Source organism: Winogradskyella ouciana, assembly GCF_965284585.1.
Taxonomy (GTDB): domain Bacteria; phylum Bacteroidota; class Bacteroidia; order Flavobacteriales; family Flavobacteriaceae; genus Winogradskyella; species Winogradskyella ouciana.
In genome coordinates this window covers 1-115,343 of sequence record NZ_OZ260095.1, presented here as the reverse complement: position 1 = coordinate 115,343, position 115,343 = coordinate 1, and the positions used below count along the sequence as shown (strand labels likewise).

Here is a 115,343-nt window from a genome sequence, read left to right as displayed (position 1 = left end):
AATAGGTACAAAAACGGGATGATGGTTTCACCTTATTCTACCAGTTCGCCAGTTTTAACATTGGAATTAGCAGGCAATAATAAAGCTAAAATTGTAGATTACCTCAATGCCACAACAGCCATATTAAGTAAAACAGAGCTAGAGAGGAAAAACCTATATGCCACTAATACCATCAAATTTATAGATAGTAGCCTTTCTGGTGTAAACTCAGATCTGAAGGATTATACAGACGAGATGAATGAGTTTAGGCGTAAGAATAAAGTCTTTGATGTTACTGAGGATATTGTTCAAATTTCGGATAGGTTAAGAGAGTTTAGTGCAGCACAGCAAGAAGAACAATCTAAATTAAACTATCTTAATAGTTTAGAAGATTACCTTAATACTAAAACAGATTATACCAATATTACAGCACCAACAGTTTTTGGAATTACAGAAGTGAATATCCTCAACGGTGTTTCTAATATTATAGCACTGGCTACAGAACGTCAAAATCTAGAATACACTACCAAAGAGGGTTCTGATTTGTTTAAAGATATAGATCGAAGAATTAACTCTCAAAAAAATGTTCTATTGGAGACTATTGGAGCGACAAAAAGGAGCATAAGATTACAGTTATCCAGTATATCCAATAATATTGCAAAATTAGAAAGCAGATTGTCTGAGTTACCGGAAGATCAACAGCAATTTCTAAAAATCCAACGAAAATTAGATATTAGCCAAGAAGCATATAATATATATATGGCAAAGCGAAGCGAAGCAGCCATAGTTAAGGCGGCTAACATTTCAGATATTACGGTTATAGACGAAGCTAAGGATATAGGAGGTCATCTCATAGGGCCAAATAAATCTCTTAACTATATGATGGCACTTATGATGGGATCTTTTGTTCCTTTTTTCTTAATTTTTGTCATTTACCTCTTAGATAACACATTACATGGTTCTGATGAGATAGAGCAGCTCTCTAGTATTCCGATATTGGGATTAATAGGTAAGTATAAGTACAAGAATAATCTCGTAGTTTTTGAGAAACCTAAATCTGCTGTAGCTGAGTCATTTAGGTCCATAAGGTCTAGTTTACAATTCCTTTATAAACAATTAGATAAAAAAGAAGGAAAGACCCTTATGATTACCTCTTCGGTTAGTGGAGAAGGTAAAACGTTCTGTTCAATTAATATAGCGACTGTTTATGCGTTGTCAGGTAAAAAAACCATCTTGCTGGGTCTAGATTTAAGGAAGCCAAAAATTTTCGGTGATTTTAAAATCACTAATGATAAAGGTGTTGTGAACTATCTAATTGGGGAAAATGAATTTGATGAAGTGGTGTACAAAACTCATATAGATAACTTAGACCTTATACCATCTGGGCCTGTACCACCAAATCCTTCAGAGTTATTAATGAGTAATCAAATGCAAGCGTTAATAGAGCAGTTGAGGAAAGATTATGACATGATTATACTAGATACTCCACCTATGGGCCTAGTGACAGATGCTTTAGAGCTCACGCAATATGCAGATGCAACAATCTTTATGGTGCGTTTAGACTACACTAAAAAAGGGATGTTAGCGCTTATAAATGCGAAATATCGTAAGGGTGAGGTAAAGAATATAAGTTTTGTGCTTAATTTCTATAAACATAAGACCAATCACAATTATGGCTATGGTTATGGCTATGGCTATGGCTATGGATATGGCTATGGTGTTTATGGAAATGCTTACCACGAAAGGGATAAACAGTCTTTCTTTAAAAAAGTAAGAAACTTTATCACACGTATATAGATATAGTATTAAACACTCAACTTTGATAACTAAGGGACAACTAAGAGTAAAACGTACATTTGATGTCATTTTAGCTTCGCTATTATTACCTTTTTTAATTATTCCTATTTTGGTTATTACCATTGCCGCAACAATTGATACAAAAAGGCATGGTATATTCTCACAATTGCGGGTTGGACAACACGGTAAGTTGTTTAAAATTTATAAGATTAGAACACTAAGAGAAGAGGAACATAGATTGGGTCACTTGGAGAAGAGCGCTACAGCTCTGGGAAAATACCTTAGGAGAACAAAACTAGATGAACTTCCACAACTTTTTAATGTACTTAAAGGTGATATGAGTTTCGTTGGCCCAAGACCAGACGTTCAGGGTTTTGCAGATGAATTAAAAGGTGAAGATCGGATAATTTTAAAGGTAAAACCTGGTATAACTGGCGAAGCTACAATTAAATACAAGGACGAAGAGCGTGTATTAGAACGACAAAAAGACCCAGAACACTACAATAGAACGATTATTTGGGTAGATAAAGTGAAAATCAACAAAAACTACGTTAAGAATTACAGTTTTTATTTAGATTTGAGGCTCATTTTAAAATCTACTTTAAACAAATGACACATTCTGAAGACAAAATTGCAATCATAGGATTAGGTTATGTCGGTTTGCCCCTTGCCGTAGAATTTGCAAAACAATTCTTCGTCGTTGGTTTTGATATCAACAAGCAGCGAATCAGTGAGTTAAATTCTGGTGTTGACAAAACACTTGAAGTTGAGGATGACAACCTCAAATCTGTTTTAACTACAGATCTAAACGCAAATAAAGGACTTTACATCACAGATGATTTAGAAGCATTATCTGTCGCAAACGTATATATCATTACAGTACCAACACCAACAGATGCTCTAAACAAACCTGTGTTTACTCCGCTTATAAAAGCAAGTGAAACCGTAGGTAAAGCTATGGATAAAGGCGATATTGTAATTTATGAATCTACTGTGTATCCCGGAGCTACTGAAGATATTTGTATCCCAGTTGTGGAAAGTACGTCTGGTTTAGTCTATAACAAAGATTTTTACGCAGGTTATTCGCCAGAGCGTATCAATCCGGGAGATAAGCATCATACAGTTACCAAAATTTTAAAAGTAACTTCTGGTTCTACTCCAGAAATTGCTAAGAAAATAGATGATTTATACAAAACTGTAATCACAGCTGGTACGCACTTAGCACCATCTATTAAAGTAGCTGAAGCGGCTAAAGTGATTGAAAATTCGCAACGCGATATTAACATTGCTTTCGTCAATGAATTATCAAAAATCTTTAGACTTTTGGATATAGACACTAAAGCGGTTTTAGAAGCTGCTGGTACTAAATGGAACTTTTTAAAATTCTCACCTGGTTTGGTTGGTGGTCACTGTATAGGAGTTGATCCTTATTATTTAGCTCAAAAAGCTATAGAATCTGGTTACAATCCAGAAATCATATTAGCTGGTCGAAAAATGAACGACAGTATGGGAAGCTACGTTGCTACCGAAACTGTTAAGATGATGATTAAAAAAGGAGCTACAATTAAAGGCTCTAACGCTTTGGTTTTAGGTATTACGTTTAAGGAAAATTGCCCTGATATTAGAAACTCTAGAGTTATAGATATCATTGAAGAATTGCAGTCTTACCATGTTAATGTAGATGTTTACGATCCTTGGGCTTCTAAGGAAGAAGTAAAGCATGAGTATAGTCTAGATTTAAAATCGTCAATGACAGATTTAAAATCCGACTATGATGCCATAATTTTAGCAGTGTCTCATAATGAGTTTTTAGAAATTTCCTTAGACAGCTTAAAATCTGATAAATGTGTGACTTTCGATGTTAAATCGTTATTACCACGAGATACCGTTGACGCACGTTTATAAACCAAATCCCCTACAATTATGTACTCAAATCCGCATCATACAGAAGATCTTTCTGAGTTAAGTTTTTTAATCACAGGAGGTGGAGGCTTTATAGGCTCTAACCTTGTAGAATACCTTTTAAAATACAATGCTAAGAAAGTAAGAGTGTTGGATAATTTTTCTAATGGTCATCGTAAGAATTTAACTGAATTTCATGATAACCCTGCTTTTGAATTAATAGAAGGTGATATACGAGATTTAGACACCTGTAAAAAGGCTATGGACGGAATAGATTACGTCTCCCATCAAGCCGCTTTAGGTTCGGTGCCACGTTCTATTAACGATCCGGCAACAACTAACGAAGTTAACATTTCTGGGTTTTTAAATATGATGATTGCACTTAAAGACAGCCCAACGGTAAAACGTATGGTGTATGCAGCATCAAGTTCAACTTATGGTGATAGTAAATCTTTACCAAAAGTAGAAGATACCATTGGTAAGCCTTTATCTCCTTATGCCGTAACAAAGTACGTAAACGAATTATATGCAGACGTTTTTGGCACAACCTACGATACTGATGTTATTGGCTTAAGGTACTTTAATGTGTTTGGGCCAAAACAAAGTCCTGATGGTGCTTATGCAGCGGTAATTCCTTTGTTTATGCAGGCTTTAAAAGATAATGAGCCATCAAGAATCAATGGTGATGGAGAGCAAACGCGCGATTTCACCTTTATAGATAACGTTGTACAAGCTAACGTTAAAGGCTTTTTCGCTTCCAAAGACGCAAAAAACGAAGTGTTTAATGTGGCATGTGGAGAAAGAATAACGATAAATTACCTATGGGAGTCGTTGCGTATTGCAGCAAACTCTGAGTTAAAAGCGGTATACGGACCACCAAGACAAGGTGATGTAAGAGATTCTTTGGCCAACATTTCTAAAGCGGAAAAACTTCTTGGCTATAAACCTCAATATACCGTAAGGGAAGGCCTAAAAATTACATGGGATCACTTCAATTAAAAGAAGAAATCACCTGTTCTTTATGATCAAAATTCCGAATAAATAGTATATTAGCGTGACTAATTAAAACGCGCTACATTGTCAGATAATAAGGAAGGTGAATGGCTTTATACCATCTCTGCAAAGAGAAAACTCATCGACTTTAATTTTAAGGAGATTTGGCGTTATAGAGATTTACTGATCTTGTTTGTAAAACGAGATATTGTAACGCTTTACAAGCAGACGATACTCGGTCCGCTTTGGTACCTTATACAGCCTTTATTTACATCAGTAATTTTTACTTTGGTTTTTAATAATCTCGGAGATATTAAAACTGGAGGTATTCCACCATTTTTATTCAATTTGGCAGGTATTACAGCATGGAATTATTTTAAGGACTGCCTAACAAACACGTCTAATACATTTACCAAAAACCAAGGTATTTTTGGCAAGGTCTATTTTCCAAGGGTTATTTTACCTATGTCTATTACGGTTTCCAACCTTTTAAAATTTGGTATTCAGTTATTGATATTTTTAGGCTTTTTTGTCTATTATAAAGCTTCAGGATTCAATGTTGGCATCAATAATTACATCGTGTTATTTCCGGTTTATGTTATTATAATGGGAATGTTCGGTTTGGGTTTGGGAATGATTTTTTCGTCCTTAACCACCAAATACAGAGACATAACGGTATTATTAAATTTCGCTGTACAGCTTTTAATGTATCTCTCTGCAGTGCCTTACCCAATGTCTGAAGCCAAAGCCAAGTTTCCACCATTGGTAGCCAAGATTGTAGAATATAATCCTGTAACACAAATTATAGAAGGTTTTAGGCACATGCTATTAGATATTGGGGATTTTACCCTCAACCGTTTTTTATATACCTTGTTTATCAGTGTTATTGTATTTTTAATTGGTCTGGTTATTTTTAATAGAACAGAAAAATCGTTTATAGATACCGTTTAGATATGTCTAATGTAATTTTAAAGGTAGAAAATATAAGCAAACAATACAGACTTGGTCTTGTTGGCACAGGTACGCTGAGTCATGATCTAAAACGGTGGTTTTATAAAATAAGAGGCAAGGAAGACCCTTTTTTAAAAATTGGTGACACTAATGATAGAAGCAAGGAAGCAGAGAGCGATTATTTTTGGGCCATTAAGGATATTAATTTTGAAGTAGAACAAGGCGAAGTGCTAGGTATCATAGGTAAGAATGGTGCAGGTAAATCTACCTTGCTAAAAATATTATCTCGAGTAACCAGCCCAACTACAGGAGAAATAAAAACCAAAGGACGTATAGCGTCCTTGCTTGAGGTGGGTACGGGTTTTCATCCAGAACTTACAGGAAAAGAAAATATTTATCTCAATGGTGCCATTTTGGGTATGACTAAGGCGGAGATAAAAGCCAAAGAACAAGAGATTATAGAATTTTCTGGTTGCGAGCGCTATATAGACACACCAGTAAAACGTTATAGCTCTGGTATGCGTGTACGTTTGGCATTTGCAGTTGCAGCATTTTTAGAACCCGATATTTTGGTCGTAGATGAGGTATTGGCCGTTGGTGATGCAGAGTTTCAAAAAAAGGCCATTGGTAAAATGCAAGATATCTCTAAAGGAGATGGGAGAACGGTGTTGTTTGTGAGTCATGATATGAATGCTATTTCAATATTAACAAATAGAGTTATATTATTGAAAAACGGTAATATCGCTTTTGAAGGGGACACGGATGAAGCTATAAAGGAATATCTAAAAGGCGATAGTAATCAACTATATTATCAATATTCTGGTGAACTCAATAAACCTAAGATTTTAAATGCTAGAATTGAAACTAGTTTGCCTAACAATGTTCATGAATTTGGTAAACCTATTAAGTTTAAATTTACTATTCATCTACCTTATAATATAGAGAATCTTGCATTGTCGTTTCAAATTATAGATGAATATAATATTCCTATAACTCATTCTTGGATTTTTGATGACGATAATGATAAAAAAAGACAAAAAGGTCAATATACATTTATTGCTGAATATTCTGAGCCAAAAATATATTTTGGAAATTATTCATTAATGGTTCATTTTTCTAATTCAAAGACAAAAGAGAAATTTGATTTCTTGGATTCAGTTTGCCACTTTAAGGTCGAAATGATGAAGACTACAAGGTCTCAATATAAATGGCAAAAGAATGCTTGTAAATATATAGAAGATGTAAAATGGGAAGTATTTAATAATTGATAGCATGGAAAGCATAAAAAAAAGGATAAAAAGGAAGATTTTTAATAAATATTTTAGGGAGTATAAAAAAGCTGGACATAACAATAACTACTCTGATTTTACAAAAGAAGAATTAGGTATTATTGAAAGAGTAAACCCTTACACTATGACTACACCTGAAAGAATAGTTAGTTTAACTAGGTCAATAAGCTATATTGATATTAATAATATTGAAGGTAGTATAGTAGAATGTGGTGTTTGGAAAGGAGGTAGTATTATGGCAGCTTTATTAGCGCTAGAAAGTAAAAACAGGAATATTTATTTATACGATACATTTGAGGGCATGAGTGAGCCGACTGAAGAAGATAAGTCCTATAGAAATGAGTCTGCTCAAAGTGCTTATTTGAATAAAGATGAATATTGGAAACGTATAGAGTGTTTCTCTGCGTTGGAGGAAGTCAAAGAAAATGTCAGTAGTATAGGTTATCCAAAAGATAAAATCAATTTCATTCAGGGAAAAGTTGAAGATACAATTCCAAAAAATATTCCAGATAAAATAGCCCTTTTGAGATTAGATACGGATTGGTATGAGTCAACAATGCACGAAATGATACATTTATTTCCGAGATTAGTGAAAGGCGGTGTGATAATAATTGATGATTATGGTCATTGGAAAGGATGTAAGAAAGCTGTGGATGAGTACATTTCCAAAAATAATATTCAGCTATTATTAAATAGGATAGACTATACAGGAAGGGTTGGGGTTAAGCTTTAAAATGAAAGATTTTACTAACATTGAACTAAACAAAAGCAATCTAGATATATACTTCGTTCGTAAGTCCATATTAGAGGCACTGTCAATGAATATGGATTTTTTCCACGGTGAAATGCTAGACATAGGCTGTGGTAAAATGCCTTATAAAAATTATATTTTACAAAATTCTGAAGTAACTAAGTATGTTGGTCTAGATATTGAATCTGCAATTATTTATGATAAAGATGTTAAACCTGATTATAAATGGGATGGCATTACTATGCCATTTGAGAATGAAAGTTTTGACTGTGCATTCGGGACAGAGGTATTAGAACATTGCCCAGAACCAGAAATAGTTCTTAAGGAGGTGAACCGTATTTTAAAACCAAATGGTATATTTTTTTTTACAGTTCCTTTCTTATGGAATTTGCACGAAGTGCCAAATGATGAATATCGATATACTCCATTTTCCTTAGAGCGCCATTTAAAAAATAGTGGGTTTTCAGATATTACGATCAAGTCTACTGGAGGTTGGCATGCATCTATGGCGCAAATGTTAGGTTTATGGGTGCGACGAAGTCCTATGCCTAAAAGAAAGCGTCAAGTTTTGTCTGTAATTCTCAAACCTCTAATAGCCTATTTGATTAAGTCCGATAAACCAGAGGCAATTCAGTTTAAAGAGGGTCAAATGATAACTAGTCTGTATGGTGTTGTTAAAAAATAAGCTATGAACATTGCAATCTTTTCTCCTAATAAAAATCCGTATTCCGAGACATTTATTCAGGCACATAAAAATTATCTAAAAGGCAATGTGTCTTATTATTATGGACATATTGGGAGTATAAAATTAGAAGGTACAGAAAGGCTAGTGTCTAAAACATTAGAGTTTCGTTTTAGGTTGGCACGTATGTTAAGTAACTCGCCCTATGCTTATGTTAACCAAAAATCAATATTAAAATCTTTAAAGCAAAATAAAATTGATGTTGCACTCATAGAATATGGTACCCATGCCTATAGCTTAATAAGCATCCTAAAATCTAGTAAAATACCATTTGTAGTTCACTTTCATGGATACGATGCTAGTGTAAAAGGAGTTATTAGTCAATGTAATAATTATAAGGAAGTCTTTTCAAATGCGACAAGCCTCATTGCAGTTTCTAGAAAGATGGAGCAAATGTTATTAGATATTGGTTGCCCTAGAAAAAAACTTATCTACAACGTTTATGGAGCACAACCAGAGTTTGAAAGCGTTATACCAACCTTTGCAAAAAAACAATTCATTGCTATTGGTCGTTTCACCGATAAAAAAGCTCCTTATTATACCATTATGGCATTTAAAGAGATTGCGGACAAGTTCCCAGATGCTAAATTACTAATAGCTGGTGACGGTTTACTTCTTAATATGTGCGAAAATTTGGTGAAGCATTATCAGTTAGAACAACAAGTTGATTTCTTGGGTGTTATAAAACCAGAAGAGTATAAAAAGATATTAACAGATTCATTGGCATTTGTTCAACACTCAATAACTGCCAAAAGTGGTGATATGGAAGGCACACCTGTAGCAGTTTTAGAAGCAAGTGTAGCAGGTTTGCCAGTTATAGCTACTAAGCATGCAGGTATAATTGATGTTATTAAACATGGAGAAACAGGTCTACTGTGTGATGAACATGATGTAGCTGCAATGTCTGATCATATGATGAAAGTGTTGAGCAATATTGAATTTGCTAAGCAAATGGGTTCTAATGGTAAAAAACATATTAAACAGTTCTATAGTTTAGATAGGCATATAAATGCTTTGCAGAAAACATTAAATGAAGCTGTAAGCAAAGATTGTTGATTCTACATTGTAAATTAGACAAGTAAAAAGTTGTCCATGCCAAAACAAGCACTCGTTTCTATTATCATCCCAACCTTTAACCGTGCAGATTTAATAGGGGAGACTTTAGATTCTATTTTGGCTCAAACCTATAGAAACTGGGAATGTATGGTAGTTGATGATGGAAGTAAGGATGACACTAAGGTGTTGGTGGATTCTTATAACTCTAAAGACAGTAGAATTAGATATTATCAAAGACCAAACGACTATTCACCAGGCGGAAATGGTGCCAGAAATTATGGGTTTACAGCAAGTAAAGGAGACTATATACAGTGGTTTGATGATGATGATGTTATGTTAGAGCATTTCTTGGAAGAAAAAATAAACGCTTTTAACGATGCTACAGATTTAGTGATATGTTCTAGCACAAAAGTTGATAGTGAATTAGTTAAAATTGAAGATATAGATTTAAGAATAAGGGATAACCTTTACAAAGACTATGTGTTATGGCAATTTAAGATAGTGACCAATAATGTACTTTTTAAAAGAAGTTTTCTGCAAAACAAAGACCTCTTTAATTCCAAAATCCTAAGAGGACAAGAATCTGATTTTTTTTCGAGATTGTTCTTTAATCTTCAAAATGAACAATTTAAAATAATAAACAAACCGCTGTTTTTGTATAGACAACATGCGTCAACAAAAACCAAGGCTAATGAAGACTATGTTTCTCGCTATAAGACCTCAGAAATTTATATCGCTTCTGAGCATTTAAAAAGAGCGGTTTTGCTAAATGATAAAGAGCTTATTCAGTATTTTTATAGGCAGTTAATCCATTTTTTCTTCAGAGCTTTACATCATAAGGATATTAAAAACGCCAAATCTGCTTTGGTCTCTGTAACTAAAACTTTAAAACCTATTAATAGGAGGTTAGTTGTTCAATTACAAATAGTTGGATCTGTTTTTTTATTAATGAAAAGAGGTATTTATAAAGTAGAAGCTTATTTTAAATCGTATAACATTTAGTTTATGTCTTACACACCTTTAGTTTCTATAATTATCCCAACCTTTAATAGGTGTCAGTATATTGGCGAAGCTTTAGATAGTATCATAGCGCAAACTTACACCAATTGGGAGTGTATTGTGGTAGATGATGGCAGTACGGACAACACAGCGGCAATTCTAAAGGAGTATTGTAATCGCGATTCTAGAATACAATATCTGGTGAGACCAGACAACTTTCCTAAAGGCAGTAATGGTAGCCGAAATTATGGAGTGACTATAAGCAAAGGAGAGCTCATTGCTTTTAATGACGATGACGATTTTTGGTTACCGAATAAATTAGAATTGCAAGTCCCTATATTTAAACAGCATCCTGAGGCTGGTTTGGTGACAGGACATATAGAGTATGTTAACGAGAAAGGAGAGCGCTCTGGCCGTGTTATAAAGCAAAAAGGTAATCATGGTAAAGTTTTTAAGGATATATTGCTAAAAAACCGAATGTCCATGATTACTCCGGTTTTACGACGCAAAGTATTTGATAAGGTAGGTTTTTTTAATACTGATTTTAAAATTTTTGAAGATTGGGAGTTTTGGAGACGTGTAGCTTACTATTATCCGTTTTATAGTATAGACAAGGTATTGGCTTGTGTACGAAAGCACGATACCAATACCTCACTCATTGTTACTAATGATCCCTTTGAACAATATATGCGATACAAAATCTTAAATAAAGCCTTGTTAGAATGGGGAAAAGGAAGATTTACAAAGGCAGATTTAAAGTTAATTGAAAAAGTATCTTGGAAACGCTATAGAAAACTATTAAAAAACCATTGTAAAGGGATGGGGCAGAAGCTACTGTTTTTTAAACAAGTTTTTGCACATTCATTTAAAGATGGGCTACAATTACTCATTTTGTTTGTTAAATACAACATATTCAATAGGTAAGTCTGTAATTAATTTATAAATTTCAACTATGTCAGAAAAGCTTACGTCAAAAGAATATTGGGAAACATATTATCACCACAATCATACCGATAGAAAGCACATTACAACAGTGTGTAGTTATTATGATGAGATGTGGGATATTTTTATTAGTTCTAAAAATAAAAAACAAAGCCTTATAGAAATAGGAGGGTTTCCTGGGCGGTATTTGGCATATCTGGCTAATCAATACCAATTAACTCCGACATGCTTAGATTACAATTCTAACACCACACAGATAGAAGGTTCTTTTAATGTGATGGATGTGGCTTCTTATAAAGTAATCCAAGAAGATTTTACGACATATAAGTCCGATAAAAAGTATGACTATGTAATGTCTAATGGGTTTATAGAGCATTTTAATGATTATGATCGCATGTTAGATTTGCATGTAGATTACATGAGTGATAATGGACGATTAATGATTATGATACCAAATATGAGAGGATATGTAAAGTTTTATAAATATATGGTGGATAGCAAAAATTTAAAGGTTCATAACCTAGAATGTATGCGCTTAAAAGTATTTAAAGATTTTGCAAAACGTCATAATCTATCGATTCTTCATTTAGGTTATTATGGAGGATTCCCTTTAGGTGTTCATCAAAAAAATAATTTATTACAAAAGTTAATACACAAAGGGCATCGTTTAATTTTTAAGTATATTCTTAACGACTGGTTAAAAAAGCATCCTTCTAGGTATTTCTCCTCTGCCATAATAGCTATTTTCGAAAAACAATAATTTAATGTGTGGATTTGTAGGCGAGTTTACCTTCAACAAAGGGCAGATAACTAAAGCGGATACGTTTAAGGATATTTTAAACCTATCTCAGCATCGTGGACCGGATTATTCAGATATAATTACCGATTCTGGTTTTCAGTTGGGTTTTAATCGGTTAGCTATTTTAGATACCTCACCAAAAGGTAATCAGCCAAAGCAGAGTCCTAATGGACGCTATTATGTTGTATTTAATGGCGAGATTTATAACTATAAAGAACTTTCAGAAACCTATAACCTCACAGATTTAAAATCGAGTTCAGATACAGAGGTGCTCACTCACTTATTAGATACATTGGGAGTAGATAAAACCATAAGTCTTCTAAACGGTATGTTTGCCATCGCCATAATAGATACAAAAAACGACTGTATGTACTTGACTAGAGATTTTGCAGGTATAAAACCGTTGTTTTATGGTATAGCTTCAGACGGAGTCGTGATGGCATCGCAATTTAATCAGGTATATATACATCCTTGGTTTAGTAACACGCTTAGGTTGCTTCCGGAGATGGTGAAAACCTATTTTGGTTTTGGCTATATGCAAGCGCCACATACGGTTTATGATTCTATTTTTCAAGTTAATCCAGGTGAGATTTTAAAAATACAAAGAGACAGAACTGTTAGTAGAAAAACAATCACCACTTTTAACAAGGTGCAAGAAGATCATTCTATGCCTAAGGCAGAACTGTCTTCCGTTTTAAAATCTGCAGTATCTAAACAGTTGGTTAGTGATGTGCCTTTGGCTACTTTTTTAAGTGGTGGTATAGACAGTCCATTGATCAGCGCTTATGCCAAAAAACATATAGATAATATTGAAGCCTTTACCTTAAAGGTGACGAATTCAAAATTTAACGAGAGCGATATTGCTAAGGCTTATGCAGAACACCTCAATATAAAACAGCATATCGTTACAGTAAAGGAAACGGATTTGCTATCTGAAATAGATACACATTTTAAAGCCTTTTCGGAGCCTTTTGGTGATTATTCCAGTATCCCAACCTACGTCATTTCCAAAGAGGCTAAGAAGAAGCATACCGTAATGTTATCTGGCGATGGTGGTGACGAATTGTTTTTTGGATACCCAAGAATGCTAGACATTTTACAAAAGCGTTGGTGGTTTAAGTTGCCTTATGCAATTAGAAAACAAATAGCCCAGATTACCAACAAGCTTGGGTTAACCAATACTTGGGCACCTTATTTTAAGACCCTTAACGATTTTATAGCGAATAAGCATTTAAAAATTCCAGCTCAAACACTCAATACTATTTTTCCCGAAACCTCATTTTCTTCTGAGATGGATAAGCTCTATGAGTTTGATAATAACAAAAGAACACTTTTACACCAATTGCGATTCAATGAGTTTTATGCGCATATGCAACGTGTTTTAATAAAAGTAGATCGAGCAAGTATGGCGCATAGTTTAGAGGTTAGAGTGCCTTTTTTAGATAAAAAAACCATTGCGTTTGCCTGGAAACAAAAAGGAGAATTGCAGACTAAGCAAGATTTGAAGAAAGAGCTTAAGATGTTGTTGGCTGATGAGGTGCCAGAGTCTTTAATTAATAAAAAGAAAATGGGTTTTTCAGTGCCACTAGAAGACTGGTTGCATCAGCATTTAAAAAATGATGTACTAGAGGTGGTTTTTGAAAAGCCATTTTATGGAAAAGAGGTCATTAATGTAAAAGCAGTGCAAGATTACGTCAATGATTTTTTTGACAAGAAACACAATAATGCTTGGGGAGTTTGGCATGTTTACGCATGGCAAAAGTGGTGGATTACCCATGGAGTACATCACCAGAACTAAAAAAAAGTATAATCATAACATAACTCAGTTTTGAGTTAGTGAAGCTATCTGTATTTATTATATTAGCGTTACTATTATGAATGTATTAGAAACTCCAATTTTACCCACAAAACACAGGTACGCCAAAAATCAACAGCCTCACCAAATTCATTACGAAGCTATATGTGTTTTTGCGGCTACAGGTTTTTTTTTGGATGACGATACTTATTTTAAGGACGAAGTTTGCCTAAGACCAGGTCATAAACACACTTTTGACGACAATAACTATTTGGTAAAAAGCGAGCCTTGGTTTCATTGGCACTATACACCAAGAGATATTAGTTTTCAGCAAGCACTGGAAGAATATATCACATTACTTACAGATATTACTAAAGATTTAGTAGGAGACCATTCGGTTATATTACCATTATCCGGAGGAATAGATAGTAGGAGCCAAGCGCTTATACTTGAAGGTTTAAAAAATCCGGTACATGCCTACAGTTATTATTTTCCTGGTGGTTATCCAGAACACAAGATTAGCAAGCAAATAGCAAATGTTTGTGGTTTTACATTTGATGATTATAAAATTCCGAAAAGTTATTTATGGAACAAAATTAATGAATTGGCCCTAATGAATCGATGCTTTTCTGAGTTTACACATCCAAGACAAATGGGAGTTTTGGATGAGTTAAAACAGATGGAAGGCGTATTTTATTTAGGACATTGGGGAGATGTTCTTTTTGATAGAGGTGCGCCAGCAAATATAAGGGAATCAGAGGTTGTTGACTTGTTACTGAAAAAGATGTTAAAGCCTGGTGGTTTGGAGTTTGCACAATCTCTATGGAAGGCATGGGATTTAGAAGGCGATTTTAAATCCTACCTTATTTCTAGAATAGAAACATCACTTTCTGAAATTAAAATTGATAATATTAGTGCCAAAGTAAGAGCATTTAAAACCTCGCAATGGGCACATCGGTGGACAACAACCAACCTATGTGTTTTTGAAAATGCGCATCCGATTACGCTTCCGTATTATGAAGACAGAATGTTGGAGTTCATTTGTACCATTCCAGAAGATTATTTGGCAGGTAGAAGATTACAAATTGCACATATAAAGCAAAATAAAAAATTATCTAAAATTACATGGCACGAGCAAAAACCATTTAACCTAAACAATTATCAGTATAACAAAGCGCCATACAATTTGCCCTATAGAGTTTTTAGTAAGCTAAAAAGAGAATTCAATGCAATGCTTGGCAACCCATACATACAGCGTAATTTTGAATTACAATTGTTGGGCACAGAAAACGATAAACAGTTACAGGCATATATTTTTGATTCTGATTTCCTTAGTTTTATACCTAGGGATGTTGTGCAAGAATTTTATACTAAGTTTAAAAACACAGATACGGTTTATTATTCTACGCCAATCTCTATGATATTAACCATGTCGCTTTGGCACAAACATTTTCTGAGAAATAACGCATGAAGCTATCTGTTGTAATTCCGGTATATAATGGTGCAGAGTTTATTGAGAAGTCTTATAACTCTATATTAAATCAACAACTCACAGATTTTGAGATTATTTATGTAGATAACAATTCTAAGGATGCAACTTCAAAAAATGTTGAAGTTTTAGTAGCTAAAGATAAGCGAGTGAGATTGTTACATCAGCCAAAACAAGGAGCTGCGCCTGCACGTAATATGGGAATTAAGGCAGCAATAGGTGACTACGTTTATGTTTTTGATGTTGATGATGAAATATATCCCAATGCCTTAAATCAATTAATTTCTATTTTAGATCAGTACCCAGATGTTGAGGCTGCTTTTGGTAAAATGGTAAAATCGGACAAAGGGATTGCCCAAACACCAAAACCAACAGACGAAACAGGAGAAGTACGTATTGAAGAGCCACCATTTTGGGGATTAAATTGGTTCTCTAATTTAAAAATTGTTGTTGGGCCACCAGCATTTTTGTACCGCAAGTCTGTTTTTGATTCTATAGGTTTGTATAATGAATCTATAAAAAACAATGAGGATACGGCATTAGATATTAAATTGGGATTAACTCAGCGTATAGCATTTTTAGATACTTACGTATATCTGTACTTTAAGCATGCTGACTCTACAATAGAGCAGACCAAGCGAAAAATTCCAAGAGCTTTTATGATATGGCCACGATTGGTAAAAGAGCATATCCCTTTTTATCTAAAGCACCAAACTCCAAAAAGGTTTAAAAGTTTATTGTTCAGTCAATTGTTTCAATCTATGGGAAGACAATTGGTTTTTACCAAAGGATTTTCTAAACGGAGGTCGTTAAAGCGTCAGTTATGTAAGGATGTAGAAGATATTACAATTCCCTCAGGGATTAAACTCTTCTTAACAATATTGGTTATATTGCCACTAGAAATATTAAGGAAAGTATATGCATATTATATAGTTCCTTATGTTGTAAAGAAGCAAGTAAATTAATTTTTGTTGAAGCCAACTCACTCCATAAAATATATTTTCAGAAAACTACTGATTAATGCATTGTACCGCAGGTATGTGGCTAATAATGCTTTAATTCAAGAGGATATTGTTCAAACTCTTAAGGTTAGAGGGAGTAAAGTGCAGTCGGAATCAATTAAAAAGCAGTTTAGTCATTTAATGCTTTATTATCCGGATTATGCATTTATCTTCTTTTGGAGAATAAATAAACCCAAGTACTTTTGGAAACACATGTTTGTTAAAGACATACCTTGCAAAATTTTTGGTAATACAAAGATAGAAGGAGGTTTAATGTGTTATCATCCTTATGCTACAGTTATAAACGCCGTTTCCATTGGTAAAAATTTTCAGTTTCGTAATAGTTTAACCATTGGTAATAAAGGTAATGATAACAAACGACTTCCTATTATAGGAGATAATGTTACGGTTGGTGCCAATGTGGTGATAATCGGCGATATAACCATTGGAAATAACGTTGTTATTGGAGCAGGTTCGGTAGTTGTTAAAGATGTGCCTTCTGATTGTGTCATTGCTGGTAATCCAGCAAAAATTATTAGAAAGTTAGAGGATGGCTGAAAAAACAAAACTTCTTTTTACCATTTCTAATTTTAATACCGCAGGTAGTGGTAAAGTAGTGTACGATTTAGTTAACGGCTTAGACAAAACTAAGTTTGATATTGAAATAGCTTGTGGCAGTAATGAAGGTTCTTTCTTTGCTGTTGTAGAATCCTTAAACATACCAATACATATTTTTGAGACTAAGGCGACCTATAGGCCTTATCATAATCTATTGTTTAGAGTATGGAAGATTTCTAAATTTTATAAGAAACATCAGTATGATATTGTACATTCTTGGCAATGGAGTAGTGATTGGACGGAAGCCTTAGCCGCTAGATTAGTTGGAGTTAAATGGATGTATACTAAAAAGGCCATGGGATTTGATACTAAACACTGGCATATTAAAAGTTATCTCGCTAACTTCATTGTAACCATCAATGACGAAATGCGTAATTATTTTCCTAAAAAAAAAGCACAAGCATTAATCCCTTTGGGTATAGATACCGAATACTATAATAGTGATAAAGTTCAGAAAATCGCATTAGGAGACCCATCAAAGTTTCATATCATAACCGTTGCAAATTTAGTACCTGTGAAAGGTATTGAAGTGCTGATAAAAGCTGTTGATAAGCTCAACGATAAAACTATTGAATTAACTATATTAGGTGATTGCGATAATGAGTATGGTGAAAAAATGAAGGAGCTCACAAGATCCTTAGGATTGCAAAAACAAATTCATTTTTTAGGAAAACAACTAGATGTAAGACCTTATTTTAAATCTGCAGATTTATATATTATCCCTACCTTAAACGAAGGTAGAAAAGAAGGAATGCCAATGGCGCTAGTGGAGGCAATGAGTATGGGAGTTCCTGTTTTAGGATCTAATATTACTGGTATTAATTACGTACTAAAAGATTTTAAAAACCTATTATTTAAACCAGGAGATGCTGAAGATTTAGCCTTAAAAATAAACCAGTTTAACAGTATGGATAAGAAAAGGCGTATTGAATTGGGGCAAGACTTACGCAAGTATTGTGAAACTTACTTTACTATGGATAGTTTCATTGCTGCACACGAAAAATTATACAAAAGAATTGCAAGTGGCAGGTAGATTTAATAAACATGTTGTTGTGGTAGGCAGTGCAAGAAGTGGTACAAGTTGGTTAAGTGAGACTTTGGCCCAACCTTTTCGTTATAGAATGTTATTTGAGCCAGAGCAAGAAACGCGTACCAAAAAAGGTTACCTGTTATGCGACAAGTGGCTTGAGGAAGCGAATGATTCTATTGGGGCTCATAAATATCTAACCCAACTTTTAAAAAACAAGGTGGATTGCGATTGGATCGCTCAAAACAGTAATAGAAAATTTAAGTTGCATTTATGGCCGTTTGTACCCAAAAAGTTTATCATAAAGTTTGTACGATTTAACCTTTCGGCTTTATATATGCATAAAGTGTTTGGTGTTCCTGTGGTTCATATTATTAGAAATCCATATGATGTTATTCGCTCTCAGCAGCAGGTTAAGTTTCCTTGGCTGTATGATTTATCTCATTTTGTGAAACAAGACAAACTGGTTAATCTGATTTTAGAAGTGTTTAATTATGATATTAGAGAGTTTCATAAACTTTCGGATGTTGAGGTTTTGGCATTACGTTGGTGTATTGAAAATGTGATACCTAATGAGTTGAATAAGGACTACTCAAAAGAAGTTGAAATTGTTAGATATGAAGATTTAATACAAAATACCGATGTGTTTTATAAACTTTGTGACACATTAAAATTAGAAGCTGTGGATAATTTAGAGCAATACTATAAACAACCTTCTTCAAAGACGCATCCAAAAAGTTACACGTATAACAAAGACAACAATAAAAGCGAATTTTCAGAAGCAACTCTTGTTGAAATTAATAAAATGCTAGACGTTTTTAAAACAACCCTTTATAAAAGAAGAAATTAATTTGTAGTAATTATGCTATTTAACTCTCTGGATTTTGTTGTTTTTCTTCCCTTGGTTTTTGTTTTGTATTGGTTCGTTACTAAGCGTTCACTAAGACTTCAAAACATATTGATTGTTATTGCGAGTTATGTGTTTTACGCATGGTGGGATTATAGATTTTTAGCGCTGATAGCATTGAGTACCATTGTGGATTTCTTTGTTGCAAAACAACTAAATGCTGCAAGAGCTAAAAGCACACGAAAGCTCTTGCTTTTGGTAAGTTTAATTTTCAATCTAGGACTATTAGCGTTCTTTAAATATTTCAATTTTTTTATTGAAAGTTGGGTTGATGCCTGGAAAACACTTGGTGTAGATATGCATGTCTCCACTTTAAAAATCATTCTTCCTGTAGGAATCTCTTTTTATACATTTCAAACATTGAGTTATACTATAGATGTTTATAGAAACAAACTAAAGCCAACCTCAAGTTTTATTCAGTTTGCAGCATTTGTTTCCTTTTTTCCTCAACTGGTTGCTGGTCCAATTGAAAGGGCCACTAAATTATTGCCTCAATTTAGTTCTAAAAGAGAATTTAAGACCGATTTTGCAATGAGTGGCGTATACCTCATTATTTGGGGGCTCTTTAAGAAAGTTGTGATTGCTGACAATTGTGCTTTTTTTGTTAACGAAATTTTTAGCGCTCCTACTGACTTTTCTTCAGTAGAATTGATTTTGGGAGCTGTGCTTTTTGGGTTTCAGATTTATGGCGATTTTTCTGGTTATTCTGATATTGCAATTGGTGTTGCTAGGCTTTTTGGATTTTCATTAATGACTAATTTCTCCTTTCCTTATTTTTCTAGGGATATTGCAGAGTTTTGGAGACGCTGGCATATTTCTTTATCAACTTGGTTTAGGGATTATCTCTATATTCCGCTAGGAGGCTCAAGAGGCGGCAAATGGAATAAAGTGCGAAATGTATTTATCGTATTTTTAATAAGTGGATTTTGGCACGGAGCCAATTGGACATTTATAGCGTGGGGAATTTTACATGCTATTTTATTTATGCCTTTATTGCTCATGGACCGAAATAGAAAATTTATCGAGTCCACTAAAGTATCTCTTAATCAATTGCCTAGTATTTTCGTTACTTTTACGTTGGTAACTATAGCTTGGGTTTTTTTTAGAGCCGATAGTATTGCAATAGCATCTCAATACATCATTGATCTGCTTAGTTTTAAGAGCGGTAACGGCTTTATGTTTTTTAAGACCAGTAAGAAGGTGTTGTTTAGTGCTATAATTTTGTTCAGTATTGCATTACTTTTAATATTTGAATATAAGACCATACAGAAGAACAAAAAAGAAGTGCAACTAACACGTGCTACAGCTATTTTTATAGCATTGGTTATTTGTTTTATGGGTGTGTTTAAAAACCCAGCAGAGTTTATTTATTTTCAATTTTGATCATGAAATTATTTCTAAAGAAAATAGGTTTTATTTTTCTGATATTCATCGGCATATCAGTAGCTATTTCTACCGGTAGTTTATGGTCTTTACGTCAGTCTTCTTTTTATAAACCTTCATTTTTGGTAAATGATGTAAAAGAAAAAGATTTTGATTATATCATCTTGGGAGCGAGTACTGGGTTAACAACTCTAAACTCTAAGGTTATAGATTCTGTTCTTAAAACCAAAGGGCTTAATTTGTCTATTGACGATACTTCTCTAGGTACACAATACCTAATGTTACAACATTTTTTAGAACATGGAAAAACAACTGAAAATGTTGTTTTAGCACCTAGTGCTTATGGTTTTGATTCTCAAAATAAGGATATAAGTGATAATGATTATCGTTTTTTGCCATTCATTAATGAAAGCTATGTGTCAAATTATTTTGATGATTTTACCAGCAGAAGTTCTAATCTAATTAGTTACTCTAACTATATGCCAATGTTAGGTGTATCTTATTACAATATGGAAATACTATACCCTTCGCTATTAGCTTTAATACATCCAAAAAAAAGAAATCGTTTTGACAATAAAGGCAATTATACCTACCCAAATACAGAAACTGAAACTAGGTTGATTCAAAATTTTGAACCCATTACCATTGCATTTAAAAATAAATATTTCTCAAAAATTAAAGCGCTTTGCGAACTACATAATATAAGGTTGATTTGTTATTTTTCGCCTATCAAAGGCAAAAAAGTAAATACAGATATTACTAACCTTGCTATTATCAATCATAGTGATTTATTGAGGGATGAATCGTTATTTTATGATTCAATACATGTAAATAGTAACGGAAGACAAGTGACAAGTTTAGCATTTGCTCAAGATTTCAATAAAATTTTTTTGAAGTAAAATAATGAACCGCAAACCCAAAATAGCTATATACTCTGGTGATATACCAAGTACTACTTTTATAGAAAGGTTAATCGAAGGATTGTCCCAGGATGCTTATGAAATTTATGTGTTTGGGTTTATAAAGACTAAAGTAAAATATAAAGGATCTGTTTCTGTGTATGCTTATAAGAATAATAGAGCCTATAAACTATTTTACTTATTAAAGTATACTGTACTACTGTCATTATTTAGACGTAAGGAAAAAAGAAAGCTCGATAGTTTAATAAAATCACAGTCAAAAAATGTATTGCTAGATAAAGTGAAAAGCTATCCTGTATTATGGCATAAGCCAGATGTATTTCATTTGCAATGGGTGAAAGGTTTGGACAATTGGATGTGGGTACAAGATTTTGGAATAAAACTCGTAGTAAGTCTTCGTGGTGCACATATTAATTATTCTCCTTTGGCCAATGCGCAGTTGGCTGAGATGTATCGTAAAAATTTCCCTAATGTTGACGGTTTTCATGCAGTATCTAAGGCTATAGCAAACGAAGCAGAAAAATACAATGCACCTAAAAACAACATCAAGGTCGTTTACAGTGGTTTACCGTTTTATGATAAGGTAACACTTACTAATACACCTAACAAACCATTCAAAATAATCTCTATTGGAAGATCTCATTGGAAGAAAGGTTATTCTTATTCTTTAGATGCCTGTAAACTTTTAAAAGACGACAATTTTAATTTTAATTACACCATAGTTGGTGCAGCCAATGCTATTGAATATAATTATCAGGTTCATGATTTAGGTTTGTCAAAAGAAGTTGTCTTAATGGATAAATTACCTTATGACGACGTACAGCGATTAATACAACAAGCAGATATGTTATTGCTACCAAGTGTAGAAGAAGGAGTTGCCAATGTGGTACTGGAAGCCATGAATAATAATACTGTTGTGTTAACTACAGATTGTGGCGGCATGACAGAAGTAGTTAAAGATGGCAATAATGGCTTTGTTGTACCAATAAGAGATGCTGTAGTAATTGCTAACAAGATTAAAGAAATAGCAGGTATGCCTCAAAACAGCGTTGAGACTATTAAAACCAAAGCTTTAAAATCTATTAAAGAAAGTCACACACAACAACTTATGGTGCAGGGCATGGCAGAATTATATCAAAACACATTGCAATGTTAACTGATAATAACAAGGCAGCTACAATTGGTTTAGTACTATCTACAGTGCCTAAATATTCTGAAACTTTTTTTAGAAATAAAATTGAAGGCTTGCAAAAAAACGGCTACAATGTTATTTTATTTGTTGACTATAAAAATGCAAGCGATAATGATTATGACTGTAAAGTTGTGTCTGGTTATAACTTTAACCAAGGAAAGCTTTTAACGTTTTGGTACAGTTTTTTAGCCATTACTAAGTCATTGGTTTTACACCCTTCAAAAAGTTTTAAGTTATTTCAGTTAAATAAAAAGGATGGCATACCTATTTCTAAAAACATACGACAAGTCATAATAAATCACTTCTTTTTTACGGAAAATGTAGATTGGTTACATTTTGGTTTTGGTATGTTGTCAGTACAAAGAGAAAATATTGCAGCAGCAATAAAAGCCAAAATGGCAGTGAGCTTTAGAGGTTTTGATTTATACCTTTCTCCATTAAAACATCCGGGTTGTTATGACTTATTGTTTAGGAAGGATGTAAAGTACCACGTGTTATCACAAGAAATGAAAAACGACTTAATGAAAAACGACATTAGGGCGAATCGTATAGAGGTCATAACACCAGCAATAAAAACAGAATTTTTTCAAAACATTCAGCCTTTTACACAACACAAACAAATTCAGTTAGTGACCGTGGCGAGGTTACACTGGAAAAAAGGACTAGAATACACACTAGAGGCATTAGCATATCTAAAAGAAAAAGGAGTAGATTTTCATTATACTATCATAGGTGATGGAGAGGAAAAAGAACGATTAATATTTGCAGCTCATCAACTGGGTATAATAGATAATATAAGCTTTACAGGAAAATTATCCCAGAAAGAGTTAAGGGAAAAAGTGATAAAAAGTTCAATTTATCTTCAATATAGTATACAAGAAGGATTTTGCAATTCGGTTTTAGAGGCACAAGCTTTAGGTTTAATGTGTATTGTGTCTAATGCTGAAGGTTTAAGTGAAAATGTATTAAATGAAAAAACGGGTTGGGTGGTAACAAAAAGAAAACCTAAATTATTGGCTGAAAAAATATTATATGTTATAGATTTATCCGACGAAAAAAAACAGACTATAAGGCAAAATGCGATCAATAGAGTTAAGGCTAGCTTTAATTTAGAAAAGCAACAACAAGAATTTGTGAATTTATACAATAATTAAAAATTAATTTAGCTTTCCTACTATCGCAACTATTTGTGTAAAACTCTTAATTCTAGGAGAGTATTTATGATCTGAGAAATAAATTTTTAACAAGAATGACTAAGTACGAATTTTTTCGCTGGGTGACGTTTCCTATAATGACAACACATTTGGTAACTGTTCGTAAGGATATAAAGCAATTATTAAAGCAAAGTAAGTCGAATTCTAAAAAAACATCAGTTTTAGATGTAGGAGGAAGGAATTCGCCGTATACTATTAATTTGCCTGCAGAAATCACACTTTTGGATGTGCCTCAAGAAGAAGGAACTCGAGAGGAGTTAAATCTGGGATTCACTTCAGAGATACTTAACAATATTAAAGAGAGAAGAAGCAACATTAAAGATATTGTAATACAAGATATGACTAAGTCAACCTTGCCAAATGATTCCTACGATGCCGTTGTATGTATTGAAGTTATTGAGCATGTGTTAGAGGACGCTAAGTTTGTAGAAAATATAGCTAAAGTGATACGTCAAGGTGGTTGGGCTTACTTTACAACACCAAATGGCGACTATATAAAAAATGAAGGGCCTGGTAGTAACCCAGACCATGTAAGGCATTACACAAGACAAGAATTAGAAGGGTTGCTTAAAAAATATTTTAATGAGGTAGATGTACACTATGCTGTAAAAACAGGAAAGCATAGAGTAAGGGGTTTAAAAAGCTTTAAGCTTAGCAATCCAATAGGTGTTTTAACAACCATGGCCTCTAATATTATTAACCGAATACAATCAAAAGGTGTAGAAAACACACCTCATGAAACAGCACATTTAATTGCAATTGGGTACAAGTAAATTACAAGCAGCAATCTAAAAAGCTAAATATGTTAGTATATCTTTATAAAAAAATACCTAAATCCTTACGTAATCGTATCGGGAAAACTAAAAGCTTAAAATGGTTTAGGGATTTTCTATTAAGAAAAGACGGAATATATAAAGAGCGTACGGTAAACATAAAAAGATCTTATTTAGATTACAATGTAGAATTTAAGTTTGTGGCTTCAATAAAAGAAGCTTCTAACGCTTTAATAAAAGGCATAGAAAATACAATGCTGTGCAACTCTATTGTACTTCTTAGAAAGCGAAGAGAAGATTTAAATAATATTACCATTTTAGATGTGGGTGCTAATTTTGGTTATCTAAGTTTAGTATGGTCTCAGACAGTATGTAAAACGGGCAAAGTTGTAGCTTTTGAACCCAGTGTTGACGTATATAAATCCCTTGGTAAATCTGTAGCTTCTAATAAGGTTGGTAACATTGTAGAGCTCGTTAACGTAGCCGTGGGAAACGAAAACAAGCTAGTGGAACTTTTCCTAAATGACTCCACATCCAATGTTATACAAAGTGATGATAAGCAGCAAAGTAACACTGTGCAAATGGTGCGTATAGATGATTATGTAAAGGATAATAATCTTAATTGTGATTTAATTAAAATCGATGTAGATGGTATTGAGTTTGATATCTTAAAAGGAAGCATAGACACATTAAGGAAGTTTAACCCTATCTATATTGTTGAGACTAATGATGATACTAGAATAGTTGAGTTTTTCGAAGGCAACAATTACAGTGTCCTTAATGAAAAATTAGAACCTTATACTCAAAACCAAAAATTACCGCCAAATGTATACTGTGTATCAAAAGCTTAATGAGTCATTCTAAAAAAAAATACAAAGTAGTTGTAATAGGTTTACCTAAAACGGGTACTTCGACTTTAGCTGTAATGCTTAGAATGTTAAACTATACAGTGACGGGACCAGATATAAAGTATAAGTTCGGCGATGCTAGATATCTTGACGAGACATTTGGCCAATATGACGGTTTTCAGGATTATCCTTGGTGTTTTGAATGGCAAAGATTCTTAAAATACGAAAACACTAAATTCATTGTACTCAATAGAGAAAAAGAATCATGGCTAAAAAGCTTTTATGAATCTTATGGAAGAGATAAAGAAAGCTATTTATCATTTCCCTACATGAAAATTTTAAAGGAAAGAGAAAATAAGGAGGAATTCTTAAATTACTTTGACTCTTATTATAAAACTGCCAATGAATATGTGGAAAAATTGCCTAGTAGGTTCTTAAATATCTCATTAAAGGCTTTTGAATGGGAGGAATTATGTGATTTTCTAGAAGAAGAACTACCAACTAATATTTTTGGCAGAGTAGTTAAGAAGCCTCACATAAATAAGAAAAACTATAAAAAGGATAAAAAAAAGTTTACATATAAAACAAAGCGAAAATTGCAATCGTTTATCGGAAAGCATTATTGGAATAAGACCATTACATTTTTAAGAAAGAATGGTATAGTAAAGTAAAGCCTTAATAAGAATGAAACAGAAAGTATTTATTATAGGTTTTCAAAAAACAGGAACCACATCGCTAGAACATGCTTTGCAACATATGGGTTATCGTGTTTATGGAGGTGATAAAAACTTAATGAAGTTTACCGATATTAAAGAATTACAAAATTATATAAAAACAACATTAAAGCATTGGGATGCCGTACAAGATATGCCGTGGCCTTTATTTTATAAAGAACTTTACAATGTATTTCCCGAGGCAAAGTTTATATTAACCAAACGGAATACAGATGAATGGATACGTAGTGTGGTGAGATATTTTGCTAGTATCCGTTTTCCTTTACATCGAAAAATATATAATGTACCTTGTGCAGAAGGATATGAACAGCGGTATATTGAAGTTTATGAAAAAAACAATAAAGAGATATTAGAGTTTTTTAAGGGTAAGCCTAATTTTTTGGTTTTGGAAATAGGTAAAAATTTTAATTACCAGACTTTATGTGAATTTTTAGAAATAGAAGAAGTGCCTAGCGGGAGTTTCCCTCATGGTAGAAATAATAAAAAACGAAAACTTCCTAATTACAAATTATACAGAGATATACGATCCTTGTATTGGAATTATAAAAAAAAATATTAAAAAGTTTATTCTTTGAAGATACTCTTATTTTACACTTATAGTCAAGGCTATTTATCCAGCTTTTTTTACGAATTATCGCTTAAGTTAACTCAAGAAGGGCATAAGGTCGTAAACTTTTCCTGGAAGCAAATACAGAGCGAAGAGGTAATAGATGGTGTTAAAGTAATAGTAAAGAAAAAGGAAGGTTATTTCACCAATTATAAATATGTGTACAACATTATAAAGGAAGAAAAACCAGATGTAATTATATCAAATTTCAGCTATGTAAATCCAGCGCTATTATTTGGAAAACTATTTGGTGCCAAAAAAAATATGGTATGGTTTCATTCATTACATGAGCAAATGGAATCCACAAGGCTCAATGTTTTTGTAAAGAAATGTTTTTTAAAATTAGCTGATGTAGTCATTGCCAATTCTTACTTAACCAAAAAGGAACTTAATGCCTATTACAATGTGAGTGAGCACAAAATACAGCCAATACCTTTTTGGAGTGCCATATCAGAGAAAAAAATGGAGCCTTCGGATTTATTCTCACAATCAGATAAAGCTGTTTTAAAGATTGGATGCCCAGGACGGCTAGTTGCTCACAAAAACCAGAAGATACTAATTGAAGCTGCCTATGCCTTAAAAAAGGATGAGTCCAAACCTTTTCATATTTATTTAGCAGGTAAGGGTGAACAGACTGAGTTAAAGAAACAGGTTAAAGAATTAGGGTTAATAAATGAAGTGTCATTTTTAAACAACCTAAGGTCTAATGATATGCTTCAATTTTATAAGACCGTAGATGTTATTGTGTTGCCAAGTCTTCATGAAGCTTTTGGGTTAGTGTTTATCGAAGCCATTGCTTTAGGAACACCGGTGATTGTGTCTAAAAAGTTTGGTGCTTTATCTTTTTTACAGATTGATGAGAAAGAATTTTCAAAGTTTACGTTTAACCCAGAATCTAGTGAAGAATTAGCAGATAAAATAAGAGAATATATTAATCACCAAGGGCTTTCTAGAGATTATTTTAAGGCATTATATAATCAAAATTTCGATAAAGAAGTTATTTTTAAAACCTTCAATAAAATCATTGCAACAACATAATGTTATTTGCGCTATTAAAATATTTACAACCAACGCATTATTTTCAGCTTTATAAAAAAGATGGAAGTTCAGTTTTTCCCAAGGCAGATGCTCTGCCAGAAGAAATTACACAACAACTGGAAGCAGATAACCAATTTCAATCTCCAGAAGCAAGAGATTATGATTTGTCATGGCAAGCCATTAACAAAGGTTACATAGGGTCGGCAGATACTTATCGTAGCTTTAATACAATACCATTAGAGGATAATTACCACTTTATTAGAAAATACTTTAACAAAGCCTGGGTTTATTATGTGTTACTATTAAGGCTTCTGTCATTTCACAATCCATATAAGGAAATCAAAGCCTTTGTAAACACAAGACATATTAAAAGAGTTGTTTTAGGAAACAGTATAATAGATTACCCTAAGTACGCAGAGTATAAGTCGTCTTTACTTGAGCAAAATCTTAAGGTAAGTGTTGTTATACCAACATTAAACCGATATAATCATCTAAACAATGTTTTAAAAGATTTAGAGGCTCAAGATTATAAAAATTTAGAGGTCATTGTTGTAGATCAGTCAGAGCCTTTTGACGCTTCATTTTACAAAAACTCTAAATTAGACATCAATCTAATTAGACAAGAAGAGAAAGCGCTATGGTTGGCGAGAAATACTGCTATAAAGCATTCCCAGGGCGATTTTATAGCACTTTCTGAAGATGATGTACGCATAAAGCCAGATTGGGTAAGTTCGCATTTAAAATGTTTAGACTTTTTTGAAGCTAAAGTATCAGCTGGCGTGTTTTATCCAGAAGGCAAACAAATTCCTAAAGATCGATCTTATTTTTCCATAGCGACTCAATTTGCTACAGGCAATGCCATGCTATATAAAACAGTGTTTAACAAAGTGGGTTTGTTTGATAGACAATTTGAAAAGCAGCGTATGGGTGATGGTGAATTTGGTACACGAATTTATTTAGAAAGTATTAAAAGTGTATCTAATCCTGTTGCATCTTGTATTGATGTAAAGGCAAATACAGGTGGGTTGAGAGAAATGGGAAGTTGGGATGCCTTCAGGCCATCTAATTTTTTTGCGCCCAGACCAATACCAAGTGTTTTATATTATTACAGACGATATTTTGGCAATAAAGCATCTAAATATGCTTTATTGCGCACTATTCCCATTTCTATTTTTCCTTATCAATTTAAAAAAAATAAATTGTTAAACGTGTTAGGGCTAATATTGTCTATTATTATTCTACCGCTAGTAATTTACCAGGTTTCTAAATCATGGAGTCTTGCTAGTAATAAAATTAAACAAGGCCCTTTAATTGAAACACATTAATGACTCGCAAAGCAAAAGAAATACTTATAGTTACATCAGAATTTCCGCCACAGCCAGGCGGTATTGGTAACCATGCTTACAATTTAGCATTGTATATTTCAAAACAGGGCTACGATGTTAGTGTTATAGCTGATCAACGCTCTTTAAAAGGTGTAGATGAAGTAGAATTCGATAATGATTTGCCATTTAATGTTATAAGAATAAAACGTTATTCTTTTAGGGTTAGAATGTACATTAATCGTTTAATATGTACTTACAGAAAAATGAACCAGGCTTCTTGCGTAATAGCAACAGGTAAATTTTCACTTTGGAATGTAGGTCTGCTATCTAACTTTTTTAAAATAAAAACGATTGCAGTCATTCATGGAACAGAAGTAAATTTTAAGCCATTTTTACTAAGAAAATCAGTTAACACAGCTCTAAAACAGTTTAATAAAATTATAGCAGTTTCAAATTACACAAAAGATTTGGTAAGCTCGCTAAATAAGGACGTTTATGTTATTCCCAATGGTATAAACCTTAAGGATTGGGAAGTAAATAAAGCGAATACTAATAGTTTAAAAGGTAGTCCAGCTTTAACAACAGTAGGTAGAGTGAGTTCTAGAAAAGGACAGCTTAATGTTATTAGCCACCTACCAAAGCTTATTAATGAGTTTCCAGAATTACATTACCATTGTATAGGCATACCTACTGAAGCGGAAACTTTTCTTATAAAGGCCAAACAATTAAATGTACAAGATTATGTTACCTTTCATGGTAGTTTAGATAGCAAAGATTTAAAAGAAAAGCTGAATGAGACTGATATTTTTGTAATGCTAAGCTCGGAGAGTGGAACAGGAGATGTAGAAGGGTTTGGTATTGCAATTTTAGAGGCAAATGCATTAGGAATACCTGCTATAGGATCTAAAGGCTGTGGTATTGAAGATGCAGTAAACCAAGGTGCCTCTGGCTTTTTAATAAATCATAATGATTCTTTACAATTGGTAGAAAGCATAAAAAGGATATTAAATAATAAAGGAGTTTTTTCAAAGGGAGCAATAGATTGGTCAAAACAACATGATTGGTCATATATAATCAAAGACTATCTACAGTTATTAGAATGAAAACACTAACCATTATATCGCATACAGAACATTATAAAGATAATAATGGTCAAATAGTAGGTTTGGGCTCTACCGTAACCGAAATAAATAACCTAGTAGAAGTATTTGACCATATTATTCATGTGGCTATGTTGCATAATGTTGTTCCTCCACCAAGTAGCTTGCCTTATACCTCTGATAAAATCACATTTGTGGCTCTTCCTACTGTGGGTGGTAATAGCTTAAAAAACAAATTGAAGATAATTGCTAATGCACCTAAAATGCTTAAGATTGTTAAGCAAAATGTAAAGAAAACCGATTATTTTCAATTTAGAGCACCAACAGGAATAGGAGTATTTGTTATACCATATTTGGTCTTGTTTAGTTCTAAAAAAGGATGGTTTAAATATGCTGGTAATTGGAAACAAAAAAACGCACCTAAGTCATATGGTTTCCAACGATGGTTGTTAAAAAACCAAAAAAGAAAAGTAACTATTAATGGCAAATGGCCAAATCAACCTAAGCAATGTTTAACTTTTGAAAATCCTTGTATTACAAACCAGGAGCTAAAAGAAGGACGAGATACGATAGCAGAAAAAAGTATAGATGGTAAATTTGAATTCTGTTTCGTTGGAAGATTAGAAGAGGAAAAAGGTCTGGATTTGCTCATTGAAGCTTTTAAAAGTTTACCAAAATTAGAAAAACAGATGGTGAAATCTATTCATATCGTTGGTAACGGTCACCATAAGAAAGATTATATTGCTAAGGCTAAGGAGACAGATGTTAATTTTAAGTTTTATGGTTATTTACCTCGAAAAGAGGTCCAGAAGGTTTATTGTAAATCTCATTGCATAATATTACCATCGGCATCAGAAGGTTTTCCTAAGGTTATATCAGAAGCCATGAATTATGGTTGTTTGCCAATTGTGTCTAATATATCTTCTATTGATAACTACATTATTAATGGTAAAAATGGTTTTTTATTAGAGCAAATATCTTCTGAAAGTATTGTGAAATCTGTACATAAAGTTTTAAGCTTATCAGCTACTGAATACTGCCAAATGATTAAACATAAACGAGATAATCTGCTAAAATTCACGTACAGTTATTATAATAAAAGAATACTTAAAGAAATTATAGATTAGAGAATAAAATAATTGTTTACTTTTTATTAATAACAATTTGTTTGTATTTGCAAAATATAAACTGTTAATTAGCTGTTTGTTAGAATATAAAAACATTTATCTTAAATTGAAAAACATTAAATTAATTGAATGATTTTTAAAAAAGTGTCATGGCTTATTAAGCGTCACCCTTTTTTATACTTAACGAGATTCAAACTACTATCTAAAAACTCAAATCTCGAAGGCATTAAAGGAATAGCTTATAACCAAATTAATTTAAGTAAAGATATCCCTAGTAACTTTAAGGAAATTAATGAAGAAATTTTTAAGGATGGTAAGCCATCTGATGATTTTGAAAAGGCTAAAACGATTTGCCTTTGGTTACAAGATAACATCAAAGGTGGTCCAGGGTTGAGTGAACCCTCAGATAGAGCGCTTCAAATAATGTTAGAAGGTAAAGGAGGAGTTTGTAGTGATTTAACACAGGTGTTTAATAATTTTTGTGTTATAAACGGTATTAAGGTAAGAGAATGGGGCACCACAAGAGCACCGTTCAACAGAGAATATGGTGGACATTCCTTTAATGAAATTTATAGTGAAACCTTAAAAAAATGGGTTTTAATAGATGTTTCTAGTAGTTTGTTGTTTTATCATAAACGTGATGAACCCCTTTCTGTAATAGAACTATATCAGTTAATAAGAGCCAACGAAGAAGTTAGTTTTAAGACTTTTAATAAAAACAAACCATTGATTAAAAATAGTGTAGAGAGAAACTATTTAAACCCAGATACCATACCTTTTTTAATCTGTAATTATTCTAACAAAACTTATGACTCTGTTTTAAGATATACTCGACCTTTGGTACCGGTTTTCGTTTCACACTTTTTTATATTTGCTATTGGAAAAAGTTATTATTATAGCTTTCCGTTAGATGATTACAAAAAAATAGTTTCTTAAACTTTTAATTCCTAAGTTTAGGTTCAGTGTTTTTTTGATCCCTTTTTTTAAGCAAGCTTTTTGAAGACTAATATTACATATTTAATAGCTATAGTATTTCATGCTTTTATTGGCATGATTATTTATTTCAATGAGTCTTTGGCTAAATTATATTTTGCAGCTGCTCTATTGTACTTTCTTTACAGAATTATAATATCTCCAAATCATTTAAAAACTTTCGAAGTTTTAAAAGCTTGTGCATATTTTGTTGGTGCAGAAGTGTTTTTTCGTATGACAAGAGGTGCAATATCCTACGAAGCAGGAAAATATCTTGTAATTGTGTTTATGATAATGGGTATGTTTTATAAAGGCATATCAGGTAAAGCATATCCTTACTTTTTATATATTTTATTGCTTATACCCTCAATATTTGTTGCTTCAACAACATTGAGTTTTGACGCTAATTTTAGAACAAATATTGCATTTGTGTTAAGTGGGCCGGTTTGTTTAGGTTTTGCTGCATTATTTTGTTACGATAAAAAAATAAGTATAAAACAACTGCACAAATTACTACTGTATACTGTACTACCGATTATAACGCACACTATTTATATATTCTTTTATAATCCAAGTGTTAAGGAAGTATTATCTGGTACAGGCTCTAATAGATCTGCTTCAGGTGGTTGGGGAGCTAATCAAGTCTCTTGTATATTAGGTTTAGGTATGCTAATTATAGCAATAAGATTATTTGCTAAGTCACCGACCAAAGGTTTAAAAATATTAAACATAGTAATTTTTTCTGCCATTAGTTATAGAGCAATTGTTACTTTTAGTAGAGGAGGAGTTCTAACCGCAATAATTACAATAGTAGCTTTTTTGGTTATTTATTATTCGGTAGTTTCTAAAAGAAAGAGAGGGAACATTATAATGATGTCCGTGATTTTTGTTTTTAGCATGGCTTTAACGTGGTTAATTAGTTCTAGCCAGACAGATGGCTATATTGATTTACGATATGAAAATAAAGACCATTTAGGTAGAGAAAAAGCAGATATTACAACAGGAAGAGGTCAACTTTTTGAAGAAGAAATCTCAGGTTTTATTTCTAACCCGTTCTTTGGTATCGGCTCTAGTAGAGCTAAAGACGAAAGAATTGAAATAGAAGGTCAGGGGGTAACTTCTCATAGCGAAGTAAGTAGGTTATTGGCAGAACATGGTATGTTTGGTGTGGCAATTTTAATAATTCTTTTGTTTAAACCTATAGATTTTAGATCGCGAAATAAGCGCAATTATTTATTCTATGCTTTTATGGGGTTTTGGTTTGCTACTATTAATCACTCATCAATGCGACTCGCTGCTCCAGCATTTATTTATGCTTTAGCGCTATTAAATGTAACTTATGAAAACAGTCCTATATATAGGAAATTACCTTAATAATAATAAGACTAACATTTCTACTATTAGCACTACAGGAGCACTATTAGAAAATGAAGGTTATAGATTATACTATGCATCTAGTTACAATAATAAAATTGTTAGGATGATGGACATGGTATATACTTGCTTTAAATATAGAAAAAAAGTAGATTATGTTCTTATAGATACATATAGTACATGGAATTTTTACTATGCCTTTATTATCAGTCAACTATGTAGATTCTTAAATTTAAGCTATGTGCCAATATTACATGGTGGTAATTTATCGAGGAGGCTACAATCTAGCCCCATAATGTCTAAGCTATTATTTAAAAATGCAATTTATAATATTTCACCTTCTTTATATTTAAAACAAAAATTCAGTGAGTTTGGTTATGGTAATGTTAAGTATATTCCTAACACTATAAATATTGGTAAGTATACGTTTTACAATAGGAAATTTGACATACCTAAGTTATTATGGGTTCGTTCATTTTCAGAAATTTATAACCCAAAAGTGGCTATAGAAGTTTTAAAACTATTAAAAGAGGTTTACCCAAGTTCAGAACTTTGTATGGTTGGCCCAGACTCAGACGGTTCACTAGCAAAAGTTAAAACTTTAGCCAATAAATATAATGTGAAAGTTAAATTTACAGGAAAGTTAAAAAAGGAACAGTGGATTGAGCTTTCTAAGGACTATAACACATTTATTAATACTACAAATTTCGATAACATGCCAGTGAGCGTCATTGAAGCAATGGCTTTAGGGTTACCTGTTGTTTCCACAAATGTTGGTGGATTACCGTATTTAATTGCTCATAAAAAAGAAGGGTTATTGGTGCCTCCAAATAATGCTTATGCTATGTCTGAAGCAGTCATAAAATTAATGAAAGATAAAAATTTAAAGGAAAACATAGTCAATAATGCTCGAAAAAAGGTTGAACAATTTAACTGGGAAGCTGTTAAACCGAAATGGAAAAGCCTTTTATCGTAATTAGTATAGAAAATGATTTGCACTTCTTATATTTACAATACAACCAACTTAAATAATGGCAAATAAAAAAGGCATACACTTTGAAGTTTCAGAACGTAAGATTCTTCTTAGGCTCATGGATTTAGCCATGGTTTATTTGGCTATTTATTTGTTAAATCTTTATCCTGAATTTGAGTATATCGAATTCAATTCAGAGAATATTGTAGCGCTTATATTACTTGGAGTTTATATTACAATTTTCGGAACTATTTTTGAGCTTTACGATCTTCAAAAGGCAAGTAAACTAGATACAACATTTAGAAATATAGTAATTACCACATCAACAGTGGTGTTATTTTATCTATTAACACCAGTCTTATCGCCATATCTGCCAGAAGAGCGTATTCAAATCGTATATTTTTATCTCGCAATTATCATATCTATTTTGGTATGGAGATTTCTTTATATTAACCTTATAGAATCTCCAAGGTTCTACAAAAGGGTGCTTTTAGTGGGAGAAGTTTCAAATATTGAAGGTTTAGTAAGTTCTTTGAATACATCAGATCCTAATTATAAAATTGTTGGGTTTATAAATAGTGAAGTATCTACTCCGGCGTCTGTAAAGTATAAAGGTCTCAAAGAATTTGATGCTAATTCTTTTCTAGATGTTATTGAAAGAGAACGCATCTCAGAAGTATTGGTTGCAAGTTTTAATTCAGAATCAATTATAGCAGAGGTTTATCATGATTTAATGCTTTTATTGGAGCGCGGATTTAAAATAAGAGAGTACACGCAGGTGTATGAAGAGTTATTGTATCGTGTGCCAATACAGTTTGTGGGTAAGGACTTTTATAAATACTTCCCGTTTAGTAGAAGTAATGAGAACAAATTATATATCTTTTTTCAAAGAGCCTTCGATATCATTTGTGCGATTATAGGGTTGTTAATTTGTTTGGCAATTTTACCATTCATTTTCATCGGTAATCTTTTAGGAAATAAAGGGCCGCTTTTTTATACGCAAGAACGTGTGGGTAGAAATGGCAAACCATTTCGTATAATTAAGTTGAGAACAATGGTTATTAATGCTGAAATGGATGGTGCAAAATGGGCAAAAAAGAATGATACGCGTGTCACTAAATTTGGTAAGTTTTTAAGACGGTCTCGACTCGATGAAATCCCTCAATTCTATAATGTACTTAAGGGAGATATGAGTGTTATTGGACCTAGGCCAGAGCGTCCTTTCTTTGTAAATGAACTTGCCCGAATTATTCCTTTCTACGAAACAAGACATATTATAAAACCTGGCTTAACAGGTTGGGCACAGGTAAAAACAAGATATGGTTCTTCCGTTGAGGATAGTCTAACAAAACTTCAATACGATTTGTATTATATTAAACACAGAAGCATTTTTTTAGATTTTAATATCTCCATAAAAACACTCAGCACCATCTTATATTATAGAGGTCAATAATATTATTTAAAGTACTTAATAAGGTAGATATAACGTACTGCCAATGCGACAAGCAAAGGTGCGAGTCCAATAGCAAATACTTGCACGCCAATTATCCAGTGCAATGTCATTAGACAAAGCATTATAATTAAAAACTTAAGATAGCTTCTAAACCAGTTCTTTGGTTGTTTCTTAAATAACTGACCAATTACAACAATGTTCAAAGGTACAGCCCATAAAAGATTATAATTATGTGCAGTAGCTGTATGGTCCGTGGCAAACCACAATAACAATAATAAAACACCTATTATCCCGGTAATGCTGAATAATGTTACATCTAACCAATGGCTTCTTTTTTTGTTTTTATAATCTTTATAAGTGATGTAAAGTATCAATAAAGCAATAAGACCAAGTATCACTAAAGGACTTAATAGAAAATCAAAAGAAGCTTTTCTTTCTTTTCTTTCGTAGAGCGTAGAAGAAGTTTTTACAAAATCTCGATTACCAATTTTAGCAACTTCAAAAAAGGAATGGATATACTTTGGTAAAAACATATATTCATTTGCAGAGGCATTTCTATCTATCACAGAACCTAAAGCCACATCAATACCCAAACTTCCCCAAGAATTTCGGTCAACATGTTCATGAATAAGTTCTCTAAATGTCTTTTGCTCAAAATCTTCAGGTACACTAAAGCTTATAGGACTATTGGTAACAGTTTCAGAAACATCCCTAATTTTTGTAGCACAATTGTCATAAAAAAAATCGTAAAGATACCTTCGGTTTTCTGGCTTATAGTTATTCTCTAAAAAATCAAAGAGACTTTGTTTTTCTTTAAGGTTAAAATTTAAAACCTGTTCGTCAATAGAACGATTGTAACTCGTATAGTGATAATATATATTTGAAAAATTATGTCTACTGATGAGGTAATTCAATTTGCCTCTTGCAAATTTTAAGTAGAAGTTGGGTGCGTCAAAATCATATTCGCCATAGCCGTATACCAGATCTATTCCTTTGGATTTGTCTTTTATTCTAAAAGCATTATGCCCAAAAGCATCATTAAGCGATTCGCCTGGCCCAAAAGTAAGTACAGAGACTTCTGCGTCCTCGGTTAATTGAATCTGTTGACCAAAAGAGGAAACGTAAACAAAAAGAAAAAGGAAAAAGGATAGTTTTAGTTTCATTTTTGAAATATACTATCTAAAAACACTAAAATCAATTTTTAGCGAGAATACATTGGAATATAATGCAGCACTTTGATCACCAATGTCAGTAAAGGCATAATCGATCTGAATGCCTTTGTATTTAAATCCAACACCGAAGTTAGGCTGAAACGTTAAATCTTCAGAATTATCAATCTGTCTTTCATTCTGAAAATTGCCAACACCACCTCTGAGAAACACCAAATCCGTATAACCGAACTCAAAACCTAATGCAGGATTTATACTCGCTACAGAGGTGGAAAATACATCATTGTTCTCTTCAAAACGCACATTAAGATTTGCAGCACCCAATAACGAATAGTCATAGTTGAAAATCCATTTTTTAGACATGCCCAATTGTAGTTTAGGTATAGTAACCTCGGTAGTTTCAGGTAATTCTTGATTTTGCCCTTCTACAGCTCCGCTTATTTGCTCAAATTTTTCTTCGTCTATAGACCAAGCATTATAGGTAGTAGAAATATCTCTTGCCATTAGTCCAAACTTCCAACCAGATTTGTTCTCAAACTGAATACCAGCATCAAGGCCAAATCCCCAAGATGATGCAAAATCACCAATAATTCGTCGTATTATTTTAGCATTAACGCCAAAGTTTAAACCATCTAATGGTAGTTTTCTCGCATAAGAAAAGGTCAATCCATAATCTGCTGTAGAAAACGTGCTGATTCTATCGTAATTGATATTGCCTTGGTCATCTATCAACTGTGTTGTGTCTAAAATATCATCGACACCAAATCTAATTAGTGATATACCAACCGCACTTCTATCATCCAAGGGCATACCGTAACCAATGTAGTTGTAGTTGGCAATATTGGCAAAGTAACTAGAGTGCATTAGAGCAAGTTGATTGTCTTCGAGGTGTACCAATCCTGCAGGATTCCAATATCCCGAATTCACATCTGCAGTTTGGGAAACCACAGCATTGCTCATTCCCAATGCAGCAGCATCTACACCAATATTCATAAATTCATTAGAATACTTTCTAGTGGTTTGGGCCGAAGCAAAAAGTGTAGCAAGTGTTAAGAGAATTACAGCGTAATTTTTCAACAGCAAAATTTTTTACAAATATGCACAATTTTTCTATCTATTTAACTTATAATAAGCGCACTTATTGTTTTATGTACTGGCTATTTGAAAAAAAAGTGAGCTATGCCCAAATACTTTTTTATTTTTACATAAACTAACCATATATGAGTTTTAAGAGACACATTCCTAATATTGTTACACTTCTTAATTTATTTTCCGGATGTATTGCCGTTATTTTTGCCGTTTATGGCAATTTTGTTGCTGCTGCAATATTTGTGTTTTTAGGTATATTTTTCGATTTTTTTGATGGTCTTTTAGCGCGTAAGCTCAATGTACAGAGTCCTCTTGGAATTCAACTTGATTCTTTGGCAGACTTGGTAACGAGTGGCGTAGTGCCAGGAATTATAATGTTTAAATTAATTTCTATAACAGTTGATGCGCCAGATTATGCTGCTTACAGTGATAGTTGGAATTCTATTTTCCATTGGCAAGGTTTTAAACTATCTGTTTTACCACTTATTGGTTTGTTGATTCCATTAGCATCAGCATATCGATTAGCAAGGTTTAATCTTGATGAAGACCAGCAGACTTACTTCAAAGGCTTACCTGTACCTGCCAACACATTGTTAATTTTATCCTTACCATTGATTCTAGAATACCAGAATAGTGATGTAATGAATAGTATTATCATCAATAAATGGTTTTTGATAGGTCTAACGCTTTTAAGCTGTTATTTGCTTAACTCTAGCGTCAAATTATTCGCACTAAAATTTAAGGATTGGAGTTTTAAGAACAATGCCACACGCTATATCTTTTTAATTATAAGCATCGTGGCGCTTATCATTTTGCAATTTGCAGCAATACCAGTTGTAGTTGCACTTTATATTGTTCTGTCTATTATAGACAAAAAGAACATTCACTAATAAAATTTTAAAGACATGGCATCAGGCTTCTTTGCTTTACTAGATGATATTGCGACACTTATGGACGATGTTGCTACTATGACCAAAGTGTCAACTCGTAAAACTGCAGGTATTTTAGGTGATGATTTAGCGGTGAATGCCGAAAAGGCTTCAGGCTTTAGCCCATCTAGAGAATTACCTGTGCTTTGGGCTATTTCAAAAGGATCATTAATAAATAAAATCATCATATTACCATTGGCATTTTTAATGAGTGCTTTTGTTCCTAAGTTGGTCGTTGTTGTTTTATTATTAGGAGGCCTATATCTTGCTTATGAAGGTGCTGAAAAAATTTACGAATTCTTTTTTCACAAAAATGAAGATAAAGTAATAGCAGCTACAAAGGACGTATCTCCAGAGGAACTTATAAAACTTGAAAAATCAAAAATAAAATCTGCTATTATTACTGATTTTATACTTTCTGTTGAAATTGTAATTATAGCTTTAGGTACAGTGGTAGAAGAAGTATTAACGACTCAGATTATTGTAGTTTCAATTGTTGCGCTTATTGCTACGGTAGGTGTTTACGGTATCGTTGCCTTCATTGTCAGAATGGACGATATGGGGCTCAAACTGATTAAAAAGAGCAAATCCAAATCTAGCTTTGTATTTAATCTCGGTACGGGATTGATAAAGGCATTGCCATGGGTGGTAAAATCTTTATCCGTAATCGGTACTTTAGCCTTGTTGTTAGTTTCGGGAGGAATTTTTGTTCACAATGTGGAATTTTTACATCATGTTTTAGAAGGTATTCCAGGTATTTTAAGAGATTTTATTATAGGTCTCGGAGTAGGAATAGTTTGTTTGTTGGTTGTAAAAGCTATTAAATTGATGTTGCCAAAAAAGACTTAGCATTTAAAACTCCAACTTCTTCTTACGAAGCTCAAAGTTCTGACCTAAATAAACCTTACGTACCATTTCATCATTTGCCAATTCTTCTGGCTCACCAGCTTTTAGGATACCACCTTCAAACATTAAATACGTTCTGTCGGTAATAGCCAAGGTTTCCTGTACGTTGTGGTCGGTAATAAGAATACCAATATTCTTCTTGGTCAGTTTTGCGATAATACGTTGAATATCCTCTACTGCCACAGGGTCTACACCTGCAAAAGGCTCATCCAACAGAATAAAATTTGGGTCGGTCGCTAGAGCACGAGCAATTTCTGTACGACGTCGTTCGCCACCAGAAAGCAAGTCACCTCTATTGGTTCTAATATGTCCCAAACCAAACTCCTCGATTAGGGATTCCATTTTTGCGTGCTGTTCTTTCTTGCTTAATTTGGTCAGCTGAAGTACACTTAGAATATTATCCTCAATACTGAGTTTTCTAAAAACAGAAGCTTCTTGTGCTAAATATCCGATGCCGTTTTGGGCACGTTTGTACATTGGGTACTTGGTAATGTTGGTATTATCCAAGTAGATATTTCCGCCATTCGGTTTAATAATACCCACAATCATGTAAAACGAGGTTGTTTTACCAGCACCATTAGGACCAAGTAAACCGACAATCTCTCCTTGGTTGACTTCAAGGGAAACATCCTTTACTACTTTTCGTCCGCTATAGGACTTCATTAAATGTTCTGCACGTAACTTCATAAATACTTGCTTATAACGCTAAAAATAATAAAATGATATAGACTCGGATAAGTGTTGTCCCAGTTTTATTAAAAGTTTAACCTTGTGAGTGATGTTCTTCCAATGCTTCCCAATACTCATGCGCACGTCTTAAATGCGGAATGACGATTGTACCACCAATCAATGTGGCAATACCTAGCGCTTCACTAATTTCAGCTTTAGTTAAACCTTCTTTGTGCGAAGATTCTAGATGATATTTTACGCAATCATCACATCGCAAAACAGTTGATGCTACCAAGCCTAAAAGCTCTTTGGTTTTTTTATCGAGAGCACCTTCAGCAAATGCATTGGTGTCGAGATTAAAAATGCGTTTTACAATTTTATTGTTGTCCGCTAAGATTTTATCGTTCATTCTAGAACGGTAATCATTGAATTCTTTAACGATATCAGACATATTTATTTGGTCTTAACTTTTGATTGTTTTCTATTTTGGTTTCTAACCACGACTGCCGAAATATATATACTCACTTGATACAATACTAATATTGGTATGGCTACAATTACCTGACTTGCAATATCTGGAGGTGTAATAATTGCCGACAATATTAAAACAATAACAAGGGCATATTTTCTGTATTTTTTTAAGAACTGCGGAGTCACTAAACCTATTTTAGTTAAAAAGTATATGATGATAGGTAACTCAAAGACAAATCCTGAAGCTAAAGCAGACGAGCGTACTATAGCAATAACAGAGCTAACATCAAACTCGTTGGAAATTTGTTCACTAATCTGGTAGTTGGCCAAAAAGTTAATGGATAACGGTGTCACTATATAATAACCGAATAAAACTCCTGTAAAGAATAGTAGCGAAGCCACTACCAGAAACCCTCTCGAACTTTTACGTTCATTGTCCTTTAAGCCAGGACTGATAAAGCTCCATAGTTGATATAGTACATAAGGAAAAGCTACAATAAACCCTGCGTAAATAGATGTCCAGATATGAGCAGAAAACTGTCCTGCAACCGTTCTATTCTGAATAATAAATGGAAATTTATCAGCACAGAACGTGGTGTCTGTCATTCCGAAAAACTTTGAAACTTGGCAAAGTCCATTATAGGTGAGGAAATCCATTCTTGTTGGACCAAAAATTATGACATCAAAAATAAATTTCTTGCAGATAAATGCTAACGTCGCAGCAATTACAATACCAAGCGTCGCTCTTATTAAATGCCATCTTAAATCTTCAAGATGATCTAGAAAAGACATTTCGTCAATATTCTTCTTCGCCATTATATAATGCCTTCTTTTATTAAATCATGAAGATGAACAACACCAGCATATCTGCCATTGCTCTCCACAAGTAATTGTGAGATTCCAAATTCTTCCATAACCTCCTTAGCATCAACAGCCATAGCATCTTCGTTGATACGTCTTGGACTGTTACTCATTATATCCTTTGCTTTTAGACCAGCAATATCGTCACTTTTGCTAAGCATTCGTCTTAAATCTCCATCAGTAATAATACCAACAATGTCGTCATTATCTATCACAGCGGTAACACCAAGCATCTTTTCTGTGATTTCAACAATCACCTCTTTTAAACTGGCTTCAAGTCCAACTTGAGGTTTCATGTTTTGGGACGATAAGTCATTAACTCTTAGATAGAGGCGTTTGCCAAGCGCACCACCAGGATGATATTTAGCAAAATCCTTGCTAGAGAAGCCTCTTAAGTCTAGTAAACTTACTGCCAACGCATCTCCCATAACCAGTTGTGCTGTGGTACTTGTGGTTGGTGCTAAATTATTAGGGCAAGCTTCTTGCTCCACATATACATTCAAAACAAAATCGGCTTGTTGACCCAAAAAAGAATCTTTATTGCCTGTAATAGCAATCATTTTGTTTTTGGCATTCTTAATAAGAGGTACCAAGACTTTAATTTCGGGAGTGTTGCCGCTTTTAGAAATGCAAATAACCACATCATCTTTAAGTATCAACCCTAAATCACCATGAATAGCATCGGCTGCATGCATAAAAATGGCAGGCGTTCCGGTGGAATTTAAAGTCGCTACAATTTTGTTGGCTATAATGGCACTTTTGCCTATACCAGTAATGATAACACGACCTTTTGAGTTATATATCAATTCAACCGCATGGGCGAAGTCTTCTGTAAGTAAATCCGACAAGTTTGCAATCGCTTTGCTTTCAGTATCTATTGTGCTTTTAGCAATGCTTAAAATGGATGATGCAGTGTTCAAAACTAATTTTGTATTGGGTTTTTTAAATTTAAAGAAATTACTATCTTTAAAGTTATTGCAAATGTATATAAAATAGTTATAGGGATTAATGAGTATTGCAGAAATTGACTTACACTCCGCACTAAAAAAATACTTTGGTTTTTCTGGGTTTAAAGGTCTTCAAGAAGAGGTTATAAAAAATGTCGTAAACGGTAACAATACTTTTGTTATTATGCCCACTGGTGGTGGCAAATCGTTATGCTACCAATTACCGGCTTTAATAAAGGAAGGTACAGCAATTGTTGTGTCTCCGCTTATCGCGTTGATGAAAAACCAAGTGGATGCTATTAGAGCGGTGTCAGAACACGAAGGCGTTGCGCACGTTTTAAATTCATCTTTGAACAAAACCGAAGTAAAGCGTGTTAAAGATGATATCACAAACGGTATTACAAAATTGTTGTATGTGGCACCAGAGTCGTTGACCAAAGAAGAATATGTGGACTTCTTAAAAACACAGAAGATTTCTTTTATGGCCGTGGACGAAGCCCATTGTATTAGTGAATGGGGACACGATTTTAGACCAGAGTACAGAAATTTAAAGACCATCATTAAACGAATCGGCGATGATATTCCGATTGTTGGATTAACCGCTACGGCCACTCCAAAAGTACAGGAAGACATTCTAAAGAGTTTAGGGATGCCAGATGCCGTAACCTTTAAGGCGTCGTTTAACAGACCCAACTTATTTTACGAAGTACGTCCAAAAACCAAAAATGTTGATGCCGATATTATCCGATTCATTAAACAAAATGAAGGAAAATCTGGTATTGTATATTGCCTGAGTAGAAAACGTGTTGAGGAATTGGCACAGGTGCTACAGGTCAACGGAATTAAAGCCGTGCCTTACCATGCAGGTTTAGATGCCAAAACCAGAGTGAAACATCAAGACATGTTTTTGATGGAAGATACAGACGTCGTTGTGGCGACCATTGCGTTCGGAATGGGAATCGATAAGCCCGATGTGCGTTTTGTCATTCACCACGATATTCCTAAAAGTATAGAAAGTTATTACCAAGAAACAGGTCGCGCTGGTCGCGATGGTGGCGAAGGTCACTGTTTGGCCTACTATGCCTATAAAGATATTGAGAAGCTCGAAAAATTTATGTCTGGTAAACCTGTGGCAGAACAAGAAATTGGTCATGCTTTGTTACAGGAAGTTGTGGCATTTGCCGAAACCTCAATGTCTAGACGAAAATTCATCTTGCATTATTTCGGTGAGGAATTCGATAATGAAACTGGTGAAGGAGGAGATATGGATGATAATGTCCGTAATCCTAAAAAGCAAGTTGAAGCGCAAGACGATGTTAAGATTCTTTTAGATACGGTACAAAAAACCAATGAAAAGTATAAAGCCAAGGATTTGGTACAAGTAATCATTGGTCAATCTAATGCGCTTATTGGTTCTCATAAAACGGACACACAACCATTTTTTGGAATCGGAGAACATAAAGATGCCAGATATTGGATGGCCTTAATTCGTCAGGTGATTGTGGCAGGCTACCTTAAAAAGGATATCGAAACCTATGGTGTGTTACGATTGAGCGAATCTGGAAAATCATTTATTGAGAAGCCAAAATCATTTATGATGGCAGAGGACCACGTCTATGACGAAGGTTCTAATGATGGCATTGTTACAAACTCCAAAGGAGGTGGAGCTGTAGCTGATGAAAAGCTAATGAGCATGCTTAAGGATTTACGAAAGCGTAATGCCAAAAAATTAGGTGTGCCACCATTTGTTATTTTTCAGGATCCTTCCTTAGAGGATATGGCTTTAAAATATCCGATAACCATAGATGAATTGTCTAACGTGCATGGAGTAGGTGAAAGCAAAGCCAAAAAATACGGAAAAGATTTTGTAGCTCTGATTTCGGATTATGTTGAAGACAATGACATTATGCGACCAGATGATATGGTGGTGAAGTCCACAGGCTCTAACTCTGCCCTCAAACTTTACATTATCCAAAATGTGGATAGAAAACTACGCTTAGATGATATTGCGTCCTCAAAAGGTATGGAAATGCCAGACTTTATTAAGGAAATGGAGGCCATTGTCTATTCTGGTACCAAACTCAACATTAATTACTGGATTGATGAAATCCTAGATGAAGACCAACAGGAAGAAATCCATGACTACTTTATGGAATCTGAAAGCGATAAAATCTCTGATGCCATTGAAGAATTTGATGGCGACTACGAAGATGAGGAACTGCGCCTATACCGTATTAAGTTTATGAGTGAGGTGGCGAATTAGAAAAGATTTATGATCAATAATGTTTTGTTATCCTGATATTAGTGAGGGATAGCTCAAATATGTATTACTATATAACGTGTTAGGTGTAATTTGAAAAAATATGGAATTAGATAAAAACGCTATATACAGAACTTACGAAAAAAAACAACCTTTATTTAAGAGAGCTTTAAGCAATACAAAAGATGCGTTACAGCAGTTTTTAGCAGAAAAAGAAATACCGTATTTAGTTATTAGCACCAGAGTTAAAGATTTCTCTTCTTTTTTCGAGAAAATAAGTAGAAAAAAATATGAAAATCCTTTTGAAGAAAATGAAGACTTTTGTGGTGTAAGAATAATTGTCTATCATTTAGAAGATATAGATAAAGTAAGAGATATTTTAAAAGAACATTACGATGTCCAAAATTTAGAGGATAAAACTGATTCCTTGGAATTAAACCAATTTGGATATCGTTCAAAGCATTTAATAATCAAAATAAGAAATTCTTGGTGTGTGACGCCTAATTATAAAAATCTTAATAATATAAAAATTGAGGTTCAAATTAGAACAGTTTTAATGCACGCTTGGGCAGAAATAGAACACAAACTGGGATATAAAAGTAAAAATCAAATACCAGGAAAGCTACAGAGAAAATTATTCTTAATGAGCGCCAAACTCGAAGATGCCGACCATCAATTTCAAGATATTAAGAATGAAGCAGACGAATATAAATACAAAACCATATCTGAATCTGAAAAAGCTGGCAAATTTGTGGGCAATGATTTAAACCTAAATTCACTTCAAGCTTTATTAACCTACTATTTCCCTAATGAAGAACCACACTCTGAAATGGAATCAAGATTATTACAAGAAATTGAAAAGTCCGAATTGTCGATGAAAGATTTAGTTTCAACTGCTGAAAAATCAGTAAAAGCGGTTGAATTCATTAAAGAGAATATGTTTAATGGAGATATAATTAGGACAACACCACGAGCGAACATACTGACTTACGGTCTTGAAGCTTTTAATAATAATTTTAGAAAAATTGCCCCTTCTAGTAATTCAAGGTCGCAAATTGTTGAAAAACTAAAAAGAAAATACTCCTAACGACAGCTATAGTTCATTACGGCTGGAATTCCTAATTGGAATTTCAAGCATTTTATTAAATTTATACTTACTGCGGCATGATACTAGCGTACCCTTGCGTAACAAAACCATATCCACAACCGTTTCGGCACATTAAACCATAATCCCGTGAAAAGAATGAATAACTACATAATCTTCGGAGTTTTAGCATTAATCGGAATAATTGTTTTGATTAGTTGGAATTCAAAACGGAATTCAAAAACACTTGAAATTTCTGAAAATAGGAATGAATTACGGAATACTGAAATACAACTAGGAAAACGAGATTTAAAACTCGTTGTCACATATGATTATGGTGAAAAAGCAAAAGTCATATCTGAAAAAGCGACATCGGAAATAATAAAAAGTACAATGAAGTCAATCAACTGGAATGAATTTCATATTGTGCAACTAAAAGACGAAAATGGTGGTGGATATAAAGCTTTGGACGTTGGTGGAAGTTTAGGAGATGATGGATTAGCTTCTGGGTTTGTGACAGATGACGATCATATTCTATTGGTACAGCCATTAGAAACGGTTGAGCAAATGACTGAAATACTACTTAACTTTTTAAAAGGAGAAGATGTTTGGCGGAATAAATATGAATACAAATAACATGCTACAACAAAGCACTATAGTAAAAAAACTATCTGCCGACATGCAGACAAGTAAAACCTCATTCCTCCTCATCAAACCCCTCATACTTACCAAAGGTAATCTCCTTATTTTTAACCTTTAGTAAGATGTTCTTTAACTTAGCTTGCTCTAAGGTCTTAATATCAGCTTCCTCAATCTGAAAGTCTATTTTGGTAATATGTCGTCCTTTTACGTCTGTTGGGTCAGATTCAAATTCAATGGAATCGGAGCGGAGTTGTAGCTCAAAATTATCACCACTAAAGATCAGCTGAGCACCATTTTTAACCTTCACCTTTAATTGGCCAACAATGATGGTTTGAAAAAAGAAGTAGCCTCCCAATTCATTAAGACCAGCAAAAAGCACATTAGCGTCAGACACCGCATAAGGTTGATGCTCTATAGACGCAATAATAGCCTCAATAGTATCATCGGTGTTTTGTGTTGACTCTGTTTTATTAAATAGTTTAGAAAAAGAAAAGCCCATAAATTAAATTTTGCCAAAACTAAGAAATTTAATCGTCTAATTTAAAAGATTGCCGCGCTCGTACCTCGCTCGCAATGACACTTTAATTTTATATGGCTGGTTTTTCAACTTACTGCTTCGAGCTTCGAGCTTCCAACTTTACTTTGTATCTTTGCACCCTTAAACAAAAGAAAACACAATGCAAGACGGTTTATACGCAAAATTCAACACCTCAAAAGGTGAGATATTGGTTAATTTAGAGTTTGAAAAAACACCAGGTACGGTAGGCAACTTTGTGGCACTGGCAGAAGGAAATTTAGAAAATTCGGCTAAGCCTCAAGGCACACCTTATTACGATGGTTTAAAATTCCATAGAGTGATACCAGATTTTATGATTCAAGGAGGTTGCCCACAAGGAACTGGTACAGGTAATCCAGGTTATAAGTTTGATGATGAGATCCATCCAGATTTAAAACACGATGCACAAGGGAAACTGTCCATGGCAAATGCTGGTCCTGGTACTAACGGAAGTCAATTCTTTATTACACACGTAGAAACACCTTGGCTAGATGGTAAACATACCGTTTTTGGAAATGTTATAGAAGGACAGGATGTGGTTGATGCAATAGCACAAGGCGATACCATTGAAAGCTTGGAGATTATAAGAGAAGGTGAAGCTGCAAAGAACTTTAATGCCGTTGAAGCATTTAGAACGTTTGAAGGTGCTCGCGAAAAGCGCGTAGCAGCCGAGCGCGAAGCTGCAAGAGCAGAACTCGATAAATTAGCTGCTGGTTTTGACGAAACGGATTCTGGTTTACGTTATAAGGTCATCCAAAAAGGTGATGGTAAAAAAGCCAATAAAGGAGATATGGTATCTGTACACTACAAAGGTCAGTTGGCAGACGGAACTGTTTTTGATTCGTCATACAAGAGAAACTCACCGTTGGATTTTCAGGTTGGAGTAGGGCAAGTGATTCCAGGTTGGGACGAAGGTATCTGTTTACTAAATGTAGGTGATAAGGCACGTTTGGTGATTCCAAGTGATTTAGGTTATGGCTCAGCAGGTGCAGGAGGTGTAATTCCACCAAATGCTACTTTGGTTTTTGATGTAGAATTGATGGGAATAAAATAAGCAGAGAAACATTTTTGGTTCAAAAATGCGTGAATCGCTTATACCGAACTAGTTTCGGTATCTACAAAAATTTCGTAACAAAATGTAATTAAAATCGTCTCACTTTTAGTGAGACTTTTTTATTTTCAACAAACCAATCATCTAATCAAAATGAAAACTAAAAGCATAATCTTTATTCTACTAATTGCAATAATTGGTGTTAGTTGTTCAAAATCAGTAGAATATTCAGAGGAATTCAAGAAGCAGACTTCAGGTAAATATCTTTACAATCCTGATGAATTAATCTTAGTGTATTATGAAGGTGACAAACTTCTTCTCAATTGGAAAGGCGGTGAAATAAAACCCGTAACATTAAGCGAGAATGAATTTTTTGTTCCTGATATGTATAAAAAATTCCGATTTGTACAGCATCCTAAAACTAAAGAACGTTATCTGTCTGTGATACCAGAAGACAATGAAGACAAAGTCACTTATGATTATTTAAAGGTTGCGGAAGACTATAAAACACCAAGTCAGCATTTAGCAGATGGAAACTTTGAGAAAGCATTGGCTGGTTACTTAGAAATAAAAAAACAAGACTCTACCAGTTCTTACATAAGGGAGCGTGACTTTAATAGCATTGGTTACAACCATTTAAGAAAAAACAGATATGACGAAGCTATTGCGGTTTTTAAGCTAAACACTGTTTTACACCCAAATAGTTCTAATGTTTACGACAGCCTTGCAGACGCTTATTTGCGTAGTGGTGATAGCTTACAGGCTTATAACAATTATAAAAAAGCACTTGAAATGGATCCGCACAACCCACGTGCAGAACGCTATTTGAAAGCTTACAAGCCTAAAATGTGATAATCCTAACAACTAGGAGGTTAAGACTTTTTTCTTTTTTTTATGATTTTTTTGATAGCACGATTTGGCTTTAAGCCATTTGTATCGTCTTCACAATAACTTACAAGTTTATTTACCGCAGTTTCGTGTAGTGCTTCGTCACTTAATTTTTCTCCTTTGTTTTGTAGAACGGTCTGTACCATTGCCGCGAAATAAATAGCCATATAACTAGTGTCTCCTTTGGTTAAATCAACAACATCAGCATCAATAGAAAACGTATAATCGGCTGTCCCTTCCATCCATTTAAAGAGATATTGAAAAGCACTTAATCTATTAAGTTCATTAGCATTTGCCGAAGTATTAAGCAGATAATTGGCACATTCGAGAACCTTTGGTTCTGCTTCCTTACATTCTTCAGCAGTTTTAAAATTGGTTTCCGCGAGTTTTACGTAATCTTGCGAAAATAAAGTTGAGGATACACAAAGGGTAAAAATTAAAATGAGTTGTTTCATTGATGGATATATTAAAGATTGATATATAATAAATATACTATCTTAACTTGTATTAAAGTAAAAATTGTAAACTTTTTTTTACAAATTAAGATAGTATACTTAACTAAAAAATCTTTAAGTTATGGTGTAGAAGCTACAACACCAAGCGTATATAATTGTTCCATCGTAGGGCTTTCGCTACCTCCTTCTGGCTCTAGGGTAATACCAAATGCCTGACTTTCGTTAGCATTTGCTATAGCAAAGATTTTATTATCATCGGTATTGAAGTCATCGATTGTACCTAGGCTTGTTGGTGTTAACGGATTAAGTGTTAAGGACCACACTTGCCATACTTTACCTTCTGGTGCGTTAGGTAAACCTTCAGCATCTAGATAAATGGTGTTATCAGCTTTGTTCCAATAGACTTTAGCATAAGAATTTGCAAAATCTCCTTGGCCACCAAGTGGTACTGAAATTATATCCTTATCTCTAATAGCATCTAATAGATTCTTAGTTGCTGCCAGGTTCTCTCTGGCATCTTCTATTTGTATTTCGAGATAATTCCTTTCGGTTTCAGCAGTTTGTAACTGCTCTTCTAGTTCAGATTTATTGTTCAATGTCCACAATAAGCCTCCAGCCAATAAAATTGAGGCAGCCCAACCAGTGTAGGAAATCCAATTAGGTTTTTGAGGTTTAAGATCAACGACTTTCGTTTCTGTATTGCCTAACTTTCCTTTGAAAGATTCAAAATCTATAGCATGAGGTGATACTGCAGCTGTTAATTTTACAACAGCAGCTTCAATCTCTAAAACTTCTTGCAATATTTCAGGATGTTGTTGCATCAACTCATAGACCTCCTGATTTTCTTTTTCAGAAAGTTGACCAGCTACGTATAGCTCTAAAATACCTGATTCTATGTATGCGTTTATATCCATAATTTATAATACCATGTCTCGTAACTGCTGTATACAGTTTCTATTTCTTGTTTTTACCGTGCCAATAGGCATTTGCAATTCTTCAGAAGCTTCTTTTTGAGTGAATCCTTTAAAATAGAGGAGCTCAATAACTTCTTTACATTTTTGGCCGAGGTTGGTCACAAACTTTTTAATTCCGATAGCATCAGTGCTCCTATCTAAATTGTCATTGCTTGTTATTATATCTACGAAATAATCCGAGTTGAGGTTTTGTTTGGATTGCTTAAATGCTTTAGATCTTGTTTTGTCAATAGCAGCGTTGCGTGCTATATTTAAAATCCAAGTAAAAAATCTTCCCTTTTTTGATGAGTAAGTATCTGCTTTATGCCATGCCTTTATAAAGACATCTTGCATAAGCTCATCAGCAATACTAGAATCTTTTACGATATTGTAAACCACTCCATGTATGCTATTGCTATACATACCATAGAGTTCTTTGAACGCCACCTGATCCTTGTTTTGAAATTGTTGTACTAGTGTTTCTAAATCCTTCATAAGGGGTTATTTTAGAATTTTTGCAGACTAGGGGAAGGATAGTGATGCAATAGCTCTAGTTATAAAAAATGTATTTGTTAATGTTGATTATTCAATAATTCCACCACAACTAACTCTGCTACCAGCAGCACCAGAAGGTTGAGATGTAAAGTCGTCTGTACCTTGATGCACAATAATGGCTTTACCTAAAATATCTTTTGTCTCGTCTCCACAGCCAATACACCATTGGTCTGTTGAAAATAAAACATTACCTATCCCATCTTCTCCAACTTCAAAATTTCCAATATCTCCTTTGTGGTATCCAGCTTCATCTCCCCATTTTCCATGAGGTTGGGCGGTCGGGTTCCAGTGACCTCCAGTCGATGTTCCATCTGGTGAAGAACAATCAGCCTCAGCATGGATATGTATGGCGTGAGTTCCTGGTGTTAATCCACTCATTTTAGCAGACATAGTAACTTTATTTCCTTTTTGTTTAAATTCAACCTTACCAGAAACATTGCTATCGCTCTTTGGAGTAAGCTTAAAGGAGAGCTCTTTACTCATTACCTTTTCATTCTCCATGGTTTCTTCAACCTCGGTTTCCATTTCTGTTTCAGTTTCCTTTTTGTTGTCTTTACAAGCCGTAGCAAATACAATTGATAAGGCTAGTGCTAATAATTTTATATGTTTCATTGGTTTGTTATTTATGTCCATAAAGTTAAATATATATCAATGGTATTGCAAATTCAAACTGAATTGAGTTAAAATTTTCACTAATATAATTAAAATCTGTACGATTTAACATAAAAGGCAACGAGATTAAGAGCTAATTGATTTTTAGCCACAATTTGGGGTCTTTTATGCCTCGTTTTAGATTTTCAGTAAACAAAATGGATTTATCAATACGCGTTTGTGATGCTTTATATCTAGAAATGGCATAGATAATAGTACGCTGTTTACCTGGTGTAAGATTTTCGAAAATTTGAAATGCGTCGTAGTCACTTAAGAGTACAGCTTCTAATTCTTCAGACATTTCAACACCATACTTTGAAGTGTCCTCACACACCTGAAGCTTAAAATAATCATTGGGAAAAACCCCAAGTTCTTTCTGTTTTGCCTTACTGAAATAAATACGAAACAAACCGGTTTTTTCTTTCTTTAGTGCAGCATAGAATTCAATTTGTTGATTTTCGAAAGATGCTATAACCTTTACGCGCTTATGATTATTCTCTATAAAGTCTATAATAGGTTCCTCTGGCAGAATAACACTGTATTTATCTGCCAACGTTACTTCAAACGGTAAACTTTTTAGCATATCTATAAATTAAAGTCTGACATGACAAAAGTCATATTTTAATACCATACATACTAGTAATTTTGAAATATAATAATTAATAGGTATGTGCAACGCTCTTGTAAATAAATATAATGTGGCTGGTCCAAGATACACCAGCTACCCAACGGTTCCGTACTGGGATATGGATTCCTTTTCATTGCACCAATGGAAGGATTCATTAAAACGATCTTTTGATGAGTCCAATACTGCTGAAGGTCTCAGTCTATACATACACTTGCCTTTTTGCGAAAGCCTGTGTACGTTCTGTGGTTGTCATAAACGCATCACCAAACGACACGAAGTGGAATCTCCATATATAAAAGCAGTTTTAAATGAATGGGAATTATACCTGAATTTATTAGGAGCTAAACCTGTAATTAAGGAGCTTCATCTAGGTGGAGGTACACCAACATTTTTCTCTCCAGAGAATTTAAGGTTTTTGATATCAGAATTGCTAAAAACCGCAACTCTGGCTGAAGCATATGAATTTAGTTTTGAAGGGCATCCCAATAATACGACTGTAGAGCATTTACATGTACTATATGATTTAGGCTTTAGACGTGTGAGTTTTGGAGTTCAGGATTATAACTTAAAAGTACAGAAAGCTATCAATCGCATTCAACCTTTTGAAAATGTAAAGCGTGTTACCGATTTAGCTCGAAAAATAGGTTACACTTCGGTTGGTCATGATATTATTTTCGGATTACCATTTCAAACTGAAACTGACGTCATAGAAACCATAAGCATAACCGAAACCTTGATGCCAGACCGTATTGCCTTTTACAGTTATGCCCATGTGCCTTGGATAAAAGGAAATGGGCAGCGTGGTTTTAAGGACGAAGATTTACCATCCGGTGAATCTAAACGTCAACAATATGAAACAGGAAAGCTCCTTTTAGAGAAAATAGGCTATACTGAAATTGGTATGGATCATTTTGCGCTAAAGAGTGATTCGCTTTATAAAGCCATGGAAACCGAAACTTTACACAGAAACTTCATGGGTTACACGGCTTCAAAAACACAAGCTATGATAGGACTTGGAGTATCGTCTATTAGCGATAGTTGGTATGGTTTTGCGCAGAACGTAAAATCCGTAGAGGAATATTACCATTTGGTAAGCCAAGGCATTATACCTGTTTACAGAGGTCATATTTTAAATGTTGAAGATCTTAAAATCAGAAAGCATATCCTCAATCTTATGTGCAACTTTAATACCTCATGGCAAAATGCTGAAATGGATTTTGAAGAATTGCCAGATGTCCTAATTAAACTAAAAGAATTTGAACAGGATAATTTGTTGGAATTTTTGAATAAGGAAATAACGGTTACCGAAAAAGGAAAACCTTTTATAAGAAATATATGCATGGCTTTTGATTTGCTATTGCAACGAAAAAAGCCAGAGACACAATTATTTTCAATGACCATTTAAAACCAAAAAACATGAAAAAAATTATAGTACCCATAGATTTTTCTGAACATTCTGAATATGCCCTGGAAACTGCGGCTTCAATAGCCAAAAAGTTTAATTCTGAAGTGTATGTTTTGCATATGCTACAACTATCTAATGCTATTATAACGGCAAGCGCAAACTCTTTAAATGAAGAAGCTGTTTTTTATTTAAAACTAGCCGAGCAAAAAATGGAAACGTTTTTAGATAGACCATATCTAAAAAATGTAAACGTAATACCAGTGGTAAAACACTTTATGGTATTTAAGGAAATAAATGAACTGGTTAAAGCCCATGATGCAGATTTAATAATTATGGGTTCTCATGGAGTATCAGGTGCCAAAGAGGTGTTTATTGGGTCTAACGCAGAAAAAGTAGTAAGACATGCAGAAATACCAGTGCTGATTGTAAAACATAATCCTATCTTGGTAGAATTTGATACGATAATCTTTGCCAGTGATTTTTCTCAGGACTCTGTTGAGAGCTACATAAAGGCCAAGTCCATTTTTAATAAGTTAGATGCTAAAGTTCAATTGGTTTATGTCAATACTCCAAACTCTGGCTTTAAGAGTTCTGTAGAAATTGACCAATTGATCTCTAAGTTTTTAAAAATAGCCGAAGGTAACTTAGATATGTTTAAGGACGTAGCCGTAGTATCAGATTATTCCGTAGAACAGGGTATTCTTAGTTACGCTAATAGGGCAGGAGCAGATTTAATTGCTGTGGCTACGCATGGTAGAAAGGGTTTGGCACATTTCTTTGAAGGTAGTATATCCGAAGATGTTACAAATCATTCTACGCTACCAGTAATGACTTTTAAAATTTAGATCTTGATGTTTATTAGTTAGGGTATTTTAATGTCAAGGTAAAACGCCAAGGATCTAAGCTTTGGCGTTTTTTTAAACTGTAGATTTATCCGATAACTGATAAATATCATGTTTTATGATGTCAATACACGGTATCTTCGCTTATAAATAAGATAAAATTGTCTTATTTAATTAAAACTATATTAGAACCCATGCAAATACTAACAAAAAACCAGATTAAAATGAAGAAACGAAACATAATCAGTTGTGGAGCTCTACTCATAATGATTCTTTTTATGTCTTGTAAAGATAACAATCAAAAAAAAGAAGTAAGTACAACGGATATGCCTATCAGTAGAGAAATGAAGGCAGAACTAACTTCTCCTCCAAATGTACCTAGAAGTGTAGGAAGAAGAAAAGCTAAAAAGCTTATTGTTAATATGGAGATTCTCGAAGAAGAAGGAGAATTAACGGATGGCGTAAAGTATGTCTATTGGACCTTTGGTGGTTCTGTGCCAGGTAGCTTTATTAGAACCAGAGTAGGAGATGAGGTAGAGTTTACTTTATCCAATCATCCAGATAACAAATTACCACATAATATCGATTTACATGCTGTAACTGGGCCAGGTGGAGGTGCAGAGTCTTCATTTGTTGCTCCAGGTCACGAAAAAACATTTTCATTTAAAACCTTAAATCCAGGACTTTACGTTTATCATTGTGCAACAGCGCCAGTGGGTATGCACATAGCAAATGGTATGTATGGTCTAATATTGGTTGAGCCAGTAGGTGGTTTACCTCAAGTGGATAAGGAATACTATATAATGCAAGGTGATTTTTACACCAAAGGCAAAAATGGAGAACGAGGATTACAACCTTTCGATATGCAAAAAGCAGTGGATGAAAATGCAGATTATGTGGTCTTTAATGGTAGTGTTAATGCCCTTACGGGAGATAATGCTATAACCGCTAAAGTTGGTGAAACCGTTAGACTTTTTGTTGGTAATGGTGGTCCTAACCTTGTATCTTCTTTCCATGTTATCGGTGAAATATTTGATAAGGTACACGTTGAAGGTGGTGACACTGTTAACGAAAATGTACAAACTACATTAATACCTGCTGGAGGTGCTGCTATAGTAGAATTTAGAGTAGATGTTCCAGGAACGTTTATCCTGGTAGATCACTCTATATTTAGAGCCTTTAACAAAGGAGCTTTAGGTATGCTTAAGGTGGAGGGTGAAGAGGATAAAAGAATATATTCGGGTGAAATACGCGAAGGTATTTATTTACCTGAAGGTCCAGGAATACAGAATATGCCTACAACTGATGAAGTTGTAGAATCTGAAATTCCGGCAAAATCTTTTGACGAACAAATGAAGTTTGGTAAACAAACCTACATGCAGACTTGTTTTGCTTGTCACCAAGCAGAAGGTCAGGGTATTCCGAATGCGTTTCCTCCTCTTGCCAATTCAGATTACCTAAATGCTGATGTAGAAAGAGCAATAGATGTAGTTGTTAACGGATTGAGCGGTGAAATTACCGTTAATGGCGAAAAATATAATAGTGTAATGACTAAACAGCTGTTGTCTTCAGAAGATGTGGCAAATGTGTTGACCTACGTTTATAATAGTTGGGGAAATTCTGGTAAAGTTGTTACCAAAGAGATGGTAGAAAAAGTAAAAAATAAATAAATCAATAATATGAAAACCAAAGTCTTTAGTCTGTTGTTAATTTGTTTTGTGTGTCAATATTTAACGTATGGGCAGACTGAAGACATGGTTTTAATTGAAGGTAGCAGATACATTCCCCTTTATGGCCGCGACTCTACAGTCGTTGAGGTAAACGATTTTAAAATGGATAAATATCCGGTAACCGTTGAGGATTTCGAGTTGTTTGTTAAAGAAAACTCCAAATGGAGAAAATCTAATGCTATTAAATTATTTACGGATAAGAGTTATTTGTCCAATTGGAAAAATGACTTTGAAAGTAAGGATTCAACAAAATCTAAAAGCCCAATTACCTATGTATCTTGGTTTGCTGCCAAAGCCTATTGCGAATGTCAAAATAAACGTTTGCCAACAGTAGATGAGTGGGAATATGTAGCCATGGCAGACGAAACTACAAAAGACGCACGCATAAAACCTACCTATAATGAACGAATTTTATCCTGGTATGAAGCTCCGCGCACTAATGAGAATATCATTGGTGAAACACCTAAAAATGTTTGGGGAGTTTACGATTTGCATGGCCTAGTATGGGAATGGACCTTAGACTTTAATTCGGTGTTAATTACCGGAGAATCCCGTAAGGATGTGGATAAAGACAGTAATCTGTTTTGTGGAAGTGCTGCTGTTAATGCCACGGACTTAATGAACTATGCAGCGTTTATGCGCTATGCTATAAGAGGAAGTTTAAAAGCTAAATACTCAATGAAAAATTTAGGTTTTAGATGTGTACAAGATGTTAAAACTGAAAGCGAATGAAGCATATTAAAATTATATTATCAGTGTTGGTATTACTTGGGGTGGCAATCTCATGTAATTCAGATAAATCAAAAGCATCAAATGATGCCTTGACAGTTTATCAATGTTCTATGCTGTGTGAAGGAGCTAAATTCTATGATGAAGCTGGTAGTTGCCCTGTTTGTAAAATGGATTTGAAGCAGATAGAAAAGGCTTCAAAAGAAATGGAAACCGATGAAATTTCAGAAGAATCTATTTTCAATTTAACGAGCAAGTGGCATACTGAAGAAGGAAAAGAAATTCAGCTTGAAGATTTAAAAGGCAAAACACTAGTAATGGTCATGATTTATACATCATGCAAAGCAGCTTGCCCAAGATTAGTAGCAGACATGCGAAATATTGAAGCTCAAATTCCTGAAGAAAAATTAAAGGATTTAACCTTTGCGTTAGTCAGTATAGACCCAGAAACCGATACACCAGAACGTTTAAAAGCCTTTGCCATAGAGAACCAAATGGATGATGAGCAATGGACCTTTTTACAAGGCACAGAAAGTGGTGTAAGGGAATTTGCCAATGTATTGTCTGTAAAGTATAAAGAAATTTCACCTATAGATTTTTCACATTCTAATATTATAAGTGTGTTTAATGCTAAAGGCGAATTAAAACACCAACAAGAAGGTTTAGGAGTTGACAACAAAGAAACCATAGAGACTATCCTTCAACTCATTCAATAAAAAATACTGAAATGAAAACGATTCTAACAATCCTATGCTTAGGACTTGTAATGACATCCTATGCACAAGAATTTGAACTTTCAACAGAGATAAGACCACGTTTTGAGTATAGACATGGATTTAAAACCTTAATTCCAGATGATGAAGATGCGGCATCATTTGTTTCGCAGCGTACGCGATTATATCTGAATTATAAAAGTGAAAAGTTGAATGCCTTTGTCACGTTTCAAAATGTAAGAGTTTGGGGAGATGTCTCTACGTTATCAACTTCAGATAAAAACGGAATTGCTATTCACCAAGCTTGGGCTCAATTACTTTTAGACTCTAAATTCTCATTAAAAATGGGACGACAAGAAATTAGTTATGATGACCACAGAATTTTTGGAAATGTGGGTTGGGCGCAACAAGCACGTAGTCATGATGCACTTATTGCAACATATCAACCTAATGCTAAAAACCGTCTGGATTTTGGATTGGCAATGAATGAAAATACCGAAATCTTATTCGATACCGAGTATGCGGTTAACAACTATAAAGCGTTTCAATATTTATGGTATCATACCGATTTTAATGCTGTAAGTCTAAGCCTTTTAATTCTAAACAACGGATTGCCATATTTTGATGAAAACGAGGAGCAGCAAGTAGATTATAACCAAACCATAGGTTCTAGGTTTACATTTAATAAAAACAAGCTAAAAGCAGATGCTTCAATTTATTTTCAAACGGGTAAGATCGCAGATACAGATCTCAGTGCTTATAATATGGCAGCTAATGCTTATTATAATATCAGTGAAAATTTCACCACTGGTTTGGGAGTGGAATACCTTTCTGGTACTGATATGAATACAACGGAAAATACACTGAAATCATTCAATCCTTGGTTTGGAACCAATCATAAATTCAACGGATTAATGGATTATTTTTATGTTGGCAATCATGCTAATTCTGTAGGATTATTAGATGTTAATGCCACATTAGCTTACCAAAAAGAGCAGTTTTCGGTAAAGCTGGTGCCTCATTTCTTTTCTTCTGCAGCTATTGTAGTTGATAATACAGGGAAAAAGATGAGTAATGCTTTAGGGACAGAACTCGATTTGGTTTTGGGTTATAAATGGACTAAGGATATCAATTTTCAAGCAGGATATTCCCAACTATTTGCAACGGAAACCATGGAAATTTTAAAAGGTGGGAACAAAGACAATACCAACAATTGGGCTTGGTTGATGGTAACCGTTAAGCCAAGGTTGTTTAAAACGGTATTTAAGGAAGATTAAAGCATTTATATTAATTTCGTCTCATTTTACCAGTCATTTCTTCGATATTAATAACAAAAACTATAGGAATATCATCACTATCAATTTTTGCAGAGAATTCATTTATAAAATCCAAATCTCGTAATTCTTTTCGCATAATTACATCTTTAACACCTAAGGAAAATTCGTGTAGCAAGGCTTTTGCACTGCTGCCTTCGAGTTCTTGGTATAAACCATGTACTACAACAGATTGCCAATTGGTTACAGATTTTATTTCACTAACTTCTAGTGCTACGGCATTATGTTGTCTTAAGGCATGGATTTTATGACCATCGCCAGAATAACAAATAATTTTATCGCCTTTATGAAAATAAGTGATAGGCAGAACAAATGGTTTGTTTTGATAAATATATGCTAAGTGACCAATGTAGTTTTGGTGTAATATGAGTTTACATTCTTCTTGATTTAATGACTTTATCATAGTTTTTGGTTTAAGTTAACTTAAGCTAAAGGTACTTCTCAGAAAAGAGAAAAATTATGACATATATCAGTTTCAAGATGTTTGTGTTGTTATTTCCAAAATAGGTCTTTTTCGTTTTCTACAAATTTTTCAGGCTGATGAATTTTTTCAATGTGAAAAAATTCGTCTTCAGTTGCTACTTTCTGAATTTCAGGAAAAAGCACACGTTCTTCAAACCTGATGTGCTGTTCTAATTCTTCTTCAATCTTACTTAAAGTTTTTATATCATCCTCACGTTCTTCAAATAACCGTTTTAAGCGTCTATGTTCTGCCAGAGCACGTTTTACCAATTCGTTTTCGTCTTCTAAAATTGGAAAAATGTGATTTTCCTCTATTTCAAAATGAGGAATAAGATGGTTTTTGTAAAACCAATCTGCATAGGTTCTAATACGTTTTGGATCGATGTTTTTACTGAATCCTGTTCTGATTTTCCAGGATAATAATAAACCATGATGATGCTCTCGACTCAATGGTTGAAGTGCTTTATGACGTTTTTGAGGTTTTGGCTGCATAAGTATAGAGTTTAATAATATTGATTAATAGGAAGCTGATACCTAATGGCAATAAAATGCTAAATAGAAATAACAACAGATAGTAATGCCGTAGCATACCGCTTCCGAAGTAAAACATAGTACCTTGAATTAACAAGAGTAATTCTGTTAATACAAAGCCTAAAAGAAAACTATAAATACCAAAATATAGAGGTTTTGAAAACCTTACCAAATCACTTTTCAAGATAAATGCAAATAGAAATCCTGTGATGACACCTAGCATTAACAAATGGATAAAACCTATTACAAAATTTCTATGGTTATAGACAACTTGAGAAAATTCTGGTAAAATTGATAGCGACTGAAATGCTACTTTTAAGATAAAGCAGAGCAGTGCGAAACTGTACATATAAAACACAACTTTGTTTTTGTAATTCAGCATTGATTTGAGATTTGGTTTTATAAGTTGAAAAAAATTAACAAGCGCTATAATTTGAAGAATAACACCAAGTCCATTAATCCACAGCAAACTTTTATGAGGTGCAAACCACTGAATTGGCAAGGCCAAGGTCAATAGGGTGGAAAGAATTAATAACCAAAAAAACTGTTTGAATTCTTTAGGGTTTTCAATTTTTAAAAGATGAAAAAACACCGCCAAAACGGCAATTAAAAACCAACCATTAAACTGAAAGTGCAAAAAGAACTGAATCGCTATTTGATAAAATGCTGAGGTCTGTCCAAGCGTCGCAACAGCTGGTCCCAAACACCAAACGCCAATGGTTGAAATAACCATAAATATTAAAGAAGTCTTTACTAATTTTTGGCTTACGGTTGAATTGGTCTTATGATGTTTCCAAATCAAATAAACAAAGTAATAACTACAGAAAATATGCAATGTTGAAAATGAAATAGAAATTGCCGCATAACCTTGAAATGGAAAACTCAACATCATACCAATTACAGCGAATTCCGTTAGCCAAAACAACCGATTAAAGATTTTGGGTTCATTGGGTACAAAGTAATGAACAAACAGTGCGAAAATCATTAAATACCCCCAACCTAACATGGCAACATGTGAGTGAGCATGCGTTAGAAATCTATAATTTATACCAATGGATTCTATGAACGAAAAACGCAATGCCAAACCCATAAGGGCAGCAATTAAAAAGTTAACTAAGCATATAATGACTAACTTTTTTGGCATTATTATAATTTAGGAATTAGAAATTTAAGGATTCTAAAGAAGAAAATCCTGAATTGTTTGTGGAAAACATATCAGGATTTCTTCGGAAACTGGAATTAATTAGGGATTGCTATTAACCAAATTGTTGCTCTAATTTTATAGCTTCAGGAAACAGAATATTGTTTTCCAAATGAATATGTAGATGCAAATCTTTTTCAAATTCATCTAACATTGCAAAGGTGACTTTATATGTATTACAAGCATCTGCTGGTGGATTGTAGTTATCTGTTAGTTCTGCGATCTGTCTAAAACGGTCTCCTTCATTATCATGCTCGTCTTTCATCATGGAGATTGGGTTTTCTACGATGCCAAATTGAGGAGATTGCACAACTCCGTTTTCTAATTTTGCTTTTACCATTTTCTTTATGAAAGGGAAGAGGATAAGTTCTTCTTTTTTCATGTGTGATGCCAATTCGCCTGCTGAAGCTGTAAATAGTTCGTTTATTTTATGTAATTCAGGGTGACGTTGACCATGAACACGACATAACTTATCTAAAAATTGACGTATGACAGGAATTTTTTCTTCAACATATCTATGGTGTTTCTTTTCAATATACTCAGCCAACAAATCTAATGGCCAAGACTTATAATCAATAGTTTCTCCAGTTTTCGCATTTATTATTTGATTAATTTCATCCATTAGTTTAGAACTGTCGAGTCCTTTTTTCTCACAGGCTTCTGCAATAGTTCTATTGCCATTACAGCAAAAATCAATTTTGTATTTAGAGAAAATTGCTGCGGTTCTAAAATCGTCTGCAACATACTGTCCTATTTCTTTTTCGGTGTTTTTTTGTAGTACTTCCATGTTTTTGTTTATTTAAGATAAATTTATCCTATTTATATTCAAATTTTTTTAAATTTTTAAAAATGAGACACCAGATTTAATATCTAATGCTAATTGTTCTAAGGTTGTATGTTCTAACATATCCTTTAGTTCTTCCCTGACTACCTTAAATTTGTCGTGTACAGGACATGGGTGATTTTCATTACAAGTATGTAAGCCTAAACCACAACCTTTGTAAATATTATCTCCATCAATGGCATATACTATTTGCGATAGTTTGGTGGTTGTAATTTTATTCCTATCCATTTCAAAACCACCATGTGCACCTCTAACCGAATTTACAACTCCATGTCTCACTAAGGCTTGAAGTATTTTAGCCGTAAATGCTTGTGGTGAGTCGATTTCTTTAGAAATTTCCTTGGGAGTAACACGTTTGTTTTCAGAAGAATTTACAGCAATAAAAATTGCTGCTTTTATACCATATTCACAAGCTTTTGAAAACATATTAACTGTGTTATTACACCACAAAGATAAGCTATTATTTTAAATAAGACAAAAATATCCTAATTAAAAAATATCAATGACATTCTATACTACTCGAAGCCATTTCCACAACCGGATCGGGTGAGAGGTAAGGTATTCCCAAACCTAAGCCACGAAGAATAAAAAGAACTCCAATAATTACAACAAAAACAGGTATCGCTTTTTGAATACGTTGTTTTATGGTACTGTTTAAAAATTTTCCTAGATAAATAGCTGTGGTCATTAATGGAATAGTCCCAACACCGAATAAAACCATGTATAGGCTGCCTTCTGCTAAACTGCCAGTAGCTATAGCGCCAAAAACAGCCATATAAACCAGGCCGCATGGTAAGAAGCCATTTAAAAAGCCAATGGTTAAAAAGGTGTCTGCGGTTTTCTTTTTTAGGGCTTTCCCCAACGATGATTTTACTTTAGAAATTAATCTATAAAGTGGTTTTGAAAGATTGTATTTACCAATGCTTTTGTGTGGTAAAAGGACAACGACAATCATTAAAATTCCAATGATAATAGAAAGCTGTTGCTGAACTCCAAAGATGTAAAGACTTTTGCCTACTAATCCAAAGACCAGACCAATTAAGCTATAAGCTAATAATCTACCGAAATGGTAAATTGCAATCTGGCTTATTTTTTTTAAGGAATTAGAACGATCAACAGGTAACATAAAGGCTATTGGTCCGCACATACCAACGCAGTGCAGACTTCCCAGTAAACCCAATATGAACGCCGAAACCAACATTAGTAAAGTATTTCCTTTTTATAGAGGTAGGCTGCATTTTTATATGTCCAATCTACTTTAATGTTCCAACGACCATCTAACAAGCGTTTGTCAGGTATGAGCAAATTGTGGTCGGACAGTGAAATCGGTGTTTCAAAATCCAATTGCTTATTAGATGGTCTATATAGGAACACTGAGCCTTTAATAGCTTCGAAATCCATTTGTTCAGGAAACGTAATTACAATACCTTCAGCTGTTTTTTTCCAAGATATATTGGTTGCCAATTTTCTGGCATTTGTTTCTTTATCAATATCAGATTGAAATTGTAACTCTTGTTTATAATAATCTTCAACGACTAAATCATGATCATATTTATCATCCGTACTCATATTAATAACAAAGTATAGGATGAAGGCTATAAAAGCCACAAATGCAATTACAATTGCTGTTCCCCAGTTTATTTTCATGTTTTCTACTTCCCTAAAAAACGGGAATCTCTTTATTTAATTCTTTTGTCATCCTGAACTCGTTTCAGGATCTTTATTAAAACGCACTAGTTTTTTTGATTAATTATAACTTCGAGGACCCAAGAAATTAACCGTAGTTGTTTCTATGAGTTCATCGTAGCTATAGACATCAATTCTCAATTTATTTTTATCACCAGATAAATCACTTTGCTTAAGTTCAATGAACATGGTGCCTTCTGCAATACCTTGTGGCTCAACTATAAATGTATCTGAAATGGATACTAATTTAATTTCACCATCAATACCTCTCAGTTTAAAGCTAACATTTGTTATGGTATCAGTTGTTTTGTTAACTAATTTGTAAGTAAAGACATTGCTTATAACGTTATTATCCTTACGCTCATAAAGTTGACCAGGCAACCTTAATATCCTTGCTTCAACATCATTTCTTAAGGCCAGCATACCTGCTAAAACACCAATTAAAATGACCAGTACCGCGATGTATCCTTTCAGACGAGCCGTTAATTTAAAGGGCGCTTTCTTTTCAATGTTTTCTTCACTTGCATATCTAATCAATCCTTTAGGAAGGTCGATGCTTTCCATAATATGATCACATTCGTCAATACATGCTGTGCAGTTTACACACTCTAATTGTGTGCCGTTTCTTATGTCTATTCCTGTTGGGCAAACGTGTACACATTGTAAGCAATCAATACAATCTCCATAACCCAGGGCTTTCCGGTCTTCATTTTTTCTGAATTTTTTTCTTCCGTTCTCACGTTCTCCACGTTTATGATCGTATGCTACAACAATAGATTTATTGTCTAGGAGTACTCCTTGCAATCTTCCATAAGGACAAGCGATAATACAGACCTGCTCTCTAAACCATACAAAAACAAAATAGAACACGCCAGTAAAAATGACTAGTGGAATTAACGTGCCTATATGCTCAAAAGGACCATCAGTTATATATCTCAATAATTTGTCACTTCCAATAAGATAAGCCAGAAAAACATTAGCAATAAGAAATGATACTACTAAAAAAATAAACCACTTTAAAAGGCGCTTTCTTATTTTCTCGGCATTCCATTTTTGTCTTGCCAAGCGTCTTTGTTTGTTACGGTCGCCATCGATCCAATATTCTATACGTCTGAAAACCATTTCCATAAAAATAGTCTGTGGACAAATCCAACCACAGAAGATACGACCAAATCCCACTGTAAATAATGTGATGAATACCACACCGATAATCATCGAAATTACAAACAAATGAAAATCTTGAGGCCAGAACGGAAAACCGAAAATGTTAAAACGCCTTTCTATAACATTGAACAATAAAAACTGATTGCCATTAATCTTAATAAATGGTGCAACAAACAGGAAAGCTAATAAAATGTAGCTTACTATTTTTCGTTTTTCGTAATATGGGCCAGATGGTTTTTTGGGATAGATCCAGTTGCGCTTGCCCTCTTCATCGATGGTGCCGATAGAATCCCTAAAAACTTCATTTGGTGGCGTTTCCATTTATGGCGTTATTTTTCTATTGATAATCAATAGAGGTTTCTAGAGAATCTGGGATTACACGTTCTACTTCTATATTAACGTCGTGTACTTCTTCTCCTGTTTCAGTATCTTTTAAAGACGCTTCAATCCAAACTTCACCTTCGGCTTCTTTTGGTTCTGCTGGCGAAGTACCTTGAAATTTTAGAACATAACTCGCTACCTGTGCCATTTCCAATGGTTTTAATTCCGTTTTCCAAGGTACCATTCCCTTTCCATCACGCCCACCTTCTGATATGGTATTAAAGACATTTTTTATGCCTCCACCTAGAATCCAGTATTGATCAGTTAGGTTGGGGCCAATACCACCTCCGCCATCAGATTTGTGACAAGCGATACATCTTTCTTCAAAAATTTTCTTTCCAGCATTTAAGTCACTGGCATCAACCAAGATTTCTACGGTATTTATATCCACTAAGTTTTTGGCAGTTCTTTTGTATTCTGCTATTGCTCTTTCTGCCTCTGCATATTCAATTTCATATTCGTCATATTGGTCATCAGCATTAAAGACGTGGTAACGAGCCATATATATAAATCCGAAAATTATAGTAAGATAAAAACTGTAAACCCACCATGGAGGAAGATTGTTATCGAGCTCTTTGATGCCATCATAGTTGTGGTCGAGGATAATTTCACCTTCTTCCTCAATTGGTTTAGTACCTAAAAGTTTGTTATAGGCGCGTTTTAGCCAACGCACAAATTTTGGGGTTTCAGCACGTTTGAGGTCATAACGGATTTTGGCTTCTTCGTCTAAACTCTGGTACAAAATGTTGTCCATTGAGCCAACAATAGCCTCTATGGCCAGAAGAATCAATAAAACCAATAATAAAAACAACATTATGGCTGGTTGCTCCATAAATGCTGGTTGATCGCCAGAATCAACGAAATATTCAACAAGACCTGCAATAAAGAAAAATACGACAGGTACTCTTATATATGAAGGAATTAAATGTCTCATGATAATTGATCGTTTTGGTTGTCTAATGGTATATGGCTAACGGTTTTGATGTATTCCTTTTTTGCTGTAATTACCCAATAGAATAACACTACAAAGAAGATAAAGAATACGAGGAGCGATATCAAAGGGTAAATTTCTATACCTGTGATACTTTCCATATGGTTTTTTACAAATTTCAACATGACGTTATTGGTTTTGAGCAGTTTCTTTTATGTCCTCTACTTTGATATCGGTTCCCAACCTTTGCAAATAAGCGATAAGCGCTACAATTTCGCGGTTTTTCATTTCAATAAAATCTTCTCCAGCAGCGGCTTTATCTGCTTCGTAAGTTTTTGCAAAATCAGGATCAGTGTATAGGTTCTTTTCAATTTGAGTGCCTTGTTCTAACATCGAAGTCTGTGCATTGGCAATATCTTCTTCAGTATAAGGTACTCCTAGTTCTACCATAACTTCCATTTTGTTTTCAGTCATGGATTTATCAAGTTCATTTCTAATTAACCATTGGTAGGCAGGCATTATGGAACCACTAGATGTGCTTTGTGGATCGTACATATGGTTGAGGTGCCAGTTATCTGAATACTTACCTCCAACACGGTGCAAATCTGGTCCTGTACGTTTACTTCCCCAAAGGAATGGGTGATCGTACACATATTCACCTGCTTTAGAGTATTCGCCATAACGTTCTACCTCACTCCTAAATGGACGAATCATCTGTGAATGACAACCTACACAACCTTCTCTAATGTATATATCACGTCCTTCCAACTCAAGAGGAGTGTAAGGTTCTACACTACTGATTGTTGGAATATTGGATTTTACAACTATCGTTGGAATAATCTGTACAATACCGCCAATGAGAATGGCAACAGTTGCATAAATAGTTAATAATACTGGCTTACGTTCTAACCAAGTGTGCCATCCCTCTCCAGCAACACGTCTTTTAGAAACACGTTGCAATGCAGGTGCTTCAGCAAGCTCGTCTGTTACTTTGTTATTAGACCTTACAACCGTCATAATAACGTTGTACACCAAAATGAGCATACCTGTTATATAAAGTGTTCCTCCAATGGCTCGCATCCAGTACATTGGCATGATTTCAGTAACAGTTTCTAAAAAGTTGCCATATACTAAAGTGCCATCAGGATTAAATTGCTTCCACATACTAGCTTGGGCAAATCCAGCAACATACATAGGCAAGGCATATAGAATAATACCCAATGTGCCTATCCAAAAATGAGCATTAGCCAGACCAACAGAATGTAATTTGGTTTTGAATAACCTTGGAATTAACCAATAGATCATGCCGAAAGCCAAAAATCCATTCCAAGCTAGAGCACCTACGTGCACATGTGCAATAATCCAATCTGTGTAATGGGCTATGGCATTTACGTTTTTAAGTGAAAGCATAGGGCCTTCAAACGTTGCCATACCGTATCCTGTAATGGCAACTACCATGAATTTTAAAACAGGGTCCGTACGGACCTTGTCCCAAGCACCACGCAAGGTCAACAAACCGTTAATCATTCCTCCCCAAGATGGAGCCAATAACATAATTGAAAATGCAACACCTAAATGTTGAGCCCATTCCGGTAATGCTGTGTATAATAGATGATGAGGTCCTGCCCAGATATAAATGAATATCAATGACCAAAAATGAACAATAGATAATCTATAAGAATACACAGGTCTATTTGCAGCCTTTGGTACAAAGTAGTACATCAATCCTAAGAAAGGTGTCGTTAAGAAAAAGGCAACCGCATTGTGTCCATACCACCATTGCACAAGTGCATCCTGCACACCTGCATAGACAGAATAACTTTTTAGGCCACTGACAGGCAATTCTAAACTATTAAAAATATGAAGTACTGCAACGGTAACAAAAGTTGCTAAGTAGAACCAGATGGCAACATATAAGTGACGTTGGCGACGCTTTAAAATGGTGCCGATCATATTGATACCAAATGCAACCCAAATGATGGCAATAGCAATATCAAAAGGCCATTCTAATTCTGCATATTCCTTAGAGGTCGTATATCCTAGCGGAAGCGTGATTGCTGCTCCAACAATTATAAGTTGCCAACCCCAAAAATTGATGTTACTTAATAAATCGCTAAACATCCTGGCTTTAAGCAAGCGTTGTAGTGAATAATAGACTCCAGCAAAAATCGCATTACCAACAAAAGCAAAAATCACAGCATTGGTGTGCAAAGGACGTAAGCGACCAAAACTAAGCCAAGAAATTCCGTCTGTCATATTTGGGAATAAAAACATAAAGGCCAGAATAAGACCTACTAGCATACCAACAACTCCCCAAAGTATGGTGGCATAGAGGAATTTTTTAACGATTTTGTTATCGTAATAGAATTGTTGCATTTCCATATTAAAAAAATTAGTCAGTTTTTGTATTGATTGGTTTTTCGGTTTTTGATTTTACAAGCTCGTCTTCAAAAAGCATGCGTACAGATGGAGTATAGCTGTCATCATATTGACCAGACTTTACAGCTGCAATGAATATGAAAAAGAATGCTACGCCAACAATGACGCTTATAGTCAATAAAATATATATAACACTCATACCTATTTGAAGTTACGGTTCAAAATTACTATTGAACTTATTTTTAAAACATGACATTTGTCATATAGAATCGTTTATTTTAATCTTCTTCCTAAAAAGTTTGTGCAAATGGTTGTGAATACCACAATGCTTATAGAACTTAAGGGCATTAAAATAGCTGCAATCACAGGCGCTAATTGACCTGTTACAGCAAAGTATAAACCAATGATGTTATAAAAGAACGAAAGCAGAAAACTCCATTTAATGATTTTTATAGCAGATTTTGATGCCATTATGTAAGGGTACAATTGCCTAAATTTTGAAACATCTAAAATGGCATCACAAGCTGGTGAAAACACATTGACGTCTTCAGAAACTGCAATACCAACATTACTTTGTGCTAGTGCTCCAGCGTCGTTTAAACCATCACCAATCATTAAGACTTTTGCACCCTCAGATTGATGATATTTAATAAACTCTAATTTGTCTTCTGGTTTTTGATTGAATATCAATTTGGTTTTTGCAGGAAGCAACTTCTTTAGATTTTCTCTTTCCCCTTCGTTGTCACCAGAAAGAATAACCAAATCAAAATGTTTTTTGAGTTGATTAAAAAGTTTGGATACACCTTTTCTGTAACTGTTATAAAAGGTGTATTTCCCTTTGTACATATCGTTACTGCTAATATGTACAGTAGTATTTAAAACTGCAGTTTTCTGTGGCTTACCAACAAAATTTGCTGAGCCAATTTTAAGATTAATGTCGTTATGTTGGGCCTCAATACCTTTACCTATATGTTCTTCAAAGGTGTCTAAAGTTATTATATTGTGTTCGTCCAATAAGTTATAAAGACTTCTACTCAAGGGATGGTTAGAGCCTCTTAAAGAATTTTTAAGAACTAAATGTTCAAAATTAGAAAGTGATTCCCCTTCATAAACGGCGTTACTGGTTTTATTTGATGTAATGGTTCCTGTTTTATCAAAAATAACCGTGTTAATTTGTGCAAGTTGCTCAATAACACTGGCATTTTTAATGTAGAACTTTAGTTTACCAAAAATTCTCAATAAGTTTCCAAAGGTAAAAGGCGCCGAAAGTGCAATAGCACAAGGGCAGGCAATAATGAGTACGGCTGTAAAAACGTTCATTGCTTTACTGGCATCTGTAAATAACCAAAATGTAGTGGCTACAAAGGCAATGGTCAGTATGGCAATGGTAAAGTGTTTGCTAATGTTATTGGTAATGTTTGTAAAACCATCTTCCTTGTTCTTGTTGAAGACATCATTACTCCATAACTGCGTGAGATAGCTTTGCTCAACAGATTTAAGTGCTTCTAGCTCTATGACACCAGCCGTTTGTTTGCCACCAGCAAATAACTTATCACCAGATTGTTTTGAAACGGTTTGCGATTCACCTGTTACAAAACTGTAATCTATCTTAGCTTTACCATTAATCAAAATACCATCAACAGGAATTAGCTCTTCATTTCTAATGAGAAGCCGGTCTCCTTTTTCGATATCATACACTTGAATGGAATTTTCGCTTCCGTCTTTTTCAATTTTTGTAATGGCGATTGGGAAGTAAGACTTATAATCGCGCTCAAAGGATAAGAAGTCATAGGTTTTTTGCTGAAAGAACTTTCCAACTAAAAGAAAGAACACCAAACCAGCAAGGCTATCAAAAAAACCTGAACCCAGATCGAACATAATTTCGATAGTACTTCTAATAAAAAGAACGGAAACTCCCAAGGCAATGGGTACATCGATATTAAGCAACTTGGCTTTTAGACCTTTAAACGCCGAAATAAAATAATCTTGAGCCGAATAAAACACCACAGGAACCGAAAGCACAAACATTAGCCAACGGAATAGAGGCTTGTACTGCTCTAACCAATATTCATTGACTTCAAAATATTCTGGAAAAGACAAGAACATAATGTTACCAAAAGCAAAGCCGGCAACACCAAGTTTATAGATTAAGGTACGGTTAATATGTTTTTTGCCAGATTTAAAATCGTCTAAACTAATGTAAGGTTCATAGCCAATTGAGCTTAGCAGTACAACTATGGATTTTAAATCGGTTTCTTCAGAATTGTATGTAATTCTAACAGTTTTTTTACCAAAATTGACCTGTGATCCTGAAATATTAGGGTTCAGCTTATGGAGATTTTCAAGTATCCAAATACAAGAACTACAGTGAATATGAGGAATGTAGAGGGTAGCAATTTCTACATGATCACTTCTAAATTCAGTTAGTTTGTCAATGATGTTTTCTTGAGATAAAAAATCGTATTTACCTTCAATCTCCTTAGGGATTGCGCCAGGCGAATTCTGTAAGTCGTAATAACAGGTGAGATCATTTTCGTTAAATATCTCGAAAACGGTTTTACAGCCATTACAACAGAACGACTTTTCCTGAAAAGAAATGACATGATTACCACAATTGTCACCACAATGAAAACACGTTTTGTTTTCCATTTTATTTGCTCATTTATACCTGTAACAAAGGTCACATAAGCTTAACTTTTAAAATATGATATTTGTCATGTTATTCTTATATTTGGAATACTATCCGAGAATCAATCAATATGAGTAAATGTCAGTCGTGTATAATTAAAGAGTTTAACGCATTAAAATCCTTGACAAGAGATGAATTAATGCGTGTTTCGGCTTGCAAAACAGGAAAACTCTATAAAAAGGGGGAGATTATTTTTGAAGAAGGTGAAACGATTAACGGAGTGTATTGTGTTAAGGATGGTGTATGCAAGCTTTCTAAATTGAGTGAAAACGGTAAGGACCAAGTTGTAAAGTTAGTTGTAAAGGGTGGTTTACTTGGTAAACGCTCATTGGTATCGGATCAGAAAACCAATTTAAGTGCTATTGCTCTAAATGATATGGAAATGTGTTTTATTCCTAAGAGTGAAATTATGTCTGACCTTTCAAAAAATCCGAAGTTTACCATGGATGTATTGAAGGAAATGGCAAACGATTTAAAAGATTCTGATGATTCGTTGGTTGACATGGCTCAAAAGTCGGTTAAAACCAGAATGGCAGATATTCTATTGTATATACATGATAATTTTGGTACTGACGACGAAGGTTATTTAAGTATTATCTTATCTCGTGAGGATTATGCTGGTATTGTAGGCACAGCTACGGAATCTGCAATTAGAATCTTATCTCAGTTTAAAAAAGAAGGATATATTTCAACTAAAGGAAAACGTATAAAAATTGAAGATGATAAGGGTCTAAAATGGATAGAGTAAAAAGATTATACAAAATAAAAATCCCATAGCATTTACTATGGGATTTTTTATTGATTTTATATAAATTATTCGGTTTCAGTTTCTATTTTTTTTGAGGGTTTTTCACCATCAAGAGGTTCATTTTCCTTTTTAAGATGTACATCTAAAAACTCTATAATTTTACTATAGGCTTCAATTTGATTTTCCTTTTTTATAAAACCATGACCTTCATCTTCAAACAATACATACTCAACAGGAACACCGTTTTTTCTAACGCCAGCTACAATTTCATCAGATTCAACTTGTAATACTCTTGGATCCTTTGAACCTTGAAGCACAATTAGTGGTTTGGTAACTTTATCGGTATGGAATAATGGTGAAATCTTTTTGAGTCTTACGGAATCCGCTGAAAACGGGTCACCCAATTCATCATAAAGTGCTTCTCTAAAAGATTCCCAATACGGTGGAATACTTTTTAAGGTTCGCATCCAATTGGTTACTCCAAAAAGGTTGACACCAACATCAAATTCTTCTGGTGTATAGGTTAATGCTGCCATGGTCATATAACCACCATAAGAGCCGCCAATAATTCCTATTTTTTCACCATCTATTTCTGGCTGCGTCGCTAACCAGTTTTTACCTTCAACACAATCTTGTAAATCTTTCTCACCATGGTTTTTGTCATCCATTTGATAGAACGTTTTTCCATAGCCACTACTACCACGATTATTAACGGCAAGAACCGCATAACCTTGGTTGACCATGTACTGAATCAATGAACTAAAGTTTTGGCGTGTTTGTCCACCAGGACCACCATGTACCCATACCATAGCAGGTACTTTATTATCCTCAGAGGCCTGATGTGGTAAGTAATAAATCGCTGGAATCTCAACACCATCAAACGATTTGTAGCGAATCACTTTTGCTGTTACCAAATCTTCTGGATTGATCTCTTCGTTAAGTACATTCGTGAGTTTATATTGTTCTTGAGTATCGAGATTATAGGTGTATAAGTCAGAAGGCGCATTTGATCCACCAACATACATACGCATCCATTTTTCGTCGTCACTAAAGCTTACACTTGTAATACTTTTTCCTTCAAAATCAGGTAAGTCTATTGGTTCCATGGTTTTGGTATCCAAAACTTCAATGGCATTTTTACCATCTTCGTTAACGTAAACAACCATATAAGTTCCTTCTGAAGTAAAACCACTGCCCATAATATCCCAAGATTTCTCAATTTCTTTTTTCTTTTCCTTGGTGTTTAAGTCATAAGACATTAAGTATGAAAACTCAGAACCATCATCAGTGGTGTAATAGAATTTGCTGTTGTCTTTAGAAAAATCTTGAGCCGAATTACCGCTCATGTTATCATTTATCTTGGTAGTTTCCTTGGTTTTAGCATTGTAAATAAATAAATCACTATCGTTGGTATTTACGGTTTTTGACAAAGCGAAATAGTTTTCATCTTCAGACATACCACTAAAATCCATCCCATCGTTGTTTTGGTATAGCAATTCTGATGAATAGTCATCAATAGACATTTTGTAAACATCAAAATACTTAGGGTCTCTTTTATTAGAGCCATAGTACAGATACTTGTCGTCTTTAGACCAACCGTAAAAATTGGCTTTAGCACCTTCTATAGGTGTAATGTTCTTAATGCTACCATCGGTTTCTCTAACATACAAATGGTCAATTTCATCACCATTACCATCAGCACTTAATAACATTCTATTATCATCAGGAAAATAGGCATTGGCGAAGTAAGATGTACTATCTGATTGTGTAATCGGAGTCATCTCAACACCTTTTGTAGGTATGGTATAAACGTTATAGATGCCAGAACGGTTACTTGAAATTAAAAGTTTACTGTTATCTGGTGAAAAGCTTCCACCTCCCACAGCTTCGTTATCCATAAATTGATTTATGGTATAATTTTGAATGTCACGCTGCGCTGTCTGTTGTTCTTTTTTGTCTTCTTTGCAAGAAAACATGGAAAGCACAATACATAATGTTAAGAATTTTGTTTTCATAATTTATTGTTTTTTGATTGTTAGTCGATACTAAACACCTTGGTCTCTTTAAATGGATCCATTTGAATTTGTTTCATTTGGTCTTGGTATTCTTTCCACTCTTTATTAAAGAAACTGTTGGTTTCACCTAGAAGCTTATCTATAGCATCTTTAGCATGTTTTATTAAGGTCGTCTCAGTAGAGGTTATACCATTTTGACTGTTGTACACATAACTTTGAGCTGTTCTCAATCGCTGTAAAGGTGTTACTTCAGGATTTCTGGTTATCCCTTGGCGCTTATCTATTTTACCTAAATATTTATCAATTAGACTGTCTATGGCTTTTACAGTGTTTTTTGAAGCTTCTATCTGTTCTTTATACGTCTCCTTATCTAATTGAGATAGTTCTTTTTTATACTTTTCAGCAATGTCTTTACTTTCTACTAACTGCTCAACGGCATTTGCAACTGTTTCTTGTACTTGCTCAAGTTGTTTAGCCGTAGCATAGACTTCATCAATGTTCTTTTGAGACACATTTAACCTTGGGTCTGATTCTACTTTGATACTAGTTTCAGAAGTTTGATCTCCATAATGCAATACAGCTCTATATGTTCCTGGTTTTACACTGACACCTCCAGATTCTCTGGTCTGTTTTCTGATACGTCTAGATGGTCTGCTTACACCAGCTTCATCCATATACCATGTCCATTTACGGATACCGTTTTCCTTTGGTGCTTTTTGTTTTAACGTTCTGATTAATCGATCTCCATCATAAATTTTAAGTTGAAGTGAGTCCCATTTTACGGTTTTTTCCTTGTCTGAAGTTGAATCCATGTCATCTTCTTCCTCTTCCATGTCATCATCCTTCGCTTTGTTTTCATCAGTTTTCTTTGGTTGCTCTTTTTTGTTGAATAAGTACGAGAAACGTGCTCCACCACCACGATTTTCACCATGATACATCGCATCAGCTCCGAAACGGCTTCCTGTTGGTTGTTGGTATGCAGCCTGATAAGCTGTTGGTGGATCAAATAACTCAATATTTGAATTCATTATAGATGAATTCTTCGCCATTTCCCTTAACGGTCTTATATCATCTAAAACCCAAGCTGCACGGCCAAAAGTTCCTATGACTAAATCGTGTTCTCTTGAGTGAATTACCAAATCCTTAACTGAAGTTGTTGGGAAACCTTCTGTCCATTTGATCCATTTTTCTCCAGCATTTAAGGAGACATATAAACCATCATCAGTACCTAAGAACATTAAGTTGGGTTCTTCTAAGTCTTCAACTATGGCTAAGGTGTAACTTTCTACATCATTTTCATCCACAATGCGTTCCCATGTTTTACCGTAGTTTTTAGTTCGGTAAGCATAAGGAGTATAATTAAAACGTCTATAATCATTCGCGATTAAAAGGGCTTCGCCTTTATTTTTGTTAGATGCTTTTATCTGTGCAATCCAACTGCCCTCAGGTAGTCCTTTAATGTTTGAAACGTCTGTCCAGTTGTCACCTCCATCTTGGGTGTAATGCACACGACCATCGTCTGTACCAACCCACAGCATATCTTTTTCAACAGGAGAAGGTTCTATCACCAAAATTGTGGTGTGGTTTTCTGCACCAGTAGCATCCATTGTGAGGCCACCACTTTCCGATTGTTTTTGTTTTTCAGGATCGTTGGTAGTTAAATCTGGGGAAATCACTTCCCAAGTTTCACCTTTATCCGTGGATTTGTGTACAAATTGACTTCCGAAGTAAATGGTACTATTGTCAAAAGGATCAATGTTTATAGCTGAATTCCAGTTGAACCTTAATGCCACATCCGGATCTGGATGTGTTGGTCGTACACCATAATTATTACCGGTTTTCCAATCGTAACGACTTACAAAACCTTGCTGACTCATAGACCAACCATAACGACTATCGTCTCTGTCTGGAACCACGTCAAAACCATCTCCAAAACTAATTTCTTGCCAATAGCTATTTCTAATCCCTTGCGCACGCCAGACATAAGCTGGTCCTCTCCAGGAACCGTTATCTTGCATTCCGCCATAAACATTATATGGAAATTCATTGTCTACATTAATATGGTAGAACTGGGCTACAGGTAGGTTACCAATAAAACGCCAAGTTTTACCACCATCTCTGGTAATATTCATTCCACCATCGTTACCATCGATCATAAAACTTCCATCTTCTGGATGAATCCACCACGCATGATGGTCTGGATGAATGCCGTTACTCACTCCGTAAGCAGGCATAAGTTGTTCAAAATTCTTGCCGCCATCTTCAGAAACATTTACATAAGTAAACACTGAATAGACTCTATTTTCATTTTGAGGGTCAACATAAATTTCCGAATAATAAAACGGACGGTTTCCAATATCATTCTTGTCGTTGATTTTTTTCCACTTAAAACCACCATCTTCACTTTTATAAAGTGCATTCTTTTTGGCCTCCACTAATGCATAAATGATATTTGGCTTGTTTGGAGCAATAGCCACTCCAATTCTACCCAATTCTCCTTTTGGAAACCCATCATCTTCTGTGATTTTTTTCCAAGTTTCACCACCATCGTGCGTGATGTGCAGTCCTGAGCCTTTACCACCTGAATTAAAAAACCAAGGGTCGCGCTTATGTTCCCACATAGCAGCAATGAGCTTATTCGGATTTGTAGGATCCATCACTAAATCGGCAACTCCTGTTTTGTTATTGGCAAAAAGGATTTTGTTCCAGGTTTTTCCTCCATCAGTAGTTTTAAACACTCCACGCTCTGGATGTTCTCCCCAAGGTGAACCGATGGCACCAACATAAACCACATCCGGATTGGTAGGATCTACTATAATCCTATGAATATGTCTTGTGTTTTCAAGTCCCATAGCCATCCAGCTTTTTCCACCATCGAGCGATTTGTAAACACCAAAACCACCATTAAGTGAGTTACGAGGATTACCTTCTCCTGTACCGACCCAAATAACACTTGGATTGGATTGTTGAATTTCTACAGCACCAATGGATGCCGTTAATTCGTTATCAAAAATAGGTTCCCATTTTATGCCGCCAGAAGTTGATTTCCAAAGGCCTCCAGATGCTGTGCCAACGTACATTACATCAGGATTGTTGAGTACAACATCAATCGCAGTAACACGACCAGACATTCCACCAGGCCCAATATTGCGAGGTGCCATATTCTTGACCATGTCCATTGAAAATTCTTGTGCAGAGAGTAGTGCTATGCAGAAGAGCATAACAAGCGTCGATAATTTCTTCATTTGTTTAAGGTTAGTTAACTAAAGCCTTAAAGTTAATGAAAAGATAAATGCGATTTCTAAAAGAGATGTTAATGTAAAAAATTATTCTGCTAATAGAATGGGGATTGTTGCGCTATTGTCATTTTGATTGTAGTTGGATAGTAGCCACTTAGCTCCATAAACATCTTTATACTTTATTTTATAGAGAATTTGTTTTTGGTTTAGAGCCTTCCTGACAATTCCAATATTTTCTGAAGCGTTAATCTCTAAAAGATTGATTTGGTCATTTGCTGGTAAAACAAATCCTTTTATTAGGGTGCTTTGGGTATAAGGTATGGTATCAAGACCTTTTGTATTTTTAAATATATGTTGAAACAAATCCTTTGTATTATTGAATTTATGGGTTGAGTCCAACAAGATCTCTACATCATCAATAAATGCAGGACCAACACCTTTATTTCCGATAACAAACTTAAATGAATTGTTATAGTTACTCACCCATTGGTTTAAATGTGGTAAAACTGAAGCACTTTGTTGAGTTTGAATGAGCTTATTTTCTTCTCTAGCTAGGTAAGATTGATAAATTAGTGCTGTCAATGAAATAACACTGATAAATAATGCTGAAGTGCTCATTATCTTATCAGTTGTCCAGTTGATCTTTCTTCTTGGTTTATCTAAACTTTCATCTATTTCTTCTGACATTTTTGGTTTGTTTTAAGTAAAGTTAATAAAATGTTAGAATATAAAAGTGCTGTATTGTTGACAGGTTAAAAAGCCTTATTTTTATGCTGCAATGAAAGAAAAGTTAAAAAAGTCTGGTTTTATCTTTAAAACCTACGAAGCTCCAAATCAATCTCCATTTGAAAAATTGTTCGAGATTTTTAAGGAATTGATTACCTATACTTCAGGAGATTTTGATGAAGCTATTGATTGGTTACGCCAACTCGATAAAGAGTACGAGCTTACCACACCAGAGTATACCATAGACGATTTTATAGAAGACCTTAAAAACAAAGGTTATGTAAGAGAAGAACTCGACCCCAATGGTGAAGGAGAAGGTGATGGCGATGGTAAAGGCAGATTAACTATAACTACTAAGACAGAACGTGCTATACGTCAACAAGCTCTAGATCATATCTTCGGAAAAATAAAACGAAGTGGCTCAGGAAATCATAAAAGTAAAGGGATAGGTATTGGCGATGAGCACACAGGTGACTTTAGAGCTTATCAATTTGGTGATGCTTTAGACAAAGTATCGATGACCGAAAGTTTACGTAATGCGCAAATTAATCATGGAATCGGTAATTTCAATCTTACCGAGGACGATTTGGTGGTAGAAGAGACCCTTCACAAAAGCCAGATGAGTACGGTATTAATGATAGATATAAGCCATAGTATGATCTTGTATGGCGAAGATCGTATTACTCCAGCTAAAAAAGTAGCCATGGCGTTATCAGAATTAATCACTACACGCTACCCAAAAGATACCTTAGAAATATTAGTCTTTGGAAACGATGCCTGGCCCATTAAAATTAAGGATTTACCTTATCTAAAGGTTGGGCCTTATCATACCAATACGGTTGCAGGATTGCAATTAGCAATGGACATGCTACGTAGAAAGCGTAACACCAATAAGCAGATTTTTATGATTACCGATGGTAAACCAAGTTGCTTGCGTATGCCAGACGGTCAGTATTATAAAAACAGCAATGGTTTAGATCCATATATTACCAATAAATGCTATGCTATGGCACAACAAGCAAGGCGATTGCACATTCCTATAACCACGTTTATGATCGCTGAAGATCCGTATTTAATGCGATTTATTAGAGAATTTACACAAGCCAATAGAGGGAAAGCATTTTATACAGGTTTAAAAGGTTTAGGCGAAATGATATTTGAAGATTACGAAAACAACCGAAAAAAAAGAATTAAAGGATAAATAAAAGCTGTTAGCTTTTAGGCGTTAGCACTTAGCTCGTGAAGAGTATGCTAGCAGCTAAAGGCTAAGAGCCAAAAGCTGGAAAATGAAAGACATAAAAACACTAGGAGAATTAAAAAAAGCAGGTTACCAGTCAAAATCTATTAAAGATGAATTAAGAGATAATTTGATTGAGAATATTAAAAACAAAGTCACCACTTTTGAAGGTATTCATGGTTATGAAAATACAGTGATACCTGAATTGGAACGTGCTATTTTATCACGTCATAATATCAATCTTTTGGGATTGAGAGGTCAAGCCAAAACACGTTTAGCACGCATGATGGTTAATCTTCTGGATGAGTATATCCCAATTGTGGAAGGTTCAGAAATCAATGATGATCCTTTGCAACCTATTTCAAGATTTGCTAAAGAATTAATTGCTGAAAAAGGTGACGGTACACCAATCACATGGTTACATAGAGACGAACGTTTTGCTGAAAAGCTCGCCACACCAGATGTGACTGTGGCCGATATTATCGGAGATGTAGATCCTATAAAAGCGGCGAATCTAAAATTGAGTTATGCGGATGATCGTGTGATTCACTACGGAATGATTCCACGAGCAAACCGCTGTATTTTCGTAATTAATGAGTTACCAGATTTGCAGGCTCGGATTCAAGTAGCCTTGTTCAATATTTTACAGGAAGGCGATATTCAAATTAGAGGCTTTAAATTACGATTGCCATTAGATATGCAATTTGTTTTTACTGCAAATCCTGAAGATTATACCAATAGAGGTAGCATTGTAACACCGTTAAAAGATAGAATTGGGTCGCAGATTCTTACCCATTATCCAGATTCTGTTGATACTGCGAGAACGATTACCTCGCAGGAAGCTAAATTAGATGAACGTCAATCGGAATCTGTTTATGTACCAGATTTAGCAAAAGATTTACTTGAGCAAATTAGCTTTGAGGCACGAGAAAGTGAATATGTAGATGTGAAAAGTGGTGTAAGCGCTCGTATGAGTATTACAGCGTTTGAAAACCTACTAAGTACAGCCGAGCGACGCGCTTTGTTAGCTGGTGATGATAATACAACGGTAAGACTATCTGATTTTATTGGTGTGATTCCATCAATTACTGGTAAGGTAGAATTGGTTTATGAAGGGGAGCAAGAGGGCGCTGATTTTGTGGCTAACACACTTATTGATGAAGCAATAAAAACTTTATTTCCTAAGTATTTTCCTAAAATTGAAAAGTTAGAAAAGCAAGGGGAAGAAACACCTTATGATGATCTCATTTCCTGGTTCTTTAATGGAGATGGATTTGAGCTTTTAGATAATTTTGATGATGCTGCATATAAAGCAAAGTTAGATGAAGTAAAACCATTAGATGCCATACTGGCAGATTATCAACCAGATATCGATAGACGCGATGTTTATTTTGAAAAAGAGTTTATACTTTGGGGCTTGGTACAGTTCAAAAAACTCAGTAAATATCGTTATTCCGAAGGCCTACAAATAAAAGACCCTTACGGTAGTTATATCAGCGGATTGTAATAAAAAGGGAAGCTTATTTGCTTCCCTTTTTATTATTTTAATTCTCCTGTCCAAGGTGCTGTTAAACTTCTGTTTGGACAATAGGATATACCATATAACTTTCCATTTAACATATAGCCAGAGTGATAGTAATCGTTACTGCGATCTGATGTTGTGAATGAGAAGTAGGTGCTCTCCCAATTGGTGTTTATTAAGCCGTCTTTAATTGGACTTCCGTAAAATGTACCTTCAATAGTTTTACCTTCAACCTTTGAAATGACTAAGATTTGAAAATATTCTGGGCTAGATGGAGTAGGTCTCAGGTCAATTTTCCAATTTCCTATTAAATTATTTTGTTTTTGGTTTTTATCAAAAACCCACCAAACTGCACCATTTGATGGGTTAAAGCTTAATTTTAACGTGCCTATTTTTGATTTGATCACATATTTACCTTTAATACGAATATAATTATGTTCCTCATTCAAATATGCGCGATATTTGTCGTCTTCATAAATAAAGGTTATACCATTACTGAGTTTAAATTCTAAATTCTTTTTGCCTTTTCTTTCCTTAGAATCACTAACGGTATAATCAGCTGTGACACCATTACTTTCAATGGAGTGACTTTTATTTTCTGCTTCCGAATAACTAGACGTTAGTAGTTTTTCGACTTTCCCTTCAGACAACTTAAATACATCTGCATCGTCTTTCCAATCGGGATATACGTAAAGTGTATAATTACCGTCAATTTCCATTAAGCCAGGATCATCACTGTTTTTAAAAACGATGTAGCCTTCTTTGGTCTTTAATTCAAATTTAGTACCTGGTGGATACATCTTATAGTCATTGGCTTTATTGCTTTTGGTTATTTTTAAAAATGTTCGCTGTGAATAACTTATTAAAGCCGTATTCAAAAACACTGCTAGTATTATTAATTGTTGAGTTTTCATAGTTTCTAGTTTTTTAGTTTATTCGGTCTTTTTCCTCTTCGATACTTGTATCTCGTTGTTGTGCCTTTTTAATCTCATCGCGACCAAAGTTGTAGATAAGGTTAAATCGTATTTGTCTGCTATCATTACCTCCGTTGCCATCGATAAATAAATCTCCAAAACGTGTAGTCCCTTGCCACGGTGAGGTAAAAAGAATATCGTTAAACCCAAGTCTAGCTGTGAGTTTATCGTCTAAGAATTTCTTTTGAAAGGCTAAATTCAACGACCCTAAGCTACGTGTTTGATAGGTACCTCCCCAAACTGAAGGAGAACTGTACCAGCCTGAAACTTCAAAAGTGATAGCCTTTGGAAGCTTAAAGGTATTTTGCGCATAAAAGCTTAAGGTATTTTGTTTGGTGGATACAAAATCTGGGTTGGTGGCCTCGTAGATGCTTCTATAAGCATTTAGGCTTGCATAGATTCTCCACCAGTCATTGATTTTTGTAGGATAAGATATCCCTAGGTTTATGATTTTTTGATTTGCTACATTACGTTGAATAATAAAGTTTTGCTCATCACCAACTGCTTCGGTGACCTGCGCAAAAAAGTCAGAAATAAAACTATAACTCAGAGAGGTCGTTAATCTGTAATTATAAGTGTGCGATAGCTTTACATTATCTGTATACTGTGGTTGTAAAAACGGATTACCTTGTCTAAAGGATAATTCATCTATACGATACTGAAATGGATTTAAACTCTGATAATTTGGTCGTTGTATGCGCTTACTGTATATCAGTGCCAAACTGTTTTTTTGATTCACCTGATAGGTAATTCCACCACTAGGAAACCAGTTGGTGTAGTTACGCTTTACTCTATCATCTTGGTCGCCTAATAAGCTCGTTAATATTCCATCAGACACCGTATTTTCTATACGTAGGCCAAATTGCAAATTGAACTTGTCAATTTTTCGACTGAAATTAAAATAAGCAGCACTAATCTGTTCATCATAACTAAAGTCGTTAGATTGTGATTCGTCCAAATCATTATTACCATTGGTTCTATCAAAAGCATCAAAAGAATTATCAGTTTTAACTTTTGAATATTTTACACCTAGACTTAGTTTACCTTTTAGAAAGTTTTGTTCGTAATCGATTTGACCTGAAATAATTGAGATATCAATTGGTGTATCAAAAAAGACAATGTTTTCACTTAATACTTGGGTCTCATCTCCATTAAAGTAACGGTTAGGCTGAAGGTTTTCGCGCTCACTATCGTATTTACCATAGTCTAAATCTATGTTTAAAGAATGGCCTAAAGTATCTTTAAATCTATAATTAATATTGCTAAAGAAGTTCGTCGTTCTGTTTTCAGAATCACTTCCTGCAACTAGGACTTCTGTAGGGCTGTTATCACCACTTGGTGTTATTGGAGTTCTGGAATCACTTTCGGAATTTGAATTATTAAAGTTACCATTTACAATAATGCCAAAGGTCGATTTTTTATTAGCATAATAATCGAATCCTAATCGGATATTGTTTCTATTAGCATCATAAACACTGGTTGTACGTGCATTAAAATTATTGCCGTTTTGTGTTCTGTTGAGGTTAATGAATCCTGTACTTTTTCCGAAGAAATTGCTATAAGTTCCGTATAAACTTGTTTTTTTATTTCTGTTGTTAATGGATACAGAATTACTCGTTCTCGCAAAATCACCAATGGTTAAGGAAGAGGCTACAGTTCCATTGGTACCTAATGACTTATCTCTTTTTAGTTTAATGTTAATAATCCCAGCATTACCCTCAGCATCAAAGCGAGACGAGGGTTGAGTTATAATTTCAATTGCTTCAATATCTGCCGCTTGTAGGGTTTTAAGAAAGTTAACCAAATCTGCTCCACGCAGTACAGAAGGTCTATCGTCTATATAAAAAAGCACACCAGCTTTGCCTTCAACAATAATGCTATCAGAATTATCGATAATGATTCCTGGTGCTTTTCTGAGTAGTTCAAAACCAGAATCACCAATGGCATTTACTGTATTAGCCACATTAAAAACGGTTTTGTCTGCTCTTACTTCTATCATTGGTTTCTCCGCAACGACAGTGACTTCGTCTAGTTCGGCCAAATCTTCTTGCATTATAATGGTGTTGAAGTTTTTATTGGAGTTGTTTAGAACAAAAGGTTCAGACTTATAGTCCTTTAAGCCTAAACTCGTAATTAGAATAATATAAGTACCGTTTTCAATGGATTTAAAATTGAAGTTTCCAGTGTCATTAGAAAGTTCTCCTTTAATAAAGCTATTGGTTTCAGCATCTAATAATGATATAATAGCCGAGGGAACAGGCTGTTGATTTTTTGTGATTACTTTACCTGAGATGATATTTTGCGCTTGTAAAAAGTTAAAACTTGATAAGGCAATATATATTAGAATTGATTTCATATCTGTTTATTTTTAATTTCTGATACAAATCTGAGAAACATTATGCGGTTACACACTTCAGAACCGTTGAGTTGGTATATAGGCTGATGAATCGCCATTCCCATTCGTCTGTATATAGGTCCACTCGTCTGTTTTGATTTACATTGACGCCAACTATGTCTTATATTTATATTTTAAATGCTAGTATAATGAAACGCAGTACAAGAAATAGTCTTTTAATAACTATAGGCTTCTATTTATTCTTTTCGATTTTATATCGTATTGTACTATGGTATAATGGAGGTGGATTTGAAAATGAAGGATTTTGGGGATGGGCCAATCTTAGAGAATATTGGTACATGTCTGGGATGTCCTACTTATTTTATTTACTAGCGTCTGGCGTTATATGGGTTTTAGGTGTTTACCTTTTACGAGGCCAAAAAACACGACATCAGATTATAGCTGTTGCCATTTTAATTCCGATTGTTACGTATATCGTTCGCGAAATACGATATGCACTTTTAGATGTTTTAGAAATAGGCCGACTAAGAGGTACTGGTGCCATTTGGGACTGGTACATTCCGTTACTTTTCTTGCTCATCTTTTTTGGATGTTTTTTTGCCTACCGTTATTTTATGGAAAACCAACGAAAACTAAAGGTAGAAGGAGAACTTAAAAACGCAGCACTCAAAAGTGAGCTGTCTGCATTAAAAGCACAATTAAATCCACATTTTTTATATAATATTTTCAATACCATAAGTGCGTCCGTACCAGCAGAGAACGAAAAGACGCGAAGTATGATCGCAGAACTATCAGATTTATTTAGGTATCAGTTAAAAGCTTCAAAAGTTGAAAAAGTGCCATTAGGTGAAGAGCTAGAATTCGTCAATAAATATCTCGACTTAGAAAAAGAACGATTTCAAGATAGGTTAGAGGTAGAAATTAATGTCGATGATAAATTAAAGGAAGAAATGGTACCGCCAATGTTATTGCAGCCCTTAGTAGAAAACTCTATAAAACACGGATTATCGTCCTTAATTGAAGGAGGGAAAATTTCCATCAGAATTTTTAAAAAAGAAGATAAATTGCATTTTGAAATTAGTGATACTGGAGTAGGTATAGAAGATAAGACTTCAGTTTTTGAAAAAGGTATAGGTCTTACCAACACTAAACTTCGACTCGAAAAAATGTACCAGAGTACACTGTTGTTAACAGACAATGAGCCTCAAGGTCTTAAAATAAACTTTGCCATATGAAGAAGGTTATTCTGGTAGATGATGAAGCAGCAGGTCGTAAACTTATAAAGGAATATTTAGAGGATTACCCTGAATTTGTCATTTTGGGTGAAGCCAATAATGGCGTAGATGCGGTAAAAATGATTAACGAATTTAAACCCGATTTGGTGTTTTTAGATATACAGATGCCAGGCATGACAGGGTTTGATGTCTTAACACATCTTAAAGAACTACCGCAAATTGTTTTTTCTACTGCTTATGACCAATATGCCCTAAAAGCTTTTGAAGTCCATGCGGTTGATTATTTATTGAAGCCTTATACTAAAGAACGTTTTAAGGTTGCAGTAAATAGGTTAAAAGAAAACTCCAAAGAAAATAAAGCACGACCACTAGCCGAGAGTCTCCTAATGGATACACCACAATCACCAGAACGTATTTTGGTACAAACACAGAATAAATTAGTAACGATTGCACTTGAAAATGTTATAAGAATTGAAGCTTATGGTGATTATTCAAAATTGGTAACGGAGCAACAAACCTTTGTTAGTAATTACGGTATTTCTACATTAGAAGAAAAGTTGAATTCCGCCGTATTTATCAGAGTACATCGCTCATCAATTATTAACCTAAATGCTGTAAAAGAATTACATAAATATTCTAAGAGTTATGATATTACTATGAAAAATGGTGATGTGGTAAGAGTGAGCAGAGGTTATATGGATAATATTAAGAAGTTGATGTTTTAGTTACCAGCTATCTCTACTTTTAATATTTAATTCGCAGAGTTTTATAATTTCTGCGATTCTTTTTTGTCGTGTAGCCTCCCGTTTTGCACTATGTAGCCAAGATAAATAACTTTTTCTATAGCCTTTTGCGAAGTTTTGGTAATTTTCAAAAGCTTTTGGGTTTTTGTCAAAAGCATCTTGTAATTCCTTTGGAATGATACCATTTTCAACATCATCCATCTCAGTCCATTTGCCAGATGTTTTAGCGTGTTCAATAACTTTGTAGCCTGGTTCTTGGATTAAGTTGTCTTTCTCAAGTTCTGCAACATATTTTTTATTGAGGGCACTCCAAGTACTTTTTGGATTGCGAGGGCAGAAGTATTGCTTACGCTTTCCTCCACCAAGACTTTTTACTGTGGAATCTATCCAACCAAAACACAATGCCACTTTAACAGCTTCTTCCCAGCGCATGGTTGGGATACCGGTATCTAGTTTATAGAAGATGAGATACACTGCGTCGTGTTTGTCGTGGTTATGAAGAAGCCAATCGTACCAGTCTGTGTCACGTTCAAAATAGAGTTCTGGGAATTCCAATGTATTTAGATTCGTTTAGAATAAATATAATAGTCTCTATCAACTTTAAAGTCTTCACCTTTAATAGCTTTGGTTTTCCATTCCGAGCTTGGGAAAATCCATTCTGTTTTACCACCAACTTCAACTTCTATTGGCATATCAAAATCCTCAACAATATTCACGTAACGAAATTTCAGTTCACCATTTTCAATTTTATACTCTAAAGTTGGGATGCGAACGTCTCGCAGATACTGGTTGAAAAAGGCTGATAAATCTTTATTGGTCTTCTCGCTGATATAATCTTCAATTTGTTTTGTAGTCACAGTTTGGTGGTAAAAATCTTTATTCAAGCCTCGAAGAATGTCTCTCCATAAATCGTCATCTTCAATCAATTGTCTTAAGGTGTGCAACATATTGGCACCTTTGTAATACATGTCGCTAGAGCCTTCTTTATTTACATTATAGTAACCAATCAGTGGTCTATCATTCTGAATATTGGCCCGTGTACCAATGACATAATCCGCAGACGCTTCTTTACCGTAATAGTAATCTAAAAACAGATTTTCTGAGTAAGCTGTAAATCCTTCGTGAATCCACATGTCTGCAACATCCTTATTCGTAATGTTATTAGCAAACCACTCGTGGCCACCTTCGTGAATGATTATAAAATCGAACTTTAAGCCCCAACCTGTACTTGATAAATCACTACCTAAATATCCTTTTCTATATTTATTGCCGTAAGTGACTGAGCTTTGGTGCTCCATACCCAAATATGGTACTTCAACCAATTTAAAGCTATCCTCGTAAAATGGATATGGTCCAAACCAATGTTCAAAAGCTTCCATCATTTTTGGTGCGTCCTTAAAGTGTTCTTTGGCTTTTTCAAGATTATAGGATAGTACCCAATAATCCATGTCTAATTCCCCTTTTTCACCTTCATAAGTTTCTGAGAAGTTGACATAATCGCCGATATTGATATTAACTCCATAATTGTTGATTGGGTTAGACACAAACCAATGCGATTTTACTTTGTCTCCTAAATCTTCGAGTTTGCGTAAGCGACCATTGGAAACATTAGTCAACCCTTTTGGAATGGTTACACTGATAAGCATACTATCCACTTCATCATACATATGATCTTTATTTGGCCACCACACACTTGCACCAAGCCCTTGATTTGATGTGGCAATAAAATGTTTCCCGTTTTTGTCTTTTTTCCATGAAAACCCTCCATCCCATGGGGCACGTTTTGCTTCTCTTGGATATCCTTTATAATGTACTTCTATGGTATTTTCGTCACCACTATTTTGATTTTTTTCAAGTTGAACGAAATGTGCATTTCCATCATGTTTTACTTCGAGTTCCTTTCCATCTTGAAGTACTTTCAGCATTTGCATTGGTTCTTGGAGATCAATTTGCATTAGCTGATGAGGTTTCAACACTTTATATTGAATGGTGTTTTTGCCTGAAATGAATTTCTGATCGGGTTTAACTTCAACATCTAAGTGGTAATAGGTTAAATCCCACCATTCGCGCTCTGAAGTGATGCTTCCTCTAAGTGTATCTTGTCTTGTAAACTCTGTTTTATCTTGAAGTAACTGTGCTTCTGAGCATGAGAAGCATGTTATAAAACATAGTAATACAATATATTTAAGCGACATGGTTTTATTTGGGTATTTCACTATTAGTTAATTTTTTGTTTTAAATATTTAAAGAACATTGCACTTGCCATGATTAAAGTAGTGCCGAGATAAAGGGAACCAAAAATCAAGAGATTATTAAAATTTTGGGTGGCTTCACTAAATTCAGATAATTCTGAAATCAAAGCAAGTACCATAAATAAGGTAAGCAATATAACTATAGTAGAAATCACCAAACCTAATGTGGATTTTTTACCTACAACTTGAAAAGTAAGTAAAGCTAATAACCCAATAGCAAATGGATTGAAGAGGTTAGAGGTCAGTGTCCAATAATAAAGTACCGAAGCCATTAAAAAGAATTCGGGAATCAATGATTTTAAATGAGCTCTACCTATCATACTTTATCTAATAATCTTATTTGGAAATACCACCACACTTTCATGTCCATCTTTACCAACGGCTGCGACACCAAACAAGAAATTATCAATAACTATGCCCTCTAAAGTAAATTCCGTGACATCACCAACGTATCGACTATGGTCCCAAGTCGGAGAGGTAGTATCTCTCCAATAGATTTTGTAGCCAGTTGCACCATCAACTTTGTTCCATTTTAATTTTGCTGAAGGCTCTACGATACCTCCAATACCAACTTCACTTGGAGCAGGTGGAGCAGAGGCGAGGCTTGCCATAGTGATGGCATTGACCGCAGTTAATTTTTTACAATATGGAAAGTTAACATGCTCAAATGTGTCTCCGTAATCTATTCCGTTTTCGGTTCTAATATCTTGATGTTGTTGTGTATAATTTTCATGAGCTTCCATAATTCTGATGCCTGCAAATCCAGCATCATTAAATGGTCTGTGGTGTCCACCGCGACCAAAACGATCCAATCTGTAAATCATCATTGGGTTCATCTCTGGCATATAAGTTTCAGTGGTTTTGTGCACGTAACGAGCTAGTTGTCGTGAGGTTCCATCGACCTCACCACCATAAAAGCGTCGTCCTCGTGCTTGTCTTGCAAGTCTTTCAGGATCGGTTTCTGCGGTGGTTATTGGCTCTGAAAAAATTCTAAAAGCTCTGTTGTCAATGACTCCATCAACTCCTTCGATGTTTCCAATCATATCATTATTTAAAACACCAATAATATCCCAGTTGTTTTCTTGTGCATATCTTGCCATGCCTTGTCCACCAAATAAACCTTGTTCTTCACCAGAGAGACCTAGGTAAACGATACTGCTTTCAAATTTATATTTTGATAATACTCTAGCTGCTTCAATGGCACCTGCCATACCTGTAGCATTATCGTTGGCACCTGGTGAATCTGACGTGAAATCTGTTGGATCTGATACTCTCGAATCTATGTCACCACTCATAATAATGTAACGGTTTGGGTATTTTGTACCACGTTGAATGGCTACCACATTAACGACCATAACGTCTTTAACAATCCGTTGATTGGTGCCTTTCGCAACCAAATCTTTCTGAAAGAACACTTCTAGGCAATCGTTACAATCTTTAGAAATATTATCAAATTGTGATTTTATCCACCGACGAGCCGCACCAATACCTCTTGTATCTGAAAGTGTATCGCTGAGCGTGTGTCTAGTACCGAAATCCGCCAAGGTTTTTACATCGTTGCGTAACCGTTCTTCTGAAACGGCTTCAATGATATCGTAGATTTTTGGATCCGTTTGAGCAATCAGTAGAATAGAAAATGTTAAGAATATTATAGTAATTAAATTTTTCATTTGATTTTTTTGAGAATTAATTTATACTAAGTTTTATTGAACAAAGGTAACTTTAGAAATTAAACCATCATTAACTTCGTAGATAGCGATGGCGTAAAATGTTTGACCATTAATTATAACTTTTTCCTTATCTATGACTTTATTGCCAAGGACTATTCTGTTAACAATTTCAGCATTTAGATCTGGTGTTTGTTGAAAAAATAATCCATATTCTGTTTTTAGAGCCGATAGACCTTCTAAAGTAACTGTTCCTGGTAGTTTGTACAGTTTTATATCCTCAGTATAAGTTTCAACAAAGCCTTTGATGTTTCTTTCATTGTATTTTTCCAATTGTTTATTCACAATAATTTCTGGGTTTGAGGATGTGTTTTTATTCCGAATGAAGGTCATGGATTTTATTTTTTCTCTTTCAACTTCATAAATTGTAGCTTGTCTAATCGTCATATTATTAATGGTCACTAATTCCTCATCAATAACAATATTGTCTAAAACCATGCGATTTAGGACTTTTACATGTGCCTTCGCATAATTATTAAAGAAGTTCTTATAGTTTTCTTCAAGTGTATTTATGCCAGCATACATTGGCTCGTTTGGAAATTGATTCACCTCGACGTTATAAGCAAAGGCATCAACAAATTCATCCAAATTCTTATTATTAAAGGGCTCTATATGTTTTTGTACAATGTCTTCAGCTTTTACCTCTGTAATTATTGTGTCTGTGTTTGGGTTTTCAGTATTTGTATTTTCAGGCAAGTGAGTTCCAGAATTATCATTAATGGTATCTGTTTCGGCTGCAATTAAAAGCTTTGTTGCTTCGTTATTAACTACTAAACGTGAAATATTTGTAATTCCATAAGAAGACAAGTCAGCGACTTTTTTCCAATTATTGTCTTGTTTTAGTGTTAATTTATATAGTATTCCTTCCTTTCCTGTAATTATAGTTTTGTTATCTAACCAACAAATATCTTCTACACCCTCAATCGTATAAGCGATGAGTCTTGTTCTACCTGTTTGAGGATTTAGAGATCTTATCTGCCATTGTTTATCATTTTCCTTGTAAATAAAACTTACTAAATTAGAGTTGGGTATTTTATGAAATGAGCGTCCAACATTGGTAGCATATCTTTCACTTTTACCATTGGTTATATCAGTTACATATAGGTTGAGTTTTTCATCTTCAATTACAGCAGAAACAATAGTATTCTCATTATACCAAGTATAATATGCAACTACTAGATCTTCTATAAGTTCAGTAGATTCACCATTACCTAAATTATAAGAATACAAACGTTGTTTTCCGTCTGTATCTAATCTTACTGCAGAAACAGCGTTTTTATTTGGAATTTTTATTGGCGTATATTCCCCACCTTCAGTGGAGTTAATGAAAATTTTTGCTTTATAGTTAATTTGGTATTGTGCAATATCGGTTTGTCCATTTCTGGTTGAGGCATATAATATTTTTTCATCATCGATAAACGATGGTTGATTATCATAACCTTTGTTGTTCGAAATATTTTTACCGTTTTTAACTTCAATTTTTTCACCATTGTTCTCAAGATCAAAGTAAAAAATTTCTGTTTCAGATTGTGAATGAACAATAGTAAAAAGCGAGATGCACAGGGTTAAAAATAAATATTTCATCAGATAGCAAGATTGATTGTTTAAATATAGTAATTATCTGAGTTAAAAAAACGAGGATAGGTTTAATTACTACAACAAAATTTATCATAATAATTTTAATGTTATATAGCTAAATATGCTATAAACACGCAGTCAGGCTATTATTACGCTTCATCGATAAAAATTACATAGCTATGGGTTTTAACGATTTATCGTACTTTTTACAGAAGCAATGTTGATACACAAAGAATATTCAGTTTGTTTGTATAGATGAATTGTAAAAACCTACTTATGAAAACTTCTACGCTTAAAATAGTATTTAGACTAGTACTAGTTTCTATTATTTTTATTGGAGAGTCATTTGCGAAAGATAGAGCTACATATGATAGTTCTTACTCAGCAAGTGAAAAGTCTTCATACTTTAATTCTCCTGACGACAATAGACGTAAGATTCGATTAGGTTTTACAGCACCAAGCACTATGCACAGACAGTTGCTTTTAACAGAGGATGAAAATGCTACTTCTGGTATAGATTGGGGATATGATGGTGAGTATTATGAAACAGGATATGATGACATGTATTGGTTAATTGAAGGTGAGTTATTTACCATTCAAGGTACAAATGTTGTAGATGAAACATCAAATTTTCCTCTAGGATTTCACACCAATGATGACGGTATGAATAGTATTGGTATTGATGCGCTAGAAAATATTTCTGGAGATTTCAACCTATATATATTTGATAAAGAGCTTGAAGTTTACCATAACTTAAGAGATAGTGATTATGAGTTTTATGCAGATGCAGGTGAATACTTTGATCGCTTTGAATTGGTTTTTAGAGTCCCTGTAGAATTTTCTCCTGATTTTCCTAAAGATGAGAGTGAAATAACTGATTTTAATATTTATTACAACAGTGCCTCAAACATTTTAACACTCAATAGTCCTTCTAATACCATATTAAAGGAATTGTTTATCTATAGTATTTCAGGCCAATTAATTTATAGCCAATCATTAGATGAAACCACATCTAAACAAGAAATTCGTTTTATTAATCAACCCGCTAAAGGCACTTATATTGTCTTAATTGAAACAGATCATGGTACTGTTTCTGAAAAGACCATACTATATTAAGCTAGTAGTTTTTAAAATAAATAAAAAAAAGCCAATTCAATTGAATTGGCTTTTTCATTTCTAACTTAAACTTAATTTAAAAGCAGTACTTATTTTCTGCTTTTACTCTTTCAGCAATCTCGTTTCTCAAGTCAACGATATCCGGATAATTTTGATATTTTGTATAACGCTTTAAGCCCATAAGCATCATACGTTGCTCATCGCCTTCAGCGAAAGAAATAATACTTTCTTTACCTTTATCTTCAACGGTATTTACAGCGTTATATAAATACAGTTTAGACATTGCAATTTGAACAGATTGCGCATCCTCACCATAGCGCTTTGCGTTCTTCTCAGTTCTTAAAATAGCAGACTCTGCCATATAGATTTCAATTAATATATCTGCAGCAGCAATCAATAATTGTTGATGTTTTTCCATCTCAGGGCCAAATTTCTGTACAGCAGCACCAGCTACCATTAAGAATACCTTTTTAAGTTTTGCTACCATTTCCTTTTCTTCAGAAAACAATTCTGAATAATCTGGTGTATCAAACGAAGGAATACCCATTAATTCTTCTTGAACAGCTTGTGCAGGACCTAAAAGATCTACATGCCCTTTCATAGCTTTCTTCACCAACATACCAACAGACAACATTCTGTTAATTTCGTTAGTTCCTTCATAGATACGAGCAATACGAGCATCTCTCCAAGCCGCTTCCATTGGTGTTTCTTCAGAGAATCCCATACCACCAAAGATTTGAATACCTTCGTCTGCACAATTTTGTACATCCTCCGAAACAGCAACCTTTAATATTGAGCACTCAATAGCATATTCCTCAACACCTTTAAGTTCTGCTTCTTGATGCGAGTTACCTGCAGCTTCTCTAATAGCTATACGATCTTCGATGTTCTTTGCAGCTCTATATGTTGCAGATTCACCAGCATAAGCATCAGCAGCCATTTTGGCTAGTTTCATTTTTATAGCACCAAAGTCAGCGATAGGAGTTTTAAATTGTTTACGTTCATTAGCATAGTTAACAGCAGTAGTAAGTATTCTTCGTTGAGAATCTAAACAAGCTGCAGCTAATTTTATACGACCAACGTTTAAGGCATTCATTGCAATCTTAAAGCCTTCGCCACGACCTGCTAACATATTTTCAACTGGCACAACTGTGTCATTAAAGAATACTTGGCGCGTAGAACTCGCTCTAATACCTAATTTATGTTCCTCTTCTCCTAAAACAATACCATTCGGATTCTCTGGGTCGTACTCAACTATGAATCCAGTAATGTTTTTATCATCTTCAATACGCGCAAAAACGATCATCAAACTACAGAAACCTGCGTTTGAAATCCACATTTTTTGCCCATTGATTTTATAAGCTTTTCCGTCCTCTGTTAGCTCTGCTGTAGTTTTACCTGAGTTAGCGTCGGAACCTGCACCTGGCTCAGTTAAGCAATACGCACCAAACCACTCACCAGTTGCAAGTTTTGGAACATATTTTTGCTTTTGCTCTTCTGTACCATAAAGTGTAATTGGCATAGTACCAATTCCAGTATGAGCGCCAAAGGCCGTACTGAAAGAACCTGTACCTGATGAAATATAATCACATGTTAAACATGTAGAAACAAATCCCATTCCTAAACCTCCATAGGCTTCAGGAACTGCAACACCCAAAAATCCTAATTCACCGGCTTTACGCATCACTTCTTCAGTAAGCGCATAATCTTTAGCTTCAAATCTGTCTTTATGTGCAATAATTTCACGGTCATTAAATTCCATAACCGCTTCTTTCATCATTTTTTGCTCCTCAGAAAAATCTTCAGGAGTAAAAACGTCTTCACATTTTGTTTCTTTAACTAAGAATTGACCTCCACGAAGGATATCTTTTTCAATTGCTTCCATTTTATAAGTATTGTATTAAGTTCTTTTAATTTAAAAATTCAAATATCCCACAAGCACCTTGACCGGTACCAACACACATGGTTACTGCACCATATTTTCCTTTCATGTCGTGCTTTCGCATTTCATCAAATAGTTGAACCGATAGTTTTGCTCCGGTACATCCTAGTGGATGACCTAAAGCGATAGCACCTCCGTTAACATTGATGATGTCTGGATTTAAATCTAATTCTCTGATTACAGCTAGAGATTGTGATGCAAATGCCTCATTTAATTCAATCAGTTCTAAGTCCTCTTGTTTTAGGCCTGCTAATTTCAATGCCTTTGGAATGGCCTTTACTGGACCGATACCCATTATTCTAGGTTCAACACCAGCCGCAGCATAATTTACAAGTCGTGCTATGGGTTCAATACCCAATTCTTTTACCATATCCTCACTCATCACCATAACAAAAGCTGCACCATCACTCATTTGAGAAGAGTTTCCTGCTGTAACGCTACCACCTTGGGCAAATACAGCTCTTAATTTTGCTAAAGCTTCTTTATTTGTTCCTTTTCGTGGTCCTTCGTCTTTTGTTACAGTATAAGATCTTGTTGCCTTTTTTCCATTGTCATCAATATATGTTTCGTCAACAGTGATTGGTACAATTTGATCTTGAAAACGATCTTCCGCCTGTGCTTTTAAAGCTTTCATATGTGAATTGTACGCAAACTCATCTTGGTCTTCACGAGAGACATTGAATTGCTTAGCAACCGCTTCAGCCGTGTTTCCCATTCCCCAATAATATTCCTCATGTCCAGCTTTTACAGTATCATAGTTCAATTCTGGTTTAAAACCTGTCATTGGTACGGAACTCATACTTTCTGAACCACCTGCAATGATACAATCTGCCATTCCGGCTTGAATTTTTGCTGTGGCAATTCCAATCGTTTCAATTCCAGAGGAACAAAAACGATTAACCGTTACACCAGGTACGTCAACACTGTTCAACCCTATTAAGGAGATAAAACGTCCCATGTTTAATCCTTGAGAACCTTCTGGCATTGCATTACCAACAATAACATCGTCAATTCTTGAGACATCAAGATTTGGTAATTCTTTCATCATATGCTGAATGGTTTCAGCTCCAAGTTCGTCAGCTCTTTTAAATCGGAATACACCTTTTGGTGCCTTACCAACTGCAGTTCTGTATGCTTTTACTATATATGCTTGTTTCATAAATCAGCCCCTTCTAACTTCCCCAGAGGGGAAGAAATCTTTACGGGTATTTTTTATTTGTTATTCATAATGTTTTAGCCTGTTGTTTCTCCTTACCTTTGGGAAGGCTGGGATGGGCTTTTTTTAGTTTCTTAACGGTTTTCCTGTTTTTAACATGTGTTGGATTCTTTCTAAAGTTTTGCGTTCTGTACACAATGATAAAAATGCTTCACGCTCTAAATCCAATAAGTACTGTTCAGTGACTTCTGTTGGCTCGGATAAATCTCCACCAGCCATCACATATGCCAATTTATTGGCGATTTTTTGGTCGTGCTCGCTTATGTAATTACTATCTTCCATAGAATCTGTACCTACTAAGAACATACCTAAAGCTTGTTTACCCAATACTTTAATGTCTTTACGTTTTACAGGTTGCGTATAGCCTAAATCCGCTAAAAATTTAGCTTGTTGTTTTGCTACTGCAATTTGTCTGTCTTTATTTACAACAACAATATCTTTTCCTTTTTGAAGGATACCTAAATCGAATGCTTCGTAAGCTGAAGTCGCTACTTTTGCCATTCCGATAGTTAAGAAATATTCTTGAAGCACATTAAGTTCTACATCACCTTTTCTAAAGGTGTCTTGAGCTCTTAAAGCCATTTCTTTAGAACCTCCACCACCAGGAATAACACCAACTCCAAACTCTACAAGTCCGATGTAAGTTTCTGCTGCTGCAACTACTTTATCTGCATGCATAGACAATTCACATCCACCACCAAGTGCCATACCATGTGGTGCGGCTACCGTTGGAATTGCAGAGTAACGCATACGCATCATGGTATCCTGAAAATATTTGATAGCCATGTTTAGCTCGTCATATTCTTGCTCGGCAGCCATCATAAAAATCATACCTATGTTGGCTCCAACAGAGAAATTTGCTGCTTGGTTACCAACAACTAATCCTGCAAAATCTTTTTCGGCTATGTCGATAGCTTTGTTTAATCCAGCAAGCACGTCTCCACCAATGGTGTTCATTTTAGATTGAAATTCTACATTAAGAATACCATCTCCTAAATCTTCAATTACAACGCCAGAGTTTTTAAAGACTTCATTAGACTTTCTGATATTATCTAGGATGATAAAACTATCTTGACCTGGAATTTTTTGCTGTGTTTTTGAAGGAATGTCATATGCATAAGTCGCACCATCCTTTACGGTATAGAAAGACTTGCTGCCAGATTCCAACATTTCGTTGACCCAAGCGTTAGGTTCTAAACCTTTGGCTTTCATCATTTCAATTCCTTTTTCAACACCAATAGCATCCCAAATTTGAAAAGGACCATGTTCCCATCCAAATCCAGCTTTCATGGCGTCATCTATTTTGTATAAATCATCAGTGATTTCTGGTATTCTATTAGATACATAAGCAAATAGGGCCGCGAAACTCTTTCTATAGAATTCACCAGCTTTATCTTTTCCTTTTACCAAAACCTCAAAACGATCAACAACCTTATCAATAGTTTTGGTCAATTCTAAAGTTGCAAATTTTGCGCGTTGCTTTTCTCTATACTCTAAGGTGTTAAGGTCTAAGGCTTTAATTTCCTTTCCTTCTTTTTTGTAGAATCCTTGTCCGGTTTTACTTCCTAACCATTTATTTTCTACCATGGTATTGATGAAATCGGGAAGTACGAATAATTGGTTACGTTCATCATCAGGACAGTTTTCTTTAATACCATTTGCCACATGAACCAAAGTGTCCAATCCAACAACATCAACCGTTCTGAAGGTTGCTGATTTTGGTCGACCTATAACTGGACCAGTTAGTTTATCAACTTCTTCAACAGTTAAGTCCATATCTTTTACGGTATGGAACAAACTCATTATGCTGAATATTCCGATTCGGTTACCGATAAAAGCAGGAGTATCTTTAGCAACTACAGAGGTTTTTCCAAGGAATTTCTCACCATATTCATTTAAGAAATCTAAAACTTCTTGATCTGTTTTTGGTCCTGGAATAATCTCGAATAATTTTAAGTAACGCGCAGGATTAAAGAAGTGTGTTCCACAGAAATGCTTCTGAAAATCTTCGCTACGACCTTCACTCATAAACTTAATAGGAATACCAGATGTGTTAGATGTAATTAACGTCCCTGGTGTTCTATGCTTTTCTAGTTTTTCAAAAACCTGTTGTTTAATGTCTAATCGTTCAACAACGACTTCCATAATCCAATCAACATCAGCAACTTTAGCGATATCGTCTTCAAGATTACCTGTTGTAATTCTATTTTTGAAAGACGGATGATAGAGCGGAGCAGGCTTAGATTTAATGGAAGCGTTAAGTGCATCGTTTACTAAACGATTTCTTACTGCTTTGTCTTCTAAGGTTAAACCTTTTGCTTTCTCCTTTTCATTTAGTTCTCTCGGAACAATGTCCAATAAAAGTACATCAACACCAATATTGGCAAAGTGGCAAGCAATACCGCTTCCCATAATACCTGAACCAATAATAGCTATTTTATTTATTCTTCGTTTACTCATCTTATTTTATACTGTGTTCGTTTTGGTTGTAAATTTGTTTATTTGAAATCATGTTGTTGATGATTTCCGCTACCTTATAAAAACCTATCAGTTCATCTTCAGTGACATTTGCTCTAATAGTTTCATTAAAAGTCAACACCTTCTCTCTAGAATAAGCCCTTTTTTCCCTTCCGAATTCGGTTAAATGGATTAAAACCCCACGGCCATCTTCTGGATTTGGTTTTCTAATGATTAGACCTTTTTCCTCCATCATTTTTAATGTGCGAGATAAGCTAGTGGCTTCCATACCCATTTTAGGACCAAGAGATGTTGAAGGTGTACCATTTTCTGGGTCTATACTCAATAAAGCAAACCCGGTAGCCATTGTAGAGCCGAATTTTGCAGCTTCCTCGTTGTACATTTTGTTAACTGCTAACCATGTGGTTCTCAGTATGTAATCGATGGTTTTGTCTTTCATATAATTTTAATGAATTCCAAAGATAACAAAAAATACTATGCGTGCATAATAAATTTATTTAAAATTGTTCTATAAAAAAAGCGTTTCGGTGAGAAACGCTTAAAATTTATTGGGTAAGGTGTATGGGCCTTAATTCACTTTTCCGTTTACTAGACCTATCACAGCACCCACAATTGCAGCCATAACGATTGATATGGCTATATCTGTAGCAAATGTTTGAAAGTCTGCACTCGTATCCATTGCCATATTAAAGAAGTTGGCTATTAGTCCCATAAAGAGGCCTATTATGGCACCTACTTTTGCACCAGTAGCGAGCGTAGTAATTTGTGCCCACTTATTATAAATATAAGACATAAAGAAACTAAAAGAGAAGCACCCTAGCGTTATGTACAATAAAGCATTAGAGCCTTCCTCTGGTTGTGGAAAAATGTCGGCGAATATAATGCCATAGAATAGCCAGCCTAATAGCCAATCTACAACACCACCTACCAGTCCTGCAATTACAAAAGTTTTTGTTTTCATAATATTATATAATTTAGTTAGTATGTCTAAATATATAACAAAATGCCTAAAGTATTAATAATGAGTAAGTAATGGATTACAATGTAATTTAGGATCTATAAATCTTTTCATAAAGTGCATCATACTTTTCTCGTATAACACTACGCTTCATTTTCATTGTAGGAGTAAGATGACCTTCTTCTATGGTCCAAGCTTCTGGTGTGAGTTCAAAGCGCTTTATTTGTTCCCATTTCCCAAATTTTTTATTGTATTTGTCAACTTCTTTCTGAATACGTTCAATCACAATTTCAGAAGTAGAGATTTCTTGTTCGGTATTCCCTACGTTGTGCCCTTTTAGTTCTATCCAATCCCGAACAAATTCAAAATTAGGCTGAATGAGTGCACATGGCATTTTTTCACCTTCACCAACAACCATAACCTGTTCTATAAATAAGGACTGTTTTAAATCGTTTTCTAAAAGTGTTGGAATAATATATTTACCACCAGAGGTTTTAAACATTTCTTTTTTACGACCAGTGATTTTTAAGAAACCATCCTCATCAATTTCACCTTTATCACCAGTATGAAAGTAATCTCCCGTCATAACTTCCGCAGTCATTTCAGGATCTTTGTAGTAACCCATCATAACATTTGGTCCTTTAATTAAGATTTCACCATCCTCAGCAATCTTTACCTCTACATTATCTATTGGTTTACCTACGGTACCTATTTTGTAATGTTTGTCCTTGTACATACCAACGGAAACTACAGGAGAGGTTTCCGTTAAACCGTAGCCCTCCATTACCTGCATGCCAGCTGCGCCAAAAACTCTCGCCAATCTTGGTTGAAGCGCTGCACTGCCAGATACCATTGTGCCTAACTCGCCACCAAGAGCTTCTCGCCATTTACTAAAGATTAATTTATTAGCTATTTTTAGTTTAAACTCATACCAAGCACCATTTTTTCTATAGGGCTCCCATTGCTCACCTAAGCCGACGGCCCAAAAGAACAAACCTTTTTTAATGCCAGAGAGTTCTTCGCCTTTAAGCATTATTTTGTCAAAAACTTTTTCCAATAGTCGTGGGACAACACTCATAAGATTAGGCTTTATCTCTTTAGCATTATCACCAATCTTATCTAATGCTTCTGCAAAATAGATTGAAGTTCCTGCATATTGATATACATATATGAGTACGCGCTCAAAAATATGACAGATTGGTAAAAAACTTAAAACTCTGGTTTCACCTGTAGGTGGAAGAGGTACTCTTGGAGTACTATCCAATACGTTACTTGTTATATTCCAGTGAGAAAGCATGACTCCTTTTGGTCGTCCTGTTGTACCAGATGTATATATAATCGTTGCCAGATCTTCGGGCTTAACGGCATCTTTTCTTGCTTCAACTTCTGGTTGATTAATTTCATCTTTTCCTAATTCAAACAATTCAGAATAGTGTTTACACCCATTAATGGTATTGAATGAATACACTTCCTTTAACTTAGTTTTGTCTTGGATTTTTCTAACTTTTTCAAGCACTTCTTCGTCTGAAACAAAACAATAAATAGACTCGCTATGATTGAGTACATATTCGTAATCTTCAGCACAAATAGTCGGATAAATAGGAATGTTCTGCGCACCAGTTTGAAGAATCCCTATATCCATAATATTCCATTCTGTTCTGTTGGTTGAGGATATAACAGCTATTTTGTCATTTTTCTGCACACCCATTTTTAAAAGGGCACGACTCACGGCATTTGCTTTTTCTAGGTATTCTTTGGTAGACATCGCTGTCCATTTACCATCATATTTGGTAACCAATGCACTTTTATTGGGTTTATGCTCTAATTGGTAATAGGGAAAATCAAAAAGACGAGTTACTTCTGTCATATATAAAGATACTAGTTAAGGGATATTGCGAAAATATGAAATTTACAGTTATTATTTTAAAGAGTCAAAATTTATAAATAAAGTAGAGCTCTTTTGTTGACAGTGCTTTAAATACTCAATGCAGAAAAATCAAAGGGCCTTAACAAAAGTTAAAGCCCTTTAATATAAATGATACTTTTAACCCTAATTACTAATAAATTGTAAGCATTTCCCTAAGTAATTAACCCTTTATTAGCAAAAAAAAGTATCTCATCAAATGTAAATACAATAAATGACGATTTGATGTAAATTATCGAAATGCTACTTGTTTAAATATTTATTTAAGAATGGATGTTCGGTTTTAAAATAATCCTTTGGTGACTGCTTCATAAAATGTTTAAAGTCTCTGGTAAAATGAGAACGATCGTAATAATTATACATATAGATTAAATCTTTTAACTTTATAGTATTGCTCTCGTATTTACGCATTAACTTCACAAAACGATATAAGCGTATATATCTGCCAGGAGTTAACCCAACGATGTTCTTAAAATGGGTTTCAAGAGTCTTTTGGCTAAAATCTACGTAAGCTAACAAGTCATAGGTGTTTAGCATACCTTCTTTAGAATGGATATGAGCTATTAACCCGTCAATTATATCTACAACAGAATCATTTTCATTGGGTAGTTTTAAAATGGCTTGCTTTAAATTTTGAACTAATTTGGGTATGTCACTTTCATGTTCTATAAAAATAGTATTGAGCAAATTATGTAGCTCTTTGGAAAAAGAATCTAGAAGCACATGTTTGTTCTTAATTTTTGAAACATCTAATTTTGTTAACTTATATAATGTAGTTGGATGCAACATCATTCCAAAAGAATGCCCTTTTTCTTCAACTAAAAACTGAAATGATTCATAGAATTGACCAGTCACAATTAGTCCACTGAGCTCGGTCTCTTTTTTTTTATAAATAAATCTATGTTGATTTTTAAAAATAAAGGTAATTGCTGTAGAACACACCGGCAAAACGGTAGATTCAAATGGCAGATCGCTATCATCAAAAGTGAGATGGAAAAATTCTTCCACTAAAGAACTTACCCTATCAGTCTTATAATACTTTAGTGTCATACCTACATTGCTTATGTAAGTAAATTACGACAAAAATATTAATAACTAAAATTTAAATGTCCTTATTTATTTTCAATCCATTTCCTAGCATTCACAAAAGCCTCAAGCCAAGGTGAAACTTCATCTTTTCTGTCTTTTGGATAATACGCCCAGTTCCATTGAAAGATGGAGCGTTCTATATGTGGCATTGTGACCAAATGACGACCTCTAGCATCACACATCATTGCAGTGTTAAAATCTGAATGATTAGGATTTGCGGGATAAGCATCATAACCATATTTAGCAACGATATCATACTTGTCTTCTGAGTAAGGCAATTTGAATTTACCTTCACCGTGGGAAATCCACACACCTAAAGTTGAGCCTTCCAGGCTAGAAAGCATTACAGAATTGTTTTTTTGAATTTTCACCGATGTAAATACGCTTTCGTGCTTACCAGAATCGTTGTAGGTTAATTTTCCATGTTCGTCATGATCTGGATTCACAAGATCCAATTCCATCCACAATTGTGCTCCGTTACAAATACCAACAGAAAGTGTGTCCTCTCTTTCGAAGAAATCTTTAATGACTTTGTTTGCCTTTTCATTGTATTTAATCGCTCCAGCCCAACCTTTTGCAGAACCTAAAACGTCAGAATTACTAAAACCACCAACGGCTCCTAAAAACTGAATGTCTTCAAGCGTTTCCCTTCCCGAAATTAAATCGGTCATATGCACATCCTTAACATCAAAACCAGCTAAGTACATGGCGTTTGCCATTTCGCGTTCTGAGTTACTTCCCTTTTCTCTTAGGATTGCAGCTTTTGGTCGCGTACTGTCATTGCGAGCCTGCCTGTCGGCAGACAGGGAACTTTTTTGTGACGTGGCAATCTCATCACTAGAAACAGTCTGCTTGACTTCGTTCGCAATGACGTCTTGAAGTTGCCCTGTAAAATGATCTGGAAAAGTATATTCTAGAGGCTGTTTTTTATAATTGTTGAAACGTTCTTTTGCTAATCCATTAGCCGTTTGCTTTTGGTCGAGTAGGTAAGAGGTCTTATACCACATATCTCTTAATTTCGAGACGGTCATGTTAAAGACTTCATTACCGTTAGTAATACCTAAAGCATCACTATTCATTACTTTTCCAATGTTGTGGAACTCAATATTGGCATCTTTTAAAATGCTTTCTACGGAATTATCCTCAGCTTGAAAAACAATACCTGCATTTTCGGCAAAAAGAACTTTAAATGAATCTTCTTCCTGTAGGCTTGTGAGATTTAGTTCTGCTCCTAAGTTATTATCTGAAAAACAGAGTTCTAACAAAGTTGTAATTAAACCACCTGAAGCTACATCATGTCCGGCAACAATTTTGTCTTCCTTAATTAATTTTTGAACCGTATTGAAAACGGTTTTAACATACTTTGCACTCTTAATATTTGGTGTAGCGGAACCAATCTTATTATTGATTTGAGCGAAAGAACTTCCTCCCAACTTATACGAATCTTGTGATAAATTGATATAGTAAATTGAACCTTTTCCTATTTGAAAAACGGGTTCTACAACCTTAGTAATATCGTTACAATTAGCAGCAGCAGAAATAATGACTGTACCAGGAGAAATAACATCACCATCTGGATATTTCTGTTTCATCGAAAGTGAATCTTTTCCTGTTGGGACATTGATGCCCAAATCTATTGCAAAATCCGACACAGCTTTTACAGCTTCATACAAACGTGCGTCTTCACCTTCGTTTTTACAAGGCCACATCCAGTTGGCAGATAACGACACACTTTTCAATCCGTCCTTTAATGGTGCCCAAATAATGTTAGTCAACGCTTCAGCAATTGAATTTCTGCTACCAGCTTCAGGATTAATTAATCCCGAAATAGGTGAATGCCCAATTGAAGTCGCAATACCCTCTTTTCCCTTAAAATCCAATGCCATAACTCCGACATTGTTCAAAGGTAGTTGTAATGGGCCAGCACATTGTTGTTTGGCAACTTTACCACCAACACAGCGGTCAACCTTGTTTGTTAACCAATCCTTACAAGCGACAGCTTCGAGTTGTAAAACCTGATCTAAATAATCGTAAAACTTATCTCTACTGTAAGCAACGTCGGTATATTCTTTTTTTACGGTAGTATCCTTCATTATAGTTTTAGGTGAACTACCAAACATATCCTCTAAATCCAAATCCATAGGTTTGTCTCCTTTGGTCTTAGATTCAAAACAAAAGTGCTTATCATCGGTTACATTACCAACGGTGTAAAGTGGTGATCTTTCGCGCTCTGCAATTTTGCTTATGTGGTCTAAGTTTTTCTCAGCAATCAATAAACCCATACGTTCTTGGGACTCATTACCGATAATTTCTTTGTTAGATAAGGTTGGGTCACCAACTGGGAGTTGATCTAAGTCTATGCAACCACCTGTGTCTTCAATAAGTTCAGAAAGACAGTTGAGGTGTCCACCAGCTCCGTGATCGTGAATGGAAATGATATCATTTTTATCATTCTCAACCATACCACGCACAACGTTGGCTGCACGTTTTTGCATTTCAGGATTAGAACGTTGTACAGCATTCAATTCAATACCAGAAGCAAATTCACCAGTGTCAGCAGAAGAAACTGCTGCTCCTCCCATACCAATTCGATAGTTATCACCACCTAAAACAACGATTTTGTCACCTGCTACAGGTGTTTCTTTTATAGCTTGGTCACGTTTACCGTAACCAACACCACCGGCCAGCATAATGACTTTATCATAACCTAGTTTTCTAGCTGTTCCGTTGCTTGCAGTCGAAATGTCATTTGATTCATCATGCTCAAAAGTGAGAACTGATCCGCAAATCAATGGTTGACCAAACTTATTACCAAAATCTGAAGCTCCTTTACTAGCTTTAATTAAGATGTCCATTGGAGTTTGGTATAGCCATTTACGCTCAGGAAATACTTTTTCCCATGGACGTTCTTCATTTAATCTCGAATACGAGGTCATGTAAACCGCTGTTCCTGCTAATGGTAAAGAGCCTTTTCCACCAGCCAATCTATCTCTAATTTCGCCACCAGAACCTGTCGCTGCTCCATTGAATGGTTCTACTGTCGTTGGGAAATTATGTGTTTCTGCTTTCAGGGAAATTACAGATTCAAAATCTTTAGTTGCGTAGTAATCTGGTACGTCTGCACGTTGTGGTGCAAATTGCTCAACAACTGGACCTTTTATAAATGCGACATTGTCTTTGTATGCCGAAACAATGTCGTTAGGGTTTTGTTTAGAGGTTTCTTTTATAAGTTTGAAAAGAGAGGTTTCTTTTTCTTCTCCATCAATAACAAATGTACCATTGAATATTTTATGACGACAGTGCTCTGAGTTTACTTGTGAAAACCCGAATACTTCAGAATCCGTCAATGGTCTTCCAATACGTTTTGAAACACCTTCGAGATACTCAACTTCTTCTTCACTGAGCGCCAAACCTTCAGCTTCATTATATGCTGAAATATCTTCTATTTGCTTGATGTCTTCTGGTTGAATGTCAATAGTGAAGATATCCTGGTTCAATTCTGAAAATTTTTCAGAAATCATAGGGTCGTAACCTTTGAAGTCTTCTGCACAGTTTGTGAACTCTTCAATTCTTAAGATACCATCAATTCCCATATTTTGGGTAATTTCTACAGCATTTGTACTCCACGGAGTAATCATTGCTGCTCTGGGACCAACAAAAAAAGCATCTATTGATGCTTGTTTTATTTTAGGCTGGTCGCCAAATAACCATGTCAGTTTAGAAATGGTTTCAGTTGATAATTCTTTTGTTGCTTGAACAGCAAATACCTTACTGTTTTGGTTTCCGAAGAAATGAATCATTATGTGCTCTATTGATTAGAAAATTAAAAGCACAAAGTTAATTCATTTTGAGATAAAGTAAGCTATTAATCGGTTGACAATACTAAGACTTATTCAACAGGTTTTGAACAAAAAAAAAGCAGCTTTTAAAGCTGCTTTTATATTTATGATTTTATCAGCTTTTTACTGACCGTCCTATTTTTTTGAATAAACTTAACGATATATAATCCACTTTTAAGATTACTAATGTTTATATCCATAGATTCATTAACCTTTCTAATGAAAACTCGCTTACCTAATACATCGTAAATTTCAATGCTGGTTTCAATACCATTTGGTAACTTAATACTAACAGTATGTGAAGCCGGATTAGGAGACAAGCTAAACAATGTGTCTTGCTCGACGTCTTCAACAGAAAGTGTTCCCCAAGTATCTTCTGGTTCTTCATCTCCGCCCCAAATGACTTTAGCTAAATATGGGTTGTCTATAAATGGATTACGGTTACCATATGTCGATTCCAAAAGATTGTTACGATTGTTTTCAATTTCAGAAACCGGATCGGTCGCATTCCACTCCAATAATACCTGAAGCATATCTGTAGTGCCTTCTTTAGGACCTGTAGCGTTGTACTCAGGTAAACAACGATCTCCATACCTAACGTACATATACATCATAATACGAGCTACATCACCTATCCATTCATCTCCAGGATACCAATTACCACTGCCTACATCACCAGAGCTGATACCAGATCCAGTTGCGAATAATTTACTACCTCTATTACCATTGCGCTGCACATCACTCGCTCTTAAATTGTGTGGGTCTGCAACGATACCAACTGAAGAATTATTGGCACTACCCATTGATGGATCTGCATTAGATCTTGCAAACACATGTTCTCTATTATAATCGCAATTATTTCCTCCAAAGTCATCTTTGTTCCTTATGCGTCTATCATTAGAACTTAGGCAAAGCTCATTATCTACATAACCATAAACTAAGAGAACATTGGTGTTAGTTGCATCATTTGGATCTAAATCCATAACCTGAATATCATCTCTTGCATCACCATAATTATATGTTCCGACTGTATTGTTACTAATTTTTAGCTGTAAGGCATCATACATTTCTTGTCCAGTAAGCGTGAAGTCCACATTATTCTGTCCGTTAGAATAGTAGGGTTGTTGTGAAAACACTATCCCACTTAAAAATAATAATGCTATAAAGTAAATTTGTTTCATAGGTGTATTTTATTTTTTTTCTAATAAAGCCATATAAAATCCGTCAAAACCAGATTTGTGGGCTAATATTTTTTTATCCTTTATTAAATTAAATTCTTTTCCAGCCTCCGAAGTTAAGAATTTTTCTATTTGTTCTTGGTTTTCAGAAGGTAAAACAGAACAGGTCGCATATACCATTTTACCACCAGATTTTACCATTTTAGAGTATTGCTCTAAAACTTCAGACTGTGTTTTTTTTATATTTTCAATAAACTCTGGCTCTAATTTCCATTTAGCGTCAGGATTTCGTCTTAAAACACCTAAACCAGAACATGGTGCGTCAATCAATAAACGATCCGCTTTTCCATACAGTTTTTTTATAGGTTTGGTAGAGTCAATCACCTTCATCTCAATATTATGAACACCATTACGACGTGCTCTAATCTTTAACTTTTTCAACTTACTTTCGTAAATATCCATAGCTATGACCTGACCTTTATTCTCCATCAATGCTGCTAAATGCAAAGTTTTGCCTCCTGCACCTGCACAAACATCTACAACTTTCATGCCTGGTTTAACATCAAGAAAATCTGCAACTAATTGAGATGATGCATCTTGTACCTCGAACCAGCCATTTTTAAAGGCTTCGGTTTTAAATACATTGGCACGTTCCTTTAGTTTTAGTGCTGAAGGATGGTCTGGTACAAATTCGGTTTCAATATCTTCAGACTGTAACTTTAGTTGAAGATCTTTTTTATTGGTCTTTAAGGTGTTCACTCTTAAAATGACATCCGCTTGCTCGTTTTGCTTCTCTATTTCTTTAGTCCATTCGGCTTCACCTAATTCTTTTAATCCCAAGTCATCCATCCAATCTGGTATGGATTCACGGTATTTCCTGGTTTTGGACAATTCATCAAAACGCCCTTTTATTTTTCGGCTAGGTGTGTCGGTGAAGTATTTCCAATCAGGCAGTTTAATACCTTTAAGGGTTGCCCAAACGGCAAATAATCTCCAAAGATTATCTCTATCGTAAGGTGCCTTTACATCTGCAATTTCTGAATATAGTCGTTTATAGCGCACAATTTCGTAAACGGTCTCTGCGATAAAACCTCTATCTCGACTTCCCCAACGCTTATCGCGCCTCAGCAATTGCTGAACCACCTTGTCGGCATATTCGTTTTCATTGAAGATTTTGTGTAAACCATCAATGACTGCAAAGCATAAATTTCGGTGTAGTCGCATTTTTTTTTAAGTTATCAGTCTCAGTTATCAGTCTTCAGAATACTATTGCTATTGTTTTGGTTGAATCTATAAGACAACTGTATACTGAGACTGCAAACTGCGAACTTTTTAAGAGCATGCAAAGGTAATAGAAAAGTTGGGATGTATGGTAGTTTATTATAAAGTCTTTATCTTTTGATAATTAATAGAAATAGACGCAAGTTTTTCGCTAAAATTGCATCTATATATAGTAACCTTCATAGCAAGATATTTTTTTGACTGAAACAGAATTTATAAAAGAATTACAACTAAAAAGTACTGCTGCTTACAGCAAACTTGTTGACGATTTTCAGCAAAAAGTCTTTGGCACTTGTATGTCCTTTGTGCCTAACGTAGAAGATGCTGAGGATATAGCGCAAGATGTTTTTGTGGAGGTTTTTAATTCTATTTCAAAATTTAAGGGAGAATCTAAATTATCGACATGGATTTATAGAATCACCACTAATAAATGTCTGGAGTTTATTAGAAAAAAGAACACAAAAAAGCGTTTTGCTTTTATGCAGTCCATAACTGGTAACGCGATTCCGATTGATAAGACAAATTATTTTACGGAAATCAATCATCCGGGAATTTTGTTAGAAAACAAAGAGCTTAACGCAACGTTATTTAAGGCCATAAGTAGTTTGCCAGAAAGTCAGGGCGTGATTTTTACCTTGCATAAAGTGGATGGAAAGAGTTATCAGGAAATAGCCGAAATAACAAATAGAACATTATCTTCTGTGGAGTCGGTAATGTTTAGAGCGAAGAAGAATTTACAAAAGTTATTGGAAGATTATTATAAAAATGAATATTAGCACAAGTTTTTAATGGCTTTTGCATCTAAATACAACGAGTATGAGAACGAACCCTGAAATAAAAAAGAAAGTTGAACAGACTTTGTCTTCTATTGAGCAAATGGAAGAAGTGAAGGTGTCTCCTTTTTTTAAGGAAAAAGTAATGCATCAAATTAGAAATGCATCAGAAGATAAGAACGAGACTATTTTGTCCTGGTTTACTCCAAAACTACAATTGGCAACCTTGGTCTGTATTGTGATACTTAATGTTATCGCGTTTTCAAACTTAGAGGACAATAATTATGATGAAAACATTAACGAATTTGCTGAGTCCTATGGTTTGTCAACAAATACTGATCTTGCAATATTAAATGACTTATGAAAAAGAACACCATTCTATACTTATTGATTATCATTCTTATAATTGCCAACGGATTTTTTCTGTACAATTATTTAGGGCATGATGATAAAAAGCGAGATAGACAAAAAGACAGAACAAGTTTTATTATAAAAAAGCTTGGTTTTGAGGGAGAGCAGATAGATAGCTTTAAAAACTTTAAAGACTTACACCGTGAAAGAATGCGTCTAATATCTGATGATATAAAAGTGTTGAAAGACAGTTTGTTTGATAAACTTCCTGAAGATGAGGTTTCGGAGTATTACATAGATTCTATAACAAGTTTGATTGCGGAAAAAGAAAAAGCCAAGGATAAAGAAGTGTTTGCTTATTTTAAGAGGGTAAGGGATTTGTGCCAAGGTGATCAAAAGGAAAAGTTTGATAAAATTCTTAAAGATGCTCTAAATAAAGGAAATAGAAACCGCAGTGGAAAATCAAAGAGGGATAAGGGTCATCGACCGCCTCCTAAAGATTAGCAACGATATAAGTTTGACTTAAAGACCTTCAATTTTATTTGAAGGTTTTTTTTATGCTTTGTTTAACATTCTAAGCAACAAGTTTTTAGAGTGGATTGCATCTAAAGACTTAAAGAAGAAAAAACATAAGTCAACCTGTATTAAAACAAGAATTTGAGTTAGTCCAAAAATTTTTGATTTATTGTTAATTTGAAAGGCTTTGCGATAATCTCGCAAAGCTTTTCTATTTTTAGAGAAAATTGAAATGTATGAGATTTACAATTATTTGTTTTGTCTTGATTGTTTTGTGTTCGTGCCATTCTGAAAAACCGACAAAACAGAGAAATTTTTCTAAAGTTGAGATTAATGCATTGCATGAGGATACCTTATTTAATATTAGGGCTTTGGAATTATTAAAGAAGGATAGAGGATGTATATTTTTAAATTCGGATGGGCGAGGAGGATTGGTCATGGAAGAATTGAGGGCTAATAAGCCAGACACAACTGTCGTTTATGATTATTTCCATAAGATAAACACGAATATTATACTGAATTATCGTTCGGTTGCGACTACTAATAAAGATCACTACGGATTGACTATTGGAAGTCCGGCCTATCTTCTAAGAGCTGCGCACGAATCACTAGATACAGTTTACAAAGAAACCCACCCAAAAACCTTCTACGATTCCATGGACTTCTGGAACGACCAAGAAGGCATTGCCATTGGTGATCCTACAGACGATTGTATGAGTGTTATCATTACCAGAGACGGAGGAGAAACATGGGCAAAACTTTCTTGCGATGATTTACCAAAAGCTAAAGAAGGTGAAGCTGCATTTGCTGCAAGTGATACAAATATTTCTATAGTAGGAGACCATATTTGGGTTGCCACAGGTGGTAAGGCAAGCCGAGTTTTATATTCACCAGATAAAGGAAAAACTTGGAAAGTTTACGACACGCCAATTATACAAGGCAAGGAAACCACAGGTATGTATTCCATAGATTTTTATGATGAAAATAACGGTTTTGCTATTGGTGGTGATTACACCAAACCTAACGACACACTAAACAATAAAATAAGAACCCAAGATGGCGGAAAAACCTGGCAAGTGGTAGCCAATGGCAAAGAACCAGGTTATAGAAGTTGTGTGCAATATGTACCTAATAGTAATGCAAAGGAATTGGTTGCTATTGGTTTTAAAGGTATAGATTACAGCAATGATGCTGGTAAAACTTGGAGGCATTTAAGTGATGAAGGGTTTTACACCATTCGGTTTTTAAATGATTCCGTGGCTTATGCTGCTGGTAGAGGACGAATAAGTAAGTTGACGTTTAGGGAATAAAAAAAGAAGCCGATGACTTCTTTTTTATTTGTTTTAATTTTTTCTGTTGCGTTTGTCTCGCATTTGCTTTAAACGTTCTAATAGTATTTTATTAAACTGATCTTCAGCAGCTTTTAGTAGTATGATTTTTTTTGAGGAGATCACTTCCTTTAAATCTTGAACGAGCTGTAATTTGGCTTCATGTATATCGGTTTCAGCCTTCATTAATTTTTCCAAGAGTTCATTGGCTCTTTTGTCGGAGACATCACCACGTCGCATTTCTTGTTTTAAAGGCTGTAAGTCCTTAGACTTAATGTCTTCCACCTTAGCTTCATAGGCATTATAAATAGGCCAGAACTGTTGTGCTTCTTCAGTGGTTAAACTTAACTTTTCGGTAATGAATGCTATTTTTTGGGCTTTTATGCGTTCTTGCATTTTACCTCCATTTTGGGCAAAACTTGAAAAGCTTATTAACAAAACTAGTATTGGGATTAATTTTTTCATAATTGTATTTAATATTTATTCTAACATAGCTTCTATATCTACATTGTCTAGCAAATAAGATTCTAAGTTTTCTTCATTATAATTTGTCTCTGTTATTGTGAAGTCTTCTTCCAATATTTCTGCGTCAGAAAGTAATTGCGCTAACTCATAACTATCTAAATCTTGACTTTCGAGATAGGTTTCTACCATTTCCACTGAAAGTTCTTCAGTAGAACCACCTTTTCCTATAAATATGGCAAAAAGCAACACTAAAGATGCTGCAATACCAGCAATGTAATATAATCTTTTTCTAGAACTCAACTTCACTACACGAGTTTCATCTTTATTCAATTTACGCATTACGGTGTCTTCAACCGAGTCAAAATAATCCTTTGGGACTTTAAAACCTGTAGATTGCACATCACTTATCGATTGGCTTTCAGACATACGCTCAAAGAGTTTGTCCTCAAAGGATTCAAAGTAGTGGTCAGGTGTTTTAAAACCTGTTTTTTTAACGTTATGTAGCTTATTTTTTTTCATTTTTAGTTCCCTGTAAGAGGAATCTTAATTAAACACTTCGACTGCGCTCAGTGTGACATTCTGGTTATTTCCACTTCTTTGACTTCAAATTACTAAAATGGTTTAATCCGAAGTTAAAAAGCTTTCTATTTTTTTTACTGCGATATGATATGATGCTTTTAAAGCTCCCTCGCTTGTTTCCAAAATTTCTGATATTTCCTTGTATTTTAAATCGTCAAAGTATTTCATATTAAACACCAATTGTTGTTTTTGAGGTAACGTAGCAATGGCTTTCTGCAATTTTAATTGAATGTCGTCACCTTCAAAATAAACATCTGCCTTTAAATTGTTTATAGCATAGGTTTGGTGTTCTTCATTAGAAATCTGTAAGCGTTTTGCATTCTTGTTGATGTGGGTTATGGATTCATTGGTTGCAATACGATACATCCAAGAAAATAATTTACTATCTCCCTTAAACTTGTCTATGCTTCTATGCACTTTAATAAAAGTATTCTGAAGTACATCATCGGCGTCGTCATGGCTAATCACAATCTTTCGGATATGCCAATACAAACGTTCTTTATAGAGATTTAGAAGTTCTCTAAAAGCCGCTTCTTTAGATTTGGGATTCTGAAGACGTAATATGAAATCTGATTCGTCGGTCAAGCCAATTACTTTACTGTTTAGACCATTGAAATTACTAAAAGTTTAATGGATAAAAATATTAATTTTCTCTTCGGATATTTAAACATTGAAAATCAGCTAATTAGAATTTTTAACTTCGATAAAATGCAAAAAAATACGATAAAAAGCACTTTTTTCTTGTTTTGTAGAATTATTTATTATATGTTTGGCTCAGCTTAACCTATTAACTGTTATCAGTTTCCCCAAATCTGGTAACAAAAGAAAAGGATGCATGTAACAGTGCATCCTTTTTCCTTTGATAGTATTGTTTAAATTGACTTACTCAAAACTCTGCATTTCAACCAACTTTTTATAGACTCCGTTTTTAGCTAAGAGTTCTGTGTGTGTTCCTTGTTCAGCAATTTCACCTTTGTGCATCACTACGATTAAATCAGCATTTTGTATTGTTGAAAGTCTGTGCGCAATAACAATAGACGTTCGGTTTTTCATCATTTTTTCCAACGCATCTTGTACCAGGCGTTCACTTTCGGTATCTAATGCAGATGTTGCCTCATCTAAAATCATTATGGGAGGATTTTTCAATACAGCTCTGGCGATACTCAAACGTTGTTTTTGCCCACCTGACAGTTTACCACCCGAATCTCCGATATTGGTGTCTATACCATTTGGCAAATCTTTTACAAATTCCCAAGCATTGGCAATTTTAAGCGCTTCTATGATCTCTTCTTCTGTGGCATCTTCCTTTCCAATCCTTAGATTATTGGCAACCGTATCATTAAATAGTATAGAGTCTTGGGTTACTAATCCCATTAAACTGCGCAGAGAATATTTGGTTAAACCTTTAATATCACCTCCATCAATAGAAATACTTCCAGTATTTACATCATAGAAACGCGTAACCAAATTGGCAATAGTACTTTTTCCACTGCCAGATTGCCCAACCAAGGCTACACTTTTGCCCTTAGGTACTGTTAACGTAAAGTTTTTTAATACATAATCATCTTCATATTTAAAGGAGATGTTGTCTAACTTTATTTCAGAATTAAATTCTTCTTTAATCTTGGCATTAGGAATATCTTCTAATGGAGAAACAGTATTGAGAATCTCCAACACGCGTTCTGCAGCGGCATTACCTTTTTTTACACTATAACTTGCTTTACTTATAGCTTTTGCTGGTGTCAATATATTATAAGCTAATCCCATATAGACTATAAATAATCCTGGGTCTAAGGCATTATCTCTAAGGACCAAACGGCCACCATACCATAAGAGTATTGCGATAACCGTAATACCTAGAAACTCTGAGGTAGGTGAGGCTAAATTTTGTCGATGTAATAATTTATTGGAAAAGTTAAAAAATCGATTTGTGGATTCTTGAAAACGTTTGTTAAACGAAGACTCTGCATTAAAACCTTTAATCACCTTTAAACCGCCTAAGGTTTCTTCAACAATAGATAGAAACTGGCCTTGTTCCTTTTGAACATAGCCCGATTTTCGTTTTAGAGATTTTCCTATTAAAGAAATTATAAAACCGCTTAC

At 34.5% G+C, this 115,343-nt stretch carries 106 protein-coding genes (1 of these 106 running past the window's edge); 57 read left to right on the top strand and 49 right to left on the bottom strand.

Annotated features, from left to right (window positions below; all coding sequences use genetic code 11):
* The 34 genes from ACQ65V_RS00530 to ACQ65V_RS00365 all read left to right on the top strand — a co-directional run.
* A protein-coding gene (locus tag ACQ65V_RS00530; RefSeq protein ID WP_430466478.1) for a polysaccharide biosynthesis tyrosine autokinase crosses the window boundary here: on the top strand, positions 1 to 1,776 show its 3' portion. The gene continues 708 nt to the left of window position 1, outside the view; only the last 1,776 of its 2,484 coding nucleotides appear in the window; its start codon lies off the left edge, out of view; its stop codon occupies positions 1,774 to 1,776.
* Positions 1,777 to 1,798: 22 nt separating this feature from the next.
* Positions 1,799 to 2,389, top strand: a complete 591-nt coding sequence (locus tag ACQ65V_RS00525) for a sugar transferase (RefSeq protein ID WP_430466477.1) — start codon at positions 1,799 to 1,801, stop codon at positions 2,387 to 2,389.
* Positions 2,386 to 3,681, top strand: coding sequence for a nucleotide sugar dehydrogenase (locus tag ACQ65V_RS00520; RefSeq protein ID WP_430466476.1), 1,296 nt, complete (start codon positions 2,386 to 2,388; stop codon positions 3,679 to 3,681). Before ACQ65V_RS00525 ends, ACQ65V_RS00520 begins: the two co-directional genes overlap by 4 nt.
* Positions 3,682 to 3,699: 18 nt before the next feature.
* The gene (locus tag ACQ65V_RS00515) at positions 3,700 to 4,677 is read left to right on the top strand and encodes an SDR family oxidoreductase (protein WP_430466475.1); all 978 of its coding nucleotides are present in this window, start codon (positions 3,700 to 3,702) and stop codon (positions 4,675 to 4,677) included.
* 78 nt (positions 4,678 to 4,755) lie between these two features.
* Positions 4,756 to 5,622 (top strand): ABC transporter permease, encoded by an 867-nt coding sequence (locus tag ACQ65V_RS00510; protein ID WP_430466474.1) that lies wholly within the window; start codon positions 4,756 to 4,758, stop codon positions 5,620 to 5,622.
* Positions 5,623 to 5,624: 2 nt separating this feature from the next.
* Complete coding sequence (locus ACQ65V_RS00505) at positions 5,625 to 6,890, top strand: ABC transporter ATP-binding protein (RefSeq protein WP_430466473.1); 1,266 nt, start codon at positions 5,625 to 5,627, stop codon at positions 6,888 to 6,890.
* A 4-nt stretch (positions 6,891 to 6,894) separates the two neighbouring features.
* The gene (locus ACQ65V_RS00500; protein ID WP_430466472.1) at positions 6,895 to 7,644 is read left to right on the top strand and encodes a TylF/MycF/NovP-related O-methyltransferase; all 750 of its coding nucleotides are present in this window, start codon (positions 6,895 to 6,897) and stop codon (positions 7,642 to 7,644) included.
* Position 7,645: 1 nt separating this feature from the next.
* Positions 7,646 to 8,347, top strand: a complete 702-nt coding sequence (locus ACQ65V_RS00495) for a class I SAM-dependent methyltransferase (RefSeq protein WP_430466471.1) — start codon at positions 7,646 to 7,648, stop codon at positions 8,345 to 8,347.
* Between the two features lie 3 nt (positions 8,348 to 8,350).
* Positions 8,351 to 9,460, top strand: coding sequence for a glycosyltransferase (locus ACQ65V_RS00490; protein WP_430466470.1), 1,110 nt, complete (start codon positions 8,351 to 8,353; stop codon positions 9,458 to 9,460).
* Between the two features lie 36 nt (positions 9,461 to 9,496).
* On the top strand, positions 9,497 to 10,462 hold the full coding sequence (locus ACQ65V_RS00485; protein ID WP_430466469.1) for a glycosyltransferase family 2 protein: 966 nt from the start codon (positions 9,497 to 9,499) through the stop codon (positions 10,460 to 10,462).
* A gap of 3 nt (positions 10,463 to 10,465) precedes the next feature.
* A complete protein-coding gene (locus tag ACQ65V_RS00480) occupies positions 10,466 to 11,383 on the top strand; it encodes a glycosyltransferase family 2 protein (protein ID WP_430466468.1) in 918 nt (305 codons plus the stop codon).
* A 28-nt stretch (positions 11,384 to 11,411) separates the two neighbouring features.
* Positions 11,412 to 12,161, top strand: a complete 750-nt coding sequence (locus ACQ65V_RS00475; RefSeq protein WP_430466467.1) for a methyltransferase domain-containing protein — start codon at positions 11,412 to 11,414, stop codon at positions 12,159 to 12,161.
* Positions 12,162 to 12,165: 4 nt separating this feature from the next.
* Positions 12,166 to 13,998 carry an asparagine synthase (glutamine-hydrolyzing) gene (asnB, locus tag ACQ65V_RS00470; protein WP_430466466.1) on the top strand — a complete coding sequence of 611 codons (1,833 nt, stop codon included), beginning with the start codon at positions 12,166 to 12,168 and terminating at the stop codon, positions 13,996 to 13,998.
* Positions 13,999 to 14,074: 76 nt separating this feature from the next.
* Positions 14,075 to 15,466, top strand: a complete 1,392-nt coding sequence (locus ACQ65V_RS00465; RefSeq protein ID WP_430466465.1) for an asparagine synthase-related protein — start codon at positions 14,075 to 14,077, stop codon at positions 15,464 to 15,466.
* Positions 15,463 to 16,449: a glycosyltransferase family 2 protein gene (locus tag ACQ65V_RS00460; RefSeq protein WP_430466464.1), complete on the top strand. Its 987-nt coding sequence runs from the start codon at positions 15,463 to 15,465 to the stop codon at positions 16,447 to 16,449. The genes ACQ65V_RS00465 and ACQ65V_RS00460 overlap by 4 nt, the downstream gene beginning before the upstream one ends.
* Positions 16,450 to 16,455: 6 nt before the next feature.
* Positions 16,456 to 17,043: a serine acetyltransferase gene (locus tag ACQ65V_RS00455; RefSeq protein ID WP_430466463.1), complete on the top strand. Its 588-nt coding sequence runs from the start codon at positions 16,456 to 16,458 to the stop codon at positions 17,041 to 17,043.
* Positions 17,036 to 18,136 carry a glycosyltransferase family 4 protein gene (locus ACQ65V_RS00450; RefSeq protein WP_430466462.1) on the top strand — a complete coding sequence of 367 codons (1,101 nt, stop codon included), beginning with the start codon at positions 17,036 to 17,038 and terminating at the stop codon, positions 18,134 to 18,136. The genes ACQ65V_RS00455 and ACQ65V_RS00450 overlap by 8 nt, the downstream gene beginning before the upstream one ends.
* Positions 18,126 to 18,980 carry a sulfotransferase family protein gene (locus ACQ65V_RS00445; RefSeq protein ID WP_430466461.1) on the top strand — a complete coding sequence of 285 codons (855 nt, stop codon included), beginning with the start codon at positions 18,126 to 18,128 and terminating at the stop codon, positions 18,978 to 18,980. Before ACQ65V_RS00450 ends, ACQ65V_RS00445 begins: the two co-directional genes overlap by 11 nt.
* 12 nt (positions 18,981 to 18,992) lie before the next feature.
* Complete coding sequence (locus ACQ65V_RS00440; protein ID WP_430466460.1) at positions 18,993 to 20,420, top strand: MBOAT family O-acyltransferase; 1,428 nt, start codon at positions 18,993 to 18,995, stop codon at positions 20,418 to 20,420.
* Positions 20,421 to 20,422: 2 nt separating this feature from the next.
* The gene (locus ACQ65V_RS00435; protein ID WP_430466459.1) at positions 20,423 to 21,319 is read left to right on the top strand and encodes a hypothetical protein; all 897 of its coding nucleotides are present in this window, start codon (positions 20,423 to 20,425) and stop codon (positions 21,317 to 21,319) included.
* A gap of 4 nt (positions 21,320 to 21,323) precedes the next feature.
* Positions 21,324 to 22,496 (top strand): glycosyltransferase family 4 protein, encoded by a 1,173-nt coding sequence (locus tag ACQ65V_RS00430; protein ID WP_430466458.1) that lies wholly within the window; start codon positions 21,324 to 21,326, stop codon positions 22,494 to 22,496.
* Positions 22,490 to 23,686, top strand: coding sequence for a glycosyltransferase family 4 protein (locus ACQ65V_RS00425; protein ID WP_430466457.1), 1,197 nt, complete (start codon positions 22,490 to 22,492; stop codon positions 23,684 to 23,686). The genes ACQ65V_RS00430 and ACQ65V_RS00425 overlap by 7 nt, the downstream gene beginning before the upstream one ends.
* A gap of 95 nt (positions 23,687 to 23,781) precedes the next feature.
* Positions 23,782 to 24,519, top strand: a complete 738-nt coding sequence (locus ACQ65V_RS00420) for a class I SAM-dependent methyltransferase (protein ID WP_430466456.1) — start codon at positions 23,782 to 23,784, stop codon at positions 24,517 to 24,519.
* A 29-nt stretch (positions 24,520 to 24,548) separates the two neighbouring features.
* Entirely contained in the window at positions 24,549 to 25,370 is an 822-nt protein-coding gene (locus ACQ65V_RS00415; RefSeq protein ID WP_430466455.1) for an FkbM family methyltransferase, read from the top strand.
* Entirely contained in the window at positions 25,370 to 26,038 is a 669-nt protein-coding gene (locus ACQ65V_RS00410; RefSeq protein ID WP_430466454.1) for a sulfotransferase, read from the top strand. Before ACQ65V_RS00415 ends, ACQ65V_RS00410 begins: the two co-directional genes overlap by 1 nt.
* Before the next feature lie 13 nt (positions 26,039 to 26,051).
* Positions 26,052 to 26,660, top strand: a complete 609-nt coding sequence (locus ACQ65V_RS00405; RefSeq protein WP_430466453.1) for a sulfotransferase family protein — start codon at positions 26,052 to 26,054, stop codon at positions 26,658 to 26,660.
* A 12-nt stretch (positions 26,661 to 26,672) separates the two neighbouring features.
* A complete protein-coding gene (locus ACQ65V_RS00400; protein ID WP_430466452.1) occupies positions 26,673 to 27,746 on the top strand; it encodes a glycosyltransferase family 4 protein in 1,074 nt (357 codons plus the stop codon).
* Positions 27,746 to 29,071: a glycosyltransferase family 2 protein gene (locus ACQ65V_RS00395; RefSeq protein ID WP_430466451.1), complete on the top strand. Its 1,326-nt coding sequence runs from the start codon at positions 27,746 to 27,748 to the stop codon at positions 29,069 to 29,071. Before ACQ65V_RS00400 ends, ACQ65V_RS00395 begins: the two co-directional genes overlap by 1 nt.
* Positions 29,071 to 30,174: a glycosyltransferase family 4 protein gene (locus ACQ65V_RS00390; protein WP_430466450.1), complete on the top strand. Its 1,104-nt coding sequence runs from the start codon at positions 29,071 to 29,073 to the stop codon at positions 30,172 to 30,174. The genes ACQ65V_RS00395 and ACQ65V_RS00390 overlap by 1 nt, the downstream gene beginning before the upstream one ends.
* A complete protein-coding gene (locus tag ACQ65V_RS00385; protein ID WP_430466449.1) occupies positions 30,171 to 31,298 on the top strand; it encodes a glycosyltransferase in 1,128 nt (375 codons plus the stop codon). The genes ACQ65V_RS00390 and ACQ65V_RS00385 overlap by 4 nt, the downstream gene beginning before the upstream one ends.
* 129 nt (positions 31,299 to 31,427) lie before the next feature.
* A complete protein-coding gene (locus tag ACQ65V_RS00380; protein WP_430466448.1) occupies positions 31,428 to 32,234 on the top strand; it encodes a transglutaminase-like domain-containing protein in 807 nt (268 codons plus the stop codon).
* A gap of 60 nt (positions 32,235 to 32,294) precedes the next feature.
* On the top strand, positions 32,295 to 33,644 hold the full coding sequence (locus ACQ65V_RS00375; RefSeq protein WP_430466447.1) for an O-antigen ligase family protein: 1,350 nt from the start codon (positions 32,295 to 32,297) through the stop codon (positions 33,642 to 33,644).
* Positions 33,610 to 34,620 (top strand): glycosyltransferase family 4 protein, encoded by a 1,011-nt coding sequence (locus tag ACQ65V_RS00370; RefSeq protein ID WP_430466446.1) that lies wholly within the window; start codon positions 33,610 to 33,612, stop codon positions 34,618 to 34,620. Before ACQ65V_RS00375 ends, ACQ65V_RS00370 begins: the two co-directional genes overlap by 35 nt.
* 55 nt (positions 34,621 to 34,675) lie before the next feature.
* The gene (locus ACQ65V_RS00365) at positions 34,676 to 36,070 is read left to right on the top strand and encodes a sugar transferase (RefSeq protein WP_430466445.1); all 1,395 of its coding nucleotides are present in this window, start codon (positions 34,676 to 34,678) and stop codon (positions 36,068 to 36,070) included.
* Positions 36,071 to 36,072: 2 nt separating this feature from the next.
* Here ACQ65V_RS00365 and ACQ65V_RS00360 read toward each other — a convergent pair whose 3' ends face one another.
* Both ACQ65V_RS00360 and ACQ65V_RS00355 read right to left on the bottom strand, forming a co-directional pair.
* A complete protein-coding gene (locus tag ACQ65V_RS00360) occupies positions 36,073 to 37,233 on the bottom strand; it encodes a DUF4105 domain-containing protein (protein ID WP_430466444.1) in 1,161 nt (386 codons plus the stop codon).
* A gap of 12 nt (positions 37,234 to 37,245) precedes the next feature.
* Positions 37,246 to 38,316 (bottom strand): PorV/PorQ family protein, encoded by a 1,071-nt coding sequence (locus ACQ65V_RS00355; RefSeq protein WP_412560354.1) that lies wholly within the window; start codon positions 38,314 to 38,316, stop codon positions 37,246 to 37,248.
* Positions 38,317 to 38,459: 143 nt separating this feature from the next.
* Between ACQ65V_RS00355 and ACQ65V_RS00350 the strand changes: the two genes are divergently transcribed.
* Together ACQ65V_RS00350 and ACQ65V_RS00345 are read left to right on the top strand one after the other, a co-directional pair.
* Positions 38,460 to 39,218: a CDP-alcohol phosphatidyltransferase family protein gene (locus ACQ65V_RS00350; protein WP_430466443.1), complete on the top strand. Its 759-nt coding sequence runs from the start codon at positions 38,460 to 38,462 to the stop codon at positions 39,216 to 39,218.
* 15 nt (positions 39,219 to 39,233) lie between these two features.
* Positions 39,234 to 40,106 (top strand): DUF808 domain-containing protein, encoded by an 873-nt coding sequence (locus ACQ65V_RS00345; RefSeq protein ID WP_155089428.1) that lies wholly within the window; start codon positions 39,234 to 39,236, stop codon positions 40,104 to 40,106.
* 3 nt (positions 40,107 to 40,109) lie between these two features.
* On the opposite strand, the gene lptB is transcribed toward ACQ65V_RS00345, so the two are convergent.
* From lptB to ACQ65V_RS00325, 4 genes are all read right to left on the bottom strand, one after another.
* Positions 40,110 to 40,850 carry an LPS export ABC transporter ATP-binding protein gene (gene lptB, locus ACQ65V_RS00340; RefSeq protein ID WP_430466442.1) on the bottom strand — a complete coding sequence of 247 codons (741 nt, stop codon included), beginning with the start codon at positions 40,848 to 40,850 and terminating at the stop codon, positions 40,110 to 40,112.
* A 76-nt stretch (positions 40,851 to 40,926) separates the two neighbouring features.
* Positions 40,927 to 41,283 (bottom strand): carboxymuconolactone decarboxylase family protein, encoded by a 357-nt coding sequence (locus ACQ65V_RS00335; protein ID WP_155089430.1) that lies wholly within the window; start codon positions 41,281 to 41,283, stop codon positions 40,927 to 40,929.
* A gap of 2 nt (positions 41,284 to 41,285) precedes the next feature.
* Positions 41,286 to 42,119, bottom strand: a complete 834-nt coding sequence (gene tatC, locus ACQ65V_RS00330; protein ID WP_412560357.1) for a twin-arginine translocase subunit TatC — start codon at positions 42,117 to 42,119, stop codon at positions 41,286 to 41,288.
* Positions 42,119 to 43,084, bottom strand: coding sequence for a KpsF/GutQ family sugar-phosphate isomerase (locus tag ACQ65V_RS00325; protein WP_273292156.1), 966 nt, complete (start codon positions 43,082 to 43,084; stop codon positions 42,119 to 42,121). The genes tatC and ACQ65V_RS00325 overlap by 1 nt, the downstream gene beginning before the upstream one ends.
* Before the next feature lie 88 nt (positions 43,085 to 43,172).
* Between ACQ65V_RS00325 and recQ the strand changes: the two genes are divergently transcribed.
* From recQ to ACQ65V_RS00310, 3 genes are all read left to right on the top strand, one after another.
* Positions 43,173 to 45,374, top strand: coding sequence for a DNA helicase RecQ (recQ, locus tag ACQ65V_RS00320; protein WP_430466441.1), 2,202 nt, complete (start codon positions 43,173 to 43,175; stop codon positions 45,372 to 45,374).
* Between the two features lie 100 nt (positions 45,375 to 45,474).
* The gene (locus ACQ65V_RS00315; protein WP_412560359.1) at positions 45,475 to 46,458 is read left to right on the top strand and encodes a GTP pyrophosphokinase; all 984 of its coding nucleotides are present in this window, start codon (positions 45,475 to 45,477) and stop codon (positions 46,456 to 46,458) included.
* Positions 46,459 to 46,614: 156 nt separating this feature from the next.
* Complete coding sequence (locus tag ACQ65V_RS00310) at positions 46,615 to 47,091, top strand: hypothetical protein (protein WP_430466440.1); 477 nt, start codon at positions 46,615 to 46,617, stop codon at positions 47,089 to 47,091.
* A gap of 61 nt (positions 47,092 to 47,152) precedes the next feature.
* Here ACQ65V_RS00310 and ACQ65V_RS00305 read toward each other — a convergent pair whose 3' ends face one another.
* Complete coding sequence (locus ACQ65V_RS00305) at positions 47,153 to 47,596, bottom strand: hypothetical protein (protein ID WP_430466439.1); 444 nt, start codon at positions 47,594 to 47,596, stop codon at positions 47,153 to 47,155.
* A gap of 178 nt (positions 47,597 to 47,774) precedes the next feature.
* Between ACQ65V_RS00305 and ACQ65V_RS00300 the strand changes: the two genes are divergently transcribed.
* Together ACQ65V_RS00300 and ACQ65V_RS00295 are read left to right on the top strand one after the other, a co-directional pair.
* The gene (locus tag ACQ65V_RS00300; RefSeq protein ID WP_430466438.1) at positions 47,775 to 48,707 is read left to right on the top strand and encodes a peptidylprolyl isomerase; all 933 of its coding nucleotides are present in this window, start codon (positions 47,775 to 47,777) and stop codon (positions 48,705 to 48,707) included.
* 150 nt (positions 48,708 to 48,857) lie between these two features.
* On the top strand, positions 48,858 to 49,556 hold the full coding sequence (locus ACQ65V_RS00295) for a tetratricopeptide repeat protein (RefSeq protein ID WP_430466437.1): 699 nt from the start codon (positions 48,858 to 48,860) through the stop codon (positions 49,554 to 49,556).
* A 20-nt stretch (positions 49,557 to 49,576) separates the two neighbouring features.
* Here the strand turns inward: ACQ65V_RS00295 and ACQ65V_RS00290 are convergent, their stop codons facing one another.
* The 5 genes from ACQ65V_RS00290 to ACQ65V_RS00270 form a co-directional block, all read right to left on the bottom strand.
* A complete protein-coding gene (locus ACQ65V_RS00290) occupies positions 49,577 to 50,047 on the bottom strand; it encodes a hypothetical protein (protein WP_430466436.1) in 471 nt (156 codons plus the stop codon).
* A gap of 119 nt (positions 50,048 to 50,166) precedes the next feature.
* Positions 50,167 to 50,961 carry an anti-sigma factor gene (locus tag ACQ65V_RS00285; protein WP_412560363.1) on the bottom strand — a complete coding sequence of 265 codons (795 nt, stop codon included), beginning with the start codon at positions 50,959 to 50,961 and terminating at the stop codon, positions 50,167 to 50,169.
* Between the two features lie 3 nt (positions 50,962 to 50,964).
* On the bottom strand, positions 50,965 to 51,495 hold the full coding sequence (locus ACQ65V_RS00280; protein ID WP_155089439.1) for an RNA polymerase sigma factor: 531 nt from the start codon (positions 51,493 to 51,495) through the stop codon (positions 50,965 to 50,967).
* Positions 51,496 to 51,582: 87 nt separating this feature from the next.
* Entirely contained in the window at positions 51,583 to 52,167 is a 585-nt protein-coding gene (locus ACQ65V_RS00275) for a superoxide dismutase family protein (RefSeq protein WP_273292175.1), read from the bottom strand.
* 133 nt (positions 52,168 to 52,300) lie between these two features.
* Complete coding sequence (locus tag ACQ65V_RS00270) at positions 52,301 to 52,789, bottom strand: YdeI/OmpD-associated family protein (protein ID WP_430466435.1); 489 nt, start codon at positions 52,787 to 52,789, stop codon at positions 52,301 to 52,303.
* An 85-nt stretch (positions 52,790 to 52,874) separates the two neighbouring features.
* On the opposite strand from ACQ65V_RS00270, the gene hemN reads away from it, so the two are divergent.
* The 6 genes from hemN (at position 52,875) to ACQ65V_RS00240 (ending at position 59,530) form a co-directional block, all read left to right on the top strand.
* A complete protein-coding gene (hemN, locus tag ACQ65V_RS00265; protein WP_430466434.1) occupies positions 52,875 to 54,239 on the top strand; it encodes an oxygen-independent coproporphyrinogen III oxidase in 1,365 nt (454 codons plus the stop codon).
* Between the two features lie 11 nt (positions 54,240 to 54,250).
* A complete protein-coding gene (locus ACQ65V_RS00260) occupies positions 54,251 to 55,084 on the top strand; it encodes a universal stress protein (RefSeq protein ID WP_430466433.1) in 834 nt (277 codons plus the stop codon).
* Positions 55,085 to 55,359: 275 nt separating this feature from the next.
* Entirely contained in the window at positions 55,360 to 56,751 is a 1,392-nt protein-coding gene (gene nirK / locus ACQ65V_RS00255; protein ID WP_430468600.1) for a copper-containing nitrite reductase, read from the top strand.
* A 9-nt stretch (positions 56,752 to 56,760) separates the two neighbouring features.
* Positions 56,761 to 57,543: a formylglycine-generating enzyme family protein gene (locus tag ACQ65V_RS00250; RefSeq protein WP_430466432.1), complete on the top strand. Its 783-nt coding sequence runs from the start codon at positions 56,761 to 56,763 to the stop codon at positions 57,541 to 57,543.
* The gene (locus ACQ65V_RS00245; RefSeq protein ID WP_430466431.1) at positions 57,540 to 58,256 is read left to right on the top strand and encodes an SCO family protein; all 717 of its coding nucleotides are present in this window, start codon (positions 57,540 to 57,542) and stop codon (positions 58,254 to 58,256) included. Before ACQ65V_RS00250 ends, ACQ65V_RS00245 begins: the two co-directional genes overlap by 4 nt.
* Positions 58,257 to 58,267: 11 nt before the next feature.
* A complete protein-coding gene (locus tag ACQ65V_RS00240; protein ID WP_430466430.1) occupies positions 58,268 to 59,530 on the top strand; it encodes an alginate export family protein in 1,263 nt (420 codons plus the stop codon).
* Positions 59,531 to 59,540: 10 nt separating this feature from the next.
* Here ACQ65V_RS00240 and ACQ65V_RS00235 read toward each other — a convergent pair whose 3' ends face one another.
* The 13 genes from ACQ65V_RS00235 to ACQ65V_RS00175 all read right to left on the bottom strand — a co-directional run bounded on the left by ACQ65V_RS00235 (position 59,541) and on the right by ACQ65V_RS00175 (position 71,815).
* Positions 59,541 to 59,990 carry a pyridoxamine 5'-phosphate oxidase family protein gene (locus ACQ65V_RS00235; RefSeq protein ID WP_273292187.1) on the bottom strand — a complete coding sequence of 150 codons (450 nt, stop codon included), beginning with the start codon at positions 59,988 to 59,990 and terminating at the stop codon, positions 59,541 to 59,543.
* Positions 59,991 to 60,079: 89 nt separating this feature from the next.
* Positions 60,080 to 60,541, bottom strand: a complete 462-nt coding sequence (locus tag ACQ65V_RS00230; protein WP_430466429.1) for a hemerythrin domain-containing protein — start codon at positions 60,539 to 60,541, stop codon at positions 60,080 to 60,082.
* Complete coding sequence (locus ACQ65V_RS00225; RefSeq protein WP_430466428.1) at positions 60,513 to 61,724, bottom strand: hypothetical protein; 1,212 nt, start codon at positions 61,722 to 61,724, stop codon at positions 60,513 to 60,515. The genes ACQ65V_RS00230 and ACQ65V_RS00225 overlap by 29 nt, the downstream gene beginning before the upstream one ends.
* Positions 61,725 to 61,836: 112 nt before the next feature.
* The gene (gene ric / locus ACQ65V_RS00220; RefSeq protein ID WP_155089450.1) at positions 61,837 to 62,568 is read right to left on the bottom strand and encodes an iron-sulfur cluster repair di-iron protein; all 732 of its coding nucleotides are present in this window, start codon (positions 62,566 to 62,568) and stop codon (positions 61,837 to 61,839) included.
* 48 nt (positions 62,569 to 62,616) lie between these two features.
* Positions 62,617 to 63,051 carry an RrF2 family transcriptional regulator gene (locus tag ACQ65V_RS00215; protein WP_430466427.1) on the bottom strand — a complete coding sequence of 145 codons (435 nt, stop codon included), beginning with the start codon at positions 63,049 to 63,051 and terminating at the stop codon, positions 62,617 to 62,619.
* Between the two features lie 73 nt (positions 63,052 to 63,124).
* Positions 63,125 to 63,826 carry a sulfite exporter TauE/SafE family protein gene (locus ACQ65V_RS00210; RefSeq protein ID WP_430466426.1) on the bottom strand — a complete coding sequence of 234 codons (702 nt, stop codon included), beginning with the start codon at positions 63,824 to 63,826 and terminating at the stop codon, positions 63,125 to 63,127.
* On the bottom strand, positions 63,826 to 64,272 hold the full coding sequence (locus ACQ65V_RS00205; protein WP_273292198.1) for a FixH family protein: 447 nt from the start codon (positions 64,270 to 64,272) through the stop codon (positions 63,826 to 63,828). Before ACQ65V_RS00205 ends, ACQ65V_RS00210 begins: the two co-directional genes overlap by 1 nt.
* Positions 64,273 to 64,371: 99 nt before the next feature.
* Positions 64,372 to 65,796, bottom strand: a complete 1,425-nt coding sequence (ccoG, locus tag ACQ65V_RS00200) for a cytochrome c oxidase accessory protein CcoG (protein ID WP_155089454.1) — start codon at positions 65,794 to 65,796, stop codon at positions 64,372 to 64,374.
* Between the two features lie 16 nt (positions 65,797 to 65,812).
* A complete protein-coding gene (locus tag ACQ65V_RS00195) occupies positions 65,813 to 66,790 on the bottom strand; it encodes a cbb3-type cytochrome c oxidase N-terminal domain-containing protein (protein WP_430466425.1) in 978 nt (325 codons plus the stop codon).
* Entirely contained in the window at positions 66,787 to 66,972 is a 186-nt protein-coding gene (locus tag ACQ65V_RS00190; protein ID WP_430466424.1) for a CcoQ/FixQ family Cbb3-type cytochrome c oxidase assembly chaperone, read from the bottom strand. Before ACQ65V_RS00190 ends, ACQ65V_RS00195 begins: the two co-directional genes overlap by 4 nt.
* A 4-nt stretch (positions 66,973 to 66,976) precedes the next feature.
* Positions 66,977 to 69,169: a cytochrome-c oxidase, cbb3-type subunit I gene (gene ccoN / locus ACQ65V_RS00185; protein ID WP_430466423.1), complete on the bottom strand. Its 2,193-nt coding sequence runs from the start codon at positions 69,167 to 69,169 to the stop codon at positions 66,977 to 66,979.
* 10 nt (positions 69,170 to 69,179) lie between these two features.
* Positions 69,180 to 69,365: a cbb3-type cytochrome oxidase assembly protein CcoS gene (gene ccoS / locus ACQ65V_RS00180; protein WP_430466422.1), complete on the bottom strand. Its 186-nt coding sequence runs from the start codon at positions 69,363 to 69,365 to the stop codon at positions 69,180 to 69,182.
* A 74-nt stretch (positions 69,366 to 69,439) separates the two neighbouring features.
* Entirely contained in the window at positions 69,440 to 71,815 is a 2,376-nt protein-coding gene (locus ACQ65V_RS00175) for a heavy metal translocating P-type ATPase (protein WP_430466421.1), read from the bottom strand.
* A 110-nt stretch (positions 71,816 to 71,925) separates the two neighbouring features.
* Here ACQ65V_RS00175 and ACQ65V_RS00170 point away from each other — a divergent pair, with 110 nt between their 5' ends.
* Positions 71,926 to 72,603 (top strand): Crp/Fnr family transcriptional regulator, encoded by a 678-nt coding sequence (locus tag ACQ65V_RS00170; RefSeq protein ID WP_430466420.1) that lies wholly within the window; start codon positions 71,926 to 71,928, stop codon positions 72,601 to 72,603.
* A gap of 65 nt (positions 72,604 to 72,668) precedes the next feature.
* Here ACQ65V_RS00170 and ACQ65V_RS00165 read toward each other — a convergent pair whose 3' ends face one another.
* From ACQ65V_RS00165 to ACQ65V_RS00155, 3 genes are all read right to left on the bottom strand, one after another.
* Positions 72,669 to 74,618, bottom strand: a complete 1,950-nt coding sequence (locus tag ACQ65V_RS00165; protein ID WP_430466419.1) for a S9 family peptidase — start codon at positions 74,616 to 74,618, stop codon at positions 72,669 to 72,671.
* A gap of 20 nt (positions 74,619 to 74,638) precedes the next feature.
* The gene (locus ACQ65V_RS00160) at positions 74,639 to 77,863 is read right to left on the bottom strand and encodes a VPS10 domain-containing protein (RefSeq protein WP_430466418.1); all 3,225 of its coding nucleotides are present in this window, start codon (positions 77,861 to 77,863) and stop codon (positions 74,639 to 74,641) included.
* Between the two features lie 81 nt (positions 77,864 to 77,944).
* Positions 77,945 to 78,544, bottom strand: a complete 600-nt coding sequence (locus ACQ65V_RS00155; RefSeq protein ID WP_273289326.1) for a hypothetical protein — start codon at positions 78,542 to 78,544, stop codon at positions 77,945 to 77,947.
* A gap of 91 nt (positions 78,545 to 78,635) precedes the next feature.
* On the opposite strand from ACQ65V_RS00155, the gene ACQ65V_RS00150 reads away from it, so the two are divergent.
* Together ACQ65V_RS00150 and ACQ65V_RS00145 are read left to right on the top strand one after the other, a co-directional pair.
* Positions 78,636 to 79,784, top strand: coding sequence for a vWA domain-containing protein (locus ACQ65V_RS00150; RefSeq protein WP_430466417.1), 1,149 nt, complete (start codon positions 78,636 to 78,638; stop codon positions 79,782 to 79,784).
* Positions 79,785 to 79,869: 85 nt separating this feature from the next.
* Entirely contained in the window at positions 79,870 to 81,327 is a 1,458-nt protein-coding gene (locus ACQ65V_RS00145) for a magnesium chelatase (RefSeq protein WP_430466416.1), read from the top strand.
* A gap of 32 nt (positions 81,328 to 81,359) precedes the next feature.
* Here ACQ65V_RS00145 and ACQ65V_RS00140 read toward each other — a convergent pair whose 3' ends face one another.
* Both ACQ65V_RS00140 and ACQ65V_RS00135 read right to left on the bottom strand, forming a co-directional pair.
* Positions 81,360 to 82,256 (bottom strand): hypothetical protein, encoded by an 897-nt coding sequence (locus tag ACQ65V_RS00140; RefSeq protein WP_430466415.1) that lies wholly within the window; start codon positions 82,254 to 82,256, stop codon positions 81,360 to 81,362.
* Positions 82,257 to 82,269: 13 nt separating this feature from the next.
* On the bottom strand, positions 82,270 to 84,672 hold the full coding sequence (locus ACQ65V_RS00135; protein ID WP_430466414.1) for a TonB-dependent receptor domain-containing protein: 2,403 nt from the start codon (positions 84,670 to 84,672) through the stop codon (positions 82,270 to 82,272).
* 188 nt (positions 84,673 to 84,860) lie between these two features.
* Here ACQ65V_RS00135 and ACQ65V_RS00130 point away from each other — a divergent pair, with 188 nt between their 5' ends.
* Both ACQ65V_RS00130 and ACQ65V_RS00125 read left to right on the top strand, forming a co-directional pair.
* On the top strand, positions 84,861 to 85,907 hold the full coding sequence (locus tag ACQ65V_RS00130) for a sensor histidine kinase (RefSeq protein ID WP_430466413.1): 1,047 nt from the start codon (positions 84,861 to 84,863) through the stop codon (positions 85,905 to 85,907).
* The gene (locus tag ACQ65V_RS00125; RefSeq protein WP_430466412.1) at positions 85,904 to 86,632 is read left to right on the top strand and encodes a LytR/AlgR family response regulator transcription factor; all 729 of its coding nucleotides are present in this window, start codon (positions 85,904 to 85,906) and stop codon (positions 86,630 to 86,632) included. The genes ACQ65V_RS00130 and ACQ65V_RS00125 overlap by 4 nt, the downstream gene beginning before the upstream one ends.
* Here ACQ65V_RS00125 and ACQ65V_RS00120 read toward each other — a convergent pair whose 3' ends face one another.
* From ACQ65V_RS00120 to ACQ65V_RS00100, 5 genes are read right to left on the bottom strand one after another with little or no spacing between them, the layout of a single operon-like run.
* On the bottom strand, positions 86,633 to 87,205 hold the full coding sequence (locus ACQ65V_RS00120) for a YdeI/OmpD-associated family protein (protein ID WP_430466411.1): 573 nt from the start codon (positions 87,203 to 87,205) through the stop codon (positions 86,633 to 86,635).
* 5 nt (positions 87,206 to 87,210) lie between these two features.
* Positions 87,211 to 88,845, bottom strand: coding sequence for a M1 family metallopeptidase (locus tag ACQ65V_RS00115; protein WP_430468599.1), 1,635 nt, complete (start codon positions 88,843 to 88,845; stop codon positions 87,211 to 87,213).
* A 23-nt stretch (positions 88,846 to 88,868) separates the two neighbouring features.
* Complete coding sequence (locus ACQ65V_RS00110; RefSeq protein ID WP_430466410.1) at positions 88,869 to 89,222, bottom strand: hypothetical protein; 354 nt, start codon at positions 89,220 to 89,222, stop codon at positions 88,869 to 88,871.
* A gap of 3 nt (positions 89,223 to 89,225) precedes the next feature.
* The gene (locus ACQ65V_RS00105) at positions 89,226 to 90,572 is read right to left on the bottom strand and encodes a M28 family peptidase (protein WP_430466409.1); all 1,347 of its coding nucleotides are present in this window, start codon (positions 90,570 to 90,572) and stop codon (positions 89,226 to 89,228) included.
* Positions 90,573 to 90,605: 33 nt separating this feature from the next.
* On the bottom strand, positions 90,606 to 92,213 hold the full coding sequence (locus tag ACQ65V_RS00100) for a nuclear transport factor 2 family protein (protein ID WP_430466408.1): 1,608 nt from the start codon (positions 92,211 to 92,213) through the stop codon (positions 90,606 to 90,608).
* 270 nt (positions 92,214 to 92,483) lie between these two features.
* Between ACQ65V_RS00100 and ACQ65V_RS00095 the strand changes: the two genes are divergently transcribed.
* Positions 92,484 to 93,323 carry a T9SS type A sorting domain-containing protein gene (locus tag ACQ65V_RS00095; RefSeq protein ID WP_430466407.1) on the top strand — a complete coding sequence of 280 codons (840 nt, stop codon included), beginning with the start codon at positions 92,484 to 92,486 and terminating at the stop codon, positions 93,321 to 93,323.
* A gap of 76 nt (positions 93,324 to 93,399) precedes the next feature.
* Here the strand turns inward: ACQ65V_RS00095 and ACQ65V_RS00090 are convergent, their stop codons facing one another.
* From ACQ65V_RS00090 to ACQ65V_RS00045, 10 genes are all read right to left on the bottom strand, one after another.
* Positions 93,400 to 95,208 (bottom strand): acyl-CoA dehydrogenase family protein, encoded by a 1,809-nt coding sequence (locus ACQ65V_RS00090; protein ID WP_430466406.1) that lies wholly within the window; start codon positions 95,206 to 95,208, stop codon positions 93,400 to 93,402.
* Positions 95,209 to 95,233: 25 nt separating this feature from the next.
* Complete coding sequence (locus tag ACQ65V_RS00085; RefSeq protein ID WP_430466405.1) at positions 95,234 to 96,424, bottom strand: acetyl-CoA C-acyltransferase; 1,191 nt, start codon at positions 96,422 to 96,424, stop codon at positions 95,234 to 95,236.
* Positions 96,425 to 96,547: 123 nt separating this feature from the next.
* Positions 96,548 to 98,941 (bottom strand): 3-hydroxyacyl-CoA dehydrogenase/enoyl-CoA hydratase family protein, encoded by a 2,394-nt coding sequence (locus ACQ65V_RS00080; protein WP_430466404.1) that lies wholly within the window; start codon positions 98,939 to 98,941, stop codon positions 96,548 to 96,550.
* Between the two features lies 1 nt (position 98,942).
* Positions 98,943 to 99,398 carry a MarR family winged helix-turn-helix transcriptional regulator gene (locus ACQ65V_RS00075; RefSeq protein WP_273289336.1) on the bottom strand — a complete coding sequence of 152 codons (456 nt, stop codon included), beginning with the start codon at positions 99,396 to 99,398 and terminating at the stop codon, positions 98,943 to 98,945.
* A gap of 129 nt (positions 99,399 to 99,527) precedes the next feature.
* Entirely contained in the window at positions 99,528 to 99,920 is a 393-nt protein-coding gene (locus ACQ65V_RS00070; RefSeq protein ID WP_430466403.1) for a hypothetical protein, read from the bottom strand.
* 88 nt (positions 99,921 to 100,008) lie between these two features.
* Positions 100,009 to 101,784, bottom strand: a complete 1,776-nt coding sequence (locus tag ACQ65V_RS00065; protein ID WP_430466402.1) for an AMP-dependent synthetase/ligase — start codon at positions 101,782 to 101,784, stop codon at positions 100,009 to 100,011.
* Between the two features lie 300 nt (positions 101,785 to 102,084).
* Complete coding sequence (locus ACQ65V_RS00060; protein WP_155089477.1) at positions 102,085 to 102,891, bottom strand: helix-turn-helix domain-containing protein; 807 nt, start codon at positions 102,889 to 102,891, stop codon at positions 102,085 to 102,087.
* Between the two features lie 62 nt (positions 102,892 to 102,953).
* Positions 102,954 to 106,730, bottom strand: a complete 3,777-nt coding sequence (purL, locus tag ACQ65V_RS00055) for a phosphoribosylformylglycinamidine synthase (protein WP_430466401.1) — start codon at positions 106,728 to 106,730, stop codon at positions 102,954 to 102,956.
* Between the two features lie 143 nt (positions 106,731 to 106,873).
* The gene (locus ACQ65V_RS00050) at positions 106,874 to 107,950 is read right to left on the bottom strand and encodes an endonuclease (RefSeq protein WP_430466400.1); all 1,077 of its coding nucleotides are present in this window, start codon (positions 107,948 to 107,950) and stop codon (positions 106,874 to 106,876) included.
* Positions 107,951 to 107,959: 9 nt separating this feature from the next.
* Entirely contained in the window at positions 107,960 to 109,171 is a 1,212-nt protein-coding gene (locus ACQ65V_RS00045; protein ID WP_430466399.1) for an RsmB/NOP family class I SAM-dependent RNA methyltransferase, read from the bottom strand.
* 254 nt (positions 109,172 to 109,425) lie between these two features.
* Here ACQ65V_RS00045 and ACQ65V_RS00040 point away from each other — a divergent pair, with 254 nt between their 5' ends.
* The 4 genes from ACQ65V_RS00040 (at position 109,426) to ACQ65V_RS00025 (ending at position 112,178) form a co-directional block, all read left to right on the top strand.
* Positions 109,426 to 110,004 (top strand): RNA polymerase sigma factor, encoded by a 579-nt coding sequence (locus ACQ65V_RS00040; protein ID WP_155089481.1) that lies wholly within the window; start codon positions 109,426 to 109,428, stop codon positions 110,002 to 110,004.
* Between the two features lie 40 nt (positions 110,005 to 110,044).
* Positions 110,045 to 110,365 (top strand): hypothetical protein, encoded by a 321-nt coding sequence (locus tag ACQ65V_RS00035; RefSeq protein WP_155089482.1) that lies wholly within the window; start codon positions 110,045 to 110,047, stop codon positions 110,363 to 110,365.
* Positions 110,362 to 110,856 (top strand): hypothetical protein, encoded by a 495-nt coding sequence (locus ACQ65V_RS00030; protein ID WP_430466398.1) that lies wholly within the window; start codon positions 110,362 to 110,364, stop codon positions 110,854 to 110,856. Before ACQ65V_RS00035 ends, ACQ65V_RS00030 begins: the two co-directional genes overlap by 4 nt.
* A gap of 248 nt (positions 110,857 to 111,104) precedes the next feature.
* Positions 111,105 to 112,178, top strand: coding sequence for a WD40/YVTN/BNR-like repeat-containing protein (locus tag ACQ65V_RS00025; protein ID WP_430466397.1), 1,074 nt, complete (start codon positions 111,105 to 111,107; stop codon positions 112,176 to 112,178).
* Between the two features lie 33 nt (positions 112,179 to 112,211).
* On the opposite strand, the gene ACQ65V_RS00020 is transcribed toward ACQ65V_RS00025, so the two are convergent.
* The 4 genes from ACQ65V_RS00020 to ACQ65V_RS00005 form a co-directional block, all read right to left on the bottom strand.
* Positions 112,212 to 112,661, bottom strand: a complete 450-nt coding sequence (locus ACQ65V_RS00020; RefSeq protein ID WP_430466396.1) for a sensor of ECF-type sigma factor — start codon at positions 112,659 to 112,661, stop codon at positions 112,212 to 112,214.
* Positions 112,662 to 112,676: 15 nt separating this feature from the next.
* On the bottom strand, positions 112,677 to 113,180 hold the full coding sequence (locus ACQ65V_RS00015; RefSeq protein ID WP_430466395.1) for a hypothetical protein: 504 nt from the start codon (positions 113,178 to 113,180) through the stop codon (positions 112,677 to 112,679).
* A gap of 102 nt (positions 113,181 to 113,282) precedes the next feature.
* Positions 113,283 to 113,825, bottom strand: a complete 543-nt coding sequence (locus ACQ65V_RS00010; RefSeq protein ID WP_273289351.1) for an RNA polymerase sigma factor — start codon at positions 113,823 to 113,825, stop codon at positions 113,283 to 113,285.
* A 297-nt stretch (positions 113,826 to 114,122) separates the two neighbouring features.
* Positions 114,123 to 115,343, bottom strand: a 1,221-nt coding sequence (locus ACQ65V_RS00005; RefSeq protein ID WP_430466394.1) for an ABC transporter ATP-binding protein, incomplete at its 5' end; no start/stop codon positions are given.

What these genes read in the sequence shown, in the direction of transcription:
- ACQ65V_RS00505 (WP_430466473.1), top strand. Translation starts at nt 5,625, where the DNA reads ATGTCTAATGTAATTTTAAAGGTAGAAAATATAAGCAAACAATACAGA.
- ACQ65V_RS00045 (WP_430466399.1), bottom strand. Translation starts at nt 109,171, where the DNA reads ATGCGACTACACCGAAATTTATGCTTTGCAGTCATTGATGGTTTACAC.
- ACQ65V_RS00465 (WP_430466465.1), top strand. Translation starts at nt 14,075, where the DNA reads ATGAATGTATTAGAAACTCCAATTTTACCCACAAAACACAGGTACGCC.
- ACQ65V_RS00395 (WP_430466451.1), top strand. Translation starts at nt 27,746, where the DNA reads ATGTTATTTGCGCTATTAAAATATTTACAACCAACGCATTATTTTCAG.
- ACQ65V_RS00100 (WP_430466408.1), bottom strand. Translation starts at nt 92,213, where the DNA reads ATGAAATATTTATTTTTAACCCTGTGCATCTCGCTTTTTACTATTGTT.
- ACQ65V_RS00250 (WP_430466432.1), top strand. Translation starts at nt 56,761, where the DNA reads ATGAAAACCAAAGTCTTTAGTCTGTTGTTAATTTGTTTTGTGTGTCAA.
- ACQ65V_RS00170 (WP_430466420.1), top strand. Translation starts at nt 71,926, where the DNA reads ATGAGTAAATGTCAGTCGTGTATAATTAAAGAGTTTAACGCATTAAAA.
- ACQ65V_RS00275 (WP_273292175.1), bottom strand. Translation starts at nt 52,167, where the DNA reads ATGAAACATATAAAATTATTAGCACTAGCCTTATCAATTGTATTTGCT.
- ACQ65V_RS00030 (WP_430466398.1), top strand. Translation starts at nt 110,362, where the DNA reads ATGAAAAAGAACACCATTCTATACTTATTGATTATCATTCTTATAATT.
- ACQ65V_RS00405 (WP_430466453.1), top strand. Translation starts at nt 26,052, where the DNA reads ATGAAACAGAAAGTATTTATTATAGGTTTTCAAAAAACAGGAACCACA.
- ACQ65V_RS00025 (WP_430466397.1), top strand. Translation starts at nt 111,105, where the DNA reads ATGAGATTTACAATTATTTGTTTTGTCTTGATTGTTTTGTGTTCGTGC.
- ACQ65V_RS00155 (WP_273289326.1), bottom strand. Translation starts at nt 78,544, where the DNA reads ATGTCAGAAGAAATAGATGAAAGTTTAGATAAACCAAGAAGAAAGATC.
- ACQ65V_RS00295 (WP_430466437.1), top strand. Translation starts at nt 48,858, where the DNA reads ATGAAAACTAAAAGCATAATCTTTATTCTACTAATTGCAATAATTGGT.
- ACQ65V_RS00425 (WP_430466457.1), top strand. Translation starts at nt 22,490, where the DNA reads ATGTTAACTGATAATAACAAGGCAGCTACAATTGGTTTAGTACTATCT.
- lptB (WP_430466442.1), bottom strand. Translation starts at nt 40,850, where the DNA reads ATGAAGTTACGTGCAGAACATTTAATGAAGTCCTATAGCGGACGAAAA.
- ACQ65V_RS00205 (WP_273292198.1), bottom strand. Translation starts at nt 64,272, where the DNA reads ATGAAAATAAACTGGGGAACAGCAATTGTAATTGCATTTGTGGCTTTT.
- ACQ65V_RS00165 (WP_430466419.1), bottom strand. Translation starts at nt 74,618, where the DNA reads ATGAAAACAAAATTCTTAACATTATGTATTGTGCTTTCCATGTTTTCT.
- asnB (WP_430466466.1), top strand. Translation starts at nt 12,166, where the DNA reads ATGTGTGGATTTGTAGGCGAGTTTACCTTCAACAAAGGGCAGATAACT.
- ric (WP_155089450.1), bottom strand. Translation starts at nt 62,568, where the DNA reads ATGGAAGTACTACAAAAAAACACCGAAAAAGAAATAGGACAGTATGTT.
- ACQ65V_RS00285 (WP_412560363.1), bottom strand. Translation starts at nt 50,961, where the DNA reads ATGGATATAAACGCATACATAGAATCAGGTATTTTAGAGCTATACGTA.
- ACQ65V_RS00385 (WP_430466449.1), top strand. Translation starts at nt 30,171, where the DNA reads ATGAAAACACTAACCATTATATCGCATACAGAACATTATAAAGATAAT.
- ACQ65V_RS00225 (WP_430466428.1), bottom strand. Translation starts at nt 61,724, where the DNA reads ATGCCAAAAAAGTTAGTCATTATATGCTTAGTTAACTTTTTAATTGCT.
- ACQ65V_RS00520 (WP_430466476.1), top strand. Translation starts at nt 2,386, where the DNA reads ATGACACATTCTGAAGACAAAATTGCAATCATAGGATTAGGTTATGTC.
- ACQ65V_RS00020 (WP_430466396.1), bottom strand. Translation starts at nt 112,661, where the DNA reads ATGAAAAAATTAATCCCAATACTAGTTTTGTTAATAAGCTTTTCAAGT.
- ccoG (WP_155089454.1), bottom strand. Translation starts at nt 65,796, where the DNA reads ATGGAAACGCCACCAAATGAAGTTTTTAGGGATTCTATCGGCACCATC.
- hemN (WP_430466434.1), top strand. Translation starts at nt 52,875, where the DNA reads ATGTGCAACGCTCTTGTAAATAAATATAATGTGGCTGGTCCAAGATAC.
- ACQ65V_RS00070 (WP_430466403.1), bottom strand. Translation starts at nt 99,920, where the DNA reads ATGAAAACAAAAACTTTTGTAATTGCAGGACTGGTAGGTGGTGTTGTA.
- recQ (WP_430466441.1), top strand. Translation starts at nt 43,173, where the DNA reads ATGAGTATTGCAGAAATTGACTTACACTCCGCACTAAAAAAATACTTT.
- ACQ65V_RS00160 (WP_430466418.1), bottom strand. Translation starts at nt 77,863, where the DNA reads ATGAAGAAATTATCGACGCTTGTTATGCTCTTCTGCATAGCACTACTC.
- ACQ65V_RS00175 (WP_430466421.1), bottom strand. Translation starts at nt 71,815, where the DNA reads ATGGAAAACAAAACGTGTTTTCATTGTGGTGACAATTGTGGTAATCAT.
- ACQ65V_RS00460 (WP_430466464.1), top strand. Translation starts at nt 15,463, where the DNA reads ATGAAGCTATCTGTTGTAATTCCGGTATATAATGGTGCAGAGTTTATT.
- ACQ65V_RS00195 (WP_430466425.1), bottom strand. Translation starts at nt 66,790, where the DNA reads ATGAGACATTTAATTCCTTCATATATAAGAGTACCTGTCGTATTTTTC.
- ACQ65V_RS00245 (WP_430466431.1), top strand. Translation starts at nt 57,540, where the DNA reads ATGAAGCATATTAAAATTATATTATCAGTGTTGGTATTACTTGGGGTG.
- ACQ65V_RS00290 (WP_430466436.1), bottom strand. Translation starts at nt 50,047, where the DNA reads ATGAAACAACTCATTTTAATTTTTACCCTTTGTGTATCCTCAACTTTA.
- tatC (WP_412560357.1), bottom strand. Translation starts at nt 42,119, where the DNA reads ATGGCGAAGAAGAATATTGACGAAATGTCTTTTCTAGATCATCTTGAA.
- ACQ65V_RS00215 (WP_430466427.1), bottom strand. Translation starts at nt 63,051, where the DNA reads ATGTTTTCAAAAGCTTGTGAATATGGTATAAAAGCAGCAATTTTTATT.
- ACQ65V_RS00095 (WP_430466407.1), top strand. Translation starts at nt 92,484, where the DNA reads ATGAAAACTTCTACGCTTAAAATAGTATTTAGACTAGTACTAGTTTCT.
- ACQ65V_RS00475 (WP_430466467.1), top strand. Translation starts at nt 11,412, where the DNA reads ATGTCAGAAAAGCTTACGTCAAAAGAATATTGGGAAACATATTATCAC.
- ACQ65V_RS00130 (WP_430466413.1), top strand. Translation starts at nt 84,861, where the DNA reads ATGAAACGCAGTACAAGAAATAGTCTTTTAATAACTATAGGCTTCTAT.
- ACQ65V_RS00110 (WP_430466410.1), bottom strand. Translation starts at nt 89,222, where the DNA reads ATGATAGGTAGAGCTCATTTAAAATCATTGATTCCCGAATTCTTTTTA.
- ACQ65V_RS00135 (WP_430466414.1), bottom strand. Translation starts at nt 84,672, where the DNA reads ATGAAATCAATTCTAATATATATTGCCTTATCAAGTTTTAACTTTTTA.
- ACQ65V_RS00300 (WP_430466438.1), top strand. Translation starts at nt 47,775, where the DNA reads ATGCAAGACGGTTTATACGCAAAATTCAACACCTCAAAAGGTGAGATA.
- ACQ65V_RS00085 (WP_430466405.1), bottom strand. Translation starts at nt 96,424, where the DNA reads ATGAAACAAGCATATATAGTAAAAGCATACAGAACTGCAGTTGGTAAG.
- ACQ65V_RS00305 (WP_430466439.1), bottom strand. Translation starts at nt 47,596, where the DNA reads ATGGGCTTTTCTTTTTCTAAACTATTTAATAAAACAGAGTCAACACAA.
- ACQ65V_RS00090 (WP_430466406.1), bottom strand. Translation starts at nt 95,208, where the DNA reads ATGGAAGCAATTGAAAAAGATATCCTTCGTGGAGGTCAATTCTTAGTT.
- ACQ65V_RS00415 (WP_430466455.1), top strand. Translation starts at nt 24,549, where the DNA reads ATGTTAGTATATCTTTATAAAAAAATACCTAAATCCTTACGTAATCGT.
- purL (WP_430466401.1), bottom strand. Translation starts at nt 106,730, where the DNA reads ATGATTCATTTCTTCGGAAACCAAAACAGTAAGGTATTTGCTGTTCAA.
- ACQ65V_RS00075 (WP_273289336.1), bottom strand. Translation starts at nt 99,398, where the DNA reads ATGAAAGACAAAACCATCGATTACATACTGAGAACCACATGGTTAGCA.
- ACQ65V_RS00065 (WP_430466402.1), bottom strand. Translation starts at nt 101,784, where the DNA reads ATGACAGAAGTAACTCGTCTTTTTGATTTTCCCTATTACCAATTAGAG.
- ACQ65V_RS00140 (WP_430466415.1), bottom strand. Translation starts at nt 82,256, where the DNA reads ATGAAAACTCAACAATTAATAATACTAGCAGTGTTTTTGAATACGGCT.
- ACQ65V_RS00280 (WP_155089439.1), bottom strand. Translation starts at nt 51,495, where the DNA reads ATGAAGGATTTAGAAACACTAGTACAACAATTTCAAAACAAGGATCAG.
- ACQ65V_RS00380 (WP_430466448.1), top strand. Translation starts at nt 31,428, where the DNA reads ATGATTTTTAAAAAAGTGTCATGGCTTATTAAGCGTCACCCTTTTTTA.
- ccoS (WP_430466422.1), bottom strand. Translation starts at nt 69,365, where the DNA reads ATGAGTGTTATATATATTTTATTGACTATAAGCGTCATTGTTGGCGTA.
- ACQ65V_RS00310 (WP_430466440.1), top strand. Translation starts at nt 46,615, where the DNA reads ATGAATAACTACATAATCTTCGGAGTTTTAGCATTAATCGGAATAATT.
- ACQ65V_RS00230 (WP_430466429.1), bottom strand. Translation starts at nt 60,541, where the DNA reads ATGCAGCCAAAACCTCAAAAACGTCATAAAGCACTTCAACCATTGAGT.
- ACQ65V_RS00435 (WP_430466459.1), top strand. Translation starts at nt 20,423, where the DNA reads ATGAAATTATTTCTAAAGAAAATAGGTTTTATTTTTCTGATATTCATC.
- ACQ65V_RS00345 (WP_155089428.1), top strand. Translation starts at nt 39,234, where the DNA reads ATGGCATCAGGCTTCTTTGCTTTACTAGATGATATTGCGACACTTATG.
- ACQ65V_RS00150 (WP_430466417.1), top strand. Translation starts at nt 78,636, where the DNA reads ATGAAAGAAAAGTTAAAAAAGTCTGGTTTTATCTTTAAAACCTACGAA.
- ACQ65V_RS00105 (WP_430466409.1), bottom strand. Translation starts at nt 90,572, where the DNA reads ATGAAAAATTTAATTACTATAATATTCTTAACATTTTCTATTCTACTG.
- ACQ65V_RS00210 (WP_430466426.1), bottom strand. Translation starts at nt 63,826, where the DNA reads ATGTTGGTTTCGGCGTTCATATTGGGTTTACTGGGAAGTCTGCACTGC.
- ACQ65V_RS00240 (WP_430466430.1), top strand. Translation starts at nt 58,268, where the DNA reads ATGAAAACGATTCTAACAATCCTATGCTTAGGACTTGTAATGACATCC.
- ACQ65V_RS00125 (WP_430466412.1), top strand. Translation starts at nt 85,904, where the DNA reads ATGAAGAAGGTTATTCTGGTAGATGATGAAGCAGCAGGTCGTAAACTT.
- ACQ65V_RS00480 (WP_430466468.1), top strand. Translation starts at nt 10,466, where the DNA reads ATGTCTTACACACCTTTAGTTTCTATAATTATCCCAACCTTTAATAGG.
- ACQ65V_RS00015 (WP_430466395.1), bottom strand. Translation starts at nt 113,180, where the DNA reads ATGAAAAAAAATAAGCTACATAACGTTAAAAAAACAGGTTTTAAAACA.
- ACQ65V_RS00365 (WP_430466445.1), top strand. Translation starts at nt 34,676, where the DNA reads ATGGCAAATAAAAAAGGCATACACTTTGAAGTTTCAGAACGTAAGATT.
- ACQ65V_RS00500 (WP_430466472.1), top strand. Translation starts at nt 6,895, where the DNA reads ATGGAAAGCATAAAAAAAAGGATAAAAAGGAAGATTTTTAATAAATAT.
- ACQ65V_RS00145 (WP_430466416.1), top strand. Translation starts at nt 79,870, where the DNA reads ATGAAAGACATAAAAACACTAGGAGAATTAAAAAAAGCAGGTTACCAG.
- ACQ65V_RS00450 (WP_430466462.1), top strand. Translation starts at nt 17,036, where the DNA reads ATGGCTGAAAAAACAAAACTTCTTTTTACCATTTCTAATTTTAATACC.
- ACQ65V_RS00440 (WP_430466460.1), top strand. Translation starts at nt 18,993, where the DNA reads ATGCTATTTAACTCTCTGGATTTTGTTGTTTTTCTTCCCTTGGTTTTT.
- ACQ65V_RS00430 (WP_430466458.1), top strand. Translation starts at nt 21,324, where the DNA reads ATGAACCGCAAACCCAAAATAGCTATATACTCTGGTGATATACCAAGT.
- ACQ65V_RS00060 (WP_155089477.1), bottom strand. Translation starts at nt 102,891, where the DNA reads ATGACACTAAAGTATTATAAGACTGATAGGGTAAGTTCTTTAGTGGAA.
- ACQ65V_RS00515 (WP_430466475.1), top strand. Translation starts at nt 3,700, where the DNA reads ATGTACTCAAATCCGCATCATACAGAAGATCTTTCTGAGTTAAGTTTT.
- ACQ65V_RS00495 (WP_430466471.1), top strand. Translation starts at nt 7,646, where the DNA reads ATGAAAGATTTTACTAACATTGAACTAAACAAAAGCAATCTAGATATA.
- ACQ65V_RS00360 (WP_430466444.1), bottom strand. Translation starts at nt 37,233, where the DNA reads ATGAAACTAAAACTATCCTTTTTCCTTTTTCTTTTTGTTTACGTTTCC.
- ACQ65V_RS00270 (WP_430466435.1), bottom strand. Translation starts at nt 52,789, where the DNA reads ATGCTAAAAAGTTTACCGTTTGAAGTAACGTTGGCAGATAAATACAGT.
- ACQ65V_RS00050 (WP_430466400.1), bottom strand. Translation starts at nt 107,950, where the DNA reads ATGAAACAAATTTACTTTATAGCATTATTATTTTTAAGTGGGATAGTG.
- ACQ65V_RS00350 (WP_430466443.1), top strand. Translation starts at nt 38,460, where the DNA reads ATGAGTTTTAAGAGACACATTCCTAATATTGTTACACTTCTTAATTTA.
- ACQ65V_RS00410 (WP_430466454.1), top strand. Translation starts at nt 25,370, where the DNA reads ATGAGTCATTCTAAAAAAAAATACAAAGTAGTTGTAATAGGTTTACCT.
- ACQ65V_RS00080 (WP_430466404.1), bottom strand. Translation starts at nt 98,941, where the DNA reads ATGAGTAAACGAAGAATAAATAAAATAGCTATTATTGGTTCAGGTATT.
- ACQ65V_RS00190 (WP_430466424.1), bottom strand. Translation starts at nt 66,972, where the DNA reads ATGTTGAAATTTGTAAAAAACCATATGGAAAGTATCACAGGTATAGAA.
- ACQ65V_RS00420 (WP_430466456.1), top strand. Translation starts at nt 23,782, where the DNA reads ATGACTAAGTACGAATTTTTTCGCTGGGTGACGTTTCCTATAATGACA.
- ACQ65V_RS00390 (WP_430466450.1), top strand. Translation starts at nt 29,071, where the DNA reads ATGACTCGCAAAGCAAAAGAAATACTTATAGTTACATCAGAATTTCCG.
- ccoN (WP_430466423.1), bottom strand. Translation starts at nt 69,169, where the DNA reads ATGGAAATGCAACAATTCTATTACGATAACAAAATCGTTAAAAAATTC.
- ACQ65V_RS00335 (WP_155089430.1), bottom strand. Translation starts at nt 41,283, where the DNA reads ATGTCTGATATCGTTAAAGAATTCAATGATTACCGTTCTAGAATGAAC.
- ACQ65V_RS00485 (WP_430466469.1), top strand. Translation starts at nt 9,497, where the DNA reads ATGCCAAAACAAGCACTCGTTTCTATTATCATCCCAACCTTTAACCGT.
- nirK (WP_430468600.1), top strand. Translation starts at nt 55,360, where the DNA reads ATGTCTTGTAAAGATAACAATCAAAAAAAAGAAGTAAGTACAACGGAT.
- ACQ65V_RS00490 (WP_430466470.1), top strand. Translation starts at nt 8,351, where the DNA reads ATGAACATTGCAATCTTTTCTCCTAATAAAAATCCGTATTCCGAGACA.
- ACQ65V_RS00035 (WP_155089482.1), top strand. Translation starts at nt 110,045, where the DNA reads ATGAGAACGAACCCTGAAATAAAAAAGAAAGTTGAACAGACTTTGTCT.
- ACQ65V_RS00370 (WP_430466446.1), top strand. Translation starts at nt 33,610, where the DNA reads ATGAAAACAGTCCTATATATAGGAAATTACCTTAATAATAATAAGACT.
- ACQ65V_RS00260 (WP_430466433.1), top strand. Translation starts at nt 54,251, where the DNA reads ATGAAAAAAATTATAGTACCCATAGATTTTTCTGAACATTCTGAATAT.
- ACQ65V_RS00115 (WP_430468599.1), bottom strand. Translation starts at nt 88,845, where the DNA reads ATGTCGCTTAAATATATTGTATTACTATGTTTTATAACATGCTTCTCA.
- ACQ65V_RS00235 (WP_273292187.1), bottom strand. Translation starts at nt 59,990, where the DNA reads ATGATAAAGTCATTAAATCAAGAAGAATGTAAACTCATATTACACCAA.
- ACQ65V_RS00315 (WP_412560359.1), top strand. Translation starts at nt 45,475, where the DNA reads ATGGAATTAGATAAAAACGCTATATACAGAACTTACGAAAAAAAACAA.